This window comes from Streptacidiphilus fuscans, assembly GCF_015690355.1.
GTDB classification, from domain to species: domain Bacteria; phylum Actinomycetota; class Actinomycetes; order Streptomycetales; family Streptomycetaceae; genus Streptacidiphilus; species Streptacidiphilus fuscans.
On sequence record NZ_JADPRT010000008.1, the window covers coordinates 14908 to 130250 of the forward strand.

A 115343-nucleotide genomic window follows, 5' to 3' on the forward strand; every position below is an offset into this window, starting at 1 on the left:
CCGGCCGCCCCCCCGCCCAGACATCTCGGGGGGGGGGGGGGGGGGGGGGGGCCGGCCCCCCCCCCCCCCCCCCCGGCGGGCCCCCTGCGGCTACTCTGCGCCGAGCTCCGCAGGGGACGTGCGGTGCGGGCAGCGAGCCCCCTCCGAGTCCCTCGGCTCTACCCATCCTTGGTCGGGGACGGGGACGTGGTTCGGAGGGGGTTTGCCCCGCGCTGGCACCCGGCAGGTTGCGCACCGGGTGAGGGTTGTCAGCGCGAGTCGCTGCCCGCCGTCTCGATGGCGGCGCGGCCTGCCTCCAGGCGCGCCACCGGGATCCGGAAGGGCGAGCAGGACACGTAGTCCAGCCCGACCTCGTGGAAGAAGTGGACCGAGTCCGGGTCGCCGCCGTGCTCGCCGCAGACGCCGAGCTTGAGGTCCGGACGGGTCTTGCGGCCCTCGATCGCGGCGTTGCGGACGAGGGCGCCCACACCGTCCCGGTCGATGGTCTCGAACGGGGAAACCCCGAAGATGCCCTTCTCCAGGTAGGCGGTGAAGAAGCTGGCCTCGACGTCGTCGCGGCTGAAGCCCCAGACCGTCTGGGTCAGGTCGTTGGTACCGAAGGAGAAGAACTCGGCGGCCTCGGCGATCTGACCGGCGGTCACCGCGGCACGCGGCAGCTCGATCATGGTGCCGAGCGCGATCTTCAGGTTGACGCCCGTGGCGGCCTGGACCTCGGCGAGGACCTTCTCCGCCTCGTCACGCACTATCTCCAGCTCCTGGACGGTGCCCACGAGCGGGATCATGACCTCGGCACGCGGGTCGCCGCCGGCCAGCTTGCGCTCGGCCGCGGCCTCCGCGATCGCCCGGACCTGCATCGCGAACAGGCCGGGGATGACCAGACCGAGGCGGACACCGCGCAGACCCAGCATCGGGTTCTGCTCGTGCAGCCGGTGCACGGCCTGGAGCAGGCGCAGGTCGTTCTCGTTCGGGTCCTTGCGGGCCTCGGCGAGGGCGACGCGCACCGACAGCTCGGTGATGTCCGGCAGGAACTCGTGCAGCGGCGGGTCCAGCAGACGGACCGTCACCGGCAGGCCGTCCATGGCCGTGAAGAGCTCGACGAAGTCGGTCTTCTGCAGCGGCAGCAGGACTTCGAGCGCGGCCTCGCGGTCGGCGTCGTTGTCGGCCAGGATCAGCCGCTCGACCTCCTTGCGGCGCTCCTCACCGAGGAACATGTGCTCGGTGCGGCACAGGCCGATGCCCTGGGCGCCGTAGCGGCGGGCGCGGTTCGCGTCCTCGGCGTTGTCGGCGTTGGCGCGGACGCGCAGGCGGCGGACCGAGTCGGCGTGCGAGATGATCCGGTGGACCGCCTTGACCAGGCCGCCCTCCTCGTCGGCGCCGGCGTGCAGGGTGCCCTCGAAGTACTCGACGACGGGGCTCGGTACGACCGGTACCTCGCCGAGGTACACCTTGCCGGTGGAGCCGTCGATCGAGATCAGGTCGCCCTCCTCGACGACCCGGCCGTCGGCGGTGGTGAACCGGCGCTTCTTGGTGTCGACCTCGAGCTCCTCGGCGCCGCAGACACAGGTCTTGCCCATGCCTCGGGCGACGACGGCGGCGTGCGAGGTCTTGCCGCCGCGCGAGGTCAGGATGCCCTGGGCGGCGATCATGCCGTCGAGGTCGTCCGGGTTGGTCTCGCGACGGACCAGGATGACCTTCTCGCCGGAGCGGGACCACTTGACCGCGGTGTAGGAGTCGAAGACGGCCTTGCCCACGGCGGCGCCCGGCGAGGCGGCGATGCCGCGGCCGATCCGCTCGACCTTCGCCTCCTCGTCGAAGCGCGGGAACATCAGCTGGGCGAGCTGCGAGCCGTTGACGCGGTGCAGCGCCTCGTCCAGGTCGATCAGGCCCTGGTCGACCAGCTGGACGGCGATGCGGAAGGCGGCGGCGGCGGTGCGCTTGCCGACGCGGGTCTGCAGCATCCAGAGCTTGCCGCGCTCGATGGTGAACTCGATGTCGCACAGGTCCCGGTAGTGGTTCTCCAGGGTCTGCATGATGTTCATGAGCTCGTCGTAGGACTTCTTGTCCAGCTTCTCGAGCTCGCTCAGCGACACCGTGTTGCGGATACCGGCGACGACGTCCTCGCCCTGGGCGTTGGACAGGTAGTCGCCGTAGACGCCCTGGTGGCCGGAGGCGGGGTCGCGGGTGAAGGCGACGCCGGTGCCGGAGTCCTCGCCGAGGTTGCCGAAGACCATGGAGCAGACGTTGACCGCGGTGGCCAGGTCGTGCGGGATGCGCTCCTGACGGCGGTAGAGCTTGGCCCGGTCGCTGTTCCAGGAGTCGAAGACGGCGTGGATCGCCAGGTCGAGCTGCTCACGCGGGTCCTGCGGGAAGTCGCGCCCGGCGTGGTCCTTGACGATCTTCTTGAACGTCTTGACCAGGCCCTTGAGGTCCGCCGCGTCCAGGTCCAGGTCGTTGACCGTGCCCTTGGCCCGCTTGACGTCCTCCAGCGCCTCCTCGAAGAGCTCGCCCTCGACGCCCAGCACGGTCTTGCCGAACATCTGGACGAGGCGACGGTAGGAGTCCCACGCGAAGCGCTCGTTGCCGGACTGCTTGACCAGGCCCTTCACCGAGGAGTCGGAGAGCCCGATGTTGAGGACGGTGTCCATCATTCCGGGCATGGAGAACTTCGCGCCCGAACGCACCGACACCAGCAGCGGGTCGGTCGCGTTGCCGAGCTTCTTGCCCATGGTGGCCTCGAGCGCCTTGAGGTGTGCACTCACCTCGTCGCGCAGCGGGGCCGGCTCGGAGCCGGTCTCCAGGTAGACCTTGCAGGCCTCGGTGGTGATGGTGAATCCCGGAGGGACGGGAAGGCCGAGGTTGGTCATCTCAGCGAGGTTCGCGCCCTTGCCGCCGAGAAGGTCCTTGAGGTCCCTGTTGCCCTCGGTGAAATCAAAGACGAATTTGGTGAGCGTGTCCTTGGTGGCCACGAGAGGGTCTCCTGCCGCACGGTTGCCCTGACGCCGGAGAACATACCCAGATCAAAGGCGGTTGGCTGCCCCCACTAGGCCGTCAGGGTCTCGTACCAATGGGTAACCCACGAGATCGAAACCCCGGAATCGGGCTTCGCCTGCGAAAGTTAAATCGTCGCCCTGACGCTAGCTCGTCTTCAAAGGTTGAACACAAGGTCGCACCCTTGTCATCTTTGGGCCATCGGACAGACACCGTGCGCTACGGCGGCGTTTCCTTGGGTCAATCCTCTGGAGACAACAGGCCGATCACCGGCCGCGGCACGTTCGGGAAGCGTTTCACGACCCTTGCCACCTGCAGTTTTACGTCCTTCTGACGCAAAGTGACGACGAATGTGGCCGGAGTCACGCGCCGCGACGGCTCCCGTCTCACCCCTCGTGCGTAGCCGGTCTCACCATCCGTCGCGACATGTCCACGCTCGGTGGCGGAGCCGTGACGCAGGAGACGGGCAGGGGACGGGATCCGTGGGATCCATGAGGCGGGATCCGTGAGGCGGGACCCGTGAGGCGAGTGGGGCGCTCAGCCGCCGGAGGTGTCGAGCTCGGCCTCCGCCGACGGCACCGCGCAGTCGTACGGGTCGTCCAGCCAGCCCTCCGGCAGCACCACCCGGGCCGCGCCCGAGGTACGGCCGCGGGGGCCGTCGGCGCTGTCCGGCCACGGCTGGTCCTGGTCGATCCGGCTCAGGTGCTCCTCCAGCTCGCTGAGCGAGGAGGTGGTGGCCAGCGCGTTGCGCAGCTCGGAGCCGACCGAGAAGCCCTTGGTGTACCAGGCGACGTGCTTGCGGAAGTCGACGACGCCGCGCTTCTCGTCCCCCAGCCACTCCCCCAGCAGCTCGGCGTGGCGGAGCATCGTCCGCGCCACATAGCCGAAGTCCGGGCGGGCGTAGTCGACCTGACCCTCGAAGACGCTGACCAGCTCCTTGAAGAGCCACGGCCGCCCCAGGCAGCCGCGGCCGACGACCACGCCGTCGCAGCCGGTCTCGCGGACCATCCGGACCGCGTCGTCCGCCGACCAGATGTCGCCGTTGCCCAGCACCGGCACGTGGTCCGGCACGGTCTCGCGCAGCCGGGCGATGGCGGACCAGTCGGCCTGGCCGCTGTAGTGCTGGATGGCGGTGCGCCCGTGCAGGGCGATCGCGGCCACGCCCTCCTCCGCGCCGATCCGGCCGGCGTCCAGGTAGGTGATGTGGTCGTCGTCGATGCCGACCCGCATCTTCATGGTGACCGGCAGGTCGCCCGCGTTGCCCACCGCCTGGCGCAGGATGTCGCGCAGCAGGTTCCGCTTGTACGGCAGCGCCGAACCGCCGCCCTTGCGAGTCACCTTGGGGACCGGGCAACCGAAGTTGAGGTCGATGTGGTCGGCCAGGTCCTCCTCGGCGATCATCTTCGCCGCGCGGCCGACGGTCTCCGGGTCGACGCCGTAGAGCTGGATCGACCGGGGCTGCTCGCTCGGGTCGAAGTGGATCAGCTGCATGGTCTTGGCGTTCCGCTCGACCAGTGCCCGGGTGGTGATCATCTCCGAGACGAAGAGGCCCTTGCCTCCGCTCTGCTCCCGGCACAGCGTGCGGAACGGGGCGTTGGTGATCCCCGCCATGGGTGCGAGCACGACCGGGGGCCAGACCGTCAGCGCCGAGCCGAGGCGCAGCGGCGCTACAGCGGTGACGGCATCGGGGGCGGGCGTGGTCATCCGGAAGTCCTTCGGTCGAGCGGCGACAGGCAGAACCCCTATTGTCCCACCCGCTCGGAGCCCACCGAAGCGGCCAGCTGCGCCACGCGCTCCTTGGTCACCGGGTCCGCCGGAACGTAGGTGATCATGCGGTAGCCGGGACGCGGGCCCAGCCAGAGGTTGGTGTACTCGAAATTCAGCAGCCCGACCTCGGGGTGGAGGAACCGCTTGGTGCCCTCGGCGGTGCCGGTGACGTCGTGGTGCTCCCACGCCGCCGCGAACTCGGGGGAGGCCAGCTGCAGGCGCTTGAGCAGCGACTTGTACTTGGGTTCGGCCACGTGCTCGGCCAGCGCGACCCGGAACTTGGCGGTCATGCCGCGCGCCGCAGCCTCCCAGTCGACCAGCAGCGTGCGCCAGCCGGGATCCGTGAAGGCCAGCCACAGGAGGTTGAGCGCCTCCGGCTCGAACCGGTCCAGGCCGCCGCAGAGCGCGGAGTAGACGTCGTTGAAGCCGATGATGTCGAACCGTGCGTTCAGCACCACCGCCGGCATCGGCGAGAGCTGCTCGAGCACCGCGCGGACCGGCGGGGTGACCACCGGGCACTCCCTGGGCACGCTGTTCGGGTCGGAGGTACCGGCCAGCGAGAACAGGTGCTCCCGCTCCACCCGGTCCAGCAGCAGCCCGCGCGCGATCGCGTCGAGCACCTGGGCCGAGACCTGGATGTCGCGCGCCTGCTCCAGCCACGTGTACCAGGTCACCCCGACGGCGGCGAGCTGCGCGACCTCCTCGCGGCGCAGTCCCGGCGTGCGGCGGCGGCCGATGCTGGGCAGGCCGACCTGCTCGGGCGAGATGCGCTCGCGTCGGCTGCGCAGGAACGCGCCGAGCTCGCGGCGACGCAGCTCGTCGGGCTTGGCGCGCGTCGGGACGAGGCTGTGGACGAGTTCCAGGCTGGACGCAGGTGCGGTACTCATGTATTCCAGGATGCGCCCCTGTTCATCCCGTTGCCAGGTACTCCGAGTACCAGGATAAGCAGACCCTGGTACCAGGTTATAGGGAAGCGGACAGTAGTCCCCGTGAGCATCCACACCACACCCCAGCAGACCCGAGCCTTCGGGCCGATCCAGACCGCTGCTCCCGACCGCCCCGTCGCCGCCGCGCACCCGCGGCTGAGCACGCTGGGCCTGGTCACCGTCCTGCTCGGCGCGTTCCTGCCGATGCTGGACTTCTTCATCGTCAACGTCGCCCTGCCGACCATCGACCACGACCTGTCGGCCGGACCGGCGACCCTGGAACTCTTCGTCGCGGGCTACGGCATCGCCTACGCGGTGCTGCTGGTCCTGGGCGGGCGCCTCGGTGACCTCTACGGCCGCAAGAAGCTGTTCGTCGCGGGCGCACTGCTCTTCGGCCTCACCTCGCTGGCTTGCGGAGTGGCGCCCACCGCGCTGGCCCTGGTCGCCGCCCGCGTCGCGCAGGGCGCGTCCGCCGCGCTGATGCTGCCGCAGGCGCTGGCCACCATCCAGGCCGCCACCGAGGGCGAGCGCAAGGCCAAGGCCATGGGCATCTACGGCGCCGTCGGCGGCATCGCCGTGGTGATCGGTCAGGTGCTGGGTGGCGTGCTGCTGTCGGCCAACCTGTTCGGCACCGGCTGGCGGTTCATCTTCCTGGTCAACGTCCCGTTCGCGCTGGCGGCGGTGCTGCTCTCGTTCCGCGCCATCCCGGAGACCCGCTCGGCCAACCCGGCCCGCGTGGACGTCCCCGGCACCGTGCTGCTGGGCGCGGCGCTGCTGGCGCTGCTGGTCCCGCTGATGGAGGGCCGTTCGCTCGGCTGGCCCGTGTGGACCTGGGTGATGCTGGCCCTGTTCCCCTTCCTGCTGACCGCCTTCGTGCTGGTCGAGCGGCGCGGCGAGCGGGCCGGGCAGGTGCCGCTGGTCCCGATGTCGCTGCTTCGGGTGCGCGGTCTGCGCGTGGGCCTGACCATGGCCGTCCCCTTCTTCACCGGCTTCGGCGGCTTCATGATGGTGATGGCCGTCGCCCTCCAGGTGGGCCTGCACGAGGGCCCGATCGCGTCCGGCCTGGCCATGGTCCCGATGGCGACCGGCTTCTTCGCCGCCTCGCTGGCCGGCCCGCGACTGCTGGCCCGGTTCGGCTCCCGGGTGATCGTCACCGGCGCGGTGATCCAGGCGATCGGTCTGGCCGTGCTGACGCTGACGGTGTTCCAGGACTGGAACGGCCTGAGCCCGTGGACGCTGCTGCCCGGCATGGCGATCGCCGGCACCGGACAGGGTCTGGTCATGCCGCCGCTTATCCGGCTGGTGCTGAGTCAGGTCCCGCTGGAGCGGGCGGGTGTGGGCGGCGGCATCCTGGCCACCACCCAGCAGTCCTCGCTGGCCCTGGGCGTCGCGACGCTGGGGACGCTCTTCCTCTCCCTCTCCCCCTCGATGGGGATGCACGACGCGCTGGCCCTGGTGCTCGGCCTGCAATTCGTGGCGACCTTCGTGGTCATCGCCCTGTCGACGCGGTTGCCGCGCAAGGTCGGGTGAGCGGGGTGAGCCCTGTGGATAACTCATGGCGATGTGTCAGTGGGGGCTGCCAGGATCTCTCCCATGAACGCCAAGGAGATCCAGGCCAGCGAACACCCTGCTCAGGACCACCCGGCACGAGCCCGTAGCCGGGAGCAGCTGGCGGCCCTGGTCGCGGCGGGAGCCCGTCCCAAGTGGTTGATGTTCTGGGGGCATCAACCGCAGAAGGACGGTTCCGTCGGGCCGGGGTCGCTGAGTCAGTGGTGGCCGTGCAGCTTCACCGTCGACGGCGTCGAGTACCGCAGTGCCGAGCACTGGATGATGGCGGCCAAGGCCCGCCTCTTCGGTGACGAGGCGTCGGTGCCTGCGATACTCGCGGCCCGCACCCCGGCCGAGGCCAAGGTGCTGGGCCGCACGGTCTCCGGCTTCGACGAGGAGCGCTGGGCCGCCGAGAGGTTCGAGCTGGTGGTGCGCGGCAATGTCGCCAAGTTCGGCCAGGACGAGGCGCTGCGCACGTACCTGCTCGGCACGGGCAACCGGGTGCTGGTCGAGGCCAGCCCGGTGGACCGGGTCTGGGGCATCGGGCTCGCCGCCACCGACGACGCCGCCGCCGACCCCGACCGCTGGCGCGGCCTCAACCTGCTCGGCTTTGCCCTGATGGAGGCGCGGCAGCGGTTGCTGCTCCGGTAGGCGTCAGCTGGGAACTCGGCTGGTCACTCCCCTGGTGGCGGTAGCCGATGTCCACCGCGCCGCTGGTCGCCGTCGCGGTGATGGTGCCCTTGGCGGAGGCGGAGGCGAGTCCGGGGTCCACGTTGACGCCGCCGCCGTCGTTGCTGCTCGCCTGGACCCGGTACTGCGTGCCGCGCGGCAGTTCGACGTCCACCGCGCCCGAGTCCACTCCGGCCGTGACGGAGTCGGGCGGGGCGGCGAAGTCCAGGTCGATCGAGCCCGAGAAGGCCGTGGCCGCGACGGTCCTTGCGAGCAGGTTGTCGCCCTCGATGTACCCGCTGTCCGCCTTGGCCGTGACCGGGCCGGAGACACCCTGCAGGGTGATCGACCCCGAGGTGGTCGACACGCTGACCGGTCCGGCCATGCCGGTCACCGTGGTCGCGCCCGAGTCGCTGATCACGTGCACCGAGGCCTGCGCCGGCGCCGCGATGTCCAGGGCGACGTTGCACCCGACGCCGGAGAGGAACTTCAGCCCGTTGCAGCGGTAGCTCAGGCTCAGCGTGCCGGTACGCGGATTGAACTGCTGGTACACGTCCGGTCGGGAGCTCACCCACTGGAGCGTCGAGGTGACCGCTTCCTGCCCGGCGGGCACCGCGTGGATCCGGACCGTCGCTGACGGGGCGACGACCTCGACGTCGCTGATCCGGGCGTGCGCGTAGCCGTGGGTGCCGACCGCCTGCTGCTGCACCAGCCAGGCGACCACGCCACTCGCCGAGAACGGGACCACGACCATCACGACGACTGCCGCCAGCCCGTACCAGAGGCCCCTGCGCCGGGTCACGAGCCCTCCTCCGACTCCAGGAAGCGGAGCACGGCCTTCACCCGACGGTGCTCGCCGTCCGTCGGGGCCAGCCCGAGCTTCATGAAGATGTTGTTGATGTGCTTGGCCACCGCGCTCTCGCTGACCACCAGCCCCTGTGCGATCGCCTGGTTGGAGCGGCCCTCCGCCATCAGCGCCAGCACCTCCCGCTCGCGCGGCGTCAGCTGGTCGAGCGGTCCGCTCTGGCGGCGCAGCAGCAGCTGCGACACCACCTCGGGGTCCAGCGCCGTACCGCCCGCGGCGACGCGCTCCAGCGCGTCGAGGAAGTCGTCGACGTTGGCCACCCGCTCCTTGAGCAGATAGCCCACACCGCGGTTGTTGCCGGTCAGCAGGTCGGCCGCGTAACGCTCCTCGACGTACTGGGAGAGCAACAGCACGGCCACCTCTGGGTGCTGACGGCGGATCAGCAGGGCCGCCCGCACCCCCTCGTCGGTGAAGCCCGGCGGCATCCGCACGTCCGTGACCACCACGTCGGGCTTGTGCGCGTCGACCGCCGCCAGCAGCTCCTCGGCGTCGTTGACGGCGGCGACGACGGTGTAGCCCACCGCCTCCAGCACCTTGACCAGCCCGGCCCGGAGCAGGACGGAATCCTCGGCGATTACAGCGCGCACGGCAGCTCCACTATCAGCGTCGTCGGGCCCCCGAGGGGGCTGGTGATCTGCAGGTTCCCGTCCACCGACGCGGCGCGCTGGCGCAGTCCGACCAGTCCGGTCCCCTTGGCCGGGTCCGCCCCGCCCACGCCGTCGTCGACCACGGTGATGATCAGACCCGGCTCATTGTTCCTTCTGCCCGCCCCGGCGAGGGCGCCCTCGCGCACGGTGACCTCCGCCCGCGAGGCCTGGGCGTGCTTGGCGATGTTGGCCAGTGCCTCCGAGACCACGAAGTACGCGACCGCCTCCACCGCGGGTGCGGCCCGGCGCTCCATCCGGACGTCCAGCCGGACCGGCAGCGGCGCCCGTGCGGCGATCCCGGAGAGCGCCGCGTCCAGGCCGCGGTCCTCCAGCACCACCGGGTGCAGGCCGCGGACCAGGTCGCGCAGTTCGGCGATCGCGGCCTGCGCCTCGTCGTGCGCCTCGTCGATCACGGTCATCGCCTGCACGGCCTGCTCCTGTGGCGGCAGGTTCTTCAGCGTCCGGCGGGCCAGGCCGAGGTTCATCGCGAGCGAGACCAGCCGCTGCTGCGCGCCGTCGTGCAGGTCGCGTTCGATCCGGCGGCGTTCGGCGTCGGCGGCGTCGACGACCTCGGCCCGGCTCTCGGCCAGGTCCTCGACCCGGCGGGCCAACTCCCGCACCCGGTTCGGGCCGAGCAGTCTGGCCGCTGCCCGCGTGTCCGCCCACCGCCCGAGCAGTGCCAGCCAGGGCACCAGCAGCAGCGCGACGGCCCCGACCGTGACGGCGACGGACATGCCGTAGGTGTCCAGCAGCATGGTGCTTCCGCTGGGGACCGCCCAGAACCAGGCGGGGACGCTCACCAGCACCAGCCCGGCGGACCAGACGAAGAGCAGCCCCAGCGCGTAGGCGGCCACCAGGGCGTTGACCACCACGTGGTAGAGCAGTTGACGCCAGGTCGTCTCCGCGATCAGCCACCGCCAGCGCGGCCGGGGCGCGGGTATGACCGGGATCTCCAGCTGTAGCAGCGAGACGAAGCGGCTGCGCTGAACCTGGGTCAGCCACGGCAGCACCACCAGCACCAGCGCCGACACGACGACCAGGGTCCAGGTGACCGTCCCGCTCATCAGGACGGTCACCGGCAGGAGGGCCAGCGGCACCGACGTCGCGAGGAAGGCGATGTCGCGCAGACCCTGACGCCCGTAGGGGGCGAAGGCCCGGCGGACCGCCGTGAGGAATGGCATGCGCCCAGGTTAGAGGGCGAAGATCGCCGGGCGCGCTGAACCCTGAGACCGTCTCAGGGTGTACCTGGCACCACCCCTGATTCGGTGCCGCGCCCTACCGCGTCGGCAACCTTGCTCCGCCACTGTGGAGTTCGTCGCCGGAACCGATCCGGCGCCGGACGGCGGGAGGGCACCGTGAGCGGCTCCGAGCTCAGCGCGCTGGACCTGGAGTTCCGCGGCCTGCGCCTGCTCGACTCCCCCTGGTCGGTCCACTTCGCGCGCGGCACGCGCGGACGCCGGGCGCTGGAGGTCTACAACAACGGCCTGTTGGTCGACGTGATGGTCGAATCCGCGCTCGCCCCACGCCTGTTGCGCGGGGCTCGCCGCGGCGAACGCGACGGCACCCGCTCGGTCCTGGCCTGGGGGTACCTGTCGCCTGACGGCGAGGCCCCGCAGGTCCGCTTCACGCGGGGTGGTCGGCAGGCGACGGAGGTCGAGGCGGTCACGACGGCGGGCCGCTTCTGGCTCGCGCTCGGTGCTCCATGCGTCGCGGATCGCGTTTCCGCCACGGCGCCCGACGGCACGAGGGACGTGCTGCGGGTCCGCGCAGGCTGGTCGCGGTAGCGACCAAGGGGCGCGGGGATTCTGCAGGCGAGCAGCCATGCACCTCAGGGGCGGGGGGGGGGGGGCCCCCCCCCCCCCCCCCCCGGGGGGGGGGGCCCCCCCCGCGGGGCCCCCCCCCCCCCGGGGGGGGGTGCCGGCCGGCCCCCCCCGCCCCTGACAGTGCAACTACCTGCCGGAGCACAAGCCCCAGCCCCGCGCCCCTGAGGTAGTGCAGCTACCTCTCAGCGAAACGGGTCAGCAGCCGATCAGGCGCGGAGCGAGGAACTGCTGGACCTGGTCGAGCGACACTCGCGTCTGCTCCATGGTGTCGCGCTCGCGAATGGTCACCGCGTTGTCCTCGAGGGTGTCGAAGTCGACGGTGATGCAGAACGGCGTGCCGATCTCGTCCTGGCGGCGGTAACGACGCCCGATCGCGCCGGCGTCGTCGAACTCGACGTTCCAGAGCTTGCGCAGGTCGGCCGCCAGGCCGCGCGCCTTCGGGGAGAGGTCGGCGTTGCGGGACAGCGGCAGGACCGCGACCTTGACCGGGGCCAGGCGCGGGTCGAGGCGCATGACGACGCGCTTCTCCATGACGCCCTTCGCGTTCGGCGCCTCGTCCTCGCGGTAGGCGTCGATCATGAAGGCGAGCATGGCGCGGTTCACACCGGCGGCCGGCTCGATGACGTACGGGTACCAGCGCTCGCCGGCGTCCTGGTCGAAGTACTTGAGGTCGACGCCGGAGGCCTCGCTGTGCGAGGCCAGGTCGTAGTCCGTGCGGTTGGCGATGCCCTCCAGCTCACCGAACTCGTTGCCGCCGAAGTTGAAGCGGTACTCGATGTCCACCGTGCGCTTGGCGTAGTGGGACAGCTTCTCCTTGGCGTGCTCGTAGAAGCGGATGTTCTCCTCGCGCAGGCCGAGGCCGGTGTACCAGTCCCAGCGCTCCTGCAGCCAGTACTCGTGCCACTTCTCGTCCTCGCCCGGCTTGACGAAGAACTCCATCTCCATCTGCTCGAACTCACGCGTGCGGAAGATGAAGTTGCCCGGCGTGATCTCGTTGCGGAAGGACTTGCCGGTCTGGGCGATGCCGAACGGCGGCTTCTTGCGCGAGGTGGTCTGCACGGCGGCGAAGTTGATGAAGATGCCCTGCGCGGTCTCCGGGCGCAGGTACGCCAGGCCGGAGGCGTCCTCGGTCACACCGAGGTGGGTCTTCAGCATGCCGGAGAACTGCTTGGGCTCGGTGAACTGGCCCTTGGTGCCGCAGTTCGGGCAGTTCACGTCGGCCAGGCCGTTGGCGGGCAGGCGGCCGTGCTTGGCCTCGTACGCCTCCTCCAGGTGGTCGGCGCGGTAGCGCTTGTGGCAGGAGGTGCACTCGGTCAGCGGGTCGTTGAAGGTGGCGACGTGGCCGGAGGCCTCCCAGACCTCGCGGGCCAGGATCACCGAGGAGTCCAGACCCACCACGTCCTCACGCCCAGTGACCATCGCACGCCACCACTGACGCTTGATGTTCTCCTTGAGCTCCACGCCCAGCGGCCCGTAGTCCCAGGCGGCACGCTGACCGCCGTAGATCTCACTGCAGGGGTAGACGAAGCCACGGCGCTTGCTCAGGCTGACGATGGTGTCGATCTTGTCGGCGGCCACAGTGCTCTCTTCAGGTACGACGAAGGCGGTCAAGGATGGATTTCCATGCACGCGGATACCACAGGCTACCGGCCCTCGCGGGGGACGTTTCACATCGATGGTCGCGCGTTCGCGGGGGAGATTTCCAGCCGACGGGCGGCTCGGGGACGCCGCCTCATCCGCAGGTACGGCGCTGTCGACGGCCCGAACTGGCAGAATGGCGGCGGGGAGACTCCGTGGAGCCGCCCTGCCCACCCCGTTTCCCTTCCCGCCCATCCGTTCGAGAGCCGCAGGAGAGCCGGTGACCCCCGCGAACACGTCGTCCCCCGCCCGGTCGACCCGTCAGCGCACCGCCGTTGCCTCGCTGCTCGCGGAGATCGACGACTTCCGCAGCGCGCAGGAGCTGCACGACCTGCTCAAGCACCGGGGCGACTCGGTCGGCCTGACCACCGTCTACCGCACCCTGCAGTCGCTCGCCGACGCCGGGGAGATCGACGTGCTGCGCACCGACGACGGTGAGGCTGTCTACCGCCGGTGCAGCAGCGGTCACCACCACCACCTGGTCTGCCGCTCCTGCGGCCGGACGGTCGAGGTGGAGGGCCCGGCGGTGGAGCGCTGGGCCGAGGGCGTGGCCGCCGACCACGGCTTCGTCGACGTGGCCCACACCCTGGAGATCTTCGGCACCTGCGCCGGCTGCGCGGCGCAGGCCGAGGCGGCCTCGACTCAGGCGTCTTCCGAGGCCTGAGCCGGAACGTTCGCCAGCTCGCCCGCGGCCGGACCCGGGACCGCGTTCGGCAGCGCCCCGCCGTAACGGCGGTCGCGCATCGCGAACTCCTCGCAGGCCCGCCACAGGTCGCGGCGGTCGAAGTCCGGCCAGAGCACGTCCTGGAACACCATCTCGGCGTAGGCGGACTGCCAGATCAGGAAGTTGGACGTGCGCTGCTCACCGCTCGGGCGGATGAAGAGGTCCACGTCCGGCATGTCGCGGTGGTACATGTAGCGGGCGAAGGTCTTCTCGTTGACCTTGGACGGGTCCAACCGCCCCTCGGCGACGTCCTTGGCCAGCGCCGCCGCCGCGTCCGCGATCTCGGCGCGACCGCCGTAGTTGACGCACATGTACAGCGTCATGGCGTCGTTGTCGCGGGTCAGCTCCTCGGCGACCTGGAGTTCCTGGACCACCGACTTCCACAGCTTCGGCATCCGGCCGGCCCAGCGGATCCGGATGCCCATGTCGTTCATCTCGTCGCGGCGGCGGTGGATGACGTCGCGGTTGAAGTTCATCAGGAAGCGGACCTCGTCGGGCGAGCGCTTCCAGTTCTCGGTGGAGAACGCGTAGAGCGAGAGGTTCTTGACCCCCAGCTCCAGGCAGCCCTTGAGCACGTCGAGGACGACGGCCTCGCCGACCTTGTGCCCCTCCGTGCGCGGCAGGCCGCGCTCCTTGGCCCAGCGCCCGTTGCCGTCCATCACGATGGCGACGTGCTCCGGAACCAGCTCTCCCGGGATCTTGGGCGGCTGGGCACCACTCGGGTGCGGGGTGGGCGGGAGGTACTCCCGGGTCCGCCTGCTGCCGAAGAGTCCGCGCCGTGCCGTAGCCATGTGCCCCTGCTTCTTCTCAGTCTTCTGGGTCTGCACTTCTGGGTCTGCCGTGACCGCTGGGTCAGTGGCGACCGCTGGGTCTGCTTGCTAGTGGGCCACGTACCTGAGGGAACGCAGACCCCGCTCCAGGTGCCACTGGACGTAGGCGGCGACCAGGCCGCTGCCCTCGCGCCGGTGACGCGGCTCACACGCGTCCGCAGTCTCCCAGTCGCCGGACAGCAGCGCGCCTAGCAGCTCCAGTGTCTCAGGGGAGGGTACGACACTCCCCGGTACCCGGCAGTCACCGCACAGCGAACCACCGGTCTGTACCGAGAAGAACCGATTCGGCCCGGGAAGGCCGCACTTGGCGCACGCGTCGAAGGAGGGCGCGTAGCCGTTGACCGCGAGCGAGCGCAGCAGGAACGCGTCCAGCACCAGGTGCGGCTCGTGCTCCGCACCGGCCAGGGTCCGCAGCGCGCCGATCAGCAGCAGGTACTGCTGGACCGCGGGCTCGCCCTCGTTCTCGGTGAACCGCTCGGCGGTCTCCAGCATGGCCGACGCGGCGGTCCACCGGTCGTAGTCCACGGCTATCCGGGCACCGTAGGGCGCGATCGTCTCGACCTGCGTGCAGAGCGCCAGATGCCGACCGACCAGCTCGTCGCCGCGGGCGAAGAACTGCACGTCGACATGGCTGCACGGCTCCAGCCGGGCGCCGAACTTCGACTTGGTCTTGCGCACGCCGCGCGCGACGGCGCGGACCCGGCCGTGCTCCCGGGTCAACAGGGTGATGATCCGGTCCGCCTCGCCCAGTTTCTGGGTGCGCAGCACCACACCGTCATCCCGGATCAGACTCATGGGACCATTCTGGCCCCTGTCGGGGGTCCGCCGGTTCAGGTCCCCGGTTGAGGTCTCCGGTTGAGGTCTCCGGTTCAGGTCTCCGGTTCAGGTCCCCGGTTGAGGTCTGCCGGTCCAAGTCCGTCCGGCTCAGGAACGCGGGGTCCGGGCGGCGGCGGCCAGGGTGGCGTCGATCTCGTCGCTGCCCAGCCCGAGGCACTGCCCGACCGCCCGCAGCGTGGCCCGCTCGGCGGGCCGGTAGGGCCCGTCGGCGAGCGCGATCACCGCGCCCTGGGTCAGCAGCCGGGTCAGCCCCGGACCGAGCAGGTGCGGCGCGAGCGGCTCGATCGCGGTGTGCAGCTCGACGACCAGGGCGCTGCCGCAGCCGCAGAGTTCGCCGAGCGGGTCGATCCCCTCGTCCCCCTCGTGGTCCTCGTCCTGGTCCTCGGCCCTGGGCGCGTCGGCGGCCCCGGCCGTCTCCGCCAACGCGGCCAGCAGTCCGTCCGCGTCGAGGTCCGTGAAACCCGCGTCGCGCAGCCCGGCCAACGCCGCGTCCCGCACCGCGGGCGCGGCGGAGACGCCGCCGGACGCGGCCAGGACCGCGAGCGCGACGGCGTGGTGCGCGTTGCGCAGCATGGACAGCAGATGGCCGGAGGTCGGATGCGCCAGGGCGTCCAGCCCGTAGCGCGCCCGGCACGAGGTGCACTGCAGCGTCGCGGCGGCCCGCCGCAGCGGCAGCAGCGGGATCCCCGCCACCCGCAGCCAGTTGCGCCCGCGCTGTCTGCGGTAGTTGCGGTCGCCTCCGCAGGCGAGGCAGTAGAACTCCCCAAGAAGCTCGGTGTGCCACCGGGCTTGGACAGCGACCACGTGCGTCACGGCGCGCTCCCGACTGCGTCGGCCGACCTCGATGTCGGTTGACCAAAGATGCTGCCACGCGGATGACGACCTGTCAGTACCCCGGCCATGCACTGTCCAGGGGCGCGGGGAACTGCGCGACAAGCCACCCGGTGTGGTGACTCGCCGAACGAGCAGGGCCATCCGCATGTCGGTGGTTGCTCGTGCAGTTCCCCGCGCCCCCTGAGGTGGTGCAACTTCCCCCTAGTGACTACCGCTGCGCGCGGTTGACCGCGGAGACGATGGCCTTGATGGAGGCGCGGACGATGCTGGTGTCCATGCCGACGCCCCAGACGACCTTGCCGTCGACCGCGCACTCCCAGTACGCCGCGGCGTGCGCGTCCGCGCCCTGGCTCATGGTGTGCTCGGCGTAGTCCAGGACCCGCACGTCGACGCCGATCTGCGCCAGCGCGGCGACGAACGCGTCGGCCGGGCCGTTGCCCGTGCCGGACAGGGTGGTGTCCGCGCCGTCGACGGTCACGTCCACGGTGATGGTGTCGGTGCCGTCCGCCGTCGAGGACGCCTGGTGCGAGCGCAGCTGGATCCGGCCCCAGGGGGTCGCCGGGGTGGGCAGGTACTCGTTCTCGAAGGAGTCCCAGATCTGCGTCGGGGTGACCTCGCCGCCCTCGGCGTCCGTCTTGGCCTGGATGATCTTCGAGAACTCGATCTGCATCCGGCGCGGCAGGTCCAGGCTGTGGTCGTTCTTCAGGACGTAGGAGACGCCGCCCTTGCCCGACTGGCTGTTGACCCGGATGACCGCCTCGTACGAGCGGCCCAGGTCCTTCGGGTCGATCGGCAGGTACGGGACGCCCCAGGTGTGCTCCTCGACCGGGTGGCCCGCCGCCTTGGCGTCGGCCTCCAGCGCGTCGAAGCCCTTCTTGATCGCGTCCTGGTGCGAACCGGAGAAGGACGTGTAGACCAGGTCGCCGACGTAGGGGTGGCGCTCGGCGATCGTCATCTGGTTGCAGTACTCCCAGGTGCGCCGGATCTCGTCGATCTGCGACAGGTCGACCTCGGGGTCGACGCCCTGCGAGAACAGGTTCAGCGCGACATTGACCAGGTCCAGGTTGCCGGTTCGTTCGCCCTGCCCGAACAGACACCCCTCGACGCGGTCGGCGCCGGCCATCACGGCCAGCTCGGCGGAGGCGACGCCCGTGCCGCGGTCGTTGTGCGGGTGCGTGGACAGCGCGACGAACTCGCGGCGCGACAGGTTGCGCGACATCCACTCGATCTTGTCGGCGTAGACGTTCGGCGTGGAGCGCTCGACCGTGGTCGGCAGGTTCAGGATGATCTCGCGGCCCTCGCCCGGCTGCCAGACGTCCATGACGCCCTCGCAGACGTCCAGCGCGAAGTCCAGCTCGGTGTCGATGAAGATCTCCGGCGAGTACTGGTAGCCGAAGACCGTGTCATCGCCCAGGATCTTCTCGGCGTACTCCATGACCAGGCGGGTGCCGTCGACGGCGATCTGCTTGATCTCGTCCTTGGAGGCGTGGAAGACCACCCGGCGGAACAGCGGCGAGGTGGCGTTGTACAGGTGGACCGTCGCCCGGGGCGCGCCGCGCAGCGACTCCACGGTGCGCTCGATCAGCTCCTCGCGGGCCTGGGTCAGGACGGAGATGGTCACGTCCTCGGGGATCGCGCCCTCCTCGATGATGGAGCGCACGAAGTCGAAGTCGGTGGCGCCGGAGGAGGGGAAGCCGACCTCGATCTCCTTGTAGCCCAGCTTGACCAGCAGGTCGAACATGGCCCGCTTGCGCGCCGGCGACATCGGGTCGATCAGGGCCTGGTTGCCGTCCCGCAGGTCGGTGGACAGCCAGCGCGGGGCCTTGGTGATGACCTTGCTCGGCCAGGTGCGGTCCGGCAGGTCGACGGTGCCGAAGGGTACGTAGCGCTGGAACGGCATCCCCGAGGGCTGCTGACGCACGGTCGCGGCGGTGATCGGCGTGGGGCGCTCGTTGAAGGGCTGCTGGGTCATGGTGGGTTCGTCTCCTGTGGCGTCTGTCGCTCCGAGAGGCGGCCGACGAGCTGCACAGATCTACGAACGCGCAGCACCCACCCCCGCGGCGAGGGAGTCGGCCTCGATCAACTCGGGCCCTCGCCGCGGCAGCTAAGAAGAAGCAGCCCGTAACGCATGATGCAGCCCAGAGTAACCCAACGGATGCGCGACACCGAGCGCATGAGGCGAGCGTTCCGCTCTGTGAGACGCACCGTCCACCGTGACCGACCGAGCTGCCGCCCCGGGCGGGCGGCCCGACGAGCGGCCTGAGCGATCGTGAGCGATTGGTGATCGAGTGATCACCTAGCAAGAGTCAAGGCCTTCCAGGGCTCCATTTTCGTTGCTCCACGGAGCACACTGATTACTATGCGCATCTTGGTCACCCGCACGGACGGGTCCGCCGCGAACGAGCACCGGGCCTTGCTGGACACGGAGGGGCGGCCGGATGCGCCGCACATCCACGCCATCGTGCGCGAGGCCCTCGGCGCCTGCACCCGCAACCCGATCCTGGCCGGGCCACACGGCTTCCAGTACGCCATCACGGTGGACGGCCGCCCCACGGGCTACTGCACCGAGCCGCAGCTGACGGCGAGTCAGCGCTCCTTGATAGGGCTGGTACTGAGCACGGTCTGAGCATCGCCTGAGCACCGCCGAGCCGCTTTCAAAAATGCAGAGACTTCTCTACAGAGAACCCTTTGCAGAGAAGTCTCTGCACGCTATCGTCATGCCATGAGCAAGGACCCACGCCCCGAACGTCCTTCCGCCGAAGCCTCCCGAGTGCTCGACCCGCGCAGCCTGCGGGCCTTGGCGCACCCGCTGCGCATGCGCCTGCTCGACCTGCTGGCCTCCGAGGGCCCCGCCACCGGGACGACGCTCGCCGGACGGCTCGGCGAGAACACCGGCACGGTGAGCTGGCATCTGCGCCAACTCGCCCAGCACGGCTACATCGAGGAGGACGCCGAACGCGGCACCCGGCGCGAGCGCTGGTGGCGGCGGGTCTCCACCCCCGAGGTCGTCGAGAGCGCCGACTTCCGCGCCAATCCGGAGAACCGGGCGGTACTCGCGTCCTACCTCCAGGAGACCGTGCGCACCCAGTTCCGTCGGGTCAGTGACTACCTTGAGCAGGACTGGCCCGAGGAGTGGCGCGGCACCGGCAACCTCTCCCAGTACGACCTGCGCCTGACCCCGGACCGCCTCCGCGCGCTCAACGCCGAACTGCTCGCCGTCCTGGAGCGCTACCGCGCCGAGGCCACGGACAGTGCCGGCACGGCGGGCGACGCGCCGGGATCGCTTCCGGTCACCGTCCAGCTCCAGTCCTTTCCCCGGAAGGACTCGGCTCCCCGGAAGGACACGGCCGCGTCATGACCGGTCTGCTGCGGCGCGACCGCGACTTCCGCCTGCTGTGGACCGGTGAGGTCGCCGGTCAGTTCGGCTCCTGCGTCACCGGCGTGGCGATGCCGCTGATCGCCCTCACCGTGCTCCACGCCGACGCCCTGACGGTCAGTCTGATCACCGCCGCCGCCTGGCTGCCGTGGCTGCTGGTCGGCCTTCCGGCCGGGGCCTGGGTGGACCGGCTCCCCCACCGGCCGGTGATGGCCGTGGCCCAGGCGGTGGCGCTGCTGACCGTGGCCAGCGTCCCGGCCGCGGCCTGGGCGGGCGTGCTCAGCATCGGCCAACTGCTGGGCGTGGCCCTCGTCCGCGGCACCGCGCAGGTCTTCTTCCAGACCGCCTACACCGCCTACCTGCCGGTCCTGCTCCCCTCCCAGGACCGGGCCGAAGGCAACGCGAAGCTCCAGGGCAGCGCCTCCGCCGCACAGCTCGTCGGCCTGAGCTCGGGCGGCGCGCTGGCCCAACTGCTGGGCGTGACAGGCGGGATGCTGGTGAACGCTGGCACGTTCATGGTCTCGCTGCTCTGCCTCGGCTCGATCCGGCACCGCCCCGCCGCCCCAGCCGCTCCGGCCCCGGCTCCCGCCAAGGAGCGACGCCCGCTGCGCCGGGACATCGCCGAGGGGCTGCGCCTGGTGGCGGGCGACCCGTGGATCCGCTCGTTCACGCTCTTCGGCGCGGCCTCCAACCTGGCGTTGACCGGCTTCCAGTCGATCCAGGTCGTCTTCCTGATCCAGCACGTCGGAGTGAGTGCGACCGCGGTCGGCCTGCTGATCGCGGCGTCCGGCCTGGGCGGCGTGCTGGGTGCGTTCGCCGGGCCCCGGATCGGCGCCAGGATCGGGACGGCGCGGGCAATGCTCGTCCTCGAACTCGGCCTGCCTGCCCTGGTCCTGCTGATCCCGCTGACGACCGCAGGGGCGGGCCTCGGCCTCTACCTCGCGGGCAGCCTCTGCGTCTCGCTCGGGATCGTGGGCGGCAACGTGCTCAAGGCCGGCTTCCAACAGCGCTACTGCCCCACGGGCCTGCTCGGCCGCGTCACCGCGACCGCGTCCGTGCTGAACTTCGGCGCGATCCCGCTCGGGGCGGTGCTCGCGGGTGCGCTCGCCGGATGGGTGGGCCTGGTCCCGGCGATGTGGATCATGACGGCGGGTGTGCCACTGGCGGCCCTCCTGCTGCTGGCCTCGCCGCTCCCCCGGCACCGCGACTTCCCGACGGACGCCTGCCTCGCCGCCCCGGCAGACTCCGCAGACCCCACGACCACGGACTCCGCACCGGAAGCACCGGAAGCGGTGGAAGCAGCGGACGGGGACCGGCCGCGCCCCTGGGCCAGGCACTGCCCAGGAACGGGGCCGGTCACCGGGCGTCAGCCCAGGGGAGGCACCTCCGGGGAGACGCCGAACGGCACGTCTCCGACGGCGCGGCCCACGCGTTTCCCGTAGCGCCGCCGCCGATCGGCCGTCGTCTCCCCGCCATCCTTTCGTGCTCCGCTACGGTTCACCAAACCGGCTGCGTGAGGGCAGATCTGATCGAGCGTCAGAAACCGAGCTTGCGCAGCTGCTTCGGGTCGCGCTGCCAGTCCTTGGCGACCTTGACGTGGAGGTCCAGGAAGACCGGGGTGCCGAGCAGGGCCTCGATCTGCTTGCGGGCGACCGTGCCGACGTGCTTGAGCCGGGCGCCCTTGGCACCGATGACGATGGCCTTCTGGCTCTGCCGCTCGATGTACACGTTGGCGTGGATGTCGAGCAGCGGGCGGTCGGCGGGACGGTCCTCGCGCGGGATCATCTCCTCGACCACGACGGCGAGCGAGTGCGGCAGCTCGTCGCGGACGCCCTCCAGCGCGGCCTCACGGATCAGCTCGGCGACCATGATCTGCTCGGGCTCGTCGGTCAGGTCGCCGTCCGGGTAGAGCTGCGGACCCTCGGGCAGCAGCGGGACGAGCAGGTCGACAAGGAGGTCGACCTGGTGGCCATCCTTGGCCGAGACGGGGATGATCTCCGCCCACTCGATGCCGAACTCCGCGCCCATCTGCGCGACGGCGAGCAGCTGCTCCGCCAGGCGCTTGGAGTCGACCAGGTCCGTTTTGGTGATGATGGCGACCTTGGGCCGACGCTTGATCCCGGCGATCTCCTTGGCGATGAACTTGTCGCCGGGGCCGATCTTCTGGTCGGCGGGCAGGCAGAAGCCGATGACGTCGACCTCGGCCCACGTCGTCCGCACCACGTCGTTGAGACGCTCGCCGAGGAGCGTACGGGGCTTGTGCAGGCCGGGCGTGTCGACCAGCACGAGCTGTGCTTCCGGCCGGTGCACGATGCCGCGCACGGTGTGCCGGGTGGTCTGCGGACGGTCGGAGGTGATCGCAACCTTGGTGCCGACGAGCGCGTTGGTCAGGGTGGACTTGCCGGCGTTGGGCCGCCCGACGAAACAGGCGAAACCCGAGCGGTGCTGCTGGGTGGAGCTAGAACTCATGCGGCCATTGTCCCCTACGCGGGGAGCGGACGTGATCAGAGCCGCAGGACCACCCGCAGCGCGCGGGGCTACTTCCCCTTCCCCCGCTGGAAGAGGGAGGCGAGCGTGAACAGGGCGACGGCGATCGACGCCGCGAGCCAGCCCCAGTTGTGGTCCTGCTGCCAGTGGCCCATGCCCATCAGCACGAACAGCACTCCGCAGACGATCCCGACGCCCCTCACCCGTCCCCCTCGCTGACCGCAACCCCCTGGCCCCGATCCGAACCGGACCGGGGCTCCCCACACGCGTGCCTACCGCAGCAGGAACACCTACTCCACTACTCCACGACGACCGTCTGCCGCACCACGGCGTCGGTGCCTGCGAGGAAGACGGAGGTCCCCGCGCCGCCGAGGTCGCGGACCGCGGCGAGGTCCCCCTCGGCCGGGTGGTTGGCGTCCGAGACGACCGCGGCCGCCTCCAGGCCCTTGGCACCGCTGGCGACGGCCATGGCCACGGCCGTCTGCAACGCGCTGAGGTGCAGCGACGGCAGGTCGACCGTGCCGGCGACATAGGTGCGACCGGTCTCGTCACGGACCGCCGCGCCCTCGGCGACGCCGTTACGGGCCCGGGCGGACCGCGCCAGAGTGATGATCTTCTTGTCTTCTGCGTCAAGCTCGACGGACTGCTCGCTCATGGCACGAGAATACGGGCATGACTGACCTTCGGATCGGCGTGATGTTCGACCGCGCGTGGGACCCGGCCGGGTTGGCCGCCTTCGCCCGCGAGGTGGAGGCGCTCGGGGTGGACGACCTGTGGGTGGTCGAGGACCTCGGCTGGAACGGCGGTATGACCGCCGCAGCGGTGGCGCTGGGGGCGACCGAACGGATCCGGGTCGGGCTCGGGATCGCGCCCGCGCCGCTGCGCAGCCCGGCCCTGCTGGCGATGGAGATCGCCACGCTGGCACGTGCCTTCCCCGGACGGTTCACGGCCGGGATCGGTCACGGCGTCCGTGAGTGGATGCGCCAGGTCGGCGTGGCGCCGCGCTCGCCGCTCTCCCTTCTCGAAGAGACCGTGACCGCCGTCCGGGGGCTGCTGCGTGGCGAACGGGTGACCGTCGACGGCCGCGAGCTGCGGATGGACGGCGTCCAGCTGGTCCACCCGCCCGCACCGGACGCGGTGCCGCCGGTGCTGGCGGGCGTGGTCTCACCCAAGTCGCTGGAGCTGGCGGGACGGGTCGCCGACGGGACGCTGGTCGTCGAGGGCATGGGGCCGGACGACCTGCGGACCGCCCGTGCCCTGGCCGAGCGCGGCGGCGCCGGCCCGGACCACCAGCTGACCGTCCTAGCCTTCCTCGGCGTGGGCACGGCACCCGAGGCACCCGAGGCAAGCAGGGACGGCCGGGACGCCGCGCTCGCGCTGGAGCGCGTCGTGGCCGAGCACGCCGCCTGGCTCGGCCGTCCGGTCGAGCAGACCTTCTCCCTCTCCGGCACCCCGGCCGAGGCCGCGTCCGCCGCCCGCGCGCTGGGCGCGGCGGGCGCCGGAACGGTCGTGCTGCGGCCCGTCGGCCCCGACCCCCTCGGGCAGGTCGCCGCCGTGCTCAAGGAGCTGCGGGGCTAAAGGCCGGGGGCTGCAAGCTGCGGAGGCCGAGGGCTCAGCTCTCGCGGGCCAGGCGGCCGAGCGCGAGCTGGGCGAGCAGGGCCGCGCCGTCGGCGAGGACCGAGTCGTCGAAGAGCGCCTCCGGCGAGTGGTTGTAGGCGGCCGTCTCCGGGTCGGCGCCCGGCGGGCACGCGCCGAGGAAGAAGTACGCGGACGGCACCCGCTCGCAGACGAACGAGAAGTCCTCCGCGCCCGCGAGCGGCTGCGGCATCGGCCGGAACCGGTCCTCGCCGAGCAGCTCACGGACGGTCCGGGCGGCGAACTCGGCCTCGGCGGGATCGTTCATGGTGACCGGGTAGAGCCGCTCGTAGCGCGCGTCCACCTCCAGCCCGTGCGCGGCGGCGACGCCGTGCACCACCCGCAGCGTCTCCTCCTCGGCCCGGGCCCGCGCCTGCGGCGAGAAGGAGCGGATGGTGGCCTCGAACGACGCGTCGTCGGGGATGACGTTGTTGATGGTGCCGCCCTGGATGTGTCCGACGGTGACGACGACCGGGTCGAAGGCGTCGAAGCGCCGGGTCACCATCGTCTGGAGCGCCGTCACGGCCTCGCAGAGCGCCGGGATCGGGTCCAGCGCGGCCTGCGGGGCCGAGCCGTGGCCGCCGCGACCGCGCATGGTGACGTACAGGCTGTCGGCCGCCGCCATCGCCGGTCCGGGGCGGCCGGAGACGACACCGCCGGGCAGCATCCCGGCGACGACGTGCAGTCCGTAGGCCGCGACGACCTCGGCCCCGGCCGCGTCGAGCAGGCCCTCGTCGATCATGATCTTCGCGCCGCCCTGGCCCTCCTCGCCGGGCTGGAACATGAAGACCACCGACCCCGCGATCTCCTCGCGGCGCTCCGCCAACAGCCGTGCCGCGCCGACCAACCCGGCCACATGCAGGTCATGACCACAGGCATGCATGGTGCCCGCGGTCTGCGAGGCGAACGGCAGCCCGCTGGTCTCCTGCACCGGCAACGCGTCCATGTCCCCGCGCAGCAGCACCGCGGGCCCGGGACGCCCGCCACGCAGCACCGCCGTGACGCTGCTCAGCTTCTGGCCCAGCGTCACCTCAAGACCCAGCCCCTCGATCGCGGCCAGAACCCGCGCCTGCGTCTTCGGCAGATCCAGGCCGATCTCCGGCTCCCGGTGGATCTCCCGCCGCAACGCGGCCAACTCCGGCTGCAGCGAGGCGGCTGACTCGCGCAGGGCGGCGGTGGGTGTCGTGGTCATGGACGGACCTCCCGAGATCGATGATCACTCCGGTTCCGAGGCTAGCCCTCGCGCGCCCGAAGGAACACGCTTCGGTCCTCCTTCCGTCCTCCTCCGGTCGTCCTTCGGTCGTCCTTCAGCCATCCTTCGGTCATCATGGCCGCTGTGATCGACGAACTGGACCTGGCTCTGGTCGACGCGCTGCGGGCCGACCCGCGGGCGCCGTGGTCACGGCTGGCCGGGCCGCTCGGCGTCGACCCCGCGACGCTGTCCCGGCGCTGGGCCCGGCTCTCCGCCGACGGCGATGCCTGGGTGACCTGCTACCCGTCCGCCGACCGGATCGGCAGGGGCCTGACGGCACTCGTCTCGGTGGAGTGCCGGGCCGACGCGGTCACCGAGGTCGCCGCGACACTGGCGACGGACCCGCAGGCGCCGACCGTCGACCTGGTGAGCGGCGGCGCGGACGTGATCGTCACCGTGGCCGCGCTGACCCCGGGCCAGCTCACCGCCTACGTGCTGGACCGCGTCGGCCACGTCCCCGGCGTGCTGCGCACCCGGACGGCCTTCGTCGAACGCACCCTGCGCGAGGGCAGCACCTGGCGCGACGGCGCACTCGACCCTGAGCAGCGCGAGGCCATCGGCGACCTGCCCTGGGACAGCGAGCCCGACGGCGGCGAGCCCCGGACCGAAGGCAGCCCCACCAGCCTCGGCCCGACCGACCGGGCACTGATGCACGCGCTCGGCGCGGACGGCCGGATGACCTTCGCCGAGCTGGCCGAGCGGACCGGTCTGCCGCCGACCACGGTCCGCCGCCGCGTCGACGAGCTGCGCCGCTCCGGCTTCCTCGTGCTGCGCTGCGACGCGAGCCCCAGGCTGGGCGGCCACGCGGTCGGCACGACGCTGTGGCTGGACGTCCCGTCGGCGGACCTCGATGCCGCCTGCCGCTGGCTCGGCGACCTCGCCCAGACCCGGATGTGCGGCGTGGTCGCGGGCGCGGAGGCCAATGTGGCGGCGTATGTGATGACCCACCAGATCGGCGAGGCCCGGCAGGTGGAGGCCGAGCTCGGCCGCGCGTTCCCGAGGGCGCGAGTGATCGACCGTCAGGTCACCCTGCGCACGGTCAAACTCGTCGGCCGCCTCCTCGACCCCGAGGGCCGTGCCGTCGGCTACGTGCCGATCGACACCTGACGGTCAGCTCGGCGCTGCACAGATCAGCCCTGCTCCTGCGCCAGGCGGTCGAAGGCCAGCGCGGCGAGCAGCGCGGCGCCGTCGGCCAGGACGCCGTCGTCGAAGGCCGCCTCCGGGGCGTGGTTGTAGGGGGCCGTGAACGGATCCGCGTCCGCCGGGCACGCGCCCAGCATCACGTAGGCCGACGGCACCAGCGCCCCGAGGACGCCGAAGTCCTCGGAGCCGGCCACCGGGTGCGGCATCTCGACGTACCGGCCCTCCCCCAGCGTCCGCGCGACCGTCCGTGCGGTGAAGGCGGCCTCGGCCGGGTCGTTGACCGTGACCGGGTAGCCGGGCTCGATCTCGGCCTCCACGGTCAGACCGTGCGCCTCACCGATGCCGCGCACCACGCGCAGCGACTCCTCGAAGACCCGCGCCCGCGCCTCGACCGAGAACGAGCGGATGGTCGCGGCGAAGGTCGCCGTCTCCGGGATGACGTTCTCGACGCTGCCCGCGTGGAACGTGCCCACGGTCAGCACGACCGGGTCGAAGGCGTCGAACCGCCGGGTCACCATCGACTGCAGCGCCAGCACCGCCTCGCACGCCGCCGGGACCGGGTCCAGCGCGGCATGCGGGCTGGACCCGTGCCCGCCGCGACCGCGCAGGGTGACCCGCAGCTTGTCGCACGCGGCCATGATCGGCCCGGGACGCCCGGCCACCCACCCGGCCGGGAGCAGCGCGGAGGCCACGTGCAACGCGTAGGCGGCGACCACGCGTTCACCCGCGGCGTCCAGCACGCCCTCGTCGATCATCTGCTGCGCGCCGCCCTGGCCCTCCTCGCCGGGCTGGAACATGAAGACCACCGACCCGGCGATCTCCTCGCGCCGCTCGGCCAACAGCCGTGCCGCGCCCACGAGTCCGGCCACATGCAGGTCATGGCCGCACGCGTGCATCGCCCCCGGGATCTGTGAGGCGAACGGCAACCCGCTGGTCTCCTGCACCGGCAACGCGTCCATGTCGGCCCGCAGCAGCACCGCGGGCCCCGGACGCCCGCCACGCAGCACCGCCGTGACGCTGCTCAGCTTCTGGCCCAGCGACACCTCAAGGCCCAGGCCGTCCAGGGCCGCCAGGACCCGCGCCTGCGTCTTCGGCAGATCCAGGCCGATTTCCGGCTCCCGGTGGATCTCCCGCCGCAACGCGGCCAGCTCCAGCTGCAGGAAGGCTGCGGACTCGGCAAAGGTGGGGGCCATGGACGTCTCCGGCGACTCGTGCGGGGTACTTGTGCTGGGTACTCGTGCTGGGTACTCGTGCGAGCACATGCTCCCCCGCAGTCCCCTGAGCCCCACCTCCGTGCACGGATCGACCGGACAGGGCCGCCCGGTGCACGAATCAGCCCCTGAAGCCGTCAGCCCGCGACCTCCGCCAGCCCGTCAGCCCGTCAGCCCGCCAGGGGCCGGATCGTCGAGCGGCGGCCCTCCGGGGAGGCGAGCCACTCCAACTTGGCCATGGTGTCCGTGCCCGGGAGAGCGTTGTGCAGCACGACGGTCAGGTCCGGCCGCTCCGGCACCCGCAGCTGGGTGCTCTCGAAGTGCAGGTCGCCGACCTGCGGATGGTCGACCAGCTTGGTCCGCGTGCCCGGACGGCGGACGTCGCCGCGTGCCCAGAGCGTGCCGAACTCCTCGCTGATCTCCGAGAGTTCCTCGACGATCTGGACGAACCCCTCGTCCCCGGGGAACTCCGCCGCCGCGGCCCGGTACTCGGCCGCGATGTCCGCCGCGTCGTGCTCCCAACCGACGTGCCGGGCACGGTAGATGGGGTTGGTGAAGTAGGAGGTCAGGCAGTTGCGCCAGGAGTCGTTGAAGTCGAAGACGGCCGTCGCCGCGTCGTTGACCGCGATGCTGTTCCAGTAGCGGTCGATGACGTTGGCCGGCATCGGCATCCAGGAGTCGATCAGCCGCCGGATCGACTCGCCCACCGGCGTCGCCGTGTCCGGCACCGCCTCCAGCGGCGGGTTGAGACCGGCCAGCACGTAGAGATGACGCCGCTCCGGATCGTCCAGGCGCAATACCCGCGAGACCGAGTCGAGCACCTGGCCGGAAACCGTGATGTCGCGGCCCTGCTCCAGCCACTGGTACCAGCTGACGCCGACCCCGGCCAGCACCGCGACCTCCTCGCGGCGCAGGCCCGGCGTCCGCCGCCGCGCTCCGCCGTCCGGCAGCCCGGCGTCGGCGGGGCTGACCCGCGCCCGTCGGCTCATCAGGAACTCGCGCAGATCCGCCCGGCGGCGCGCGTCAGCGGTACTGGTACGAACGTCCACGGACTCCCCCTGCTCCCCCATGCCGTCCAGTCGGGTTCCAGCGTAACCAACTCCGTTTGCCTGGTGGTGCCACCAACAGGACAAGCGCCCTCTCTCCACCGCCCGTCGATCCGCAGAACGATGCTGGTCATGGCCATCGACTCGACACTCTCCCGCACCGACAGTCCGCTTCACACCGATCATTTCGGCACACCGTCAGGCCGGCTCTCCGGACGGGCCCGGCTGGTCCTCTTCGTGCTCTGTGCCGCCCAGTTCGCGGTGGCGCTGGACTTCTCCATCCTCAACATCGCGCTCCCCACCCTGGGCCACGCGCTGCACCTGTCGCAGGCGAACCTGCAGTGGGGCATGACCGCCTTCGCCCTGCCGTCCGGCGGGTTCCTGCTGCTCTTCGGGCGGATCGCCGACTCGGTGGGCCGACGCCGGATCTTCCTGGCCGGGCTGTCGCTCTTCACCGCGGCTTCCGTGCTGGCGACCCTGGCCTGGTCACCGGCCAGCTTCCTGGCCGGCCGTGCGCTCCAGGGCCTCGGCGCGGCGGCGATCGTGCCGTCCGGGATGGCGCTGCTGACCACGACCTTCCGCGAGGGCCCGCAGCGTGACCGGGCGCTCGGCATCATGGGCAGCCTGATGGCGATCGGCTTCACCAGCGGCATGGTGCTGGGCGGGGTGCTGACCCAGCTGCTGACCTGGCGGTCCACCATGGGCCTGAACGTGGTGATGGGCGCGGCCGTGCTGGTCGCCGCGCCGCTGCTGCTGACCGAGTCCCGCAACGAGGTGCGCCCGCGGATCGACGTGCCCGGCGCGGTGACGGTCACCGGCGGCCTGCTGTCGCTGATCTACGCCCTGTCCACGGCCGCGCAGCACGGCTTCGGCGACACGTCCGTGCTGGTCACCCTGGTCGCGGCGGCCGTGCTGCTGACCGCCTTCGTCGTCATCGAGGCCCGCACCGCCGAGCCGCTGGTCTCGCTGCGGATCCTGCGCCGCCCGAGCGTGGCCTTCGGCAACCTCGGCGGGCTGGCGACCCTGGCGTCCATGCCCGGCGCGGTCTTCCTCGGCACGCTCTACCTGCAGCAGGTCAACCACCTGTCACCGGTGCTGACCGGCCTGGTCTTCGGCGTCCTCGGCCTGGTCTGCGCGGTCACCGGGACCGTGGCACCCCGCCTGGTCTCCCGTCACGGCTCCGCCAAGGTCCTGGTCGGCGGCCTGCTGCTGCAGGCGGCGCTCACCTTCGGGCTGCTGGGCATCAGCACCGGCACCCGGGGCACCTGGGTCTTCCTGACGGTGATCTCGCTGGCCGGGATCGGGCACATGGCGGCGATCGTCGGCTACAACGTCACCGCGACCTCGGGCCTGCCGGACGCCGAGCAGGGGCTGGCGACCGGACTGGCGACGACCACCCAGCAGGTCGGCATGACCGTCGGCATCCCGCTGCTGAGCGCGCTCGCCTCGACACACGCGGACGTGCTGGGCGGCGTCAAGCTGGGGCTGGGCGCGGACGCTGTGGCGCTGTCCGTCCTCGCCCTCGTGGTGGCCGCCGGCCTGGGCGCCGCAGCGCGCAGGAAGTGATCAGTCCGTCTCGCTACGAGCCTCGTCCTCGTCAGCGAACGGGTGGGCCGCCCGCAGGACCGGGGACGCCAGCAGCGTCCCGATCCGGTTGCGGCGGCCCGCCGTGCTCTCCGCCGTCAGGCGGATCGCCTGGATCGGCATGCCGTCTGCGGCAGGGACCGGGACCTCGGCGTCGGAACCGGGGATCGGGACCCTGCCCAGAGCCTTGGCCAGCAGACCGCCGACGGTCTCCACGTCCTCGTCGTCGAGTTCTATGCCGAACAGCTCGCCCAGCTCCTCCACGGGAAGCCGGGCGGTGATCCGGTAGGAGCCGTCCGGGAGGGGCTCGACCGGCGGGGTCTCGCGGTCGTACTCGTCGGTGATCTCGCCGACGATCTCCTCCAGGATGTCCTCGATGGTGACCAGCCCCGCCGTCCCGCCGTACTCGTCGATGACGACCGCGACGTGGATCCGGTCCTGCTGCATCTCCCGCAGCAGGTCCGCGACCGGCTTGCTGTCGGGCACGAAGGTGGCCGGGCGCATCACCTGACCGACCGGCTCCGACTCCGCGTCACGGTTGGTGTGGGTACGGCGGACCAGGTCCTTGAGGTAGGCGATGCCGACGACGTCGTCCTCGTTCTCGCCCACCACCGGTATCCGGGAGAAGCCGCTGCGCAGCGCCAGCGTCAGGGCCTGCCGGACGGTCTTGCCGCGCTCGATCAGCACCAGGTCGGTCCGCGGCACCATCACCTCGCGGACGATGGTGTCGCCCAGCTCGAAGACGGAGTGGACCATGCGCCGCTCGTCGTCCTCGATCAGGTCGTCCTTCTCGGCCAGGTCGACCAGCGCCCGCAGCTCCGCCTCGGACGCGAACGGACCCTCGCGGAAGCCCTTGCCCGGCGTCAGCGCGTTGCCGAGCAGGATCAGCAGCCGTGGGATCGGTCCCATCACCCGGGCCAGCGGCAGCAGCACGTAGGAGGCGGCCGTCGCCGAGTTCAGCGGGTGCTGGCGCCCGATGGTGCGCGGCGAGACGCCGACGGCGACGTAGGAGACCAGCACCATCGCGCCGATCGACACCAGCACCGCCTGCCAGGTGTGGTGGAAGCCCCGCACGCAGACCACGGTGACCAGCACGGCCGCCGCCATCTCGCAGGTGACCCGGATCAGCGTGGCCAGGTTGAGGTAGCGGATCGGGTCGCTCGCCAGCGCCAACAGCCGCTGCGAACCCCGCTTTCCGGCCCGGACCGCCTCCTCCGCCCGGAAGCGGGAGACCCGCGAGATGCCCGCCTCGGCGCACGCGGCCAGCCACGCACAGATGACGAGCAGCACCGCCCCGACGAGGAAGCTGGTACTGAAGCCGCTCATTTCCAGCTACCCCGCGTTATCGGGTGGTCGGGGCCGGGGACGGGCCGGTCTCGCCGCGTGCGGCGCGCCAGTCGTCCAGGATCCGCTTCTGGAGGCCGAACATCTCGCGCTCCTCCTCCGGGTCCTCGTGGTCGTAGCCGAGCACGTGCAACACCCCGTGGACCGTGAGCAGTTGCAGCTCCGCGTCCATCGAGTGCCCGTTGGCGGCGCCCTGCTTGGTCGCCACCTCCGGGCAGAGCACGATGTCGCCGAGGAGACCCTGCGGGAGCTCCTCGTCCTCCTTGCCGGGACGCAGCTCGTCCATCGGGAAGGACATCACGTCCGTCGGGCCGGGCTCGTCCATCCACTGCACGTGCAGGGCCGCCATGGCCTCCTCGTCGACGACGATGACGGAGAGCTCGGACAGCGGGTGGATGCGCATCCGGTCCAGCGCGAAGCGGGCGACGTCGAGGAGCGCCTCCTCGTCGACCTCCGTGCCGGATTCGTTGTTGATGTCGATCGCCATGGCGGGTGCGGTTCTCGGCTTTCTGCGGCTCGTGGAAGGAGGATGGTGCGGGCTGTCAGGAGCGTGCTGTCAGGGACGGCGGGACTGCTGCGGAGCCGCGCCGTTCGCGCCCTGGGCGCTCTGCGCGCCCTGCGCGTCGTAGCGGCTGTACGCGTCGACGATCCGCCCGACCAGCTTGTGTCGGACGACGTCGGCGCTGGTCAGCCGGGTGAAGTGGATGTCGTCCACCCCGTCCAGGATGTCCTGGACCACGCGCAGACCGCTCGTCGTGCCGCCCGGCAGGTCGATCTGGGTGATGTCGCCGGTGACCACGATCTTGGAGTTGAAGCCGAGCCGGGTCAGGAACATCTTCATCTGCTCGGCGCTGGTGTTCTGCGCCTCGTCGAGGATGATGAACGCGTCGTTCAGCGTCCGTCCGCGCATGTACGCGAGCGGCGCGACCTCGATCGTCCCGGCGGCCATCAGACGCGGGATCGAGTCCGGGTCGATCATGTCGTGCAGGGCGTCGTAGAGCGGGCGCAGGTAGGGGTCGATCTTCTCGTAGAGCGTGCCCGGCAGGAAGCCGAGCCGCTCGCCGGCCTCGACGGCCGGGCGGGTCAGGATGATCCGGTTGACCTGCTTGGCCTGGAGCGCCTGGACCGCCTTGGCCATGGCCAGGTACGTCTTTCCGGTACCGGCCGGGCCGATGCCGAAGACGATGGTGTGCCGGTCGATGGCGTCGACGTAGCCCTGCTGGTTGAGCGTCTTGGGGCGGATGGACCGGCCCCGGTTGGAGAGGATGTTCGCGGTGAAGACGGAGGACGGACGCTCGTGCGCCTCCGGGCTGTTCGGGTCCTCCGCCGCCTTGCGCAGCATGGCGATGGAACGCTCCACGGTGTCCTCGGTCAGGGGCTGGCCGGTGCGCAGCACCAGCATCATCTCGTCGAACACGCGCTGGACGAGTGCCGTCTCCGCCGGTTCGCCGGTGGCCGTCACCTCGTTGCCGCGGGCATGGATGTCGACGGCGGGGAAGGCTTTCTCGATCACGCGGAGGAGTGAGTCCCCGGTACCGAGAACGGTCACCATCGGGTGCTTTTCCGGAATGACGATGCGCGCCTGGTGCTGGGTCGGCTGTGCGTCGGTCTTCGACTGTTCTGCAACCATGGGTCGGCCGCTCGGGCCTGCCTCATCCCATTTCACTGTCGGGTCCGTCTGATAGGGAAAGGGTACGACGGACGGAACGGCCGGGAACAATGATGCTGCGCTGCTCAGCCCGGATTCGCCAGTGGTTTACGGCTCGTTCCACGGGCGGGAACCGGCACCCGCATCAGGTCCTCGGCGACCACGATCTCGCCGTCGAAGTGCTTGCGTGCCTCGGTGAGGTGACCGTCCAGGTCCGGGTAGCGCTGCGAGAAGTGCGTCAGCACCAGCGTGCGCACGCCCGCCTCGGCGGCGACGCGGGCGGCCTGGGCGGCGGTGAGGTGGCCGTGCTCCTCGGCCAGGTGCGCGTCGGCGTCCAGGAAGGTCGCCTCGATGACCAGCAGGTCCGCCCCCTCGGCCAGGGCGTGCACGCCGTCGCAGAGCCGGGTGTCCATGACGAACGCGGCCCGCTGCCCCGGCCGCACCTCGCTGACGTCGTCCAGCGTCACCGTGGTCCCGCCCTCGCGTGCGAGCCGGCCGTCGCGCTGGAGCTGCCCGACCTCCGGACCCGCGATGCCGAGCTCGCGCAGCCTTTCCGGCAGCATCCGGCGGCCGTCCGGCTCGACGAGGCGGTAGCCGTAGGAGTCGACCGGGTGCGAGAGCCGGACCGCCTGGAGCTCGAAGCGCGGGCCGGGGAAGACGGCGCGCTCGCCCGCGATCGGCTCGGGCACGAGCGGCACGGTCTCGTGGAAGGCGCTCGCGTGCCGGAGCCGCTCGAACCAGTGGGCGCCTGACTCCGGGTAGTAGGCCGTGACGGGGTACGGGACCTTGTCCAGGTTGATCCGCTGGATCACGCCGGGCAGGCCCAGGCAGTGGTCCCCGTGGAAGTGGGTGACGCAGATCCGGGTGATCTGGTGGGCGCTGACCCCGGCGTGCAGCATCTGCCGCTGCGTGCCCTCGCCCGGGTCGAACAGCAGGCCTTCGCCGTCCCAGCGCAGCAGGTAGCCGTTGTGGTTGCGGTGCCGGGTGGGCACCTGGCTGGCCGTGCCCAGCACGACCAGCTCACGTGCTGACACCCGTCAGACCAGCTTCTCGTGCAGCTCGCCGTTGCCGCCGCCGAGCACGTGCACGTGGGCGTGGAAGACCGTCTGGCCCGCGCCGCTGCCGGTGTTGAAGATCAGCCGGTAGCCGCTGGCGGCGACCTTCTCGTCCTCGGCCACGCGCCCGGCCTCGGCCAGCACCGTGCCCGCGAGCGCCGGGTCCGCCTCGGCGAGCGCGGCGGCGTTCGGGTAGTGGGCCTTCGGCACCACCAGCACGTGGGTCGGCATCTGCGGGTTGATGTCGCGGAAGGCGAGGGTGTGCTCGGTCTCGCGCACCTTGGTCGACGGGATCTCGCCCGCCACGATCTTGCAGAACAGGCAGTCCGCCTGGACCATGCCGCTCATCCCCTACGCTCCTCGCGCGTCAGCAGTCCTCGCTACGCGTGCATCGTACCGAGGACTGCCGACAGCCCGGGCGGGCTTCCACAGGGAGCCACAGCTCAGGCGGCCACGGCCCGGGCAGCCGCACATCAGGCAGCTACAGCGCGGGCAGGGCCGGGGGCTGGGCCGCCGGGTGCTCCGCCAGGGTGGCGAGGGCGATCCGGACCGCCTCGTCCAACTGCGGGTCGCGTCCCGCCGCCCAGTCCTGCGGGGCGCAGACGACCTCGACGTCGGGGTCGACGCCGTGGTTCTCCAGGCCCCAGCCGTAGCCCTCCATCCAGGTCGCGTAGCGCGGCTGGGTCACGTCGGTGCCGTCCACCAGCTGGTAGCGGCCGTCGATGCCGATCACGCCGCCCCAACTGCGGACGCCCACGACCGGACCGAGCTTCAGCGCCTGGAAGGCCGCGCCGACGATGTCCCCGTCGGAACCGGCGAACTCGTCCGTCACCGCCACCATCGGCCCGCGCGCGGCGTCGAACGGGTAGGTGGCCGGCAGGCTGTCGCGCGGGAGGTCCCAGCCGATGACCCGGCGGTGGAGCTTCTCGATCACCAGCTGCGAGGTGTGGCCGCCGCGGTTCTCCCGGACGTCCACGACCAGGCCCTCCCGCCCGATCTCGGTGCGCAGGTCGCGGTGGAGCTGCGCCCAGCCGTTGCTGACCATGTCCGGCACGTGCAGGTAGCCGAGCCGTCCGCCCGAGGCGGCGTGGACGTGGGCGCGACGGTCCGCGACCCAGGCGTGGTAGCGCAGCGGCTCCTCGTCCGCCAGCGGCACCACGACCACGGTGCGCTCGTCGCTCTCGCCGCCGCGCCGGACGGTCAGCCCGACCGGCTTCCCTGCCGTGCCGACCAGCAGCGGGGCCGGTCCGGTGACCGGGTCGACCGGACGCCCGTCCACCGCCACCAGCGCGTCCCCGGCCCGCACCGCGACGCCGGGGGCGGCCAGCGGGGACCGCGCCTCCGGAGCGGAGGACTCGGTCGGCAGCACCCGGGACACCCGCCAGACGTCCTGCTCGTCCCGGGCCAGGTCGGCGCCGAGGAAGCCCTGCCGACGCGCCTTGTCCGGTCCGTTGCCGGGCGGGGTGACGTAGGCGTGCGAGGTGCCCAACTCGCCCTGGAGCTCCCAGAGCAGGTCGACCAGGTCGCCGTGGCTGCCCAGCCGCTCCACCAGCGGACGGTAGCGGGCCTGGACGGCGTCCCAGTCGACGCCGCCGAGATCCGCGCGCCAGAAGTTGTCGCGCATCAGCCGGGCGGTCTCGTCGAACATCTGCCGCCACTCGGCGGTCGGGTCGACGGTCACCCGGATCCGGCCGAGGTCCACCACGACCCGGTCGTCCTTCTCGTCCTTGTCGACCTTGCGGTCGGCGGGCAGGACGGTCAGCTCGCCGTGGTCCTTGACGACCAGTCGGCTGCCGTCACCGGAGACGGCGTAGCCGTCCAGCGCGTCGACCAGGGTCTCGACCCGCAGCTTCGCGAGGTCGAACCGCTCCAGCGAGCTGCGTTCGGCGCTCGCGTCGGGCGTGGCCCTGCCGGTGCCCAGGTTGCCGACGAGCGGGTGGCGCAGCCAGGCGACGCCGCCCTTGACCGCCTTCAGCTCCCCGTACCGCCCGGACGGCACCGGGAACGGCACGATCCGGGACGCCAGGCCGTCGGTGTCGACCACCGTCCGGGGCGCGGTCGCTGCCGCTGCCCCGTCCTTGCCGCCGTCGACGTCCGCGCCTCCGCCCGGGGCCCGGCCGTCGGGCTGCGGGCCGAAGGGGGACAGCGTCTCGGCGGCGAGGGTGAGCAGGTGGGGACGCGCGGCCAGCGGGAACGACAGGTCGAAGACGTGCTGGTCGTAGACCGGGTCGAAGTCACGGGCGGAGAGGAAGGCGAGGTGCTTGCCGTCGGCGGTGAACGCGGGCGACCAGTCGCGGAACCGGACCGGCGTCGCCTCGATCACCTCCGTCGACACGCCGCCGTCCGTCGGCGCCAGCCGGATCTGACGCATCGTCCCCTCGACTGCGGACGCGTGCGACCAGGCCAGCCAGCGCGAGTCGGGCGAGAAGGCGAGCCCCTCGGCCTGCTCGAAGTCGCTGCGGTCGACCTCGCGCAGCGCCTCCGGCTCCGCGACCGGGACGAGCAGGATCCGGCCGAGCCGGTCCGCGACCGCCAGCAGGCTGCCGTCCGGGGAGACGGCCAGCTCCTCGACGCGCCCGAGGCGTCCGCCCAGCACGCGGCGGCCGTCGGAGAACTCCAGCGCGTCGTCGCCCTCGGCGTCGGTGACCCACACCGACGAGCCGTCAGGAAGCAGCTGCGGCAGCCGGTTCCGCACTCCGGGCGTGACCGCAAGCGCGCGGCTGGGGCCGTCACGGTGGGTCAGCAGGTGCACGGTGCCGCGCACCTCGACGACACTGGCCCGCGCCTCCGCGTCCGGGGAGACCGTGCCGAGGTGGTCGGCGGCGGAGATCGGGTACGGCTGCCGATCGGTGCGCGGCCCGCCCAGGACGATCTCCAGCCGGCGCGGCCGGGTGCCCTCGTCCAGGTCGTCCAACAGCCAGATCTCACCGGCGCAGTGGTAGACCACGCGACGGCCGTCGGTGGCGGCGTTGCGGGCGTAGAAGCCGTGCTCGGTGTGGCAGCGCAGGTCGCCGCCGTCCGGCAGGCTGGACCAGAGCCGGCCCACCGGCTCGGTGTCGCCCTCGCCCGACGCGTGGTCGGACAGGAACGCGATGCGGTCGCCGACCCACATCGGCGACTCGATGTTGCCGTCGAGCTCCGCGTGGATCCGGCTGAACTCCGGCCCCTCCGCCGCGTTTCCGTCCCCGGCGGCGATCCAGAGCTTGCCCGCCGTGCCGCCGCGGTAGCGCTTCCAGTGCGCGGGCTCGCGGCCCGTGCCCGCCGAGACGAGCAGCACCCCGTCGGCGCCGAAGGCCAGGCCGCCCAGGCGGCCGTAGGGCAGGGTCCGGGCGGGGCCGCCGTCCAGCGGGACGGCGTGGGCCCAGGTGTGGGCCCGGGAGCGTCGGCCCTGGGTGCTCAGCGCGAGCACCTCACCGGCCTCGGTCCACCCGGCCACGCCGGTCTTGGCGCTGCCCCAGTGGGTCAGCCGTCGGGCCGGGCCTCCGGCGACGGGCGCGACGTGCACCTCCGGAGCGCCGTCGCGGGTCGACGCCCACGCCAACTGGGTTCCGTCCGGCGAGAACCGGGGCCTGGCCGCGGGGACGCGGTCGGCGCTGACCCGCCAGGCCCTGCCGCCGTCGACCGGCGCCAGCCAGACGTCGTCCTCGGCGACGAAGGCGACCAGGTCACCGTGGATGTCGGGGTAGCTGAGATATCCGTCTGTTGTAAGCATCAGGCGCAAGCTAGCCGAGGCCCCGGCCGTGCGCACGCGTATTTGCTGTGAGCGCGTCCGGAGCGAGCAGAGTGACGGCGAGCGCGTCCGGGACGAGCAGGGTTACCGCGAGCGCAGGGTTACCGGGAGGCGGAGTTGTCAGCCCCAGCGCCCGCTGCGCCCCAGCAGCAGCGCGCCCGCGGCCACGCCCGCCGTGGAGGTCCGCAGCACGGACGGCCCGAGCAGGTACGCGCCCGCACCGGCGGTGGTGAAGGCGTCCAGCTCGTCCGGCGAGACGCCGCCCTCCGGCCCGACGACGAGGACCACCGAGCCCGAGACCGGCAGCGGCGCGGAGGCGAGCGCGGCGGCCCCCTCCTCGTGCAGCACACCCGGGACGGTCGCCGACGCGAGCAGCGCGCAGACCTGACGGGTCGTCATCAGGTCCTGCACCACGGGGAAGCGCAGCCGACGCGACTGCTTGCCCGCCTCGCGCGCGGTGGCCCGCCACTTGGCCAGCGACTTGGCGCCCCGCTCGCCCTTCCACTGCGTGATGCAGCGCGAAGCGGCCCACGGCACGACCTCGTCGACGCCGACCTCGGTCATCAACTCGACGGCCAGCTCGCCCCGGTCCCCCTTGGGCAGCGCCTGGACGACAGTGATCCGCAGCTCCGGCTCCGGCTCGTCCAGCACCTCGGTGACGGTGACGTCAAGGACGTCCTTGCCCTCCACCGAGGCGACGGCCCCGCGCACGCCCCGACCCGCGCCGTCGGTGAGGACGACCTCCTCACCGACGGTCAACCGCTTGACCGAGACGGCGTGCCGCCCCTCCGCGCCCTCCAGGCGGACCAGCCCGCCCACGGGTGCGAAGCGGTCGGCGTCCAGCAGGAAGACGGGCGCGGTCACGTCGGTGCTCTTTCGGAAGGGTCTTACGGGAGGGGGTCAGCGACCGTTGAACGCATCTTTGAGGCGCGAGAAGAGGCCCTGCTGCCCCGGCGCGAACTGGCCCGAGGGGCGCTCCTCGCCGCGGAGCTTGGCGAGCTTGCGCAGCAGGTCCTCCTGCTCGGCGTCGAGCTTGCTCGGCGTCAGGACCTCGACGTGCACTATCAGGTCGCCACGCCCGCCGCCGCGCAGGTGGGTGATGCCCCGGCCGTGCAGCGGGATGGACTGGCCGGACTGGGTGCCGGGCCGGATGTCGATCTCCGCCGCGCCGTCCAGCGTCTCCAGCGGGACCTTGGTGCCCAGCGACGCCGCCGTCATCGGCAGGGTCACCGTGCAGTGCAGGTCGTCGCCGCGGCGCTGGAAGATCTCGTGGGCGTTCTCGGAGATCTCGACGTAGAGGTCACCGGCCGGGCCGCCGCCGGGGCCGACCTCGCCCTCGCCGGCCAGCTGGATCCGGGTGCCGTTGTCGACACCGGCCGGGATCTTGACCGTCAGCGTGCGGCGGGCGCGGACCCGGCCGTCGCCGGCGCACTCGGGGCAGGGGGTGGGCACGACCGTGCCGAAGCCCTGGCACTGCGGACACGGACGCGAGGTCATGACCTGGCCCAGGAAGGACCGGGTCACCTGGGAGACCTCACCCCGACCACGGCACATGTCACAGGTCTGCGCGGAGGTACCGGGGGCCGCGCCCTCGCCGTTGCAGGTGTTGCAGACGACGGCGGTGTCGACCTGGATCTCCTTGGTCGTGCCGAAGGCCGCCTCCTCCAGATCGATGTCGATCCGGATCATGGCGTCCTGGCCGCGCCGGGTCCGCGACCGCGGACCGCGCTGGCCACCGGCCGCGCCGAAGAAGGCGTCCATGATGTCGCTGAAGCCGAAGCCCGCGCCCGTCCCGAAGCCGCCCGCGCCACCGGCCGCGCCAGTGGACGAGAGCGGGTCGCCGCCCAGGTCGTAGACCTGGCGCTTGCTCGGGTCCGACAACACCTCGTAGGCGGCGTTGATCTCCTTGAACCGCTCCTGGGTCTTCGGGTCCGGGTTGACGTCAGGATGCAGCTCACGCGCCAGCCGGCGGAAAGCCTTCTTGATCTCGTCCTGACCCGCGTCCCGTCGGACGCCGAGTACCGCGTAGTAGTCCGTGGCCACCAAAATGCTCCGCTGTTCTCCGTGTGAGGCTCGTGCGCCTGCCGTGCGCCTGGCTACCGTGTGCCTGCCGTGCTGCTACTACGACGCGGCCAGGATCTGACCCACGTACCGTGCAACCGCCCGGACGGCCCCCATGGTTCCCGGGTAGTCCATCCGAGTCGGCCCGACCACCCCGAGCTTGGCGACGGTCTCCTCGCCGGAACCGTAGCCCACCGAGACGACGGACGTGGAATTGAGCCCTTCGTAGGCGTTCTCGTGGCCGATCCTGACCATCACACCAGGATCGGCGGTCTCCCCGAGCAGTCGAAGGAGCACCACCTGTTCCTCCAGCGCCTCCAACACCGGCGCGATCGTGAGCGGGAAGTCGTGGGGGAACCGGGTCAGGTTGGCCGTGCCGCCCATGACCACGCGCTCCTCGGTCTGCTCGACCAGAGCCTCGTAGAGAGTGGAGAGCACGGTCGTGACGGAGGCCCGGTCCTGGAGGGCGAAGGTCTCCGGCAGGTCCTGGAGCAGCGTCGGCACCTCGGCGAAGCGCTGCCCCGCCGCCCGGGCGTTGAGCCGGGTGCGCAGGTCGCCCAGCATGACCTCGCCCACCTGCCCCGGGCAGTCGACGATGCGCTGCTCGACCCGGCCGGTGTCGGTGATCAGCACCAGCATCACCCGGGTAGGCGTCAACGGGACCAGCTCGACGTGCCGCACCGTGGAACGGGTGAGCGAGGGGTACTGGACCACCGCCACCTGTCTGGTGAGCTGCGCCAACAGCCGGACCGTGCGCGCCACCACGTCGTCCAGGTCGACGGCGTGGTCGAGGAAGTTGGTGATGGCCCGGCGCTCGGCGACCGACATCGGCTTGACCTCCGTCAACCGGTCGACGAAGAGCCGGTACCCCTTGTCGGTGGGCACCCGGCCGGCACTGGTGTGCGGCTGGTGGATGTAGCCCTCCTCCTCGAGGACGGCCATGTCGTTGCGGACCGTGGCCGACGAGACGCCGAGGTTGTGCCGGTCCACCAGCGCCTTGGAACCGACAGGCTCCTCGGTGCCGACGTAGTCCTGGACGATGGCCCGCAGCACCGCAAGCTTGCGGTCGTCGAGCCGGCGCTCCTCGGGCACGGTACGCACCTCCAGTCGGTCCGGTCGGCCTGCGGTGCTTGTACGGCACCGCTCGTTCTGACAAACACTGCTCGAACTGATCTCGTCACTACATCGGCTCTGGCACTCTGGACATACGAGTGCCAGGATCGGTCAGCTGTCAGTGTAAAGCGCCACGGTCCGCGACCGGAACGACTGGACCTCGTCAGACGTACCACATACCGAGGGCGGCCCACAGACCCAGCGCGGCAAGGCAGAATTGCAGCCGCAGTTCACCGCCCAGGAGGGACACCATGTCCAGGACTCGTTTCGCGCCGGACCGCGGTCTGACCAGCCGCATGCTGATCACGATGTTCTTGATCGGCCTGCTGTTCGTGGTCTTCGTGGGCGTGCTGCTGGTCGTGCTGCGTGGCGCGTGGCCGATCGTCGTCGTCATCGCGGGCGGCCTGTTCGTGGTGCAGTTCTGGTTCAGCGACAAGATCGCCGCGTTCAGCATGGGCGCGCGCGAGGTCTCCCCGCAGGAGTACCCGGAGCTGCACGGGGCGATCGACCGGCTGTGCGCGCTGGCCGACATGCCCAAGCCGCGCGTCGCGGTGTCGCAGAGCGACATGCCGAACGCCTTCGCCACCGGCCGCAACGAGAAGAACGCTGTGGTGTGCGTCACCACCGGTCTGCTGCGCCGCCTGGAGCCGGAGGAGCTCGAGGGCGTCCTCGCGCACGAGCTGTCCCACGTCGCGCACCGCGACGTCGCGGTGATGACCATCGCCGGGTTCCTCGGCGTGCTGGCCGGCATCATCACCCGCGTCGGCCTGCAGTTCGGGATGTTCGGCGGCTTCGACCGCCGGGACAACCGCGACAACGACAACACCGGCATGGCGATCCTGGCCGTGATCGCGGTCAGCGCGATCGTGTACGCCATCAGCTTCCTGCTGACCCGCCTGCTCTCCCGCTACCGCGAGCTCTCGGCGGACCGCTCGGCCGCGCTGCTCACCGGCAAGCCGTCGGCGCTGGCCTCCGCGCTGACCAAGGTCACCGGCGACATCGGCGCCATCCCGACCCAGGACCTGCGCCAGGCCCAGCCGTTCAACGCCTTCTACTTCGCCCCGGCCCTCTCGGCCCGCGAGGCGGTCGGCAACGCCTTCTCCACCCACCCGACGCTGCAGCAGCGCCTGGAGCAGCTCGGCAAGATCTCCGGCGAGCTCGGCCGCGGCTGACCCTCTCGTCCCTCCCCGCAGGCGTAGAGATCTCGTAGAGATGTAGACACAGCTCGTAGAGATACCTCGTAGAGATACAGAGACAGAGAGAGGACAACTCGGCGATGGGTTTCCTGGACGCCCTGCTCGGCCGCACCAAGCCGGTCAAGCCGGATCTGGACCAGCTCTTCGGCCTGCCCTCGGCGGCCATCACCCTGGAGGCCGCGGCCGGCTACAAGCCCACCGGCGTCGGCTCCGTCTGCTTCGCCCCGGCCGAGGGCGGCGCGTTCGCCGAGGTCCAGCAGGAGGTCCAGGCCCTGCTGGACGCCGACAGCAGCCGCGCCGGCCGTCCAGTCGAGGTCACCCCGCGCGACTCGTACGGCTACTCCTGGATCACCGCCCGCCAGGACCCGGACGACATCGTCTCGCTGGTCAACGACGTCCACGCGGTCAACTCGGCGCTGGAGTCCCAGGGGTTCGGGCCCCAGCTGCTCTGCACCCTCGTCAACTTCGAGAACGGGCAGGGCCGTCGGTTCGCGCTGGTCTACCTCTACAAGCGCGGCGCCTTCTACCCCTTCGCCCCGCTGCCCGGCGAGAAGCGGGACAACCCGCTGGAGATCCAGATCAAGGCGATGATCGGCAACGACCTCCGCATCGAGCAGGACCTGACCCGCTGGTTCCCGGTCTGGGGCGCGCCCGGTCTGTAGCGATCGTCCGATCGGTCCTGTGGGTCCTGTGGGTACTGTTCAGGGCGTGAGCCGTTACGACGCCCGTGGCATGACCGATCTGACGCCCCCGTGGAAGCGCCCCAGCGCGGTGCCGGAGGTCCCCGCCGAACGGGACCTGGTGGTGGAGGAGCCGTCCACGGGCTTCTGCGGCGCGGTCGTCCGCTGCGAGAAGACGGCGGAGGGGTTCACCGTCACCCTGGAGGACCGCCACGGCAAGCACCGCGTCTTCCCGATGACGCCGCGTGGCTTCCTGATCGACGGCAAGCCGGTCACCCTAGTCCGCCCGACGGGCAGCGCACCGGCAGCGGGAACGGCGGTGGCGAGAGGACGGACGGCGTCCGGATCGATCGCCGTCCAGGGCGCGAAGGCCCGGGTCGCGCTGCCGAGCCGGATCTACGTCGAGGGCGTCCACGACGCCGAGTTGGTGGAGCGGGTCTGGGGCGACGACCTGCGCATCGAGGGCGTCGTCGTCGAGTACCTCCAAGGCATCGACGATCTCCCGGCCATCGTCGCCGAGTTCGGCCCCGAACCGGGCCGCCGCCTCGGCGTCCTGGTCGACCACCTGGTCCCCGGCTCCAAGGAGTCCCGGATCGCCGCCCAGGTGACAGGCGATCACGTGCTGGTGGTCGGCCACCCGTTCATCGACATCTGGGCCGCCGTCAAACCCGCCGCCGTCGGCATCCCCGCCTGGCCGGACGTCCCGCGCGGCGAGGACTGGAAGACGGGCATCTGCTCCCGCCTCGGCTGGCCCCTCGACACCTCCGCCGCCTGGAAGCGCATCCGCGGCTCGGTCCACTCCTACAAGGACCTCGACCCGTCGCTCCTCGGCCGCGTCGAGGAACTCATCGACTTCGTCACCAGCTGAGACTTCTTGGCTCGCGCGGAGCCGTGGCGCTAGCCTGTCCGCTCATTGTGGACGAACTGTGCGACAGGGGGGTCTTGTCGCCGCCACGGAGGGGGCCGTAGTGACGAGCACACAGAACACGACCGGGGACAGCACCGCAGCGAGAGGTTCGCTACTGGACCGGCCCCGGCCCGAGTCGCGGACCAACGGCCTGGCGCCGTGGGGACTGGCGCTGGCCGTGCTGGTCTGGCCGGTGGGTCTGATCGTGTCGGCCGTCGCCCTCTTCCGGGCCCGCCGACTCGGCGGCGCAGGAACGAGCCAGGCCGTCCTGGGCCTGATCATCGCCCCGGTGCTCGCCCTGATCACCTTCAGCGTGCTCGACACCACGTCCTACTCCGACACCAGGAAGGACCCTGCCTGCCAGGCCCTGCGCAGCGCCCTGCCGGCCCTGGACTCCGACCTGACCTCCCAGCCGAGCCAGGGTCAGCTGGCGCAGGACGAAGCCATGCTGCGCCACGCCGAGGCCACCGCCCAGAACGCGACCGTGCGCGATGGCATCCAGGCCGTGCGACTGGACGTGCAGATGGACGAGCTCGGCAAGGATGCCCTGCCCAACGTCCAGACCGACGCCAACCACCTCAACGACGTCTGCGGCGGCTGACCGGCGCGCCTACTCCGGGTCGACCGCGGCGGCGAGGGACTCGCGGGCGAGGGACGTCCAGTACTCCACGTAAGCCCGCTCGTGGGCGGCGGCCAGGGTGAGGATGCGTCGTCGGGCAAGGGTCTGCTCGCCGTGCGTGCCGTCGCGCTGTGACGTCTCGGCAAGCTCGTCGAGGTCGGCGAGGCGGGTCTCGTAGAGGTCGAGCCAGCGGCGGTGCTGGGCGGAGCGCTCCCGGGCCAGTGCGACGACGTCGGCGGGGGCGCCCAGGTCCGCGAAGAAGAGCTTGAGTTGGGCCGGGTCGCGGGTCTCCGGCTCCGGGGCGTGCGGGTTGGCCAGCCAGCGGGCGAGCGCGGCGCGTCCGGCGTCGGTCAGGTGGAAGACCCGGCGTCGCCGCCCGTCCTCCTCCGCCTCCTCGCGCAGCAGTCCGAGTTCGGCTAGCCGTGCCGGGATGCGGTAGAGCTGCGCGTGCGGGATGGGCCAGAAGAACTGGACGCTCTCCTCCGTCCGCGCCTTGAGCTCGTAGGGCGTCATCGGCCCGTGCCGGGCGATCAGGCCCAGGACGACGTACCCGGAGGGGCTGCACTCCTCCTGCGCATCTGCCTGCACATCTTCCTGCACATCCGCTGCCACGCTGCCGCCTCCTGCTCGCCCGGTCCCGCACAATGACCTCATTGACACCGTATCACTGAGACCATAGCCTCAATATCAGCGCGACCGTATCAGTGAGACCATCCAACGACCGCGGAGGTCGACAGCCGTGATGTCCTACGTTCACCCCGAGCTCGCCCCCGTGCTGGAGAAGCTCCCCGAGCGTCCCGAGAACCCCGTGGCCGACATCCGGGCGACCAGGGACGGGTTCAAGGCGCTCATGGCACCGTGGATGGCGGCGGCCGCCGCCGACGCGTCCGTCCAGGTCGAGGAGGCGGCCTGCACCGGCCCGGACGGCAACCGGATCGACCTCCAGATGGTCCGCCCCACGGCACTGCCGCACGACGCGGCGCACCCGCTGCCCGCCGTGCTCTACATCCACGGCGGTGGCTTCTCCTTCGGCGAGTTGGACGGGCCGAGCCCGATGGCCCGTCAGGCAGCCGTCGCCGCAGGAGCGGTGGTCGTCAACGTGCACTACCGGCTCGCGCCGGAGCACCGCTACCCGGCCGGGGTGGAGGACTGCTACGCCGCGCTGGTCTGGACGGCCGCCCACGCGGAGGAGCTCGGCATCGACCCGGACCGGATCGCCGTCGCCGGGGCGTCGGCCGGAGCCTCGCTGACGGCGGCGGTCTGCCTGATGTCCCGCGACCGGGGCGGTCCGGCGGTCGCCTTCCAGGGCCTGCTGATCCCGCTGCTGGACGACCGGGACGACTACCCGTCCCGGCGGCGGGTGACCGACACCCGCTTCACCAACGGCCCCGGCATACGCCACACCTGGGACACCTACCTCGGCCCGGACCGCGGCGACGCCCCCGCCTACGCCGCACCCGCCCGCGCCGCCGACCTGCGCGGACTGCCCGCCGCCTACGTGCTGACCTGCGGCCTGGATCCGCTCCGGGACGAGGGCCTCGACTTCGCGCGTCGGCTCATCGAGGCGGACGTCCCGGTCGAGATCAAGGACGTCCCCGGCGCGTGGCACCTCTTCGAGGCGTTCGCGCCGGACAGCACACTGGCCCGGCGGACCACCGCGCACTGGCTGCGCGCCCTGCGCGAGGCGCTCAACCCCGCCTGAACCAGACCCAGTTCGAGTCAGTCCACCAGGTCGCGGACGACGGCGTCGGCCAGCAGCCGGCCGCGCAGGGTGAGGACGGCGCGGCCCTGGGCGAAGGGCTCGGGGGCCAGCAGGCCGTCGGCGAGAGCGCGGTCCGCCGCCTCGCGGCCGGCCGGCTGGAGGAGGGTCAGCGGGCAGCCCTCGGAGAGGCGGAGTTCGAGCAGGATGCGCTCGACGCGGCGGTCCTCGTCCGCGAGACGCTCACGCCCCTGCGCCGGGGTCTCGCCCGCGGCGAGGGCGGCGGCGTAGGCGGCGGGGTGCTTGCGGTTCCACCAGCGGACGCCGCCGACGTGGCTGTGCGCGCCCGGTCCCGCACCCCACCAGTCCGCGCCGGTCCAGTACAACTCGTTGTGGCGGCAGCGGGCGGCCTTCGAGGTGGCCCAGTTGGAGACCTCGTACCACTCCATGCCGGCGGCGGTGAGCCGCTCCTCGGCCTGGAGGTAGCGGTCGGCGTGGACGTCGTCGTCGGTCATCGGGATCTCCCCACGCCGGATCCGGGACGCCAGCTTGGTGCCCTCCTCCACGATCAGCGCGTAGGCGGAGATGTGGTCCGGCTCCGCCGAGAGCGCCGCGTCGAGCGAGGCGGCCCAGTCGTCGTCCGACTCCCCCGGGGTGCCGTAGATCAGGTCGAGGTTGACGTGCTCGAACCCGGCCTCGCGTGCCTCCGCGACGCAGGCCTGCGGGCGGCCGGGGGTGTGGTGCCGGTCGAGCAGCTGGAGCACGTGCGGGCGGACGCTCTGCATGCCGAAGCTGAGCCGGTTGAAGCCGCCCTCCCGCAGCTCCGCGAGGTACGCGGGGTCCACCGACTCCGGGTTGGCCTCGGTGGTCACCTCCGCGCCGGGCGCGAGGCCGAACTCGTCGCGGATCGCGGTGAGCATCTGGACCAGGTCGGCGGCGGGCAGCAGCGTCGGCGTGCCGCCGCCGAGGAAGACGGTCTCCACCGGCACGTCCGCGTCCCCGAGCACCTTGCGGGCCGTGCGGATCTCGGCGACCAGGTGTTCGGCGTACGTCTCCTGCGAGGCCACCGTGCCGGAGGAGCGCAGCTCCGTCGCGGTGTAGGTGTTGAAGTCGCAGTACCCGCAGCGGGTGGCGCAGTAGGGCACGTGGACGTAGAAGCCGAACGGACGCGTCCCGAGCCCGGCGAGGGCGGTCTCGGGAAGCGAACCGTCAGCCGGGACGGCTTCGCCGTCAGGCAGAGCGGAAGGCATGAGACCCATTGTCCGCGATCCCCGAGGGGTCGCGGACAATGGGTCTGCCGCCCGGCCTTCCGCCGGGCCCAGCGGTCAGGCTTCCGCCGGGCCTACCGGTCAGGCCTCGCGCGAGCCCTCGTACATCGCCTCGATCAGCGCCGCGTTCTCGCGCTCCACGACCGGGCGCTTGACCTTCAGGCTCGGCGTCAGCTCGCCGTGCTCGATGTCCAGGTCGCGCGGGAGGACGGTGAACTTCTTGACCGTCTGCCAGCGCTGCAGCTGGCCGTTGAGCTCGTCGACGAAGCCGCTGATCAGCTTGTGCGTCTCCGGCGAGGTGCAGACCTCGGCGTAGGACCTGCCGGCCTGGCCGTTGTCGCCCGCCCACTGCATGATGGCTGGCTCGTCCAGGGTGATCAGCGCGGTGCAGAAGTTGCGGCCGTTGCCGATGACCAGGATGTTGCTGACGAACGGGCAGACCGCCTTGAACCGGCCCTCGACCTCGCTCGGGGCGACGTACTTGCCGCCGGAGGTCTTGAACATGTCCTTCTTGCGGTCGGTGATCCGCAGGAAGCCGTCCTTGTCGAGCTCGCCGATGTCGCCGGTGTGGAACCAGCCGTCGGACTCCAGGACCTCGGCGGTCTTCTCCGGCTGGTTGTGGTAGCCGCGCATGACGCCGGGGCCGCGGAGCAGGACCTCGCCGTCCTCGGCGATGCGGACCTCGGTGCCCGGGAGCGGGCGGCCGACCGTGCCGACGCGGTAGCCCTCGCCGGGGTTGACCGTGGAGCCGGCGCTGCTCTCGCTCAGGCCGTAGCCCTCCAGGATGTGGACGCCGACGCCGGAGAAGAAGAAGTTGATGTCCGGCGCGAGCGCCGCCGAGCCGGAGACGCAGGCACGCAGCCGACCGCCGAAGGCGTCGCGGATCTTCGCGTAGACGAGCTTGTCCGCGACCGCGTGCTTGGCCTGGAGCGGGAAGGGGACGGTCCGCGCACCGGTGGCGATCTGGTTCTTCTGCGCGGTCTCGGCGTACTCGCGGGCGACGCCGGCCGCCCACATGAAGATCTTGTACTTGGCGCCGCCCTCGGCCCGGGCCTTGCTGGCGATGCCGTTGTAGACCTTCTCGAAGATGCGCGGCGCGGCCGCCATGTACGTCGGCTGGACCACCGGCAGGTTGGTGATGATCTTGTCGACGCGACCGTCGACGGCGATCACCGAGCCCTGCTGGATGTGACCCGAGGTCAGCGTCTTGCCGAAGACGTGCGACAGCGGCAGCCACAGGTACTGCACGTCGGTGTCGTCGGTCAGGCCCAGCGAGGACTGCGCGGCGGCCTGGTAGGACCAGCAGTCGTGGACCAGGCGGACGCCCTTGGGACGGCCGGTGGTACCGGAGGTGTAGATCAGCGTGGCCAACTGCTCGCGCTTGATCCCGGCGACGGCGTCGGTGACCTCGTCGGGGTGGTCCTTGAGGTGGGCGGCGCCGCGCTCCTCCAGCTCGGACAGGCCGAGCACCTCGACCCCCGCGGCAGCGGCAGCGGAGGCCGCGTCGCCCTCGGGCTTGCTGCCGTCGATGGTGACGACCGACCGCAGCTCGGGCGTCTCGGCCAGCACACCGAGGATCTTGGCGAGCTGCTTGGCGTCCTCGACGACGATGGCGCGGCTGCCGGAGTCGGAGAGGATGAACGCGGTCTCCTCGGCGTTGGTGCTCGGGTAGACGGCGGTGACGGCCGCGCCCGCGCACATGATGCCGAGGTCGGCGAGGATCCACTCGATGCGGGTGGAGCAGGAGATGCCGACGCGCTGCTCCGGCTCGATCCCCAGGGACATCAGCCCGGCCGCGATGTGCTGCACACGCTCTGCCGCCTGGCCCCACGTCATCGGTCGCCACTGCTCGGCGCCCGGGGTGCCGTCCGCGGCGTGCTCGTCCACCGGCACGGGGTAGCGGTAGGCGACCCGGTCGGGGGTGGCCGCCACGCGGGCCAGGAAAAGCTGGGCAACGGACTCGGGGCGGTTGTCCAGCAGGGGTTCTGCGACGAGCGGCTTCAAGCTCACGGCTTCCTCCGGTGCCCGTCCGGCCGGTATGGGGCGGCGGGAGGGCTGATGCGGTGCGGACGGCGGGGGCGGTGCAGAGGTGACGCGGGTGCTGCGGTGACACGGTGCTGCGCTGGGGTGATGCAGAAGTGGGGTGGTGCACAGGGGGTGGCTGCTGATGCTGCTGATGTTTATTTAACTCATCAGTAACTGGCAAGCAACGATCAGAGTAGGCCGTTCTCGCCCTGTGCGTAAGGGGGGATCTGTGGTGTGGACCACACTACTTGCCGGTCGGCAGGTAAGCTATCTACGATGAGCCGCCGCGCACTCGGAAACCGACCGTACACCGCGCGCACGTAGCATGCGGGCCCGCGAGGCGCAATAAATCCATAGCCGCCCGCCCGACAACCGGGTACGGTGTACGCAGATGAGGATCGCTCACTCCGTCCCCTCGTCATATCCGCACAAAGCCCGCACCCCAGCGCCACAGCACCCAGAGCCATGCGACTGTCCAGAACACCCCACGCCCGAGCACTACCGAGCTTCACTGAGAGACCCGAGTGCTGATCCGACTCCTGCGCGCCCACCTGAGGCCCTACTCCAGGCCGATCACCCTGCTGGTACTGCTCCAGCTGGTCCAGACGATCGCCACCCTCTACCTTCCCACCCTCAACGCCGACATCATCGACAACGGCGTGGTCAAGGGCGACACCGGCTACATCCTGCAGACCGGCGGCGTGATGATCGGGGTCACGCTGGCCCAGGTCGTCTGCGCCATCGGCGCGGTGTACTTCGGCGCCCGCACCGCCATGGCCCTCGGCCGCGACATGCGCGCCTCCGTCTTCAACCGGGTCCAGGAGTTCTCGACCCGTGAGGTGGGCCAGTTCGGCGCTCCGTCGCTGATCACCCGCAGCACGAACGACGTGCAGCAGGTGCAGATGCTGGTGCTGATGACCTTCACGCTGATGGTCTCCGCGCCGATCATGTGCGTCGGCGGCATCATCATGGCGCTCAACCAGGACGTCCAGCTGTCGACGCTGCTGGTCGCCATCGTCCCGATCCTGGGCGTCATGATCGGCATCATCGTCAGCCGGATGCGTCCGCTGTTCCGCTCCATGCAGGAGCGGATCGACACGGTCAACCGCGTGCTGCGCGAGCAGATCAGCGGCCTGCGCGTGATCCGGGCCTTCGTCAAGGACACCCACGAGCGGGACCGCTTCCAGGCGGCCAACGACGACCTGACCGACGTCGGTCTGCGCGTCGGCCGACTGATGGCGCTGATGTTCCCGCTGGTCATGATGGTGGTGAACCTGTCCAGCGTGGCCGTGATGTGGTTCGGTGCGCACCGGATCGACAGCGGCGGCATGCAGATCGGTGCGCTGACCGCGTTCCTCAGCTACCTGATGCAGATCCTGATGTCGGTCATGATGGCCACCTTCATGTTCATGATGGTGCCGCGCGCCGAGGTCTGCGCCGAGCGCATCCAGGAGGTGCTGGACACCGACACCACGGTCGTCCCGCCGAGCAGCCCGGTGCGCGAGCTGTCGCGTCACGGGTTCTTGGAGCTGCGCGGCGCGGAGTTCCGCTACCCGGGCGCCGAGGCGTCCGTGCTGCGGGACGTCACCTTCACCGCGCGTCCGGGCGAGACCACGGCGATCATCGGCTCGACCGGCGCGGGCAAGACCACGCTGCTCAACCTGATCCCCCGGCTCTCCGACGCCACCGACGGCTCGGTCTTCGTCGACGGCGTCGACGTGCGCGAGCTGGATCCGGCGCTGCTGGCCCGGACGATCGGGCTGGTGCCGCAGAAGCCCTACCTCTTCACCGGCACCGTCGCCTCCAACCTCCGCTACGGCAACCCGGACGCGACCGACGAGGACCTCTGGGCCGCGCTGGAGACCGCGCAGGCGAAGGACTTCGTCAGCGAGCTCGCCGAGGGGTTGAACGCCCCGATCGCGCAGGGCGGGACCAACGTCTCCGGCGGTCAGCGGCAGCGTCTGGCCATCGCCCGCGCGCTGGTCCGCAGGCCGGAGATCTACCTCTTCGACGACTCGTTCTCGGCGCTCGACTACGCCACCGACGCCCGGCTGCGGGCGGCGCTGTCGCAGGAGACCTCCGAGGCGACCGTCGTCATCGTCGCCCAGCGCGTCAGCACCATCCGCGACGCGGACCGGATCATCGTCCTCGACGAGGGCGCGGTTGTCGGCGAGGGCACGCACCACGAACTGATGGACGACAACGAGACGTACCGCGAGATCGTCCTTTCGCAGCTCACCGAGGAGGAGGCCGCGTGAGCGCGCAGCTGAGGAGCAGCGCAGGGTGGGGGTCTGCACTGCGAGGAACGAGCAGCGCAGACCCCCGGCCGAAGCGGAACCGAAGCGGAGCACGAGCGACCGAGAAGGGCACAGCGTGAGTAGCGGAGGCGACGAGGCGAAGGCGGCGGCGAGCCGCCGTCCCGGACCGGCCATGGGGCCGGGCCGGTTCATGGGCGCGCAGCCCGGCGAGAAGTCGATGGACTTCAAGGTCTCCGGCAAGCGGCTGCTGGGCCGGCTGCGGCCCGAACGGCCGCTGATCCTGGGCGTGTTGGCGCTGGCCACGGTCAGCGTCACGCTCCAGGTCATAGGCCCGAAGGTGCTCGGTCACGCGACCGACCTGATCTTCGGCGGCTACATCGGCAAGCTGATCGGCAAGCACCCGCAGGCCGTCTCGGGCGGGCACGCGCCCTCCCACCAGCAGCAGGAGTTGCTCTCCACCATCCACTTCACCCCGGGTGTGGGCATCGACTTCGGCGCGGTCGGCACGGTGCTGCTCTGGGCCGCGCTCATCTACGCCTTCGCGGGCCTGTGCGGCGTGATCCAGGCGCGGCTGGCCAACGTGGCCGTGCAGCGTGCCGCCAACCGGCTGCGCGGCGACGTCGAGGACAAGCTGTCCCGGCTGCCGCTGAGTTACTACGACAAGCAGCCGCGCGGCGAGGTGCTGAGCCGGGTCACCAACGACATCGACAACATCGCCACCACGCTCCAGCAGACGATGTCGCAGATCATCGCCTCGCTGCTGACCGTGGTGGGCGTGCTGGCGATGATGTTCTACATCTCCTGGCTGCTGGCGCTGATCGCGCTGGTGTCGATCCCGGCCTCGGCCGTGATCGCGGCCAAGGTCGGCAAGCGGGCGCAGCCGCAGTTCGTCCAGCAGTGGAAGTCCACCGGCAAGCTGAACGCCCACATCGAGGAGATGTACACCGGCCACTCGCTGGTCAAGGTGTTCGGCCGCCAGGAGGAGGCCGCGGCGCAGTTCCACGAGGAGAACGAGAAGCTCTACGCGAGCAGCTTCCGGGCGCAGTTCATCTCGGGTCTGATCCAGCCGTGCATGATGTTCATCGGCAACCTCAACTACGTCGCGGTCGCCGTGGTCGGCGGTCTGCGGGTGGCGTCCGGGGCGCTGTCGATCGGTGACGTCCAGGCCTTCATCCAGTACTCGCGCCAGTTCAGCCAGCCGCTGACGCAGGTCGCGGCGATGGCCAACCTGGTGCAGTCCGGCGTGGCCTCGGCCGAGCGCGTCTTCGAGCTGCTGGACGCGCCCGAGCAGACGCCGGAGCCGGAGCAGCCGGAGCGTCCGGAGATCGTCCAGGGCAAGGTGGCCTTCGAGCACGTGGCCTTCCGCTACGACCCGGAGAAGCCGCTGATCGAGGACCTGTCGCTGGTCGCCGACCCCGGCCACACCGTGGCCATCGTCGGCCCGACCGGCGCGGGCAAGACCACGCTGGTCAACCTGCTGATGCGGTTCTACGAGGTGACGGGCGGTCGGATCACGCTCGACGGCGTGGACATCGCGGCCATGAACCGCGAGGAGCTGCGCAGCCACATCGGCATGGTGCTCCAGGACACCTGGCTCTTCGGCGGCAGCATCGCCGAGAACATCGCCTACGGCTCCGAGGGCGCCACCCGCGACCAGGTCGTCGCGGCGGCCAAGGCCGCCCACGTCGACCGCTTCGTGCGGACCCTCCCCGAGGGCTACGACACCGTCATCGACGACGAGGGCACCGGCGTCAGCGCGGGCGAGAAGCAGCTGATCACCATCGCGCGGGCGTTCCTGGCGGAGCCGTCGATCCTGGTCCTGGACGAGGCGACGAGCTCGGTCGACACGCGTACCGAGGTGCTGATCCAGCGCGCCATGGCCAAGCTGCGCGCGGGCCGCACGGCGTTCGTGATCGCCCACCGGCTCTCCACGATCCGCGACGCCGACACCATCCTGGTGATGGAGAACGGCGCGATCGTCGAACAGGGCGACCACACCTCGCTGCTGTTGCAGGACGGCGCGTACGCCCGGCTCTACAAGGCGCAGTTCGCGCAGGCCGTGGCCGAGGTGGACTGACCGACTGACGGTTCGTCAAAGACCGGTGCCCGCTCCCACCATGGGGGCGGGCACCAGTTTTCTGTGGACGGTCGGTGCACGTGCGACCCTTTCCGGAACCGGCTCTACATGCGTAGCATGCACGTGGCATGACCGCGCCACGACAGCGGCGCGCCCTTTGCTGTCATGCCGTCAGCTCGGCGTTCCCGCACGTGCTTTGCCGTCCTGTACGACGACACCACGGAGGCGCTACGCAATGAACACTCGATCCGTCAGACACAGACTGGGCCTGGCCGCGACCCTGGCCGGGGCGCTGCTCTCACTGGCCCTCGCACCCACCGGCGTCGCGAACGCCGCCGCTCAGTCCCCCAGCACCGCCGGCACCGCCAAACTCCCGCGCGGCTCCGCCTACATGGGCATCGGCGTGCGCGCGCACGGAGGCGGCGGCAGCGGGCACACCGCCCAACCGCTGGTGACGCAGACCGAGGGCGTCGACGTCTCTGCCTACCAGGGCGCGGTGGACTGGACGACGCTGTGGAACAGCGGGGTCCGCTGGGCCTACACCAAGGCCACCGAGGGGACCTACTACACCAACCCCGACTTCGCCCAGCAGTACAACGGCCCCTACGACGTCGGCATGATCCGCGCCGCCTACCACTTCGCGACCCCGGACACCACGACGGGCGCGGTCCAGGCGGACTACTTCGTCGACCACGGCGGCGGCTGGTCGGCCGACGGCAAGACGCTGCCGGGGACGCTCGACATCGAGTGGGACCCGTACGGCGCGGCCTGCTACGGCCTGTCCCAGAGCGCGATGGTCAGCTGGATCTGGAGCTTCGTCGACGAGTACCTGAACCGCACGGGCCGGTACCCGGTGATCTACACCGCGACCTCGTGGTGGACGCAGTGCACCGGCAACTACTCCGGCTTCGCCGCGAACGACCCGCTCTGGATCGCCGACTACAACGGCACGCCGGGCACCCTCCCGGCCGGGTGGGGCTACTACACGATGTGGCAGTACACCGACTCCGGGCCCACCGTCGGCGACCACGACAAGTTCAACGGCGACATCACCCGCGTCCAGGCCCTGGCGCTGGGCTGAGTCCGGCACAGGGTTGAGTCCAGCACCGGGGTGAGTCCAGCACCGGGGTGAGACCGCCCGTCGGGCCCGCGCCGACGTCTCGGCGCGGGCCCGGCTGCGACGCGCTACTTCTTGGCGGCCTGGATCCGGACGGTGTTGCCCGAGGGGTCGCGGAACGCGCAGTCGCGCGGGCCCCAGGGCTGGTCGACGGGCTCCTGCAGCACCTCCGCGCCCGAGGCCGCGACGCGGACGAAGGTCGCGTCGACGTCGTCGGCGCTGAAGACGGTCATCGGCAGGATGCCCTTGGTCAGCAGGTCCTGCAGGGCGTCGCCGTCGGCCTGGGAGCGGCCGGCGTGCGGCGTGGACAGGACGATCTCGGTCCCGGGCTCCGTCGGGCTGCCGAGGGTGACCCAGCGGAAGCCCCCGTTGGCGACGTCGTTGCGCAGGTCGAGGCCGAGCGCGTCGCGGTAGAAGGCGAGCGCCTCGTCGACGTCGGTGACGGTGATGTGGCAGTAGTGCAGTGCAATGGTCATGGCATTCACGCTAGGCCGGGGGCCACGCCCGCCACTTCTCGATTCCTGACTGTTCCGCCGACGCCGCCGAGGACACGGCCGGGGACACGGCCGACGAGGGTGAGACGCTCGGCGTCGGCGCAGGTCCGGAGGGGTGTGCACCGGCCCCTCCGGTCCCGTGGACGACCAGCCAGACGACGGCCGCGGCGGCGACCAGCATCCCGCCCGCACCGGCCAGACGCGGGTCGAGCAAGGGGTTGCGCGGAGGCTCAGCCGCAGAGCTATTGCTTCCGTCCTTGCCCCCGCCGCCAGCACCGTCCATGCGGTGAGGCTAGTGCCTGTGGCCGCGTGTGTAACGGGTCGGGGAGACGCCGACTGCGGCGGTGAAGTCGCGGGTGAGGTGGGCCTGGTCGGCGTAGCCGAGGTCGGCGGCGAGGGCGGCCCAATCGATGTCGGCGTCGCCGTCCGCCCGCTGCGCGGCCTCGTGCAGACGGGCGCGGCGGAGGGTCCACTTCGGCGACACCCCGACGTACTCGGCGAAGAGCCGCTGCAGCGTGCGTGGCGAGGTGTCGAAGCGGTCCGCCACCTGCTCGACCCGGAGCAGGGACCGGTCCCGGGTGATCTCGTCGACGACGGCCGCCGCGAGCGTCGCCTGCGGATCGGGGAGCGCGTCCCGGAAGGCCGGAACGGTCGGCAGGAAGTCCTCGACGAGGCGGACCATCTCGTCCGTGTCGGCGCAGGCGAGCACGCGCGGGCCGAGGGCCTCGATCTCCGGGCCGAAGAAGCGCGACCCCGGGAGCACCTGGTCGACCAGGTCCTGCACCGGCCCATCGCTGAACGCCCGGAACCCGCCGGGCAGGAACCGGACCCCGTGGACCTGGCCCGCGCCCGTCAGCCGTCGCGTGTAGACGCCGCGGATCACGCCGTAGACCAGCGGCCCCGACTCCTCGAAGACCAGATGGACGTTGGGGTGGGACAGCACCTTCGAGTCGTAGGGCGGCCGTCGGGTGACGTCCCAGCGGACGATCCAGTGGTACTCGACGTAGGGCGCGAGCCGCGGGCCCGGAGCCGCGGTCGTGACCGTGAACCGGCTCGCTCCCTGCTCGGGATGGAGCACTCCGCGCCGCCCACCGGTCTCCGCTGCCGCCACATGACCGAGCTTAGGGCCCCGCTGTCGCGTTTCTTCAAGACAGCAGGGTCACAGGTTCCTAGATTCGTGTGCATGGACGCGAATGACGCACAGCACACCATGCACCAGCACCTGACCAACGCGGCGGCGGAGACCGTCCGCGTCGTCCGTGGCATCGACCCCGAGCAGTTGGGCTCCCCCACCCCGAGCACGGAGTGGGACCTGCGCACCGTGGTGAACCACCTGACGCTGTGGACCGCGTACAACTTCGCACTGCGCGCCGAGGGCGGTCTGGTGCCGACGGAGTGGTACGAGCGGGACTTCACCGCCGAGCCGGGCTGGGCCGAGGACTACGCGACGCAGGTGGAGAAGGCGCTCCGGGCCTGGTCCGAACCGGCCGTCTGGGAGACGGAGATGAAGGTGGGCGAGGGCACGATGCCCGCGACGGCCATCGCGGGCATGATGCTGCTGGAGTACACCCTCCACGGCTGGGAGGCCGCCCGGGGCTCCGGCCAGCAGTACGTGCTGGACGACGCGACGGCAGCGGCCGTGCTGGCGCAGGTCGAGCAGTACGCACCGATGTTCCGTCAGTACGACGGCTTCGCCGAGGCGGTCCAGGTCGCGGACGACGCCCCGGCGTTCGACCGTGCCCTGGCCCTGTCGGGGCGGAGGCCGTAGTCAGGGTGCGCAGGGCGTGCTGCTCCGGAGTGCGGGCCAGGTCTGTGATCCGACTCCGCCATCGGCGCTGAGGCCCATGCAACGCTGGAAGTCTTCAACCGCGTTGGTGGTGTCTGGCCCGAACTGACCATCCATCTGGCCGGGGCCGAGCTGGGCTCCGTAGCCGCGGTAGTAGAGCAGGCACTGCACCTCCTTCGTCCGATCCGTCTCGTTGGTCAGATGGGTATCGGTCTCTGCGTCGCCGGAGTAGTAGTTGCAGTTCTGATCCCAGACCGGCGTCGCAGGCGGCGGGGTGTTACCACCGGAGGTACTACCGCCGGTGGTACCCCCGCCGCCCGAGGTCCCACCGGTCGTAGAACCGCCGGTCGTCCCACCGGTCGAGGTGGTACCACCGCTGGTTCCGCCGCCAGTTGTAGATCCACCGGTCGTCTTGCCGCCGGAGGCTCCACCACCATTGCTGCTCCCACCGGAGTTCCCGCCCGACGTCCCCGACGCGGTGGACCCGCTCGAACTCGGGTGCGTGGCCGACGGAGAGCCAGGCGCGGACGCCGAGCCGGAGGGTGAGCCGCTCGGTGAGGCGGAGGTGGAGGCGGTGTCGCCGCTCGGGCTGCCGCTCGGCGTGCCGCCGCCGGTGGTGACGGACGCGACAGGGTGGTTGCCGGGGCTGCCGCCGGTCAGCGCTATCGCCGTACCGGTCAGCGCGCCCACGACGAGCACGGCGGCGACGGCCAGCAGCACGCCGCGTCGCTTGCTGGTGCGGTTCCGCTGCTCCTGCTGCGGTGCGCCGTCGGGCGAGACGTTCACGTAGGCCGGCAGCACCGGCGCGGGGCCCTGCCCCGGCATCCCGCCCTGACCGGGGTAGCCGCCCTGGCCCGGGAAACTCCCCTGCCCGGGAAAGCTGCCCTGCCCGGGGAAGCTCCCCTGCCCCGGATAGCCCGGCTGCGACGGGTAACCGGCAGCAGTCGGCGGGTAGTTGTCCACGACGGGGACCGTCGGCGGGGTGCCCTGCACCGGGGCCTGGGCGGTCGGCGGGGTGGGCTGGCCGAAGTGCGGGGGCGTGTGCTGCCCCGACTGCTGCTGCATGGGCGGCATGCCGGGCGCGCCGCCCGCCGCAGGGCCGCGACCGCCGAGCAGCATGGTGCCCTCCGGCGGCGCGGCCGGGAGCGGCAGCTGCTGCGCGGCGATGGCCACCTCGACGCGGGTCATGATCGCGCCGCTGAGCTCGGCCGACCAGGGCGCGGCCACCTGCCGCGAAACCGCGCGCTCGACGACGGCCTCGGCCGACGGGCGGCCGTCGGGGGTCTTGCTCAGGCAGGAGCGGACCAGGTCGGCCAACTCGTGGTCGATCTCCTCCAGTTGACCGAGGATCTCCTCCTTCGGCTCCTCGAAGGCGACCCGGTGCAACACGTCCACGGTCGTGCCGTCGCCGAACGGGCCGTGCCCGGTGACCGCGAAGGCGAGCACGGAGCCGAGCGCGAAGATGTCCGAGGAGGTGGCGACCGACTGGCCGCGCACCTGCTCCGGCGACATGTACGCGGGCGTGCCGACCTGCTGGCCGGTGGTGGTGATGGAGCTGGTGTCGGCGGCCTGCGAGATGCCGAAGTCGATGACCCGGCAACCGGCCGGTCCCAGAATGACGTTGGACGGCTTGATGTCGCGGTGGACCACGCCGACGCGCTCCATCGCGGAGAGCGCCTGAGCCAGCTCGAGGGCGACCCGCCAGGCCGCCGTGGAGCTGAGCGGACCGAAGCCGACGACGGCCTCGGAGAGGCTCGGGCCGGGGATGTACTCGGTGGCCATCCAGAGCAGGTCGCCGTCGTAGCCGCTGCCGAGCAGCACGGCCGCCTGCTCGCCGCGCACCCGCGCCAGCGCGGCGGACTCGCGCTCGAAGCGCTTGCGGAAGCCGGCGTCCTCGGCGTACTCGGGCCGGATCACCTTGACCGCGGCCAGACCTGCCGATCCGTCAGTCGGGCGGCCCAGGTAGATGCGCCCCATCCCGCCGCCGCCCAGCACCGCGAGCACGGAGTACGGGCCGACCCGGCGCGGGTCCATCGCCCGCAGCGGGGACGCGCCGACGCGGTCGAGCCCGGTCGTGCCGAAGAGTCGGGGGTCGGCGAACACGTCCGGCGACATGTTGTTCGGCTCGGTCATAGCGGCAGGCCCCCGGGACAGTCATACAAGAATACGGTCGCTCAAGCAGGGGGGAGATTACCGCAACCGGGCAAATGATCGGACAAACGTGAGACCCCCGCACAACTTCCGTGCGGGGGTCTCACCAAGGGTTCGGCCCGAACCCTCAGGGCTACTTCTTCTTCTCGACGGCGGCAGCGCTGTCGTCGGTGGACAGCGCGGCGATGAAGGCCTCCTGCGGGACCTCCACGCGGCCGACCATCTTCATACGCTTCTTGCCTTCCTTCTGCTTCTCCAGCAGCTTCCGCTTACGGGAGATGTCACCGCCGTAGCACTTGGCGAGGACGTCCTTGCGCATGGCGCGGACGGTCTCACGGGCGATGACGCGCGAGCCGATGGCGGCCTGGATCGGCACCTCGAACTGCTGACGCGGGATCAGCTTCTGCAGCTTGCCGGCCATCATCACGCCGTAGCTGTACGCCTTGTCGCGGTGGACGATCGCGGAGAACGCGTCGACCTGCTCGCCCTGGAGGAGGATGTCCACGCGGACCAGGTTGGCGCTCTGCTCGCCGATGGGCTCGTAGTCCAGCGAGGCGTAACCTCGGGTCTTGGACTTCAGCTGGTCGAAGAAGTCGAAGACGATCTCCGCGAGCGGCAGGTTGTAGCGGATCTCGACGCGGTCCTCGGAGAGGTAGTCCATGCCCTGGAGCACACCGCGCCGGGCCTGGCAGAGCTCCATGATGGCGCCGACGAACTCGTTGGGCGCGAGGATCGTGCCGCGCACGATCGGCTCGTGGACCTCGGCGATCTTGCCGCTGGGAAACTCGCTCGGGTTGGTGACCGTGTGCTCGGAGCCGTCCTCCATGACGACCCGGTAGACCACGTTCGGGGCGGTGGAGATCAGGTCGAGGTTGAACTCGCGCTCCAGGCGCTCCCGGATGATCTCCAGGTGGAGCAGGCCGAGGAAGCCGCAGCGGTAGCCGAAGCCGAGCGCCACCGAGGTCTCCGGCTCGTAGACGAGAGCGGCGTCGTTGAGGCGCAGCTTGTCGAGGGCGTCGCGCAGCAGCGGGTAGTCCGAGCCGTCCAGCGGGTAGAGGCCCGAGAAGACCATCGGCTTCGGGTCCTTGTAGCCGCCGAGCGCCTCGGTGGCGCCCTTGTGCATCGAGGTGATGGTGTCACCGACGCGTGACTGGCGGACGTCCTTCACGCCGGTGATCAGGTAGCCCACCTCGCCGACGCCGAGACCCTGGGACGGGATCGGCTCGGGCGAGATGACGCCGATCTCCAGCAGCTCGTGCGTCGCGCCGGTCGACATCATCTGGATGCGCTCGCGCTTGTTGAGCTGGCCGTCGACCACACGGACGTAGGTGACCACGCCGCGGTACGCGTCGTAGACCGAGTCGAAGATCATCGCGCGGGCGGGGGCGTCCTTGACGCCGACCGGGGCCGGGATCTTCTCCACGACCGCGTCCAGGATGTCCTCGACGCCCAGACCGGTCTTGGCACTGGCCCGCAGCACGTCGGTCGGCTCGCAGCCGATGATGTGGGCGATCTCGTCCGCGTACTTCTCCGGCTGGGCGGCCGGGAGGTCGATCTTGTTCAGCACCGGGATGATGGTGAGGTCGTTCTCCAGCGCCAGGTAGAGGTTGGCGAGGGTCTGCGCCTCGATGCCCTGCGCGGCGTCGACCACGAGGAGGGTGCCCTCGCAGGCCGCCAGCGAGCGGGAGACCTCGTAGGTGAAGTCGACGTGACCCGGCGTGTCGATCATGTTGAGGATGTGCGTGGTCCCGGCGTCGGCACCCGTGCGCGGGGCCCAGGGAAGCCGGACCGCCTGCGACTTGATGGTGATGCCGCGCTCACGCTCGATGTCCATCCGGTCCAGGTACTGCGCCCGCATCTGGCGCGGGTCGACCACGCCGGTGATCTGCAGCATCCGGTCGGCAAGGGTCGACTTGCCGTGGTCGATGTGGGCGATGATGCAGAAGTTGCGGATCAGCGCCGGATCGGTGTTGCTCGGCTGCGGAACGTTGGACGGAATGGCGGACACTAAGGATCCAGTTCTTCTGATCGGCCGGGACAGGAGCTCTTCGTTCTTCGTTTTTCCCACCCATCGTCCCATGGCGCGACCGTGCGGCAGAATCCTGGGCCATGATCATGGAATCCGCACTGCTCGACGTCCGCCCCGGCCAGGAGGACGCGTTCCTCGCCTCGTTCGCCGAGGCCCGGCCGCTCATCGCGGTACAGCCCGGATTCCGGTCCCTGGAGCTGCGCCGCTGCGTGGACGAGGGGCGGGAGTCGCGCTTCCTGCTGCTGGTGGAGTGGGAGCGGCTGGAGGATCACACGGAGGGATTCCGCCGGTCGGCCGAGTACGAGCGGTGGCGTGCGCTGCTGCACCCCTACTACGACCCTTTCCCGCTGGTCGAGCACTTCGGCGAGTCGCTCGTCTGAGCGAGCTCTGGGCGAGTACTGGGCGAGTACTGAGCGGGTTTCGGAGGGCATGAGCAGCGCTGGTATAGTTGGCCACCGTGTCTGTGCTGTGCCATGCCCTCTAACCTGGCCCGGCCCGGACACAGTCCCAGAAGAATCAACTCAGACTGAGGCTCATTCGTGGCGAACATCAAGTCCCAGATCAAGCGCATCAAGACCAACGAGAAGGCTCGTCAGCGCAACAAGGCTGTCAAGTCCTCGCTGAAGACCGCCATCCGCAAGACCCGTGAGGCTGTGGAGGCCGGCGACTTCGCGAAGGCCGACGAGCTGGCCCGTGTCGCGTCCCGTGAGCTGGACAAGGCCGTCAGCAAGGGCGTCATCCACAAGAACCAGGCCGCGAACAAGAAGTCCGCGCTGGCCACCAAGGTTGACGCGCTCAAGGCCTGAGCTCCTTGATCCACCGCCCGACCGGACCGCGTTCCCTCTCAAACGCGCCGGACGGGCCGCACAACCAGCAGCCCACGCGGCCTGCGTTCGCCACGCGGGTGGGCTGCAGTAGCTGAAGCTGACGGAAGGGCCCCGTGATCCACTCGGATCACGGGGCCCTTCTGGTTTTTCGCTCTGGGTTTCCGCTCCGCGTTTGGTTTTCCGCTCCGCGTGCTCCGCGTTCCCCCGGGCGTCCCGCTACCGGCCCTGCGTGGAGCGGGCGGCGCGGGAGACAGCGACGACGCACTGCTCCAGCGCGTACGCGGGGTCGCCGGAGCCGCCCTTGACGGCGGCGTCGGCCTCGGCGATGGCGCGCAGGGCGGCGGCGACGCCGTCGCCGCTCCAGCCGCGGACCTGCTGGCGGACCCGGTCGACCTTCCAGGGCGGCATGCCGAGCTCGCGGGCGAGGTCGGCCGGGCGCAGCGAGCGGTCGGCGGTGGCCACGCGGCCGATGGCCCGGACACCGGAGGCGAGCGCGAAGACGATGCCGGTGGGCTTCTCCCCCACCGCCAGCGCCCAGCGGAGCTGGCCCAGCGCGTCGGCGGTGCGTCCGGCGACGGCCAGGTCGGCGACCTGGAAGCCGGTCGACTCGGCGCGGCCGGTGTAGTAGCGGGCGACGACGGTCTCGTCGATGGTGCCCTCGGTGTCGGCGGCCAGCTGGCTGCAGGCCGAAGCGAGCTCGCGCAGGTCGCCGCCGACGGCGTCGAGCAGGGCCCGGCAGGCGTCCTCGCTGGCGGACCGGCCCGCGGCCCGGAACTCGGCGCGGACGAAGGCGAGCTTCTCGGTGGGCTTGGTCAGCTTGGCGCAGACCACCTCGCGAGCCCCGGCCTTCTTGCCGGCGTCGAGCAGCCCCTTGCCCTTGGCGCCGCCCGCGTGGACCAGCACCATCATCACGTCGGGGGCCGGGTCGTCGAGGTAGGCCTTGATCTCCTTGACCACGTCGGCGCCGACGTCCTGGGCGGCGCGGACGACGATGACCTTGCGCTCGGAGAAGAGCGACGGGCTCGTCAGCTCGCTGAGCATGCCGGGCTGAAGCGCGCCGGGCACGAGATCCCGCACGTCGGTGTCCGCGTCGGCGGCCCGCGCGGCGGCGACGGTCTCCGCCACGGCACGGTCGAGCAGCAGCTCCTCCTGACCGACGATCAACGTCAGCGGGGAGAGGAGGTCTTCGGTGGGTTTCCTGGCCATCGCACCCCACCCTATCCGGGGCCACCGACAGTCCGGCCCCATGCGGGGTTCAACGCCCCGGCCGCTTCAGCTCTCCAGCCACCCGTCGTGGTCGGCAGCGAGGGCGTCGAGCGCGGCCGGGGTCAGCCCAGCAGGGAGCGGCGGCGTGAGCACGACCAGCCACTGGGCGTCCTCGGCGTCGTCCTCGCCCGCGAGCGCGTCGCGGTGCAGCTCCGGCTCGGGCAGACCGGGGTGCTCGGCGGTGAGCTTCTCCGCGAGCTCCTCGGCGGCTTCGCGGTCGGGCAGCACCAGCACGTAGTGGTCAGGCTGGTCGGGCTGGTCGTTCGTCGGGGTCACGGGGTCATTCTCCGGTATCACCGGCACCCGCCTACTCCTTCCGAACGGCGACGGCGAGCTGGCCGGAGGAGTCGAGGACGGCGAGGTCGCCGGAGACGTCGGTGCGCAGCACGGTCGCGCCGAAGGCGTGGAGCAGGTGGAGGGTGCTCGGGGCCGGGTGGCCGTAGGTGTTGTCGGCGCCGACGGAGATCAGGGCGAGGCGCGGATGGAGGGCGGCCAGCAGCGCCGGATCCTGCTTGGCCGAGCCGTGGTGGGCCACCTTGAGCACGTCGACGCCGCGCAGCTGCGGGTAGGCGGACAGGTCCGCGAGCAGGAGCTGTTGGGCGGGCGGTTCGAGGTCGCCGAGCAGGGCGATCCGCAGCGGCGGCAGGTGGGAGCCGGGGTCGCCGAGCGCGAGGGTGACCAGGAGGGCGACGGACGCGTTGTTGGGCCCGTGCGGCGGAAGCCGGCCGGCTTCGGGCCAGAGGACCTGCCAGCTGAGCCGCCCCAGGCTCCGACTCTCCCCGCGTGAGGCGTGCAGCACCGGGACGCCGTTGGCCGCCGCCCAGCGCCGGACGCGGGCGTACTCGGCGGGCGGGTCGTCGACCGTCGTGGTCTCGATCGCGCCGACCCGCCGGTCCCGCAGCACACCGGGCAGGCCCTCGACGTGGTCGGCGTGATCGTGCGTCAGGATCACCAGGGAGAGCGTGGTGACATCGAGAGAGCGCAGGCAGGCGTCGACGGCGTGGGGGTCGGGACCGGCGTCGACGAGCAGCGCGGTCGACGGCTCCTCTCCCGACGAGAGGACCAGAGCGTCTCCCTGACCGACGTCGCAGGCGACCAGCCGCCAGCCCTCCGGCGGCCAGCCGGTGGCGAAGCGGGTCAGCGGCGCGGGCCGGAGCAACGCGAGCACCAGCGCCAGTGCGAGCACGCCGGCGACCACCGGATGCCGGAGCACGGTCGCGGCGGCCACCAGCGCGCAGGTGACGCCGACCAGCAGCATCGCGCCCCACCAACCGCCGGGCCAGGCGATCTCCGCGCCGGGCAGCGAGGCCCCGAAGCGGGCCAGCGCGATGAGCGCGGCGGCCGGGAGGCCGGCGACCCTGGCGATCCACTGGGCGAGAGTGAGCGAGACGGGGGCTGCCGCGAGGGCGGCGAAGCCCAGCACTGTGGCAGGCGCGACGCACAGCTCGGCCAGCAGGTTGCAGGGGATGGACACCAGGCTGATCCGTGCCGCGCGCAGGACCAGCAGCGGCCCGATCCAGGCCTGGACGGCGGCGGCCGCACCGAGGGGCTCGGCGAACCGCTCGGGCACGCCGTGCCGGTGGAACGCGGCGGTCCAGCGCGGGCCGACGGTGATCAGCCCGGCGGTGGCCAGCGCGGACAGGGCAAAGCCGTAGGAGAGGGCCAGCGCCGGATCCGCGAGGATCAGCAGCAGCGTGGCACCGGAAAGGGCGGGCAGCGGGGCCGCCCGGCGACCGGTGGCGAGGCCCAGCAGCATCACCAGGCCGGTGGCGGAGGCGCGCAGCACCGACGGCTCGGGGCGGCTGAGGACGACGAAGCCGCAGATGAGCAGCACCCCGCCGACCGCGCCGACGCGCAGCCGCAGGCCGAGTCGGGCGGCGAGCCCGCCACGCTCCGGCGTCCGGGCGCGGGAGGCGCGTCCGATCAGCAGCACCATCAGGATCGACAGGTTGGACCCGCTGACGGCGACCAGGTGGCCGAGGTCGGTGGCGGAGAAGACGTCGTCCAGGTCGGCGGTCATGGCGCTGGAGTCGCCGTCGACCAGGCCCGGCAGCAGCGCCCGTTCGTCCGGGTCCAGCGGGGCGACGGCGCGGCGCAGCCCGGCACGCAGTGATCCGGCGGCGCGCTCGACGGCGTTGGGCGGACCGAGCACGCGGGGCTGATCGGTCGTCAGCAACGTGGCGACCAGGTCGGGTGTGGCGTTCGGGCCGGGCGGCCGGGCGCGGGCGGTGACGGAGACCTCGGTGGACGGCAACAGACCGAGCCAGGCGCCGGCGTGCGGGCCGCGCACCACGACGGCGACGGGCGAGTGGGTGGACGTCCCGCCGACGCGGACGACGGCCGCCCGGAGCGCGGTGGAGCCGTCGTCGTCGCGGGTGTGCGGGTCGGTGTTGACCAGCAGCCGTACCTCGGCGGGGAGTCCGGTCCTGGCCAGCTCCGCGACCGGGCCCCGGTGCAGCGCCACCCCGGCGAGGCCGGTGCTGAGGCACGCGGCGGCAGCGCTGAGCAGCAGCGCCCCGGCGGAGCGCCAGCGCACCCGCCGCAGCAGCAGGGCCGCGCCGAAGGCGAACCCGCCCGCGCCGACGAACATCGCGTCGGTGTGGGAGCCGTGGAGGCAGAGCAGCAGGGCGGTCACCGCCCAGACGACGGCCGCGGGGCCGGTGAGCCGCAGGTCCAGCGGCGGCGCCTCGGCCTTCCCCGCCCCGCGCGCGGCCTTGCCGCTGGGAGCCTCGCCGCTCGGTGCCTTGCCGCTCATGGGCGGAGTTGCGAACGGAGGTCCTCCAGTCGGCGCGCGCCGAAACCGGGGACCTGGCGGAGCTGGTCGACGGACTGGAAGCCGTTGTGCTGCTCCCGGAACTGGATGATGCGCCCGGCCAGCACCGGGCCGACCCCGGGCAGCGCGTCGAGCTGGGCCTCGGTGGCCGAGTTGAGGCTGAGCGGGCCTGCGGCGCGCGCCGCCGCGGACCCGCCCTGACCGCCCTGACCGGCCGGAGCGCCCGAACCTCCCGGGCCGACGATGATCTCCTCACCGTCGTTGACCTTGCGGGCGAGGTTCAACCCCGTCAGATCCGTGCCGGGGAGCGGACCTCCGGCCGCGTTGATCGCGTCCTGGACCCGGGAGCCCGGAGGCAACGTGCGCAGGCCCGGAGAGCGGACCTTGCCGGAGACGTCGACGACCAGCTCGGCGATGGCCGTCGACGACGGCGCGGGCGAGGCGGGCAGTGCGGGTGGCACGGGCGCTCCCGCCGCCGGCGATCCCGTCGACGTCGGTGCCACCGCCACGGCCGTCCCCTCCACGGCCGGGGAGGGGACGGCGACCGGCTCCGGCCGCCCGGCCCAGAAGTGCTGCACGCCGTACCCGAGCGCGAGGACCAGCAGCACGGCCAGGCCGATGACGGCACGACGGTCCAGATCCCACCGCTCCTTGAGGGCGAGCGCGAAGGGAAGCCGGACCCGCGGTGGCGCGGGCACGCGCGAAGCGGTGGACGTGTGCGGAGCGGTGGACGTGTGCGGTGGTGACGGCGAGTGGGGCGGATCCGAGGTCGGCGGGCCCAGGGAGGGCCGAGGCAGGGGTGGACTGAGGGACGGGAGCGGCTGCTGCGGGCCGAAGAGGGTGTCGACGCGGTGGCGGACCAGCGCGGCCGTCTCCTCGCGACGGGCCCGGGCGGCGGGGGTGAGCAGGGTTCGCATGCCGCAGACGTTAGGAGGCGCGGCCCCCGTGCCGGGCACGCGAACTGACGGCCTGTGGACAACCCGGCCCTGTGGAAAACCCGCTCACCCGCAGGGGTGAAACGCCCCAGCACGAGCAGCTACAACGACTACAACGCGGCGTCCTCCGGCAGGAACTGGCAGGCGCAGTGGCGGCAGTAGAGCCGCCTCTCCCAGTCGGCGCGGATCCGCCTCGCTCCGTCCACGGCACGGGACACGACGAACCCGACCATCCCCGCGGTGAGCAGGAGCAGCATCCCGAGCACCGAGTTCCCCGACGCGAAGGCGAAGACGCCCAGCACCGCGACCGCGGCAGGACCGGCGTAGCCGACCGCGCGGGTGGGCGGCGGCGCGAGGGCCGCCTTGAGTTCGGCGTCCTGGGCCAGCGACCTCCAGAAGGCGTCGAGTTTGAAGACCTGTCCGGGAAGACCACACCGGGGGCAGGCGAAGGCCATGGTTCCTCCTTCTTCCTGCGAGGAGGTTGCCCACGGATGTGCCGCGAGATGCACGACTTGCGCAGCAGTTCAGCGCAGCGGTTCAGCGCAGCGGTTCAGCGCGGGGAGACGACCACGGCGAGCAGCCCGGGGCCGACGTGCGCGCCGATGACCGCGCCGACCTCCGAGACGGTCAGCTCGCCGAGGTGCGGGATCTGCTCGCGCAGCCGCTCCGCGAGCGCCTCGGCGCGGTCGGGGGCGGCGAGGTGATGGACCGCCAGGTCGACCTCAGCGGCGCCCGCGTGGGCGACGGCGAGCTCCTCCAGGCGGGCGATGGCGCGGCCCGCCGTGCGGACCTTCTCCAGCGGCTGGATCCGGCCGTCGGCCAGGTGCAGCAGCGGCTTGACGGCGAGTGCGGAGCCCAGCATCGCGCGGGCCGCGCCGATCCGGCCGCCGCGTCGCAGGTACTCCAGGGTGTCCACGTAGAAGAGGCCCGCCGTGCCCTTGGCGCGGGTGGTCGCGGCCTCGACCGCCTGGTCGGCGGTGCCGCCGGAGCGGGCGACCTCGGCCGCCGCGAGGACGCAGAAGCCGAGCGCCATCGCGACCATCCGCGTGTCCACCACGCGCACCGGAAGCGGGGCGTCCTCGGCGGCCAGCAGGGCCGCCTCGTAGGTGCCGGAGAACTCCGCCGACAGGTGCAGCGAGACGACCTCCGTCGCGCCGCGCTCGGCCGCCGCGCGGTAGGCCGCGGCGAACTCCTCGGGGTTGGGACGCGAGGTGGTGACCGGCCCCTTGGCGCGCAGCGCGGCGGCCACCTCACCGGGCGAGACCTCGGTGCCCTCGGCCAGGACCCGGTCGCCGATCACGACGCTGAGCGGGACGACGGAGATCCCGTAGCGGTCCACCGCGTCGGCCGGAAGGTACGCCGTGGAGTCGGTGAGGATCGCGAGGGACATGGCCTGGAGGTTACCCGCCGATAGACCGGAAGGGACAGGCGAACCTGCCCCTTCCGGACGGATATTTATCGTTTTCTCCGACCGGCTTGCGACGGTCGGACACGAGACCGAATCAGCCGACCGAGCCGACCGATTCGACTCAGCCGACTCAGATGACGATGTTGACCAGCTTCGGCGCGCGCACGATCACCTTGCGCACCTCCGCGCCGTCCAGAGCCGCGACGACGGCCGGATCGGCCAGCGCCAGCGCCTCCAGCTCGGCGTCGCCGATCGCCGGCGGGACCTCCAGGCGGGCCTTGACCTTGCCCTTGATCTGCACGACGCAGGTCACCGAGTCCTCGACCAGGTACGCCGGGTCGGCCTCGGGCAGCTGGGCGTGGACCAGCGAGTCCTCGTGGCCCAGCTTCTCCCACAGCTCCTCGGCAATGTGCGGGGCCAGCGGGGCGACCAGCAGCACCGCCTGCTCGGCCACGGCACGCGGCGTCGAGCCGCGCTTGACCAGGAAGTTGTTCAGCTCGGTGGCCTTGGCGACCGCCGTGTTGAAGCGCAGGTTGGCCATGTCGGTGCGGACGCCGTCGATCGCCTTGTTCAGCGCGCGCAGCGTCTCCTCGTCCGGCGTCTCGTCGGTGACGACGACCTCGCCGGTCTCCTCGTCGACGACGGTGCGCCACAGACGCTGCAGGAAGCGGAAGGAGCCGACCACGGCGCGGGTGTCCCAGGGACGCGAGACGTCCAGCGGGCCCATCGCCATCTCGTACAGGCGCAGGGTGTCGACGCTGTACTCGCCGGTGACCTCCTCCGGCGCGACGACGTTCTTCAGCGACTTGCCGATCTTGCCGATCTCGCGGCTGACCGGCTTGTCCTCGAAGTACCAGACGCCGTCCCGCTCCTCGACCTCGGCGGCCGGGACCGGGAAGCCGCGCTCATCGCGGTAGACGTAGGCCTGGATCATGCCCTGGTTGAACAGCTTGTGGAACGGCTCGCAGGAGCTGACGTGGCCCAGGTCGAACAGCACCTTGTGCCAGAAGCGCGCGTACAGCAGGTGCAGCACGGCGTGCTCGGCGCCGCCGACGTACAGGTCGACGCCGCCGGCCTTCTTGGCCTCGGTCGGGCCCATCCAGTAGGCCTCGTTGACCGGGTTGACGACCTCGGTGTCGTCCTCCGGGTCGACGTAGCGCAGCTCGTACCAGCACGAACCTGCCCAGTTGGGCATGGTGTTGGTCTCGCGGCGGTACTGCTTCGGCCCGTCGCCCAGGTCCAGGGTGACGTTGACCCAGTCCTCGGCGCGCGACAGCGGCGTCTCCGGCTGGGTGTCGGCGTCGTCCGCGTCGAAGGTGCGCGGCGAGTAGTCCTCGATCTCGGGCAGCTCGACCGGCAGCATCGACTGCGGCAGCGGGTGCGCGACTCCGTCCTCGTCGTAGACGATCGGGAACGGCTCGCCCCAGTACCGCTGACGGCTGAACAGCCAGTCGCGCAGCTTGTAGTTGACGGTGCCCTCGCCGATGCCCTGGGAGGACAGCCAGTCGGTGATGGCCTTCTTGGCGTCGACGACGCCCAGACCGTCCAGCGAGACGAAGTCGTTCTTCGAGTTGACGATGGCGGCGTCGTACGAGTCGAACGAGTCGTCCCACGTCGACGGGTCGGCGTCGCGGCCGTCGGAGGGCTGCACGACGCAGCGCATCGGCAGCTGGAACGCGCGGGCGAAGGCGAAGTCGCGGCTGTCGTGCGCCGGGACGGCCATGATCGCGCCGGTGCCGTAGCCCATCAGCACGTAGTCGGCGATGAAGACCGGCACCTGCTCGCCGCTGACCGGGTTGACCGCGTAGGCGCCGGTGAAGACACCGGTCTTGACCTTGGCGTCGGCCTGGCGCTCGACGTCGGACTTGGCGGCGGCGGTACGGCGGTAGGCGGCCACGGCCTCGGCGGGCGTGGCGTAGCCGCCGGTCCACTCCTTCGGCAGCTCACCCGACGCGGGCGTCGGCCAGGCGGCCGGGACGATCGACTCGACCAGCTCGTGCTCGGGCGCCAGCACCATGTAGGTGGCGCCGAACAGGGTGTCAGGACGGGTGGTGAAGACGGTGATCGCCGCCTCACCGGCACCGGCCGCGCCCGCACCGGCCTCGGTGGTGTGGACCTTGAAGTCGACCTTGGCGCCCTCGGAGCGGCCGATCCAGTTGCGCTGCTGCAGCTTGATGGCCTCGGGCCAGTCCAGCAGGTCCAGGTCGACGATCAGACGGTCCGCGTAGGCGGTGATCCGCATCATCCACTGACGCAGGTTGGCCTTGAAGACGGGGAAGTTGCCGCGCTCGGAGCGACCGTCGGCGGTGACCTCCTCGTTGGCCAGCACGGTGCCCAGACCCGGGCACCAGTTGACCGGCGCCTGCTTGATGTAGGCCAGGCGGTACTCGCTCAGCACCTCGTCCCGGTCGGCCGGGGTCAGCGCGGACCACGCGCGGCCGTCGGGGGTCGCCTTGGCGCCGGAGGCGAACCGCTCGACCAGCTCGGTGATCGGGCGCGCCTTGGCGGCCTCGGGGTCGTACCAGGAGTTGAAGATCTGCAGGAAGATCCACTGGGTCCACTTGTAGTACGACGGGTCGATCGTGGAGATCGAGCGCCGCAGGTCGTGGCCCAGGCCCAGGCTGCGCAGCTGCTCCCGGTACTTGGCGATGTTCGCCTCGGTGGTCACCCGCGGGTGGGTGCCGGTCTGCACCGCGTACTGCTCGGCCGGCAGGCCGAAGGCGTCGAAGCCCATGGTGTGCAGCACGTTGTGACCGGTCATCCGCAGGTGGCGGGCGTAGACGTCGGTGGCGATGTACCCCAGCGGGTGGCCGACGTGCAGACCCGCGCCCGAGGGGTACGGGAACATGTCCATGATGAACGCGTGCGGTCGCTCGGCGCTGTCGCCGCCGACGGCGTCACTGGCAGACGTGGCCAGCGGTCCGACCGGGTTCGGGGCGGCGAAGACGCCGTCCTTCTCCCAGCGGTCCTGCCAGCGGGTCTCGATCTGCGCCGCCAGGGCGTGGGTGTACCGGTACGGAGCGGCGGCTGCCGCCTCGGGGGTGCTCTCGCTCATCGTCCTCAGACTCCAGGGGTGCCAGCTCGGAAAGAAGGATTTAGCCGGAAAACGAAAAAACCCCTCGTCCATGAGGGGTCGCCACGCTGACTCCGGCCGTCTCTTCGTCCCGGCCGGTCCTTGTCAGCGCGGCCGGCTAAGGAGCAGGCGCGCGGTTCGCATGGCGCTAAGGGTAGCAGGGAGCAAGTTTGCTCCCGCGTGCAGTTGCAACACCCAGGGGCGCGGGGCTCTGCCGATCTGCGGCTCCGCCGAGCCCCGCGCCCCTGAGGTGCTGCAACTAGCCCTTGGTGCCAAAAGAAGCCAAGTACTGCCCCGACGGCGAGCCGACGCCGGTGACCTCGTCGTAGCCCGACGTCGCGTGGAGCGACGAGTCGTGGCCCAGTGCGCGCAGGGACGTCACCGTGCCGTCCTTCGTGTCGACGCTGTCGCGGTAGTCGACGCGGACCTCGGCCAGTTGGACGTTCGAGCCTTGCGGGGTGTCGGTGACGTCGTGGAGCGCCGACGTGCCGTAGCGGGCGTAGATCGCCGGATCGGCGAAGCCGAGGGACTGGCCGGCGGCCTGCTCGGCGAGGGCCTGGATGCCCGCGAACAGCGGAGCGGCCAGGCTCGTGCCGCCGATGCGGTACTCGCTGTAGGCGGCCTTGCCGTTGGGGAAGGTCTGGGTCTGGCCGATCACGAAGCCGGTGTTGGGGTCGGCGTCCGCCGCGACGTCGGGGACGGTGCGGTAGCCGCCGGACAGGGCCGACGGGACCACGTTCTGCTGCCAGAACGGCTCGGCCGTGCGCGCGCTGACCCCGCCGCCACCGCCGGAGAGGAACGCGCCGGGCAGGTTCGCCCAGGACTTGCCGTTCGCGGAGAGCAGCGCCTTGTCGGTGCCCCAGCCGGTCTCGAACTCGTACTGACCCTTGGACCCGACGGCGAGCGAGGTCCCGCCCACGGCGGTGACCCACGGCAGCGATGCGGGGACGTCCGTCTGCTTGGTGCCGGTCGCGGCCTTCTCGTCGCCGTCGTCGCCGCTGGAGAAGTAGAAGCCGATGCCCTCGACCGCGCCGGTCATGAACAGCTGGTCGTAGACGGGGTCCTGGGAGGGGTCGCTGGCGTTCTCCGGCTCGCCCCAGGAGTCGCTGACGATGGTCGCCAGCCGGTTGTCGACGATCTTGTTCAGCGCGTCGACCAGGTCGTTGTCCTGGCAGGAGGCCGCGCCGACGTAGGTGATGCCGGCGGCGGGAGCCATCGCGTGCAGGGCCTCGACGTCGAGGGTCTGCTCGCCGTACCAACCGGAGGCGCCGCAGCCGTCGGGGGTCTTCGGGGTGTTGGGCTCGGTGTTCGTCCACGCCGTCGCGTCGTCGCGGACCAGTTGGCCCGTGGTGTAGGCGGCGTCGCCGTGCGCGGCCGCGTACCGGGAGGTGTCGGAGAGCAGCGTCGGGGAGTCGTAGGCGTCGACGACCGCGACGCGGACGCCCTTGCCGGTCAGCCCGCTGGCCGTGGCCCCGTAGGCGCTGCGCAGCTGGGTTCCGGTGTAACCCTTGACCACGTACGGCATGGTCCGCCCGTACGCCTTGGGGGTGCTGCTCGCCGGGTCCTGGCCGTAGTAGGAGGACATCGGCGGGGCGTTGACGAACGCGGTGGCCGGGCCGGGGAGGGTGTCGCGGCGGCCGTGCCGGACCTGGTGCGGGGAGGTGTCCAGGCCGGTGACGGCCAGGACGTCGCCCGCGACGTTCGCGGGGACGCTGGTCAGGCCGTCGGGGGCGGTCCAGACATGGCCCTGCTTGCGGTAGGCGTGCAGCCGGGCGCCGAAGGCCCGCAGCGCGGAGTCCGCATTGCCGTGGACGGTGAGGTAGTGGGAGTCGATCGCGACGATGCGGAAGCCCGCGCCGGTGAGCCACGCGGCGACCGCGTCGCGCTGGGCCTGGGTCGGCGCGTACCGCTGCTGGACCTGTTGCGGCGTCAGATAGTGCGCGTACAGGGCCGATCGGGGGTCGGACACCTGGCGGGCACGGGCGGCCAGCCCGGCGCTGTCGCGTCCGGCCAGGTAGACCCGGGCGGTGACCGCCGAGGAGGCGGGGACCCGGCCCTCGTCGTAGGCCTGAGCGGCGGTCCAGACGGGGGCGGAGCCGGGCAGCGGAATCCGCTCCGGGCGGGGCGAGTCCGCGGCGGCGCCCGCCGGAAGCGCGGCGGCTGTGACGCCCGCGCACACCAGGGCAGCCGTGACGGCCAGGAGCCTTGCACGTCGCATGGGACGAACACCTTCCTTGTCGTGCAGGTCCGACCCGGTGCGGACATGCGATCGACTGGAGGATGCGCTTTGTGAAGGGGCTCGCTGCAGCACTGCGGCTGATCGCGCCGATGATCGACTGATTATTCATCAGTTCGTGCTACTTGTCGGCCTGTCTGCACGGACGCCCGGGCCGGGCTGCCCGCAGACACGCAGAAGGGCCGACATCCGCACTGGATGTCGGCCCTTCGACCTTCTCTGTGGAGCTATGGGGAATTGAACCCCAGACCTCTTGCATGCCATGCAAGCGCTCTACCAACTGAGCTATAGCCCCGTGTTTCCGCCTCCCGGCGATGCGCCTACTGTACACGTTCGCAGACACCGCCCACCAATCCGTTTCCCGCGCGGAACAGCGGTCTGCGGCCGGCCCCGTTGTCAGTGCCGTCCGGCAGGATGGGGGGCATGACGAGCGTCTCAGTCGATCGCCGCGTGCAGCTCGCCGAGTTCCTCAAGGCCCGGCGGGCGCGGGTCACGCCCGCGCAGGTCGGGATGGCCCCCGGGCCGCAGGCGCGGCGGCGGACGCCGGGGCTGCGGCGCGAGGAGGTCGCGCAGCTCGCCGGGGTCGGGGTGACCTGGTACACGTGGCTGGAGCAGGGCCGGCCGATCAACGCCAGCGAGCAGGTGCTGGCGGCCGTCGCACGGACCCTCCAGCTGGACCTGGCCGAGCAGGCCCACCTCTTCCGGCTGGCCGGCCTGCGCCCGGCCGTGCCGGACTCGGCCGAGTGCGCCACCCAGCCCCAGGTGCAGGCGATCCTGGACGCGCTGGACCCGCTGCCCGCGGCGATCAGCAGCGCCCGCTACGACATCCTGCGCTGGAACGCCGGCTACGAGGCGATCTTCCCTGGCGCGACGCTGACCGACACCTACCGCCGCAACGCGCTCTGGGCCGCCGCCGTGGTTCCGGAGTGCTGCAGCGTCTTCGTCAACCGGGACGAGGAGCTGCCGCGCATGATCGCCGTGCTGCGCTCCGCCTACGGCGAGCACGTGGGCGAGCCGGAGTGGGAGCGGTTCATCGCCGACCTCACCGCCGCCAGCGCCGATTTCGCGCGGCTCTGGGCGCAGCAGGACGTCGCGTTGCAGTCGTCGCGGCTGAAGATATTCCGGCACCACGCCGTGGGCGAACTGCGGATGACCGCGACCAGCATGCAGGTGATCGGCATGCCCACGGCCCGGATGGTCGTCTACACGCCCAACGACGCGGAGACCGAGGAGCGGATCACCTTCCTCCAGTCCCACCCCGGCCTGGCGACGGTGGACCACACCCACTGACGACCGAGGGCGGAAACGCAGAACCGCCCCCGGCGGAGCCGGAGGCGGTTCTTTCACTGTGGAGCTATGGGGAATTGAACCCCAGACCTCTTGCATGCCATGCAAGCGCTCTACCAACTGAGCTATAGCCCCGTGCGGGTACTGCCGATATGTGGTTGTTTTGCGTGGAGCTATGGGGAATTGAACCCCAGACCTCTTGCATGCCATGCAAGCGCTCTACCAACTGAGCTATAGCCCCGCGTTCCGCAGGTCCCGTTTCCGTTCCCGCGAACGAAGAAGACTTTAGCGGTTGTGGGGCCGAACTGTGAAATCCGACCCCGCCCGCGACCTGCGACAGCGCCTCGGCGCGCGTCTCAGGTGTCGTCGCCGATGACCGGCTCGGGGAGGGTGCCCGCGTTGTGCTCCTCCAGGCGCCAGCCACGGTAGCCCGGACCCAGCACCGACCAGCAGCAGTTGGAGAGACCGCCCAGCGCCTCCCAACTGCTCGGCTCCAGGCCGATCATGCGGCCGATGGCCATCCGGATCGTGCCGCCGTGGCTGACCACGACGAGCGTGCCGTTGTCCGGCAGCCGCTCGACGGCGTCGGCGACCACCGGGACGGCACGGTCGGCGACCTCCGTGTGGAGTTCGCCACCACCGCGGCGGACCGGCTCGCCCTGCTTCCAGAGCCGGTACTCCTCGGCGTACTGCGCCCGGATCTCCTCGTTGGTCAGGCCCTGCCAGCTGCCCGCGTAGGTCTCCCGCAGCCCGGGGTCGTGCTTGACCCCGAGACCGGTGACCTCAGCCAGCTGCTGCGCTGTCGCGGCCGCCCGCTGGAGGTCGGAGGAGACGATGGCGTCCGGGTTCAGCGCGGCCAGCAGACGGGCGGCACGGCGTGCCTGGGACAGGCCGGTCTCCGTCAGCGGGATGTCGGTGCTGCCCTGGAAACGACCTTCGAGATTCCACGACGTCTGGCCGTGCCGCCAGAAGACGACACGGCGTCCGCCGTTCCGGCCGCTCAGCGCCGGACCTTCGCTGCCTCGGCGGCGAGCACCGCCTCGACGTGCGCGAACTCGCTCGGCTGCTCGACCGGGGCCTCGTCGGACTCCTCGGCGCGCTTGCGGCTGGCCTTGGCGTCCTCCGGCAGCTCCAGCTCGGGGCAGTCCTTCCACAGCCGCTCCAGGCTGTAGTAGGCGCGCTCCTCGGAGTGCTGGACGTGGACGACGATGTCCAGGTAGTCCAGGAGGATCCAGCGACCCTCGCGCTCGCCCTCGCGGCGGACGGGCTTGACCTGGTGTTCCTTGGCCAGTTTCTCCTCGATCTCGTCCGCGATGGCCTTGACCTGGCGGTCGTTGGGCGCGGAAGCGAGGACGAACGCGTCGGTGATGGCGAGGACCTCACTGACGTCGAAGGCGATGATGTTGTGGGCCAGCTTGTCGGCGGCGGCCTGGGCGGCCGTCTCGACGAGTTCGAGGGCCCGGTCAGTTGCGGTCACAAGGATCTCTCCGCTAGGGGACACGATCTGTCAAGGATCTCATGAACCGCGGACAGCCCGCGAAGGCGTTTGCTCACACCCCGGTCCCCACCGGGAGGAGTACCACCTTCGCGGGCATCCACGCGACCGTGGGCGGGCCGTCGACGCAGCGTCGACCGTGCCGACTTCGATCGGCTAGCTGCCGACCTTGTAGTCGTGGCCCAGCACCACCAGCAGGTCGACCGACTGGCTGCCGGGGGAGACCTTCTTGATCGCCGCATTGGACAGACCCAGGTAGTTGGCCAGGGTCTGTGCGTCCTTCAGGCGGGAGTCGTCGGTGTAGGTGATCTCCGAGCTGCTGCGCTCGGACTGCTTGCCGCCACCGGGAACCAGCGTGAAACCTCCGTTGGTGACCGCGGCTTCGGCGTTGGTCAGCGCCTTGGCGTTCCCCGAGGCGTCGACGATCTGCACCCGGGCCGCGACCTGCGCGCCGTTCTGGTTGTTGACCTTGCCCGCGAGCAGGCCGGACACCATGGACGCGGCGTCGCCGCCGAGCGTGCCGTTGCCCTGCACCGGCAGGGTCTCGGTGGAGTACGAGCCGGAGCGGGCGTCGGTGGAAAGACGGGCCAGCAGCGCGCCCAACTGGCTGTCGGAGAACGACGGGTCGGCGACCGCGCCCATCTCGTCGATCTTCGTCGCGGCCGCGGTCGGGTCGGTCGGCATCGCCTTGACGACGGCGGCCAGCACCTGGCCGAACCGGTCCAGCTGCGCCTGCGCCGGCTCGCCCTTGCCCTGGTAGGTGGCGTAGGCCATGGCCCCGGCACCGTTGAGGAGGTTCTGGCCGGGGGTGGCGACCTGCTTGCCGTTGACGGTGATCGGGACGTCGTTCTGCACCTGGACCCCGCCGACCAGGTCGACCAGGTTCTGCAGGAACGGCTCGTAGACGTCCCAGGTGCCGGAGACGTCGGTGCCGAGCAGCGCGTTGATCCCGGTGCGGGTGGCGTCGGTGCCCTGGCTGTCGACGGCCGTGGAGAGCGGCAGCAGCGTGCTGGACGACTCCTGCGGGATGCCGAGCGTGCCGGGCAGCAGCAGGGTCACGCCCTTGTCGGAGCTGGGCTCGGAGACCAGCAGGGCGCTGTAGACGTTCTTGTTCAGGTCGTGCAGGTGGACCGCGATGACCTCGCGCTGCGTGCTGGCGGCGACCGTGGTCGGCGCGGAGGAGAGGATCTTGCCGGTGGCCCACAGGTAGCCGACGCCGCCGACCGCGATCAGGGCCAGCGTGACCAGCAGCGCCAGTCCCCTGCTGCGCAGCTTGCGGCGCCGCTCGTCGCGGCGCTCGCCTCGGGTCTCGGAGAACTTGACCCAGTCGATGACGTCCTGGGACTCCTCCTCGGCCTCGTCGACGAAGGCGAAGGAGTCCTCGCTGTAGGCCTTGTCGTCGAGCGGCCCGGGAGCCTTGGGCGCGGCGGCGCCGGCGGTCTTGGGCGCGGCAGTCCCGGCGCTGCTCCGCGCGGCGGCGGGCTCGGTGACCCGGTACTGCTGCTCCGCGGTGTACTGCGGCTGCGTCGGCGCCTGCGGTGCGGCGGCCGGGGGCGCGAACGAGCCGGTGTCCGCCGGGCCGTAGTCCTGGTAGTAGTCCTGGCCCTGGTAGGCCTGCTGACCGTAGCCGTTCTGGTCGCCGCCGTAGCCGGGCTGGTCGTAGCCGCGCTGCTCGTAACCGGGCTGCTCGTAGCCGGGCTGGTCGTAACCCGGCTGCTGGTACGCCTGGCTGTAGCCGGTCTGCTGGTGGGCGGACTGCTCGTGGCCGCTCTGCTGGTAGCCACCCTGGCCGTAGTCGGCCTGCTCGTAGCCGGCCTGCCCGTAACCGCCCTGTTCGTGGCCCGGCTGCTGCTGGTAGGCCTGCCGGCTGCCGTACTGCTCCTGCGCAGGCCGCTGCTGCTGCGAAGGAAAGACCCACTCGCCCGTGTAGGGGTCCTGGTACCCCTGCTCGTAGGAGTTCTGCTGCGGCACGCCGCCGTAGAACTCCTGGCCCTGGTCCCCCGGTCCCCTGCGGTCTGCGGTTCCGGTCACGCCGCCCCTATCCCAGTTCCCTCGTTCGGCCCGGTCGGCACTGCGTTCCCCTTGCCGTTTCCGTGGTCGTTGCCCCGGTCGTTCTCCTCGCCGGTCTCCTGGTCGAGATCGTCGAGATCGTCGAGCAGGTCGGCGTAGAGACGGCGCTTGTCGATGTAGCGCACCACGCCGTCGGGGACGAGGTACCAGACCGGTTCGCCCCGGGCGACCCGCTTGCGGCAGTCGGTGGAGGAGATGGCCAGTGCCGGGACCTCCACCAGCGACACGCCGCCCTCGGGCAGACCGGGGTCCGTCAAAGTGTGCCCTGGCCGGGTCACTCCGATGAAGTGCGCCAGGTCGAAGAGTTCCTCGGCGTCCCGCCAGGAGAGGATCTGCTCCAGGGCGTCCGCGCCGGTGATGAAGAAGAGATCCGCGTCCGGGTGCTCACTCTGCAGCTCGCGCAGGGTGTCGATGGTGTACGTCGGCCCGCTGCGGTCGATGTCGATCCGGCTGACCGAGAACTGCGGGTTGGACGCCGTGGCGATGACCGTCATCAGATAGCGGTCCTCGGCTGCCGAGACCGGGCGGCCGGACTTCTGCCACGGCCTGCCGGTCGGCACGAACACGACCTCGTCCAGCTGGAACAGGCTCGCCACCTCACTCGCGGCGACGAGGTGGCCGTGGTGGATCGGGTCGAAGGTGCCGCCCATCACCCCGAGCCGCTTCTTCAGCGGCTCGGCACCGGCGGGAGCCTCGGCGTGCTCTCTCATAGGCGGTCACCCTACGCGATCCCGCCGGGCCACGACGCTGGGGTCGGTGGCCCGGCCCGGCGACCCCGACTGCGAGCCCAGGGCAGGCCCCTGACGCGGGTGAACGCGCCGTCAGGATCGCGTGACGTTCTAGCGGTCCTTGTTGAAACGCGTGGTGAGGAAGAGCAGCCCGAGGAGGATCGCCAGGGCGCCACCACCGGTGAGCCAGGGCTGGAGCGAGTCGTGCAGGCCATTGCCCTCGGCGAGCTGGGCGATCGCGGCGGTGACGTGTGAAGTCATCTGAAGTCGGACTTTCTGACTCGGTGGCAGGTCTGGCTGGTGATGGTCATGCTACGCACTCTGCTCAGTCGCGGTAGCCGCGCAGCAGCACGAATGCCATGATCACCACTCCGACGATGGCAGCGATCACGAGCACCCGCAGGAACATGCCCGGCCCGCTGCCGTTGGAGATGGCGGCGAGCTGGAGCAGCGCGTCGTTGGTGTGCATGGGGGAAGCCCTTCGAACGGAGTGGTGGCGCCCTCCGAGGGTAGTCCTGGCGCGTCGGGAACCCGACACCGGGCCGGAACGTCTCCCCCGTGAGGGGACGAGCAGTAGCGTGACCGCAGCGCATGCGCAGCGAATACAAGTCGAGTCACAGGACGGCGGGGGCCGGTGGCAGGTACCGGGGTCCGCGGTCATCCGGGAGGAACCAGCAGATGACCCAGCCCAACGACAGCAACGTGCCGAGCCGCGCCCGCAAGCGCTTCCCCGGCATCTCCACCCGCGCCTGGGAGCACCCCGCCGACCGTTCGGCGCTGGTGGCCCTGCGCAAGCTCAGCGGTTTCGACGACATCCTGAAGAAGCTCGGCGGCTTCGTCTCCGAGCGCGCGGTCCGGCTGATGTTCCTGGCCTCCGCGGTCCGTGCCAGCGAGCGGCAGTTCCCGCAGCTGCACGAGATGGTGCGGGACGCCGCCTACATCCTGGACCTGGAGCAGGTCCCCGCCCTCTACGTCACCCAGGACCCGCGTCCCAACGCCATGTGCATCGGCATGGACGCGCCGGTCATCGTGGTGACCACCGCGCTGGTCGAGCTCCTCGACGAGGAGGAGATGCGCGCGGTGATCGGCCACGAGGTCGCGCACGCGATGTCGGGCCACGCGGTCTACCGGACCATGCTGATCATCCTCACCAACATCGCCACCCGGATCGCCTTCATCCCGCTCGGCGGCCTGGCGATCGGCGCGCTGATCACCGCGCTCAACGAGTGGTTCCGCAAGGCCGAGCTCTCCTGCGACCGGGCCGGGCTGCTGGTGGGCCAGGACCTGCAGGCCTCGATGCGCGGCCTGATGAAGCTGGCCGGTGGCCACCACCTGCACGAGATGAACACGGATGCCTTCCTGGAGCAGGCCGAGGAGTATGACAAGGCCGGTGACCTGCGCGACGGCGTGATCAAGCTGCTGCAGGTGCTGCCGCAGTCGCACCCGTTCGCGGCGGTCCGGGTGGCGAAGATCAAGAAGTGGGCCGAGAGCGACGAGTACCGCTCGATCATGGCCGGCGCCTACCCGCGTCGGGAGGAGGACACCGAGGCCTCGTTCCGCGAGCAGGCCAAGGCGGCGGCGGACTCCTACGCGCAGTCCTTCAAGGAGACCAAGGACCCGCTGATGGGCCTGATCCGCGACGTCGCGGGCGGCACCGCCGACCTGGGCGGCAAGCTGCGGGACGTCTTCGCGGGCCGCACCTCGGGCAACGGCTCGGACGCGGACTCCGCGCCCGACGGGGACGCCCCCGTGGACGGCGACGGCAAGGCCTGAGCCAAGACCCCGGCAACACAGTGACAAGGGCCCTCCGGAGCTGCTCCGGAGGGCCCTTCCGTCACATGGTGCCCTGGAGGGTTCCGCAGACCGTCCAGGCGTTGGACTGGTGGTCGAACGGGTCGATCCCGGTCGGGCTCGGGCTGGCGCTCGGGCCGCTCGGACGTGGGGTGGCCGACCCGGACCCCTTGGCGGCCGAACCGCTCGCGTGCTGCTGCGGGAAGAGCGGCTCCAGATAGGCGCTCTGGTCGGCGTCGCAGCTGGTGGCGCCGGCCTGGACGACGGAGTCGACCAGCTGGACCCGGCGGCTCATGATGTCGTCCGGGGTCAGCCAGTACGTCAGCGAGCGCCGCACCGCGTAGTAGACGACCGGCTGGACCTGCGGTGCCTCGGCCTTGGCCCCGCCCGACGCCGAGGCCGCCGCCGAACCGGACGCGGCCGGGGTGGACGACGGTGCGGCGGCGGGCGAGGCGGCCGCGCTCTGCTTCGGCGTCAGCGCATACAGGAACGTGTAGTCGCTGGTCACCTGGAGTGTCTGGGCGTCGAGCTCGCTGTAGCTGATCTGGCCGGGCCCGACGAGCACCTCTTGGGTGGCCAGCTGCGTCGTCGCCGGGTCGAAGCGGACCATCCAGCCGGTGGCCTCGTGCCGCTGGTCGTCGACGGGATGGCTGACGCTCTGGTCGAACTGCGGGTACTGACCAGGCGAGATCCAGAGCCGGACCGCGTCGGTGTCCTGGCCGGACAGCACCTCGGGGTCGAGCGAGGAGGCCTTCAGGTAGTCCTGGACGGTGGTGAGCGCGGCCAGCACCTGGTCGTGGGTGAAGTGGTCGGTGTGCCGGGCGTTGGGCAGGTTGAAACCCTGGTCCCCCACCGCCAGGAACTGCGAGCCGGGCAACCCGGCGAAGGGCCCGGTGGTGTCCCCGCCCGACGGCGAGGCCGAGGCGGACGCGCCGCCGGAGCCGGACGCGGAGGGCTTGGCCGAGCCGGTGGGCTTGGTGCTGGGCTGGCTGCTGCCGCTCGCCTTGGCGCCACTGGCGGCCGAGCTCGGCGTTCCGCTCGCGCCGCTGCTCCCGACCGGCCCGGCCGGGAGGGTGGCCCGCCCGGTGGGAATGCCGTTCGGGCCCGGCTGCAGCGGGATGATCTGGACGCTCAGGTTGGCGGCCACGCCGGAGACCGGCGTCGGGTACGGATGGCGGACGCCCATGTAGACGGCCGTGGCGAAGGCGAAGCCGATCAGCAGCATCAGCGCGAGGGCCTGGCGCGGCAGCCCGCCGCCACCGTGGCCGTGGTGACTCGAACCCTCCCCGTTGCCGCCGCCCCTGCCGCTGCGGCGGCGGACCGCCCGCTGCCCGCCGGAGAGCCGCTCACTGGCGGAGAGCTCCTGGATCCGGGCAGCACGGATGAACGATTCGTCGAACACGACGGATCGGAACTCGTCCTCGCCCCCGGCGTTGCCCTCCGGCCCGCCCTCGGGGGGCTCTGTCGGGCCGCCCATGAACCTAGAGTAAGTCGCTTCCCGTAAGTGGGAGATGCCCGGCCCGGCAAGTTCTGGGTGGGAAGTGACCTTGATTGTTCGTCAGCTGACGGACAAATGAGACATTCACCACAAACAGGCCGTAGCCGAGATGCTCCGATGACTCGGATGTGCTCAGCTGTGCGCCAACACAGCTGGTGAGCTGGACGACGAGGGCGCCGAGGGCCCAGGCCCGCGGTTGGTGCCGGGAGCCGATCCGCCCGAGGCCCGGTAGACCGCGGCCGCCGCGCCCAGCACGGCCACTATCCCTATGACGACCAGCATCACGCGGGCCACCACCCGCTGCCAGCGACCGGGGTGACGGTCCGCGTAGGGCAGCGGCTTGAGTTCGAGCGGAAGGCCGTCCGGATCGTCGTCCTCGTCCACGTCGGCGTAGTCGATCGGCGCGCGGGTGCCGGTCGCCAGAGCGCGCTCGGTCGCCGACGGCTCGTGCACCAGCGCCCCACGGACGAAGGCCTCGTCGAACACCACGGCGGCGAACTCCCCGTTCACCAGGCCGTGGTCGTCGTCGCCTGCGCCGTCGAAGGGATCGGTGCTGCGGTCGGGACCGTCGGACACAGCATCAGCCTAGGGCAGCACGCCCGCTTTGTCTGCGGGTTGCGCCGCCCTACCGCGAGGTCAGCGGCGGATGTGGCCGTCGCCGGTGACGATGTACTTCGTCGACGTCAGCTCCGGCAGGCCCATCGGGCCACGGGCGTGCAGCTTCTGCGTCGAGATGCCGATCTCCGCGCCGAAGCCGAACTGGCCGCCGTCGGTGAACCGGGTCGAGGCGTTGACCGCGACCGTGGTCGAGTCGACCAGCTGGGTGAAGCGGCGAGCGGCGGCCTGAGAGGTCGTCACGATCGCCTCGGTGTGGCCCGAGGACCAGAGCCGGATGTGCGCGACGGCGTCCTCGAGCGAGTCGACCACACCGGCGGCGATGTCGTAGGAGAGGTACTCGGTCTCCCAGTCCTCCGGCGTGACCGGCACCACGACCGCCTTGGTGTCCTCGCGTTCCGCCACCTCCTGCACCCGGGCGTCGCCGTGGACGGTGACGCCCGCGTCGGCGAGCGCGGCCAGCGCGAGCGGCAGGAACGTGTCGGCGATGTCCTTGTGCACCAGGAAGGTCTCGGCCGCGTTGCAGACGCTGACCCGGTGCGCCTTCGAGTTGACCAGGATCTCCACGGCCATGGCCAGGTCGGCGTCGGCGTCGACATAGACGTGGCAGTTGCCGGTGCCGGTCTCGATCACCGGCACGGTGGACTGCTCCACGACCGTACGGATCAGCGAGGCGCCGCCGCGCGGGATCAGAACGTCGACCATCCCGCGCGCCCGCATCAGCTCCTGCACGGAGTCGCGGCTCTCCCCCGGCACCAGATGCACCGCGTCCGCGGGCAGGCCCGCGCCGCCGACGGCGTCGCGGATCACCTCGACCAGCTTCCGGTTCGACGCGATCGCGGAGGAGGAACCCCTGAGCAGGACGGCATTGCCGGACTTCAGGCAGAGCGCGGCGGCGTCGACGGTGACGTTGGGACGCGCCTCGTAGATGATCCCGACCACCCCGAGCGGCACCCGCACCTGGCGGACGTCCAGCCCGTTGGGGAGCGTGTACCCGCGCACCACCTCGCCGACCGGGTCGGGCAGCCCCGCGACCTTCCGCACGTCCTCGGCGATGGCGGCGATCCGCTCGCGCGTCAACGTCAGCCGGTCCACCACGGCCTCGTCCGTCCCCGCGGCCCGCGCCCGCGCCACGTCCTCGGCGTTCGCCTCGACGATCTCCCGCGTCCGCACCTGCAGCGCGTCCGCGACGGCGAGCAGCGCATCGTCCTTCGGCGTCCGCGGCAGCGGCGCGAGGGTCGCGGCGGCGGCGCGCGCCCGGTAGGCGGCCTGCAGCACCGGCGACTTCGGCAGCGGCGAGGGCAGATCGGGCGAGGGGAACTCGACGGAGTGGCTGCTCATACGCACAGCGTAAAGCCTCCGGCGAGGGTGGCTGTTGGCACTTTCAGTGGGTGAGACCAGCAGATTTGGAGAGACGGGACGATGCAACATCTAGGGGCGCGGGGAACTGCGCGAGCAACCACCCTGTGCGGATGGCCCTGCTCGTTCGGTGCTCTACCTGCGCGGGTGGCTTGTCGCGCTGTTCCCCGCGCCCCTAGATAGTGCAACCACCTGCGGCAGCATCAGCCCGCCTTGTCGCGCCCAAGCGGCGGAGCCGCATATCAGCAGAGCCCCGCGCCCCTGAGGTAGTACAACGCCCCCCGCGCCGAACCACCAGGTCAGTACGGGTGCACTCCCCCCAGGAACGCCGGTGGCTCCCCGTACCCCTCGGCGATGCGCTTGTGGTACGTCGGGCGGTCCACCACCTCCAGGCCGACCACCTCCCACGGGGGCAGCTGGGCGGTGACCCGGTGCTCACCCCACAGGCGGAGCGCCAGCGCCGCCGCGTCCTGGAGGTCGTCGGCCTGTTCCCAGTAGCGGATCTCCGCGTGGTCCGCGGCGTAGCGGGCCGTGAGGAAGGGCGGGTGTTCGTGGGCCAGTTGTTCCAGGCCCTGCTTCAGCTGGGGCAGCGGGGTGACCCGGCCGGCGACGTTCAGCACGACGTGCCATATGCGGGCGCGCTGCCCGATCTCCGCCGCGCTGGAGCCCGGCTGGACCCGGCCCGCGTGCTCCGGCGCGTCCGCGCGGTCGTGGTCGGCGCCCGCGTGCGGGTCGGGCGCGCCCGCGCCGCCGGGGATGCTGGTCAGCACCGCCCGTGCGCGGCCCTCGCCGCCTCCGCCGGCTCCCCCGCTCCCGCTGCCTCCGCTTCCCCCACTGCCCACGGGTCGCGCTCCCTGGCGCCTGCGTCCCACCGGCGGCCTCCCTGTCGGCGATTCGTCCCCGCGGTCTGTGCTCCTGAATCTCAAGCCAGCAACCGTCGGCGCCTCAGCCGGTCAGGACGACGAGGTCGTCGCGGTGCACGACCTCCCGCTCGTAGGCGGGGCCGAGCTCGCGCGCCAGGTCCCGCGTCGACCGGCCGAGGAGCCGGGGAAGCTCCCTTGCATCAAAGTTGACCAGCCCGCGCGCGACGATGTGGCCGTTTTCGTCAAGAAGGTCCACCGGATCGCCCGCAGCGAAATCTCCCTCAACTCCGGTCACACCAGCGGGGAGCAGCGAAGTTCGCCGTTCCACGACGGCCGCGACGGCCCCCGCGTCGAGGGTGATCGCGCCCCGGGGCGAACTGGCGTGCTCCAGCCAGAGCAGCCGGTCGGCCGCACGCCTGCCCGTACGGTGGAAGAGCGTTCCCGTGTCCCTGCCCGCGAGCGCGGCCGCCGCGTGGCGGGCCGCGGTGAGGATGACGGGGATGCCCGCGCCGGTGGCGATCCGCGCGGCCTCGACCTTGGTGACCATGCCTCCGGTGCCGACCCCGGCCTTGCCCGCGCTGCCGATCTCGACGCCCGCGAGGTCGTCAGGACCGTGCACCTCGGCGATGCGGCTGGTCCCCGGCTTGCTCGGGTCGCCGTCGTAGAGGCCGTCCACGTCGGAGAGCAGCACCAGCAGGTCGGCGCGGACCAGGTGGGCGACGAGCGCGGCCAGCCGGTCGTTGTCGCCGAAGCGGATCTCGGCGGTGGCGACGGTGTCGTTCTCGTTGACGACCGGGACCGCGCCCATGGCCAGCAACTGCTCCAGCGTCCGGTAGGCGTTGCGGTAGTGGGCACGCCGGGACGCGTCGTCGGCGGTCAGCAGCACCTGGCCGACGCGCAGGCCGTAGCGGGCGAAGGAGGCCGTGTAGCGCGCCACGAGCAGGCCCTGGCCGACGCTGGCGGCGGCCTGCTGCCGGGCCAGGTCGGAGGGGCGCTTCTCCAGGCCGAGCGGGGAGAGGCCGGCCGCGATCGCGCCGGAGGAGACCAGCACGATCTCCACCGGTCCGGCGTCCGTGCCGCGCTCGTGGGCCTTGGCCAGGACGTCGACGAGGGCGTCGACCCGGTCCGCGTCGAGGCCGCCGGTCGCGGTGGTGAGCGACGAGGAGCCCACCTTCACCACGATGCGGCGCGCCTGCAGCACGTCTTCCCGGAGTTCCCGGATGTTGCTGCCTGTCACGCCGTCGCTCCCGTGCTACCCGTGCGTCCGCCGATACGCTGCTGCGCCACCTTGCTGCGCTGATGGGCAGCAATCTACGCGAAGCGGACCACGGAGATCACCCGGGTTTCAGCCCTCGGGACGGTACGGCGGGGTCAATCCCCAGCCCCACTTCGGCATCGGGGTGTGCACGACGCGCTGCGCGCCCGGCGCGGAGAACATCAGGGCCATCCGCGTCCCCCATTCGAGGTACCCGCGGAAGGCGGCGCGGAACTCCGGATCGGTCGGCAGGCCGACCTCGTCGGCCGCGTCCTCCAGCAGCCAGAGCCAGCGGCGGCGCATCGGCTCGGTCAGCGCGCGGCCGAGGTGACGGGAGATCATGTGCGGATGGCCGCCGCGCTCGGCGCTGTAGGCGGGCGGGCCGCCGAAGACCTCGCCGAGGAAGAGCGCGACGTGCTGCGGGTGCTCCGGATCCATGCCCGCGAAGACGGGCGCGAGCAGCTCGTCGGCCAGCACCTTGCCGTAGAAGACCTCGGTCAGCCGCGACAGCGCGGGCGCGCCGCCCAGGTACTCGTACAGCGTCGGATCAGGGCGTTCGGCCGCCGCTCCCGCGCCGACCACGCCGGTGGCGCGGTAGTGGCGCATCTCCTCGATGTCGTCGACGTAGGGCTGGATCGCCGCGAAGAACTCCTTGAACTCCGGCGAGGCCCGGAAGCCCTCCAGATGTCCTTCGGTGGACGTCCACCGGATCCGCAGCACGAAGACCCCCGCCTCCTCCTCACACTCCGTCAACTCGTAGTCGACGCAGTACTCGGAGGCGGCGAGGGGCTGGGCGGCCCGCTGGTACGCGGCTTCGAACGCGTCCCGGCGGTCCTGACCGATGCGGTAACGGATGTACTCGACTGTGGCCATACGGCCACTGTAGGCAGAAGCTGCCCGAGGACTCAGTAGTCTTCGTCCGACTCGATCGCGTGGCGGCTCAGCGGGTCGAAGTGCGCGAACTCCTCGGACGCGGCGTCCGCGCGCTTGGCCTCGCGCTCGCGACGGCGGTCGACGGCCGGACGCGGCGCCTCGAAGCGGTGGTCCTCGCCGCGGCGGCCCAGCATCTCCGCGCCGGAGGCCATGGTCGGCTCCCAGTCGAAGACGACGGCGTTCTCGGTGGCGCCGATGACGACCGTGTCGCCCTCGCGGGCGCCGAGCTTGGTGAGCTCGTCCTCGACGCCGAGGCGGTTGAGGCGGTCGGCGAGGTAGCCCACGGCCTCGTCGTTGTTGAAGTCGGTCTGCTTGACCCAGCGCTCCGGCTTGGAGCCGGTGACCCGGTAGAGGTCCTCGTGCTCGTCGTAGACGACCGAGAAGCCCGCGTCGTCCACGGCCTTCGGGCGGATGACGATCCGGGTGGACTCCTCGACCGGCTTGGCGGCGCGCGCCTCGGCGACGATCCCGGCCAGGGCGAAGCTCAGCTCGCGCAGGCCCTTGTGGGCGAGCGCGGAGACCTCGAAGACCTGGTAGCCGCGCTCCTCCAGGGAGGGGCGGACCAGGTCGGCCAGGTCCTGGCCGTCGGGGATGTCGACCTTGTTGAGCACGACGATGCGCGGCCGGTCCTCAAGACCGCCGTACTGCTTGAGCTCGTCCTCGATGACGTCGAGGTCGGTGAGCGGGTCGCGGTCGGACTCCAGCGTGGCGGTGTCGAGCACGTGCACCAGCACCGAGCAGCGCTCGACGTGGCGCAGGAACTCCAGGCCCAGGCCCTTGCCCTGGCTGGCGCCCGGGATCAGACCCGGCACGTCGGCGATGGTGTAGACGGTGGACCCGGCGGTGACCACGCCCAGGTTCGGGATCAGCGTGGTGAACGGGTAGTCCGCGATCTTCGGCTTGGCGGCGGAGAGCACCGAGATCAGCGAGGACTTGCCCGCGCTCGGGTAGCCGACCAGCGCCACGTCGGCGACGGACTTGAGCTCCAGCACGATCTCGGCGCTGTCGCCGGGCTCGCCGAGCAGCGCGAAGCCGGGCGCCTTGCGGCGCGCCGAGGCCAGCGCGGCGTTGCCGAGGCCACCGATGCCGCCCGCGGCCGCGACGAAGGAGGTGCCGTGACCGATCAGGTCGGCCAGCACGTTGCCCTTGCGGTCCATGACGACCGTGCCGTCCGGGACCGCGAGCACCAGGTCCTCGCCCTCCGCGCCGGTGCGGTTGCCGCCGGCGCCGGGCTTGCCGTTGCCGGCCTTGCGGTGGGGGTGGTGGTGGTAGTCGAGCAGCGTCGTGACCTGCGGGTCGACGACCAGGGTCACGCTGCCGCCGCGTCCGCCGTTGCCACCGTCCGGGCCACCCAGCGGCTTGAACTTCTCGCGGTGCACGGAGGCGCAGCCGTGGCCCCCGTTACCCGCGGCGACGTGCAGTTCGACGCGGTCAACGAAGGTGGTCATGATGCGGGCGCCTCTCGATTGGCGGGAAGGTCCGTACGGTTCGTACGGTTCGTGAGTCAGCGGTTCGTGAATGCCGCTGTAAACACCAAGGGTGGACCGGAATGTTCCGATCCACCCTCAGCGAGGTACAGCTGGGTCCTACGTGTCGGCCGAAAAAGCTCAGGCGACCGGGACGATGTTGACGACCTTGCGGCCGCGACGGGTGCCGAACTCGACGGCACCGGCCTGCAGCGCGAACAGCGTGTCGTCGCCGCCACGGCCGACGCCCGCACCCGGGTGGAAGTGGGTGCCGCGCTGGCGGACGATGATCTCGCCGGCGTTGACGACCTGGCCGCCGTAACGCTTCACGCCCAGGCGCTGGGCGTTCGAGTCACGACCGTTACGGGTAGAGCTTGCGCCCTTCTTGTGAGCCATGGTTCCCCTCGCCCCTTACTTCGCCGAGTCGATGCTGGTCACGCGAAGCGCGGTGTGGCGCTGACGGTGGCCCATACGCTTCTTGTAGCCGGTCTTGTTCTTGTACTTCTGGATGCGGATCTTCTCGCCCTTGTGGTGGTCGACCACCTCGGCGCGGACCTTCACACCCGCCAGGACCCACGGGTCGCTGGTGACGGCCTCGCCGTCGACGACCAGGATCGTCGAGAGCTCAACGGTCTCGCCGACCTTGGCGTCGACCTTGTCAGCCTCAAAAACATCGCCGACGGCAACCTTGTGCTGCCGTCCGCCGCTACGCACGATCGCGTACACGTTGAACCCTTCTCGATTCGGTCGGAACCTCTGACGCCAGCCGCACCGGTGCCAAACGCCCGGGGGCCTCCCCCGGGCGAGAAAGCCCAGGAGGTGTGTGTGCTCAGAAGCAGGCGTGACTCACCGATTGCAAAGCACGCCGAGGGTCAAGACTACGGAAGCCCCGACCCGGGGTCAAACCAGCCCATGGGGCCTCGTCCGGGCCCGAACCCGGACGTCTGCGCAGCTCGGGGCCGGTCCGCGTCGATCGCTCGACACGGACCGGCCCGGGCGCCACGCGGGGGTGACGCCGCTGACTGCTCCCGCCGCTGACTACTCCGCGGCCGGCTCGGCGGCGGGCTCGCTCGCGGCGGCCTTCTTGGACGTGCGCTTGGCCGTCGTCTTCTTCGCGGCCGTCTTGGTCGCCGTCTTCTTCGCGGCGACCTTCTTGGCAGCCGTCTTGCGCGCCGCACGCTTGCGCGCGGGCGGAGCAGCCTCGGCCTCGGCCTCGGCCTCGGCCGCCGGGGCCTCAGCCTGCGCGGCGGGGGCCTCGGCGGTGACCGCCTCGGCAGCCTGCTCCGGCTCGGCGACGGGCGCGGCGGCGGACTCCGCCGCCGACTCTCCCGCGATGACCACGACGGCGGGCTCGGCGCCGACCGTCGAGGTCGCCTTGCGCACCGCGCGACGGCGGGTGCGGCCACGCGGGGCGGCGGCCTCGATCATGCCCTCGACCATCGCCTCGGCCTCGGCCTGCGCCGCGGCGTCGACCACCGGAGCAGCCTCGGCGACCGGCTCGGCGACGGCTTCGACGACCGGCTCGGTCACGACCTCGGCAGCCACCACCTCGGGCTCGCGGGAGACCAGCTCGATCTCCTCGTGCTCGTGGTCGGCGTGCTCGTGCGCCTCGTGCGTCTCCGCCGGGGTCTCGTCGCCGCCGCGACCACGACGACGGCGCTTGGAGCCGCCGCCCTCCTCGGGCTGCGCGGCCTCGGACTTGCCGCCGCCGACACCCGGCTTCGGGCCCGCGAAGCCCTTGGGCGCGGGAGCGGTCTGCTCCATGTGCACGATCACACCGCGACCGTTGCAGTGCACGCAGTTCTCGGAGAACGACTCCAGCAGGCCCTGGCCGACCCGCTTGCGGGTCATCTGCACCAGGCCCAGCGAGGTCACCTCGGCCACCTGGTGCTTGGTCCGGTCCCGGCCCAGGCACTCCAGCAGACGGCGCAGCACCAGGTCGCGGTTGGACTCCAGCACCATGTCGATGAAGTCGATGACGATGATGCCGCCCAGGTCCCGCAGCCGCAGCTGACGGACGATCTCCTCGGCCGCCTCGATGTTGTTGCGGGTGACGGTCTCCTCGAGGTTTCCGCCCTGGCCGGTGAACTTGCCGGTGTTGACGTCGACGACCACCATGGCCTCGGTCTTGTCGATCACCAGCGAACCGCCGCTGGGCAGCCAGACCTTGCGGTCCAGCGCCTTCATCAGCTGCTCGTCGATCCGGTAGGTCGCGAAGACGTCGACCTCGGAGGTCCACTTCTGCAGACGCGGCGTCAGGTCCGGTGCCACCGACGAGACGTACTCGTGGATGGTGGACCAGGCGTTCTCGCCCTGGACGATGACCTTGGAGAAGTCCTCGTTGAAGATGTCGCGGACCACACGGACCGTCATGTCCGGCTCGCCGTAGAGCAGCGCGGGGGCGTTGCCGCTGGTGGCCTTCTTCTGGATGTCCTCCCACTGCTGCTGCAGCCGCTGGACGTCCCGGGTCAGCTCCTCCTCGGACGCGCCCTCGGCGGCGGTGCGCACGATGACGCCCGCGTCGTCCGGGACGATCTTCTTGAGGATGTTCTTCAGCCGGGCGCGCTCGGTGTCGGGCAGCTTGCGGCTGATGCCGGTCATCGAGCCCTCGGGCACGTAGACCAGGTAGCGGCCGGGCAGCGAGATCTGGCTGGTCAGGCGGGCGCCCTTGTGGCCGATCGGGTCCTTGGAGACCTGGACCAGCACGGACTGACCGGACTTCAGCACCGACTCGATCCGGCGCGGGCCGTTCTTCAGGCCCAGACCGGAGAAGTTGACCTCACCGGCGTAGAGCACCGCGTTGCGGCCCTTGCCGATGTCGACGAAGGCGGCCTCCATCGACGGCAGCACGTTCTGCACCTTGCCCAGGTACACGTTGCCGACGTAGGAGGTGGCCTGCTCCTTGTTGACGTAGTGCTCGACGAGGACGCCGTCCTCCAGCACACCGATCTGGGTGCGCTCGCCGGACTGACGGACCACCATGACGCGCTCGACGGCCTCGCGGCGCGCCAGGAACTCGGCCTCGGTGATGATCGGGACGCGGCGGCGGCCCTGCTCGCGGCCCTCGCGGCGGCGCTGCTTCTTGGCCTCCAGGCGGGTCGAGCCCTTGATGGACTGGACCTCGTCCGGGTCGAACGGCGCCTCGCCGGAACGGCGGCGCGGCTCACGGACCTTGACGACCGTGCGCTCCGGGTCGCCCTCGCCCGTCTCTGCCTCGGGGCCCGCGTCCCCGCTGCGGCGGCGACGACGACGGCGACGACGGCTGGAGGAGGACAGCGCCTCACCCAGGTCGTCCTCGTCCTCAGCCTCGTCCTCGGACTCCTCGCCCTCCGCCTCGTCGGCGGACTGCTCGGCCTCGTCGGACTCACCACGGCGACGACGGCGACCGCCACGGCGGCGGCGACGGGAGGGGCGGCCCTCCTCGGCGTGGTGCTCGGCCTCGTGCTCCTCGTGGTCCTCGGACTCCTCGTCCTCGGCTCCGTGCTCGGCCTCGGCGAGCTCCTCGCCCTCGACGCCCAGCTCGGTGTCCTCGCTCACCACGTAGGCGGGCGAGGTGGCGCGACGACGGCGACGGCGACGGCCGACGGACTCGCCGGCGTCCTCGTCCTCCTCCTCGTCCGCGGAGAGCGGCGCACGGGTGCTGACCTGCTCGAAGCGGGCCGGCTCGGTCGGCGCGGCGGGCGCGGCCGCGCGGCGGCGGGTACGACGACGGCCGCCGGTGGTCTCCTCGGCCTCCGCCTCGGCACCGGCCTCGGCGGATGCCGCTGCGGGCGCGGTGGCGGCGGTGGGAGCCGTCTCGGCGGCGGGAGCGACGGCCGGGGACTCGGCACGGCGGCGGGTCCGGCGCGCGGGAGCCTCGGCGGCCTCCTCGTCCGGCGCGGCGAAGGCGGCAGCCGGCGCACCGGCGCGGCGACCGCTCGCGGCGGCCTCGGCCGGGGCGGCAGCCTCGGGCTGCTGGAAGACCGGGGGCTGGAAGATGGCGGTGGCCGGACGCACGGCGCGGCGGCGGGCACGCGGGGCGTGCTCCTCGGCGGCGGGCTGCTCGGCAGCGGGGGCGGTGGCGGCCTGGGTCGGCTCGGCGGGCTGCACGGCGGCAGCGGCGCGCTGCTGGAGTGCGACGATGCGCCGCTCCAGCTGGCTGCCGGCCTCGACCTTCAGCGTGGCTCCGGCGCGGGACACCAGGTCGGCGACGAGCGCCTCCAGCTGGGCGCCGCTGACGGCACCGGACTCGACCTGCTGCTCGACCTGGTCCAGCTCGCCGAGCAGGGCGAGGCTGTCGTCGGCCTGCGGCGCGGCAGGGGCCTCGGCAGCGGGTGTCTCGGCGGCCGGGGTCTCCACGACCGGCTCGGCCTCGGCCTTCTTACGGGTACGGCGGGCGCGCTTGCGCGGCTCGGGAGCCTCGGCGGCCTCAGCGGCGACAGCCGCGTCTGCGGGGGCGGGCTGGGCGGCAACCGGCTCAGCGGCGACCGCCTCGGCGGCCGGGGTCTCGACGACCGGCTCGGCCTCGGCCTTCTTGCGGGTACGGCGGGCGCGCTTGCGCGGCTCAGGAGCCTCGGCGGGCTCGCCGGCGGCCTCAGCGGCGGCGGCAGGTGCCGCCGCACTCTCGGCGCTCTGCGCGCTCGCTACGGCCTCAGCGGGCTCGGCGACCGGCGGGCCGGCCGGACGGCTGGCGGCGCGGCGACGACGCGGGGCGGCCTTGGGGGCCGCACCCTGCGATTCACTCGGCTCGTTGTTCTCGGTGTGTTCGTTGTCGTTCTCGGGCATGCGGGCGTTTCTCCCGTCACGCCCCCGGGCACCGCGCCAACTGGGCGGGCGCCGCACGGGGGCTCGCGTATGTCTTTGATGGCGTGCCCACGGGGGTCGCGGACTCGCCGAAGCTTCGGGTCGCGCTTTGGTCGACCGGGCCCCGGATGGCTCCCAGGGCCCTGGTCGGGCGCCGACGGCGCTGCGTCGCCGTCCGGTCCGCCGCCGCTACGCGTGCTGCGGCTCGGTCGCCTCGGGTGTGAGGGCCAGTGCCGCGTCGCGGTCGGGCGCGAACGGGTCGGTCACCGCGCCGGTCTCCTCGTCGAGCGGCCCCTGCGCCAGCCTGGTCACCCCAGCGGGGACCGGCAGCGCGAGGTCGGCCGTCACACGAAGACCGGTGAGGACGTCGTCGGGTCGGACGGCGGGTGTGGCGTGCCGAACAACCAGGCGCAGTATCGCACAGGCACGGCCTGCGAGGATATCGGTCGTACTTTCCGGTAGTGCGAGTGCACCCGCGTCCACCTGCGGATCCACCACGTCGAGAGTGATCACCGCGCCGCGCGCGTCGAAGGTACGCAGACCGTTCTTGGTCTGCCGCTCCACCGTGACCTCGTCCTGCGCCAGGAAGGCGGCGACGGCGGCACGGGCCGTGTCGGCCTCGACGCCGTCCAGGACGAGCTGCCAGCAGGAGGCCTGCAGGCGCTCCATGAAGTCCTTGCCGTGCGCCTCGACCGCGTCGACGACGTCCAGGCCCGGCGGCAGCGACTCGTCCAGTTGGCTGCGCAGCAGCTCCGGCTCGCGCCGCTCGCTGAGGGCCAGCTCCACGTACTCGGCCTCACTGGCGGCACCGGTGGGCGCGGCGTTCATGAAGCTGATCTTGGGGTGGGGGGTGAAGCCGGCGGAGTACGCCATCGGGACGGCGGAACGGCGCAGAGCGCGCTCGAGGGCTCGCTGGAAGTCGCGGTGGCTGGTGAAGCGGAGGCGACCACGCTTGGTGTAGCGAAGACGGATCCGCTGGACCGCGGGTGCGGGCGGCGGACCGTCGGGCGTGCGGCGTGCCAGTGCGCTCAGTCCTTCGGGAGTAGGGGCGTTCGTGCGCCTCCAAGGGTACGCGGCTACGTCGGTCGACGGTTCCGCGCTCGGTCGGCCACCGCGTGGGCGGCACAGGCGGCGGTGCCGGGGCCGACGCCCGAGGTCGATATGCGTTTTCGGCACAGTGTTCAGAATATTGCGACTAAGACACTGCAGAAACATTTCCTCGTGCACGATAGGTCCGCATTTTGGCACGACTTCCGCATACGGCCATGCTGCACCAACGGCCGCGCCCGGCCGGGGAACGGTCGTAGTAGAGCCAGCGGCAGTCCTCCGCCGCACATGCCTTGAGCCGGAGCCAGTCCTTGCCGGCAGCGGCGATACCAGCGGCGACCTGGGCGAACAGCAGTTCCGTGGCCGGAAGTCCGGGCGCGGGAACGAGCTCCATGGCGCCGTCGAGGCGCGGCGCCAGCACCAAGGAGGCAGACGTCAGCTGCCGAGTGAATGAATCCAGCGAACCCTGTGGAATATCCAGACCCGCGTGCGCCATTCCCGCCTCCCGCAACAGCTCACGGAATACGCGAACCCGCGCTGCGTCGAAGCCCTCCCCCGCGCGCTCCCCCGAGAACTCCCCCCAGAGCTCCTCCAGGAACGCCTCCAGCCCGTCCTCGCCCGTGTCCACGTCGAGCGTGTTGACGAGCTCCTGCACCAGCCGCAGCGGCTCCGGGGCGTCTCCCATGCTTGCGATGTTACCGATTCTGCGGCAGCATCCAGTAACGCGAGCAGTTACCTCTAGACCGCTTCAAGCGGTAACTTCGACGAGAGGCACCTCATGATCGGCAACCTGCGCGCCTTCGCCCTCGACTGTCCCGACCCCGTCGCCCTGGCCGGGTTCTACGCCCAACTCGTAGGCGGCAAGGTCGTCGTCGAGGAGGAGCAGGACGAGTGGGTGGAGCTGGAAGGCGACTACGGCACCACCAAGCTCGCCTTCCAGAAGGTCGACGGCTACCGCGCACCCGCCTGGCCCGGCCAGGGCACCCCGCAGCAGGCCCACATCGACATCGGCGTCACCGACCTCGACGCCGCGCACACCCAGGTCCTCGCGCTCGGCGCGACACCGCTGGAGGACTGGGCCGGCACCAAGTCCTGGCGCGTGTACGCAGATCCGGTCGGGCACCCGTTCTGCCTCTGCGCCTGCTGAGAGACACGACGAGGCCCGCCGATCTCCTGATCGGCGGGCCTCGTTCGGTGCTGCGGTTGCGCGGGTCTTGCGGCTAGCTGTTGACGACCGTCAGCGGCAGCAGCTTCTTGCCCGTCGGGCCGATTTGAATCTCGGTGCTCAGCTGAGGGCACACGCCGCAGTCGAAGCACGGGGTCCAGCGGCAGTCGTCGACCTCGACCTCCTCCAGGGCGTCCTGCCAGTCCTCCCAGAGCCAGTCCTTGTCGAGGCCGGAGTCCAGGTGGTCCCAGGGGAGGACCTCCTCGTACTGGCGCTCGCGGGTGGTGTACCAGGCGACGTCGACGCCGGTGTCGGCCAGGGCCTTCTCGGCGCAGCGCATCCAGCGCTCGTAGGAGAAGTACTCGCGCCAGCCGTCGAAGCGGCCGCCGTCCTCGTAGACGGCGCGGATGACCGCGCCGACGCGGCGGTCGCCGCGGGAGAGGAGGCCCTCGATCAGGCCCGGCTTGCCGTCGTGGTAGCGGTAGCCGATGTTGCGGCCGTACTTGCGGTCGTTGCGGATCGCGTCGCGCAGCTTGAGCAGGCGCGCGTCGGTCTCCTCGACGCCCAGCTGCGGGGCCCACTGGAACGGCGTGTGCGGCTTGGGCACGAAGCCGCCGATGGAGACGGTGCAGCGGATGTCGTTGGTGCCGGTGACCTCGCGGCCCTTGGCGATGACGTTCTTCGCCATCTCGGCGATCTGCATCACGTCCTCGTCGGTCTCGGTCGGCAGACCGGCCATGAAGTAGAGCTTCACCTGGCGCCAGCCGTTGCCGTACGCGGTGGCGACCGTGCGGATGAGGTCCTCCTCGGACACCATCTTGTTGATCACCTTGCGCAGCCGCTCGCTGCCGCCCTCGGGGGCGAAGGTCAGACCGGAGCGGCGGCCGTTGCGGGAGAGCTCGTTGGCCAGGTCGATGTTGAACGCGTCGACGCGGGTGGACGGCAGCGACAGGCCGACCTTGTCCTCCTCGTAGCGGTCGGCCAGGCCCTTGGCGATGTCGGCGATCTCGGTGTGGTCGGCGGAGGAGAGCGAGAGCAGGCCGACCTCCTCGAAGCCGGTGGCCTTGAGGCCGCGCTCGACCATCTCGCCGATGCCGGTGATGGAGCGCTCGCGCACCGGGCGGGTGATCATGCCCGCCTGGCAGAAGCGGCAGCCACGGGTGCAGCCACGGAAGATCTCGACCGACATGCGCTCGTGGACCGTCTCCGCGAGCGGCACCAGCGGCTGCTTGGGGTAGGGCCACTCGTCGAGGTCCATCACGGTGTGCTTGGTCACCCGCCACGGCACGCCGGACTGGTTCGGCACGACGCGGGCGATCCGGCCGTCGGCCAGGTACTCGACGTCGTAGAACTTGGGCACGTAGAAGCCGCCGGTGCGGGCGAGGCGCAGCAGCACCTCGTCGCGGCCGCCGGGGCGGCCCTCCGCCTTCCAGGCGCGGATGATCTCGGTCATGTCCAGCACGGCCTGCTCGCCGTCGCCGACCACGGCCGCGTCGAGGAAGTCCGCGATCGGCTCGGGGTTGAACGCGGCGTGGCCGCCCGCGAGGACGATCGGGTCGTCGATGGTGCGGTCGGCCGCGAGCAGCGGGATACCGGCCAGGTCGAGGGCGGTGAGCATGTTCGTGTAGCCGAGCTCGGTGGAGAAGCTCAGGCCGAAGACGTCGAACGCCTTGACCGGGCGGTGCGCGTCGACGGTGAACTGCGGGACGCCGTGCTCACGCATCAGCGCCTCCAGGTCCGGCCAGACGCTGTAGGTGCGCTCGGCCAGGACCCCCTCGCGCTCGTTGAGCACCTCGTAGAGGATCATGACGCCCTGGTTGGGCAGGCCGACCTCGTAGGCGTCGGGGTACATCAGGGCCCAGCGGACGTCGCAGGCGTCCCAATCCTTGACGGTGGAGTTGAGCTCACCGCCGACGTACTGGATCGGCTTCTGGACGTGCGGGAGGAGGGCCTCCAGGCGCGGGAAGACCGACTCGACAGACATAGAGGCAGGGACTTTCGTGAGAGCACCGGGGTGACCCTCAAGGTTACCGCAGGGCCTAAGGTAGGTGATTCGACCAGATTGTCCGACCCAGTCAGAAAGAGCGTTTCGTGCCCATACCCAAGGCGGAACTGCACCTGCACATCGAGGGCACGCTGGAGCCCGAACTCGCCTTCGCGCTGGCGCACCGGAACGGGGTCGACCTGCCCTACTCCTCCCCGGAGCAGCTGCGCGCCGCCTACGCCTTCGACGACCTGCAGTCCTTCCTGGACCTGTACTACCAGCTGATGGACGTGCTGCGGACCGAGGACGACTTCACCGAGCTGGCCGAGGCGTACCTGACGCGGGCGGCCGCGGCCGGTGTGCGGCACGCGGAGATCTTCTTCGACCCGCAGGCGCACACCGCGCGCGGGGTGGAGCTGGACGACGTGGTGCGCGGCCTTTCCCGGGCGCTGTCGCGGGCCGGTGAGCGGCACGGCATCAGCACCCGGCTGATCATGTGCTTCCTGCGCGACCTGCCGCAGGAGTCGGCGCTGGCGACGTTCGAGGCGGCCCGTCCGTGGTTCGGCCGGGCGATCAGCGGCGTCGGCCTGGACTCGGCGGAGGTCGGCCACCCGCCGGCGAAGTTCGCCGACGTCTACGCGCTGGCCCGGGAGGCCGGTCTGCACCTGGTCGCCCACGCGGGCGAGGAGGGCGGCCCCGAGTACGTGCGCGAGGCGCTGGACGTGCTGGGCGTGGAGCGGATCGACCACGGCATCCGCTCGATGGAGGACCCGGAGCTGGTCAAGGAGCTGGTCGCGCGGCGGGTACCGCTGACGGTCTGCCCGTTCTCGAACGTCCGGCTGCGCTGCGTGGACACGCTGGCGGACCACCCGCTCCCGGCGATGCTGGAGGCCGGGCTGGTGGCGACGGTCAACTCGGACGACCCCGCCTACTTCGGCGGCTACGTGGACGAGAACTTCGCCGGGGTGGAGAGGGCCCTCGGGTTGACGGAGGATCAACTGCGGCTGCTGGCACGGAACTCGTTCGAGGCGTCGTTCCTCGAGGACGACGAGGAGCGCCGCGCCGCGCTGCTGGCCGAGGTCGACGCGTACCGGTTCCCCGCGCGGGGCTGAGCGCCCGCCCCGCGCCAGGCGCGGGGCGGGCGGGCGTCCTCAGCCGTTGGGCCGGGCCCTCTTTTCCGGCTCGGACAGGCGGACGATCGCCGGCTGGGTCGTGATGGCCGTCCAGCCGTTCGTGCAGGAGACCGGGGTCATCCCCGTGGCGAAGTCGCAGGTGGTCGCGTAGACCGTGCCGGTCGTACTGATCGCGTCCACGAGGATCGTGTTGCCCTGGTCAGCCACGGCCACCCCACACGCGGAGACACCCGTCGGCAGCGCCCGAAGGGTGGTCCAGGTCGTCGTGCCCGCGGGCATGGGGTTGACCTTCGCCGAGCCCACGTCGATGTGGGTGGGAGAGCCCTTGACCACACCGGTGTAGAGATAGTCGCCGTGAACCACCGAGTCGATGGTCACACACGGGCCTGCGGGGCCGGTCGCACCGGTCGCACCCGGCGTACCCGGAGAGCCCGTCGCACCCGTGGCACCGGGCGTACCCGGAGAGCCCGTCGCGCCCGTGGCACCCGGCGTACCCGGAGAGCCCGTCGCACCCGTGGCACCGGGCGTACCCGGAGAGCCCGTCGCGCCCGTGGCACCCGGCGTACCTGGAGAGCCCGTTGCTCCAGTCGCACCCGGCGTACCCGGGGAACCCGTCGCACCCGTAGCACCCGGCGTCCCCGGGGAACCCGTCGCACCCGTAGCACCCGGCGTACCCGGGGAACCCGTCGCACCCGTAGCACCCGGCGTCCCCGGGGAACCCGTCGCACCCGTAGCACCCGGCGTCCCCGGGGAACCCGTCGCACCCGTAGCACCGGGCGTACCCGGGGAACCCGTCGCACCCTTCGCGCCGGTCGCGCCCTTGGGGCCCGGAGGGCCCTTCGGGCCGCGGGGGCCGGGCGGGCACTTGCAGTGGTCGTGGTCGTGGTGGCACTTGGGGGGCTTCGGCGGCTTGCCCCAGGCCGGGGTGACCGGCGCTGTGTGGGAGGCCGGCTTGACCGGGGCGGGGACCGGGGTCGGATTCCTCAGCACGACTGAGGTGTGTGTGGCCGCCAGGTCCGCGGCCATGGCCGTCACCTGCGGTGTGAGCAGCGCACCCGTGAGGGCGGCGACGCTGCCGACGCCCATCGCCACTCTGGTGAATGTTCGCGGTACCGGTCTGGAGCCTCTGTGATCCGAATTCACTTCTGCCTCGCACGTCGCTGGGTTCCGCTATGTCGAGGCGTCAGATCCCACACGCGAGGCGTCCGTACCACCATCGGATCGTCGTACAACTCGGTCAGCGTAGAGGCGCCATCCAAAGGGCCGTCAGTTGGTTGAATCGGTGACGGACAACTCGCTGACGAACCAGCCGAGGTTGGCGCGGACCCTGTCCCCCTGCGGGTTGCCGCGCAGGGCGCGGACGCCCGCCTGGAGGGCCTCCTCGTGGCGGCCGGAGTTGCCCAGGCAGACGGAGAGGAAGTCCCAGGGTGCCCAGTCGTGGTCGCGGCCCCGGACGAAGCCCTCGGTCGGCCGGGCCTGTGCCACGCTCGCGGCGCTGAAGAACGGGACCGCTCGTGCCCACTCGCCCTGCTCGTAGGGGATCATCCCGGCCACCATCCAGGCCTCGGGACGGGTGGGGTCGAGCAGCACCGCCTGGACGGCCGTCTCCGCGGCCTCCCCGGTCCTGCCGATCGCCTGGAGGCACTCCGCCCGCGACATCAGCGCAAAGTACCTCTCCCAGGCGGGCTGGGGCAGGGCCAGCACCTCCGCGTAGGCGTCGGCCGCCTCCTGGTGGCGCTCGACGTCACGCAGCTCGTTGGCGCGGTAGTAGAGCGTGCGCGGCGAACGGTCGCCCTCGGCGTAGAGCTTCTCCAGGATCCGCAGATTGCGGCCCTCGTCCTGCGCGGCCTGCGAAGCGGTGCGGCGGTGCTCGACGACGAGCTGCGCTTCCTCCCTGGTCCGCACGCCGGTGATGTCCACCACCTCGTGGATTGCCCCCGCCCAGCGCAGTCTGGCGGAGCGGCGCAGCACGCGCTCCCGCAGCGTGGTGAAGGTCGGCGCGCCGGTGTGCTCGTCGAAGCCGCAGTGGTACGGGGAGATCAGCGCGTCGAAACGGTCTCCGTCGACACCGTCCCCGTCGGCACCGCTCCCGTCGGCACCGTCCCCGTCGGCACCGTCCCCGTCGAGATCGGCCAGGACGCGGCGGAAGGCCTGCTGCGCGGCGGGAGGGACGCGGTCGTCGGCGTCGAGCCAGACGACCCAGTCGCCCGTGCAGGCGTCGAGGCTGGCGTTGCGGGCGGCGGCGAAGTCGTCGGTCCAGGGCACGTGCAGGACGACCGCGCCCGCTGCCGCGGCGAGTTCCGGGGTGCCGTCGGTGCTGCCGGTGTCGGCGACGACGAGCTCGTCGCAGAAGGCGGAAGCGTCGGCGAGGACGGCGGCGATCGACTCCGCCTCGTCCTTCACGATCATCGAGAGCGATACGCGGGCCACGTGACCGATTCTCTTCCGCACCGGCCACCGGAACGACGAGGCGAGGCAGGACGTCCCGCCCGGTTCCCCCGCTTGCACTACGCAGGAGCGCCGCGCCACCGCTGAGCCGCCTACGCGTCGGCGCTCGACACCGTCTCAACCTTCATCGTCGGCAGCCCGGCGCAGCACCCGGGACAGCATGAACACCGCCGCTGCCACCAGGAGGAAAGGTACGGCCACGCCGACCGCCCGCTCGGCGATCGAGCCCCCGGCGGAGTTCCACTCCGAGGACGGCGCGGCGGCGAGGACGAGTCCTGCCGATGCCAGGGCCACGCCGGAGATCAGCAGGGACACGAACGCGACCGACCGACGTTCCGGCGCGACTCGTAGAGCGCGAGCGCCGAGACCAGGGCGTTGCCGACGAGGTAGAGCACTGCGGCCAGCAACCCGAGCAGGCCGTGCAGGAAGACCGCCGCGATCCACCATCCCAACGGGAGGACCGGGAAGATGAGCAGCACGCAGCAGGTCAGCCACAGGGTCCCGAATATCTGGACGAGCCGGGTCCACAGCGCGGGCTGCATGATCATCCCCCAGGGTCGGGCTCCGCGCTCAACCCGCCATCGAGCGTTGCATCTTGACCGACTGCAGGATCCCGATGCCGATCCAGATCGCGAACATCGACGAGCCGCCGTAGCTGACAAACGGCAGCGGGATACCGGCGACCGGCATGATGCCGAGGGTCATCCCGATGTTCTCGAAGCCCTGGAACGCGAACCAGGTGACCACACCGGCGGCGAGCACGGTGCTGTAGAGGTCGGGCGCCTCGCGGGCGATGCGAAAGCCGCGCCAGATGATGACGCCCAGCAGGACGATGATCGCCATGCCGCCGACGAAGCCCAACTCCTCACCGGCGACGGTGAAGACGAAGTCGGTCTGCTGCTCCGGCACGAACTGGCCCGTGGTCTGGGCGCCGTGGAAGAGGCCCTGGCCGGTCAGGCCGCCGGAGCCGATGGCGATGCGGGCCTGCGCGGTGTTGTAGCCGACGCCCGACGGGTCGAGGGTCGGGTCCGCGAAGGCCGCGAAGCGCGCGATCTGGTACTGCTTCAGCAGGTGCAGCTGCACCACGGCGAAGGCGCCCAGCGCGCCGCCCGCGGTCAGCCCGAGCAGCCAGCGGCCGGGCGCACCGGAGGCGAGCAGCAGGCCGAGGATGATGACGACCATGACCATGGTCGAGCCCAGGTCCGGCATCATCAGCACGATCCCTATCGGGACCATGGCCAGGCCCAGCGCCCGCAGGATCGAGCGGCCGTCGGGCTGTTGGAGCTCGCCCGCGTCGACGCGTGCCGACAGTATCGTCGCCACGATCAGTATGATCGCGAGCTTGCAGAACTCGGACGGCTGCACGGAGAAGCCGCCGCCGAGCACGATCCACGAGTGCGCGCCGTTGACGGTCGACCCGAGCGGGCTCAGCACGGCGAGCACGCCGAGGATCGACAGGCCGTAGATGAACGGCACGGCGGTGCGCAGCCGATGATGGCCGAGCAGCACGACGCCGACGCAGAGCGCCACGCCGATACCCGTGTTGAGCAGGTGGCGGACCAGGAAGTACTGCGGGTCGCCCTGGTTGATGTCGCTGCGGTCGCGGGTCGCCGACCAGACCAGCAGCGAGCCGATGCCCGAGAGCGCGAGCGCCGCCAGCACCAGGGGCCAGTCCATCCGCCGCAGCGGCGACTCCCGGTCGACCAGCCGGCGCACGCCCTCCTTGCGGGGGGCGTAGCGCGGCGCGGTCCAACCGCTGGTACTCAGGCCGCCCATCCGTCCGCCCTCCGCTCGGGCGCCAGCGCCGCGACGTCGAGGGCGGGCAGGACCGGTGTCTTGGAGCCGGTGGCCGGAAGGATCGCCGGGACGGCCGAGTTGACGTAGCCCGGCTGGCCGGGAACGGTGCCGTGCAGCGTGGTGCCGTTCGGCAGCGTGTAGGAGACGGGGCTGGTGACCGTGCCGTCCGGATGGAAGTTCGGCAGCTGGCTCTCGCTCGCCGGGGCGATCGCCTTGCTCGGGTCGATCGAGCCGTCGGCCTGGATGCCGTAGAGCGCGTTGTAGATGTTGCGCACGGCCGGTCCGGAACCGCCGGAACCGGTGCCACCCTGGGAGATCGTCATCACGATCGCGTAGTCCTTGGTGTACGTGTCGAACCAGGACGTGGTCTGCTTGCCGACGACCTCGGCGGTACCGGTCTTGGCGTGCAGCTGGATCTTGTCCTGCGGCCAGCCCTGGAACTTCCACGCCGCGGTACCGCTGGTGACGACGTTGGCTGTGGCCTGGTCGATGTAGGAGATCATCTGCGGGGTGTCCGGCAGGTGGCCCTGGACGACCGGCTTGAGGTCCTGCACGACCTTGCCGCCCGGAGCCACTATGGCCTTGGCGATCTGCGGCTGGTAGATCGTGCCGCCGTTGGCCAGCGCCGAGTAGATGCGGGCCATCTGGATCGGGGTGACCAGCGTGTCACCCTGGCCGATCGCGTAGTTGACCTCGTCACCTGCGCGCAGCGTGGCGAAGTCGACGCAGTCCTCGGTGGCGACCGCCTTGAGGTAGGGGTCGGTCTCCGTCTTGGCCTGCTGGCACCAGATGTCCTTCATCTCGTCGTAGTACTGCTGGTGCCACGCGCGGTCGGGGACGCGGCCGGAGACCTCGCCGGGCAGGTCGATGCCGGTGTTCGCGCCGAGGCCGAACTGGTGGGCGGTCTTGTACAGCCAGTCCTTGGGGTTGGTCGGCTTGGTGCCGCCGTCCTTCAGCCACTGCTGGTAGGCGATGTTGTAGAAGACCGTGTCGCAGGAGACCTCGAGCGCCTTCGACAGGTTGATCATGCCGTAGTTCTCGCCCTCGAAGTTCTTGAACACCCGGCCGCCGATGGTCATCGACGAGGTGCAGGGGAACGTCGAGTCGTAGCCGTAGCCCGCGTTGAGGGCCGCCGTCGTGCTTATCACCTTGAACGTCGAGCCCGGTGCGCTCTGGCCCTGGATCGCCCGGTTCAGCAGCGGGAAGTCGGAGCCCGTGCTGTTCAGCGCCGCGTAGTCGGCGGCGGAGATGCCGCCGGTCCAGATGTTGGGGTTGTACGTCGGGGCGCTGGCCATCGCGACGATCTGGCCGGTGTGGACGTTCATCACCACGACCGCGCCGGAGTCGGCCTTGAAGTACTCGTTGGTGACCGGGTCCCAGGTCTTGCGCAGGGTCAGCAGCGCCTGGTTGAGCTGCTGTTCGGCGATCCCCTGGATCCGGGCGTCGATGCTGGTGACCACGTCGTCGCCGGGGACGGCGGGGGTGCCGCCGGCGGTTCCCTGGACCCGGCCGAGGTTGTCGACCTCCAGGTTGGTGGCGCCGTCGGTGCCGCGCAGCGCCTTGTCGTACTGGTACTCGAGACCGGCGCGGCCCGCCGTGTCGGAGGGCGCGAGCGTGGACTTGCCGTCGGGACCGGTGGCGGCGTTGATCTCGTCCTGGGTGACCGGGGAGAGGTAACCCAGTATCTGCGCCGCGTTGGCTCCGTCGGGCCCCGGGTAGTAACGGACCGCGGTCGGGCTGGCGGTGACGCCGGGGAAGTCCTCCTGGCGCTCCATGATCTGCATGGCCTGCTGCGTGGTCGCCGTCTCGGTGACCGGGATCGGCTGGTACGGCGAGCCGTTCCAGCACGGCGCGGGCGTCTTCGCGTCGCAGAGCCGGACCCGGTCGTGCATCTGCTGGTACGTCATGCCGAGCACCTGGCCGAGCCGGGTCAGCACGGCGACGCCGCCGTCCTTCTGCTGCATCAGCACGGTCCGGCTGACGGTGACCACCAGCTTGGTGGTGTTGTCGGCCAGCGGCACACCCATGTCGTCCAGGATCTCGCCGCGCACCGCGGGGTCGACGACCGTGCGGATGTGGTTGGACGAGGCCTGCGCCACGTAGGACGCACCGTCGCGGATCTGCAGGAACCAGAGCCGCCCGCCCAGCGTGCCGAGCATCGAGAGGACCAGCACCTGGAGCACCAGCAGGCGGCCGGTGACTCTCCGGGTCCGACCCGTCTCCGGGATGTTCCCCACGAGTTCCCCTCCTTACTTCTGCCTGGCTGCCGCCGTGTCCCGCGCGGGAGGGCGACGGTGTCTCAGTTCTGCGCGTTCCGGGCGTTCTGCGCGGCGCTCACTTCGCGCCGGCTCACTTCGCGCCGGCTCACTTCGCGCCGGCTCACTTGGCGCCGCTCTTGGCGGTGCGGCCGAACCTGCTGCCGCTGCCGCTCTTGGCGGACTTGGACGACGGGTTGCCGAAGCCGGGGACCGTGCCCAGCCCGGCCGCGCCTCCGGTACGGGTACCGCGGTCGCCGAAGAAGGTGCCGCGGCGGTTGACGCCGATGCGGCGCGGCTTGGGCGTCCCGCCCCGGCTCTGGCCGTCCGCCGCCGGGTCGCTGACGGTGCGGCGGGCCAGCGCCATGACGGCGGGGACGACGAACGGCGCCAGCAGCACGTCGTAGATGACCGAGGAGACCAGCAGGCCGGTCAGGCCCACATGGCGGGCGGCGGTGTCGCCGACCAGCGCGCCGACGCCCGCGTAGAGCAGGGTCGCGCCGAACGCCGCGACCGCGACGATCGCCAGCGGGCGGGTGACCGAGCGCAGGTGGCCGGTCTCCGGTCGCATCAGCCCGGCGATGTAGCCGACCAGGCAGAGCACCAGCGCGTAGCGGCCGACCGCGTGGTCGGACGGCGGCGCGAGGTCCGCGAAGAGCCCGGCGAAGAAGCCGACCAGGCAGCCGGTGACGTGCCCGTAGACCAGCGCCAGCCCGATCACGACCAGCAGCAGGAGGTCCGGCACCGCGCCGGGCAGACCGAGCCGGGCCAGGATGCTGACCTGGACGACGACCGCGAGCACCACCAGGGCCGCGGAGAGCAGGGCGCGTTGGAACCACATGGCGTCAGTTCTTCTTCCCGGCGTGAGCGGACGAGGTCCCGGACGGGGCGGGCGCGGACGGAGTCGGCGCGCTCGGGGTCGGCGCGGGCGGGGCCTGCTTGGGCGGCAGCACCGCGTAGCGCGGGTCGGTGGCGGGCGGCTGGACCACGACGCCGACCAGGTCGAGCGTGGTGAAGCTGACGAACGGCTGGACCAGCAGGGTCTTGGTCAACTCGCCCGGGGTGTTGACGATCTGGGTGACCTTCCCGACCGGGACGCCCGGCACGAAGGGCTTGTCGTCCTCCGAGCCGAAGGTGACCAGCCGGTCGCCGACCTTGACGTCGGCCTGGCCGTTGAGCAGCTCGACGCGCATCGGCGCGTCGCCCTCGCCGGTGGCGAAGCCGACCTCGCCGCTGCCCTCCATCCGGGTGCCGACGGTGAAGCGCGGGTCGTCGGCCAGCAGCACGGTGGACGTGGTGGGCGCGACGGTGGTGACCCGGCCGACCAGGCCGTCGCCGTCGATGACGGTCATGTCGCGCTGGATGCCGTCGTTGCTGCCGATGTCGATGGTGATGGTCCAGGAGAAGTCCTGGCTCGCTCCTATGGCGACGACCTGGGCGGCCTTGATGGTGTACTGGCCGGCCCCGGCCTCGCCGAGCAGCTTGGTCATCTCGCCGTTGCGGCCCTTGACCTCGTCGGACGAGGTCAGCTGCTGCTTGAGCAGCTGGTTCTGCTGCTCGAGCGCGCGGATCCGGTCGCCCTGGCTGCCGGAGTCGCGCAGCGAGTGGAGACCGTCGGCGATCGGCCGGACCAGCCCGGAGACGCCGCTCTCGACCGGCCCGAAGACCGACGCCGCGGCGGAACGCGGACCGTTCAGCGGTGAGGCGTCACCGCCGCGGATGTCCACGGTGATCAGTGCGAAGCTGACCGCCACCAGCAGGATCAGCAGAAGCCGGCTCTCTCGTGTGTCCCTCACGACTCTCGGCAGGGCCCTTCAGTTCATCGTGCACAGCGATGGTGTTGGAGCGTGGAACGGGCGCGGGTTGCCGGCGAAGCCGACGGACCGTCAGCGACGCGGCTGGGCGTCCAGGACCTGCTGGAGCGCCTCGAACTCCTCGACGCACTTGCCGGAACCGAGCGCGACGGAGTCGAGCGGGTTCTCCGCGATGAGCACCGGCATGCCGGTCTCACGGCGCAGCCGCTCGTCCAAGCTGCGCAGCAGCGCGCCGCCCCCAGTGAGAACGATGCCGCGGTCCATGATGTCACCGGCGAGTTCCGGCGGGCACTGATCCAGGGTCGTCTTGACGGCGTCGATGATGGTGGAGACCGGCTCCTCGATCGCCTCGCGCACCTCGGCGGCCGAGATCACCACGGTCTTGGGGAGCCCGCTGACCAGGTCGCGGCCGCGGATCTCGCTGTGCTCCTCCTTGTCCCCCTCGACGGGGTAGGCGGAGCCGATGGTCATCTTGATCTGCTCGGCGGAGCGCTCACCCAGCAGGAGCGAGTACTCCTTCTTGATGTGCTGGATGATCGCGTTGTCCAGCTCGTCACCGGCCACCCGGATGGACTGCGCGGTGACAATGCCGCCGAGCGAGATGACGGCGACCTCGGTGGTGCCGCCGCCGATGTCGACGACCATGTTGCCGGTGGCCTCGTGGACCGGCAGCCCCGCGCCGATCGCCGCCGCCATCGGCTCCTCGATGATGTGCACCTGGCGCGCGCCGGCCTGGGCCGACGCCTCGATCACGGCACGGCGCTCGACCCCGGTGATGCCGCTGGGCACGCAGACCACCACCCGCGGACGGGCCAGGTAGCGGCGGCGGTGGATCTTCAGGATGAAGTACCGCAGCATCCGCTCGGTGATCTCGAAGTCGGCGATGACGCCGTCCTTGAGCGGGCGGATGGCCACGATGTTGCCGGGCGTGCGCCCGATCATCTTCTTGGCCTCGGCGCCGACGGCGAGGATCCCACCGGTGTTGGTGTTGACCGCCACCACCGACGGTTCGTTGAGGACGATCCCTCGACCCCTGACGTACACCAGCGTGTTGGCCGTGCCGAGGTCGACAGCCATGTCACGACCAATGAACGACATGTTGTTCGCCATGGGGATGAGGGGCCTTCCCGAGCTCGCGGATGAGGGGGCGACGGCGGCACATGGCCGGGCGGATACGCCGACTCACGGGCCATCAGCTGGTGGAACTGCTGCCTGCGTTATGTCTGCTGCTGCGACCATGAACGAAGCTGCCGTCGAGCAGTCACCATGGTAGCGACGGGACCTTTGTCGCCATTGTCCGTGCAGACGATCGGATATCCCGCCATTGGGACGCCGTGTGTCGAGGTTCGGTTCCGTATGGCCCAAGGGAGTGCCGTACAGAACCGGTGAAGAAGGTGTGTGGGGGGGAACGCCGGATCCGACCGGTGCTCAGGCGTGTCGCGGGAAGAAGATCTTGATCTCGCGCTCGGCGGAGTTCTCCGAGTCGGAGGCGTGGATCAGGTTCTCGCGGGTGATGGTCGCGAAGTCGCCCCGGATGGTGCCCGGGCCGGCCTCCAGCGGGTTGGTCTTGCCGGCCAGCAGCCGGATGCCCTCGATGACGCTCTCGCCCTCGACGATCATCGCGACGGACGGGCCGGACGACATGAACTCCATCAGCGGCGCATAGAACGGCTTGCCGACGTGCTCGGCGTAGTGCTGCTCCAGGGTGGCGGTGTCCAGGGTGCGCAGCTCCATGGCCGCGATCCGCCAGTTCGCCTTGCGCTCGATCCGGGAGACGATCTCGCCGACCAGGCCACGGGCAACGGCGTCGGGCTTGAGCAGAACCAGGGTGCGCTGGGACGACGAGGACATGGGGGACGGCTCCCTGCGTTGCGATGTGATGATCGACACGAACACTACCCGAGCGGTGTGTGATCTTCCGCAGCGGGACTGCCTGGTTCCGAGGCTGGGCCAGCGCGGAGGTGCTGCCGGGGGCAGCCGCCGGAAATTCACCCGGCCGAGTGGCCGGACGGACTGCGGGTGGGGCCGAACGCGGGGACGTGCTAGACGCTAGACGCTGGGCGCGGGCTCCGCGACGGCGGCTGCCGCCGCGCGGGCGGCCTTGATCGTGTCGATCTTCCGGCCGTAGTGCACCGAGCACCACCACAGCCCGGCGAAGATCACGCCGAGCGCGTACATCATCCCGACGATCGCCCCACTGGCGATCAGCGCGATCTGCAGCGCCCACCCGACCGTCACCGCGCCCTTGCGGTTCAGCACCCCGCAGAGCAGGACGCAGAGCGCCATGGCCGCGCCGGACACCGCCCACAGCGTGCTGCCGGACACGTCCGACAGATGCATGGCGACGAGCGCGGCGAAGCCGATGACCATGGCTTCGCTGATGAGTGTCGTGGAGCAGAGCGTACGCACGGCGCAAGCTTAATCCGCTGCGCGGAGCGTCTTGCAGGCGGGGACCTCAGGTTGCACTACCTAAGGGGCGCGGGGAACTGCGCGACAAGCCACCCGCGCAGGTAGAGCCCCGAACGCGCAGGGCCATCCGCACATCAGTGGTTACTCGCGCAGTTCCCCGCGCCCCTGAGGTCAGTGCAACTACTTGCCGAGAAGCAGCCGGGCCTCGCCGATGGTGATGATGGAGCCGGTGATGAGGACGCCCGCGCCGCCGAGGTCGCCCTCCTCCTCAGCGAGGGTCACCGCAGCGTCGATCGCGTCGTCGAGGCGGCGTTCGACGTGGACGCGGTCGGGGCCGAAGACCTCGACGGCCAACTCGGCGAGGCTGTCGACGTCCAGCGCGCGCTGGGTCGAGTTCTGGGTGACCACGATCTCCGCCAGGACCGGCTCCAGCGCTTCGAGGACGCCGGTGACGTCCTTGTCGCCGCTCGGCGAGAAGACGCCGACCAGGCGGGTGAAGGCGAAGGCCTCGCCGATCGCCTCGGCGGTGGACCGGGCTCCGGCCGGGTTGTGCGCGGCGTCCAGGACGATCGTCGGGCTGCGGCGGACGACCTCCAGGCGGCCCGGCGAGCTGACGCCGGCGAACGCGGCGCGGACCTTGTCGATGTCGAGCGGCTGGTCGTGCGCCGCGCCGACGCCGAAGAAGCCCTCGACCGCCGCCAGCGCCAGCGCGGCGTTCTGCGCCTGGTGCGCACCGTGGAGGGGGAGGAAGATCTCCTCGTACTCGTGCCCGGAGATCCCGCGGAGCGTGACCAGCTGTCCGCCGACCGCGACGTCACGCCGCAGCACGCCGAACTCCATGCCCTCGCGGGCGACCGTCGCGTCGATCTCGACCGCCCGACGGAGGATCACCTCGGCGGCGTCCAGCGGCTGCTGGGCGACGACGGCGAGGCCGCCCTTCTTGATGATCCCGGACTTCTCCCCCGCGATCAGCGCGGTGGTGTCGCCGAGGCGGTCGGTGTGGTCGAGGGCGATCGGGGTGATCACCGAGACGACCGCGTCGATCACGTTGGTCGCGTCCCAGGTACCCCCTATCCCGACCTCGACGATCGCGACGTCCACCGGGGCGTCCGCGAAGCAGGCGTACGCCATCGCAGTGACGACCTCGAAGAAGGACATCGGGTTGGGCTGCTGCGCGTCGACCATGGCGACGTACGGCTTGATGTCCTCGTACGTCTGGACGAACAGCTCAGGGCTGATCGACTCGCCGTCGAGGGAGATGCGCTCGGTGATCGACTCGACGTGCGGGCTGGTGTAGCGGCCGGTGCGCAGCTCGAACGTACGCAGCAGCTGCTCGATCATGCGAGCGGTACTGGTCTTGCCATTGGTACCGGTGATGTGGATGGACGGATAGGACCGCTGAGGCTGGCCCAGGATGTCCATCAGTGCCTTGATCCGCTCCAGGGAGGGGTCGATCTTGGTCTCCGGCCACTTGGCCACCAGTTCCGCGGTTACCGCGGTCAGCTCAGTGTCGCTCACGGGCGCAAGTGTACGGAGCGAACGAAGGACCGTGAGCAAGCCCACCTTCGGCGAACGAAGGACCTTGGTCCCTAGGCGATTGATGATTGTCTTATGCAAAGTGGGCCAGATGTCCACAGTCATCGACAACGCACCGTATACGGCATTTCACCGGCGTCTTGCGCTGGCCTGCTCCGGCGGGCCACTGCTGGACGGCTACATCCTCAGCATCGTCGGCGTCGCCGTCACCGGCATGCAGCCCGAGCTCGGGCTCAGCACGGCGGCCGTCAGCCTGATCGGGGCCTCCGCCCTGATCGGGATGTTCGTGGGGGGCGCAGTCTTCGGGGTACTGACGGACAAGATCGGCCGCGAGGTGATGTACACGGCCGACCTGTTGGTGATGGTCGCCTGCTCCGTGGCCTCGTTCTGGGCCGACCAGGTCTGGCTCATCGTCGCGCTCCGCTTCGTGCTGGGCATGGCGGTCGCGGCCGACTATCCGATCGCCACGTCGCTCCTCGCGGAGTGGCTGCCCATCAAGGAACGCGGAAGGCTGCTCGGCAAGCAGATCGTCGCCTGGTACGCGGGCTCCGTGCTCGCCTACGTCGTCGGCTACCTCTTCCTCCAGTTCGGCGGCAACGGCAGCTGGCGCTGGATGCTGGCGAGCTCGGCGGTCCTCTGCCTCTTCTTCCTGGTCATCCGGCGCGGCTCGCCCGAGTCCCCCCTCTGGCTGGCCCAGCACGGGCGCGGCGAGGAGGCGGTCGCCGTGGTCCGCAAGCACCTCGGCCGCGAGGTCACCGTCGCCGAGCTGACGTCCGGTGGAACGGACGAGGCGACGGGCGGCGAGCAGATGGGCGCGGGCTCGCTGCGGGTCCTGTTCAGCCCCGCGTACCGTCGGCGGACGCTCTTCTGCGGCCTGTTCTTCCTGTGCCAGGTGGCCCCGCTCTTCGCGATGCTGACCTTCGGCCCGGCCATCCTGGGCTCGTTCGGCCTGCCCGGCGGCACCGTGATGGACACCCTCGGCACCGGGCTGATCAGCCTGGTCTTCCTGGTCGGCTGCTACCCGGCGCTGCGCGCCATCGACACGCGTGGGCGCCGTCCCACGATCATCCTGTCCTTCGCGCTGATGATCGTCCCGCTGGTCTTCCTGGGCGTCTGGCCCACGGCCCCGGCGGCGCTGGCGCTGATCGCGCTGTGCGCGTACGCGTTCCTCTGCGGCGGCCCGAACGTGCTGGACTGGACGTATCCGAACGAGCTGTTCCCCACTCAGGTGCGGGCGACGGCGGTCGGTTTCGCGACGTCGGTCAGCCGCGTCGGCGCTGCGGTGGGCACGTACCTGCTCCCGCTCTCCCTCAGCGGGCTGGGCATCGGCCCGACCATGCTGATGGCTGCGGCGTTGACTGCCGTCGGCCTGCTGGTCTGCGTCCTCTGGGCGGAGGAGACCAAGGGCGTCGGCCTCCAGACCTCCTCTCAGACGCCTGCCCCGTCTGAGCCGGAACTCATCCACGCCTGACAGGTAGTTGCAACACGTAGGGGCGCGGGGATTCTGCAGGCGAGCAGCCATGCACAACAGGGGCGCGGGGAACTGCGCGAGCAACCAACCTGTGCGGATGGCCCTGCTCGCTGAGCGACTCACCACACACGGTGGCTTGTCGCGCAGTTCCCCGCGCCCCTTGCGTGCTGCAACTAGCTGTGGGAGCGAAATCAGCCCTTGGGCAACGCAGCGATCTGCGCCGTGAGGCGCTCGATGTCTTCGCCGGCCTTGGTGAGGCGACCACGGATCTTGTCGACCGCCGCCGGGGCCGCCTTCGCCACGAACGCCTCGTTCGACAGCTTCGCGGTCGCCTGCGCCAGCTCCTTCTCCGCTGCGGCGAGGTCCTTGCCGAGCCGCTTGCGCTCCGCCTCGACGTCGATCGCACCCGAGAGGTCCAGCGCCACCGTCGCGCCCGCGATCGGGAGCGTGGCCGTCGCGTGGAAGCCCTCGTCCGCCGGGGTGAGGCGGGCCAGCGACCGCAGCGCGCCCTCGTGGGCGACCAGCGGGGTGCCCGCCAGCTCCAGCTGGGCGGCGACCTTCTGGCCCGGCTTGAGGCCCTGGTCGGCGCGGAAGCGGCGGACCTCGGTGATGACCTGCTGGAGCAGCTCGATCTCCTTCTCCGCCTCCGTGTCACGGAAACCGCTGTCGGACGGCCACTCCGCGACGACCACGGACTCGCCGCCCGTCAGCGTCGTCCAGAGCGCCTCCGTCACGAACGGCGTGATCGGGTGGAGCAGACGCAGCGTCACGTCCAGCACCTCGCCCAGCACGCGACGCGTGACCTCCGCCGCCGGACCGCCCTCGGCCAGCGTGGACTTGGTCAGCTCGACGTACCAGTCGAAGACCTCGTCCCAGGCGAAGTGGAACAGTGCGTCCGTCAACTTGGCGAACTGGTAGTCGTCGTAGAGCGCGTCCACCTCGGCGACGGTGGAGTTGAGCCGCGACAGGATCCAGCGGTCCGCCGCGCTCAGCTGCTCCGCGGCCGGGAGCGGGCCCTCGACCGTCGCGCCGTTCATCAGCGCGAAGCGGGTGGCGTTCCAGACCTTGTTGCAGAAGTTGCGCGAGCCCTGGACCCAGTCCTCACCGATCGGCACGTCCGTGCCGGGGTTGGCGCCACGCGCGAGCGTGAAGCGGAGCGCGTCCGCGCCGTAGGCGTCCATCCAGTCCAGCGGGTTGACCGCGTTGCCGAAGGACTTCGACATCTTCTTGCCGAACTGGTCGCGGACCATGCCGTGCAGGGCGATGGTGTGGAACGGCGGGGTGCCGTCCATCGCGTAGAGGCCGAACATCATCATCCGGGCGACCCAGAAGAAGAGGATGTCGTACCCGGTGACCAGCACGGACGTCGGGAAGAACTTCTCCAGCGACGGGGTCTGCTCGGGCCAGCCCAGCGTGGAGAACGGCCACAGGCCGGAGGAGAACCAGGTGTCGAGGACGTCGGTGTCCTGGTGCCAGCCCTCGCCCGTGGGCGCCTCGTCGTTCGGTCCGACGCAGACGACCTCGCCGTTCGGGCCGTACCAGACCGGGATCCGGTGGCCCCACCACAGCTGGCGCGAGATGCACCAGTCGTGCAGGTTGTCGACCCACGCGAAGTAGCGGGACTCCATCTCCTTCGGGTGGATCTGGACGCTGCCGTCGCGGACCGCGTCACCCGCAGCCTTGGCCAGCGGGGCGACCTTGACCCACCACTGCATCGACAGGCGCGGCTCGATGGTGGTCTTGCAGCGCGAGCAGTGGCCGACGCTGTGGGTGTAGGGGCGCTTCTCGGCGACGATCCGGCCGTCGGCGCGCAGCGCGCCGACGATCGCGGAGCGGGCCTCGAAGCGGTCCAGGCCGAGGAACGGGCCGTGGGCCGTGATCACGCCGTGCTCGTCGAGGACGGCGATGGACGGCAGGCCGTGGCGCTGGCCGATCTCGAAGTCGTTCGGGTCGTGCGCGGGCGTCACCTTGACGGCGCCGGTGCCGAACTCCGGGTCGACGTGGGCGTCGGCGACGATCGGGATCCGACGGCCCGTCAGCGGCAGCTCGATCTCGGTGCCGACCAGGTGCTTGTAGCGCTCGTCGTCCGGGTGGACGGCCACGGCGGTGTCGCCCAGCATCGTCTCGGCACGCGTCGTCGCGACGACGATGGCGTTGTCGCCCTCGCCGTAGCGGATGGAGACGAGCTCGCCGTCGTCCTCCTGGTACTCCACCTCGATGTCCGAGATCGCGGTGAGGCAGCGCGGGCACCAGTTGATGATGCGCTCGGCGCGGTAGATCAGCTCGTCGTCGTAGAGCCGCTTGAAGATGGTCTGGACGGCCTGGGAGAGGCCCTCGTCCATGGTGAACCGCTCACGCGACCAGTCCACGCCGTCGCCGAGGCGGCGCATCTGACCGCTGATCTGGCCGCCGGACTCGGCCTTCCACTGCCAGACGCGGTCGACGAAGGCCTCCCGGCCCAGGTCGTGGCGGGACTTGCCCTCCTTGGCGAGCTCGCGCTCGACCACGTTCTGGGTGGCGATGCCGGCGTGGTCCAT

99 protein-coding genes, 3 tRNA genes and 1 pseudogene (1 of these 103 running past the window's edge) are annotated in these 115343 nt (G+C 71.2%); 26 read left to right on the top strand and 77 right to left on the bottom strand.

Annotated elements, in window-relative coordinates:
• Positions 1 to 248 precede the first annotated feature (248 nt).
• From ppdK to I2501_RS19790, 3 genes are all read right to left on the bottom strand, one after another.
• A complete protein-coding gene (gene ppdK / locus I2501_RS19780) occupies positions 249 to 2966 on the bottom strand; it encodes a pyruvate, phosphate dikinase (RefSeq protein ID WP_196195460.1) in 2718 nt (905 codons plus the stop codon).
• Positions 2967 to 3525: 559 nt separating this feature from the next.
• Entirely contained in the window at positions 3526 to 4692 is a 1167-nt protein-coding gene (gene dusB, locus I2501_RS19785; RefSeq protein ID WP_196195461.1) for a tRNA dihydrouridine synthase DusB, read from the bottom strand.
• A gap of 38 nt (positions 4693 to 4730) precedes the next feature.
• Positions 4731 to 5642, bottom strand: a complete 912-nt coding sequence (locus I2501_RS19790; RefSeq protein WP_196195462.1) for a helix-turn-helix transcriptional regulator — start codon at positions 5640 to 5642, stop codon at positions 4731 to 4733.
• 102 nt (positions 5643 to 5744) lie between these two features.
• On the opposite strand from I2501_RS19790, the gene I2501_RS19795 reads away from it, so the two are divergent.
• Positions 5745 to 7211, top strand: a complete 1467-nt coding sequence (locus I2501_RS19795; RefSeq protein ID WP_408022756.1) for an MFS transporter — start codon at positions 5745 to 5747, stop codon at positions 7209 to 7211.
• 63 nt (positions 7212 to 7274) lie between these two features.
• A complete protein-coding gene (locus tag I2501_RS19800) occupies positions 7275 to 7880 on the top strand; it encodes an NADAR family protein (protein ID WP_196195463.1) in 606 nt (201 codons plus the stop codon).
• Here I2501_RS19800 and I2501_RS40280 read toward each other — a convergent pair.
• From I2501_RS40280 to I2501_RS19815, 3 genes are read right to left on the bottom strand one after another with little or no spacing between them, the layout of a single operon-like run.
• A complete protein-coding gene (locus I2501_RS40280) occupies positions 7825 to 8700 on the bottom strand; it encodes a DUF4097 family beta strand repeat-containing protein (RefSeq protein WP_196195464.1) in 876 nt (291 codons plus the stop codon). The genes I2501_RS19800 and I2501_RS40280 overlap by 56 nt on opposite strands.
• Positions 8697 to 9350, bottom strand: a complete 654-nt coding sequence (locus I2501_RS19810) for a response regulator transcription factor (protein ID WP_196195465.1) — start codon at positions 9348 to 9350, stop codon at positions 8697 to 8699. The genes I2501_RS40280 and I2501_RS19810 overlap by 4 nt, the downstream gene beginning before the upstream one ends.
• Positions 9338 to 10591: a sensor histidine kinase gene (locus I2501_RS19815; RefSeq protein WP_196195466.1), complete on the bottom strand. Its 1254-nt coding sequence runs from the start codon at positions 10589 to 10591 to the stop codon at positions 9338 to 9340. Before I2501_RS19815 ends, I2501_RS19810 begins: the two co-directional genes overlap by 13 nt.
• A gap of 174 nt (positions 10592 to 10765) precedes the next feature.
• Between I2501_RS19815 and I2501_RS19820 the strand changes: the two genes are divergently transcribed.
• Positions 10766 to 11194, top strand: coding sequence for a hypothetical protein (locus tag I2501_RS19820; protein ID WP_196195467.1), 429 nt, complete (start codon positions 10766 to 10768; stop codon positions 11192 to 11194).
• Positions 11195 to 11428: 234 nt separating this feature from the next.
• Here I2501_RS19820 and I2501_RS19825 read toward each other — a convergent pair whose 3' ends face one another.
• Positions 11429 to 12811 (bottom strand): glycine--tRNA ligase, encoded by a 1383-nt coding sequence (locus I2501_RS19825; protein ID WP_196195468.1) that lies wholly within the window; start codon positions 12809 to 12811, stop codon positions 11429 to 11431.
• 280 nt (positions 12812 to 13091) lie between these two features.
• On the opposite strand from I2501_RS19825, the gene I2501_RS19830 reads away from it, so the two are divergent.
• Positions 13092 to 13535 carry a Fur family transcriptional regulator gene (locus I2501_RS19830; RefSeq protein WP_328806494.1) on the top strand — a complete coding sequence of 148 codons (444 nt, stop codon included), beginning with the start codon at positions 13092 to 13094 and terminating at the stop codon, positions 13533 to 13535.
• On the opposite strand, the gene I2501_RS19835 is transcribed toward I2501_RS19830, so the two are convergent.
• From I2501_RS19835 to leuA, 4 genes are all read right to left on the bottom strand, one after another.
• The gene (locus I2501_RS19835) at positions 13514 to 14386 is read right to left on the bottom strand and encodes an isoprenyl transferase (protein ID WP_196195470.1); all 873 of its coding nucleotides are present in this window, start codon (positions 14384 to 14386) and stop codon (positions 13514 to 13516) included. The genes I2501_RS19830 and I2501_RS19835 overlap by 22 nt on opposite strands.
• A gap of 87 nt (positions 14387 to 14473) precedes the next feature.
• A complete protein-coding gene (gene recO, locus I2501_RS19840) occupies positions 14474 to 15220 on the bottom strand; it encodes a DNA repair protein RecO (RefSeq protein ID WP_196195471.1) in 747 nt (248 codons plus the stop codon).
• Between the two features lie 129 nt (positions 15221 to 15349).
• Positions 15350 to 16075 (bottom strand): TerB family tellurite resistance protein, encoded by a 726-nt coding sequence (locus I2501_RS19845; RefSeq protein WP_328806495.1) that lies wholly within the window; start codon positions 16073 to 16075, stop codon positions 15350 to 15352.
• A gap of 229 nt (positions 16076 to 16304) precedes the next feature.
• Positions 16305 to 18068, bottom strand: coding sequence for a 2-isopropylmalate synthase (gene leuA / locus I2501_RS19850; RefSeq protein WP_196195473.1), 1764 nt, complete (start codon positions 18066 to 18068; stop codon positions 16305 to 16307).
• Positions 18069 to 18455: 387 nt separating this feature from the next.
• Between leuA and I2501_RS19855 the strand changes: the two genes are divergently transcribed.
• From I2501_RS19855 to I2501_RS19865, 3 genes are all read left to right on the top strand, one after another.
• A complete protein-coding gene (locus tag I2501_RS19855) occupies positions 18456 to 18722 on the top strand; it encodes a protealysin inhibitor emfourin (RefSeq protein WP_196195474.1) in 267 nt (88 codons plus the stop codon).
• Positions 18723 to 18818: 96 nt separating this feature from the next.
• The gene (locus I2501_RS19860; protein WP_196195475.1) at positions 18819 to 19454 is read left to right on the top strand and encodes a winged helix-turn-helix domain-containing protein; all 636 of its coding nucleotides are present in this window, start codon (positions 18819 to 18821) and stop codon (positions 19452 to 19454) included.
• Positions 19451 to 20914, top strand: coding sequence for an MFS transporter (locus I2501_RS19865; protein ID WP_196195476.1), 1464 nt, complete (start codon positions 19451 to 19453; stop codon positions 20912 to 20914). Before I2501_RS19860 ends, I2501_RS19865 begins: the two co-directional genes overlap by 4 nt.
• A 94-nt stretch (positions 20915 to 21008) precedes the next feature.
• Here I2501_RS19865 and era read toward each other — a convergent pair whose 3' ends face one another.
• From era to I2501_RS19880, 3 genes are all read right to left on the bottom strand, one after another.
• Positions 21009 to 21941, bottom strand: coding sequence for a GTPase Era (era, locus tag I2501_RS19870; protein ID WP_196195477.1), 933 nt, complete (start codon positions 21939 to 21941; stop codon positions 21009 to 21011).
• 68 nt (positions 21942 to 22009) lie between these two features.
• Positions 22010 to 22162: a hypothetical protein gene (locus I2501_RS19875; protein WP_196195478.1), complete on the bottom strand. Its 153-nt coding sequence runs from the start codon at positions 22160 to 22162 to the stop codon at positions 22010 to 22012.
• Positions 22163 to 22257: 95 nt separating this feature from the next.
• Positions 22258 to 22614 (bottom strand): cytidine/deoxycytidylate deaminase family protein, encoded by a 357-nt coding sequence (locus I2501_RS19880; protein WP_196195479.1) that lies wholly within the window; start codon positions 22612 to 22614, stop codon positions 22258 to 22260.
• A gap of 17 nt (positions 22615 to 22631) precedes the next feature.
• On the opposite strand from I2501_RS19880, the gene I2501_RS19885 reads away from it, so the two are divergent.
• On the top strand, positions 22632 to 23537 hold the full coding sequence (locus tag I2501_RS19885) for an LLM class flavin-dependent oxidoreductase (protein ID WP_196195480.1): 906 nt from the start codon (positions 22632 to 22634) through the stop codon (positions 23535 to 23537).
• A gap of 34 nt (positions 23538 to 23571) precedes the next feature.
• Here I2501_RS19885 and I2501_RS19890 read toward each other — a convergent pair whose 3' ends face one another.
• On the bottom strand, positions 23572 to 24786 hold the full coding sequence (locus tag I2501_RS19890) for a M20 metallopeptidase family protein (RefSeq protein ID WP_196195481.1): 1215 nt from the start codon (positions 24784 to 24786) through the stop codon (positions 23572 to 23574).
• 135 nt (positions 24787 to 24921) lie between these two features.
• On the opposite strand from I2501_RS19890, the gene I2501_RS19895 reads away from it, so the two are divergent.
• Positions 24922 to 25953 carry an Lrp/AsnC family transcriptional regulator gene (locus tag I2501_RS19895; RefSeq protein ID WP_215909799.1) on the top strand — a complete coding sequence of 344 codons (1032 nt, stop codon included), beginning with the start codon at positions 24922 to 24924 and terminating at the stop codon, positions 25951 to 25953.
• 23 nt (positions 25954 to 25976) lie between these two features.
• Here I2501_RS19895 and I2501_RS19900 read toward each other — a convergent pair whose 3' ends face one another.
• The gene (locus tag I2501_RS19900; protein WP_196195482.1) at positions 25977 to 27182 is read right to left on the bottom strand and encodes a M20 metallopeptidase family protein; all 1206 of its coding nucleotides are present in this window, start codon (positions 27180 to 27182) and stop codon (positions 25977 to 25979) included.
• Between the two features lie 188 nt (positions 27183 to 27370).
• Positions 27371 to 28249, bottom strand: coding sequence for a helix-turn-helix transcriptional regulator (locus I2501_RS19905; RefSeq protein WP_408022757.1), 879 nt, complete (start codon positions 28247 to 28249; stop codon positions 27371 to 27373).
• A 129-nt stretch (positions 28250 to 28378) separates the two neighbouring features.
• On the opposite strand from I2501_RS19905, the gene I2501_RS19910 reads away from it, so the two are divergent.
• Complete coding sequence (locus I2501_RS19910; protein ID WP_196195484.1) at positions 28379 to 29812, top strand: MFS transporter; 1434 nt, start codon at positions 28379 to 28381, stop codon at positions 29810 to 29812.
• On the opposite strand, the gene I2501_RS19915 is transcribed toward I2501_RS19910, so the two are convergent.
• The 9 genes from I2501_RS19915 to hrcA form a co-directional block, all read right to left on the bottom strand.
• Positions 29813 to 31156, bottom strand: coding sequence for a hemolysin family protein (locus I2501_RS19915; RefSeq protein WP_196195485.1), 1344 nt, complete (start codon positions 31154 to 31156; stop codon positions 29813 to 29815). It abuts the gene before it with no gap.
• A gap of 16 nt (positions 31157 to 31172) precedes the next feature.
• The gene (ybeY, locus tag I2501_RS19920) at positions 31173 to 31661 is read right to left on the bottom strand and encodes an rRNA maturation RNase YbeY (RefSeq protein WP_196195486.1); all 489 of its coding nucleotides are present in this window, start codon (positions 31659 to 31661) and stop codon (positions 31173 to 31175) included.
• A 69-nt stretch (positions 31662 to 31730) separates the two neighbouring features.
• Positions 31731 to 32804, bottom strand: a complete 1074-nt coding sequence (locus tag I2501_RS19925) for a PhoH family protein (protein WP_196195487.1) — start codon at positions 32802 to 32804, stop codon at positions 31731 to 31733.
• A gap of 104 nt (positions 32805 to 32908) precedes the next feature.
• On the bottom strand, positions 32909 to 33856 hold the full coding sequence (locus I2501_RS19930; RefSeq protein ID WP_196195488.1) for a ribonuclease Z: 948 nt from the start codon (positions 33854 to 33856) through the stop codon (positions 32909 to 32911).
• Between the two features lie 3 nt (positions 33857 to 33859).
• On the bottom strand, positions 33860 to 34225 hold the full coding sequence (locus I2501_RS19935; RefSeq protein ID WP_196195489.1) for a histidine triad nucleotide-binding protein: 366 nt from the start codon (positions 34223 to 34225) through the stop codon (positions 33860 to 33862).
• A gap of 133 nt (positions 34226 to 34358) precedes the next feature.
• Positions 34359 to 37589 (bottom strand): S41 family peptidase, encoded by a 3231-nt coding sequence (locus I2501_RS19940; protein WP_196195490.1) that lies wholly within the window; start codon positions 37587 to 37589, stop codon positions 34359 to 34361.
• A gap of 138 nt (positions 37590 to 37727) precedes the next feature.
• Positions 37728 to 38471, bottom strand: a complete 744-nt coding sequence (locus tag I2501_RS19945) for a 16S rRNA (uracil(1498)-N(3))-methyltransferase (protein WP_196195491.1) — start codon at positions 38469 to 38471, stop codon at positions 37728 to 37730.
• A 36-nt stretch (positions 38472 to 38507) separates the two neighbouring features.
• Positions 38508 to 39650, bottom strand: coding sequence for a molecular chaperone DnaJ (gene dnaJ, locus I2501_RS19950; RefSeq protein ID WP_196195492.1), 1143 nt, complete (start codon positions 39648 to 39650; stop codon positions 38508 to 38510).
• A 78-nt stretch (positions 39651 to 39728) separates the two neighbouring features.
• Positions 39729 to 40760: a heat-inducible transcriptional repressor HrcA gene (hrcA, locus tag I2501_RS19955; protein WP_328806496.1), complete on the bottom strand. Its 1032-nt coding sequence runs from the start codon at positions 40758 to 40760 to the stop codon at positions 39729 to 39731.
• A gap of 272 nt (positions 40761 to 41032) precedes the next feature.
• Here hrcA and htpX point away from each other — a divergent pair, with 272 nt between their 5' ends.
• The 4 genes from htpX to I2501_RS19975 all read left to right on the top strand — a co-directional run bounded on the left by htpX (position 41033) and on the right by I2501_RS19975 (position 44165).
• The gene (gene htpX, locus I2501_RS19960; protein ID WP_196195494.1) at positions 41033 to 41953 is read left to right on the top strand and encodes a zinc metalloprotease HtpX; all 921 of its coding nucleotides are present in this window, start codon (positions 41033 to 41035) and stop codon (positions 41951 to 41953) included.
• A gap of 104 nt (positions 41954 to 42057) precedes the next feature.
• Positions 42058 to 42639, top strand: coding sequence for a PspA-associated protein PspAB (gene pspAB, locus I2501_RS19965; RefSeq protein ID WP_196195495.1), 582 nt, complete (start codon positions 42058 to 42060; stop codon positions 42637 to 42639).
• Positions 42640 to 42709: 70 nt separating this feature from the next.
• Entirely contained in the window at positions 42710 to 43525 is an 816-nt protein-coding gene (locus I2501_RS19970) for a DUF3097 domain-containing protein (RefSeq protein ID WP_196195720.1), read from the top strand.
• Between the two features lie 100 nt (positions 43526 to 43625).
• The gene (locus I2501_RS19975; RefSeq protein WP_196195496.1) at positions 43626 to 44165 is read left to right on the top strand and encodes a DUF485 domain-containing protein; all 540 of its coding nucleotides are present in this window, start codon (positions 43626 to 43628) and stop codon (positions 44163 to 44165) included.
• Positions 44166 to 44174: 9 nt separating this feature from the next.
• Here I2501_RS19975 and I2501_RS19980 read toward each other — a convergent pair whose 3' ends face one another.
• The gene (locus I2501_RS19980) at positions 44175 to 44795 is read right to left on the bottom strand and encodes a PadR family transcriptional regulator (RefSeq protein ID WP_196195497.1); all 621 of its coding nucleotides are present in this window, start codon (positions 44793 to 44795) and stop codon (positions 44175 to 44177) included.
• Between the two features lie 130 nt (positions 44796 to 44925).
• On the opposite strand from I2501_RS19980, the gene I2501_RS19985 reads away from it, so the two are divergent.
• Positions 44926 to 45885 carry an alpha/beta hydrolase gene (locus tag I2501_RS19985; RefSeq protein WP_196195498.1) on the top strand — a complete coding sequence of 320 codons (960 nt, stop codon included), beginning with the start codon at positions 44926 to 44928 and terminating at the stop codon, positions 45883 to 45885.
• Positions 45886 to 45902: 17 nt separating this feature from the next.
• On the opposite strand, the gene hemW is transcribed toward I2501_RS19985, so the two are convergent.
• Both hemW and I2501_RS19995 read right to left on the bottom strand, forming a co-directional pair.
• The gene (gene hemW, locus I2501_RS19990; RefSeq protein ID WP_196195499.1) at positions 45903 to 47132 is read right to left on the bottom strand and encodes a radical SAM family heme chaperone HemW; all 1230 of its coding nucleotides are present in this window, start codon (positions 47130 to 47132) and stop codon (positions 45903 to 45905) included.
• 99 nt (positions 47133 to 47231) lie between these two features.
• Positions 47232 to 49160, bottom strand: a complete 1929-nt coding sequence (locus tag I2501_RS19995; protein WP_328806497.1) for an AMP-dependent synthetase/ligase — start codon at positions 49158 to 49160, stop codon at positions 47232 to 47234.
• Between the two features lie 539 nt (positions 49161 to 49699).
• Between I2501_RS19995 and I2501_RS20000 the strand changes: the two genes are divergently transcribed.
• The 3 genes from I2501_RS20000 (at position 49700) to I2501_RS20010 (ending at position 54591) form a co-directional block, all read left to right on the top strand.
• Positions 49700 to 51433, top strand: coding sequence for an ABC transporter ATP-binding protein (locus I2501_RS20000; protein WP_196195500.1), 1734 nt, complete (start codon positions 49700 to 49702; stop codon positions 51431 to 51433).
• Between the two features lie 190 nt (positions 51434 to 51623).
• Positions 51624 to 53510 carry an ABC transporter ATP-binding protein gene (locus tag I2501_RS20005; protein ID WP_215909820.1) on the top strand — a complete coding sequence of 629 codons (1887 nt, stop codon included), beginning with the start codon at positions 51624 to 51626 and terminating at the stop codon, positions 53508 to 53510.
• A gap of 235 nt (positions 53511 to 53745) precedes the next feature.
• On the top strand, positions 53746 to 54591 hold the full coding sequence (locus I2501_RS20010) for a lysozyme (protein ID WP_196195501.1): 846 nt from the start codon (positions 53746 to 53748) through the stop codon (positions 54589 to 54591).
• Between the two features lie 104 nt (positions 54592 to 54695).
• On the opposite strand, the gene I2501_RS20015 is transcribed toward I2501_RS20010, so the two are convergent.
• The 3 genes from I2501_RS20015 to I2501_RS40645 are packed head-to-tail and all read right to left on the bottom strand — an operon-like array spanning position 54696 to position 56232.
• Complete coding sequence (locus tag I2501_RS20015; RefSeq protein WP_196195502.1) at positions 54696 to 55103, bottom strand: VOC family protein; 408 nt, start codon at positions 55101 to 55103, stop codon at positions 54696 to 54698.
• Positions 55104 to 55113: 10 nt separating this feature from the next.
• The gene (locus I2501_RS20020; protein WP_196195503.1) at positions 55114 to 55404 is read right to left on the bottom strand and encodes a hypothetical protein; all 291 of its coding nucleotides are present in this window, start codon (positions 55402 to 55404) and stop codon (positions 55114 to 55116) included.
• Positions 55405 to 55413: 9 nt separating this feature from the next.
• On the bottom strand, positions 55414 to 56232 hold the full coding sequence (locus I2501_RS40645) for a DUF6597 domain-containing transcriptional factor (protein ID WP_196195504.1): 819 nt from the start codon (positions 56230 to 56232) through the stop codon (positions 55414 to 55416).
• Positions 56233 to 56304: 72 nt separating this feature from the next.
• Here I2501_RS40645 and I2501_RS20030 point away from each other — a divergent pair, with 72 nt between their 5' ends.
• Positions 56305 to 56889 (top strand): TIGR03086 family metal-binding protein, encoded by a 585-nt coding sequence (locus tag I2501_RS20030; RefSeq protein ID WP_236046759.1) that lies wholly within the window; start codon positions 56305 to 56307, stop codon positions 56887 to 56889.
• On the opposite strand, the gene I2501_RS20035 is transcribed toward I2501_RS20030, so the two are convergent.
• Positions 56890 to 59040 (bottom strand): serine/threonine-protein kinase, encoded by a 2151-nt coding sequence (locus I2501_RS20035; RefSeq protein WP_196195505.1) that lies wholly within the window; start codon positions 59038 to 59040, stop codon positions 56890 to 56892. It abuts the gene before it with no gap.
• 151 nt (positions 59041 to 59191) lie between these two features.
• Positions 59192 to 61066, bottom strand: coding sequence for a translation elongation factor 4 (lepA, locus tag I2501_RS20040; RefSeq protein WP_196195506.1), 1875 nt, complete (start codon positions 61064 to 61066; stop codon positions 59192 to 59194).
• A 101-nt stretch (positions 61067 to 61167) separates the two neighbouring features.
• On the opposite strand from lepA, the gene I2501_RS20045 reads away from it, so the two are divergent.
• Both I2501_RS20045 and rpsT read left to right on the top strand, forming a co-directional pair.
• Entirely contained in the window at positions 61168 to 61467 is a 300-nt protein-coding gene (locus I2501_RS20045) for an antibiotic biosynthesis monooxygenase family protein (RefSeq protein WP_196195507.1), read from the top strand.
• A gap of 159 nt (positions 61468 to 61626) precedes the next feature.
• Positions 61627 to 61893, top strand: coding sequence for a 30S ribosomal protein S20 (gene rpsT, locus I2501_RS20050; protein ID WP_196195508.1), 267 nt, complete (start codon positions 61627 to 61629; stop codon positions 61891 to 61893).
• A gap of 237 nt (positions 61894 to 62130) precedes the next feature.
• Here rpsT and holA read toward each other — a convergent pair whose 3' ends face one another.
• The 9 genes from holA to I2501_RS20095 all read right to left on the bottom strand — a co-directional run bounded on the left by holA (position 62131) and on the right by I2501_RS20095 (position 73900).
• On the bottom strand, positions 62131 to 63120 hold the full coding sequence (gene holA, locus I2501_RS20055) for a DNA polymerase III subunit delta (protein WP_196195509.1): 990 nt from the start codon (positions 63118 to 63120) through the stop codon (positions 62131 to 62133).
• A gap of 66 nt (positions 63121 to 63186) precedes the next feature.
• Positions 63187 to 63474, bottom strand: coding sequence for a hypothetical protein (locus tag I2501_RS20060; RefSeq protein WP_408022761.1), 288 nt, complete (start codon positions 63472 to 63474; stop codon positions 63187 to 63189).
• Between the two features lie 13 nt (positions 63475 to 63487).
• Positions 63488 to 65935 (bottom strand): ComEC/Rec2 family competence protein, encoded by a 2448-nt coding sequence (locus I2501_RS20065; protein ID WP_196195511.1) that lies wholly within the window; start codon positions 65933 to 65935, stop codon positions 63488 to 63490.
• A complete protein-coding gene (locus tag I2501_RS20070; RefSeq protein ID WP_196195512.1) occupies positions 65932 to 66870 on the bottom strand; it encodes a ComEA family DNA-binding protein in 939 nt (312 codons plus the stop codon). Before I2501_RS20070 ends, I2501_RS20065 begins: the two co-directional genes overlap by 4 nt.
• 128 nt (positions 66871 to 66998) lie before the next feature.
• Positions 66999 to 67343 carry a hypothetical protein gene (locus I2501_RS20075; protein ID WP_196195513.1) on the bottom strand — a complete coding sequence of 115 codons (345 nt, stop codon included), beginning with the start codon at positions 67341 to 67343 and terminating at the stop codon, positions 66999 to 67001.
• A gap of 95 nt (positions 67344 to 67438) precedes the next feature.
• A complete protein-coding gene (locus I2501_RS20080) occupies positions 67439 to 68278 on the bottom strand; it encodes a DegV family protein (protein WP_196195514.1) in 840 nt (279 codons plus the stop codon).
• A 148-nt stretch (positions 68279 to 68426) separates the two neighbouring features.
• A complete protein-coding gene (leuS, locus tag I2501_RS20085) occupies positions 68427 to 71351 on the bottom strand; it encodes a leucine--tRNA ligase (RefSeq protein ID WP_196195515.1) in 2925 nt (974 codons plus the stop codon).
• A gap of 277 nt (positions 71352 to 71628) precedes the next feature.
• Positions 71629 to 73587, bottom strand: coding sequence for a S53 family peptidase (locus I2501_RS20090; RefSeq protein WP_196195516.1), 1959 nt, complete (start codon positions 73585 to 73587; stop codon positions 71629 to 71631).
• 240 nt (positions 73588 to 73827) lie between these two features.
• Positions 73828 to 73900, bottom strand: a tRNA-Ala gene (locus tag I2501_RS20095).
• A 128-nt stretch (positions 73901 to 74028) separates the two neighbouring features.
• Here I2501_RS20095 and I2501_RS20100 point away from each other — a divergent pair.
• The gene (locus I2501_RS20100) at positions 74029 to 74895 is read left to right on the top strand and encodes a helix-turn-helix transcriptional regulator (protein ID WP_196195517.1); all 867 of its coding nucleotides are present in this window, start codon (positions 74029 to 74031) and stop codon (positions 74893 to 74895) included.
• 59 nt (positions 74896 to 74954) lie between these two features.
• Here I2501_RS20100 and I2501_RS20105 read toward each other — a convergent pair.
• The 8 genes and pseudogenes from I2501_RS20105 to I2501_RS20140 all read right to left on the bottom strand — a co-directional run bounded on the left by I2501_RS20105 (position 74955) and on the right by I2501_RS20140 (position 79654).
• Positions 74955 to 75027: transfer RNA gene (locus tag I2501_RS20105), tRNA-Ala, on the bottom strand.
• Between the two features lie 33 nt (positions 75028 to 75060).
• Positions 75061 to 75133, bottom strand: a tRNA-Ala gene (locus I2501_RS20110).
• A 115-nt stretch (positions 75134 to 75248) separates the two neighbouring features.
• Complete coding sequence (locus tag I2501_RS20115) at positions 75249 to 75896, bottom strand: histidine phosphatase family protein (RefSeq protein ID WP_196195724.1); 648 nt, start codon at positions 75894 to 75896, stop codon at positions 75249 to 75251.
• A complete protein-coding gene (gene rsfS / locus I2501_RS20120) occupies positions 75893 to 76369 on the bottom strand; it encodes a ribosome silencing factor (protein ID WP_196195518.1) in 477 nt (158 codons plus the stop codon). The genes I2501_RS20115 and rsfS overlap by 4 nt, the downstream gene beginning before the upstream one ends.
• 174 nt (positions 76370 to 76543) lie before the next feature.
• Positions 76544 to 78418 carry an LCP family protein gene (locus I2501_RS40650; RefSeq protein WP_196195519.1) on the bottom strand — a complete coding sequence of 625 codons (1875 nt, stop codon included), beginning with the start codon at positions 78416 to 78418 and terminating at the stop codon, positions 76544 to 76546.
• Positions 78419 to 78552: 134 nt separating this feature from the next.
• Positions 78553 to 79167: pseudogene (nadD, locus tag I2501_RS20130) on the bottom strand (nicotinate-nucleotide adenylyltransferase); the annotation flags it as partial.
• A gap of 129 nt (positions 79168 to 79296) precedes the next feature.
• Positions 79297 to 79446: a hypothetical protein gene (locus I2501_RS20135; protein WP_196195521.1), complete on the bottom strand. Its 150-nt coding sequence runs from the start codon at positions 79444 to 79446 to the stop codon at positions 79297 to 79299.
• 64 nt (positions 79447 to 79510) lie between these two features.
• Positions 79511 to 79654 (bottom strand): hypothetical protein, encoded by a 144-nt coding sequence (locus I2501_RS20140; protein ID WP_196195522.1) that lies wholly within the window; start codon positions 79652 to 79654, stop codon positions 79511 to 79513.
• A gap of 209 nt (positions 79655 to 79863) precedes the next feature.
• Between I2501_RS20140 and I2501_RS20145 the strand changes: the two genes are divergently transcribed.
• Complete coding sequence (locus tag I2501_RS20145) at positions 79864 to 80958, top strand: M48 family metallopeptidase (protein WP_196195523.1); 1095 nt, start codon at positions 79864 to 79866, stop codon at positions 80956 to 80958.
• A 61-nt stretch (positions 80959 to 81019) separates the two neighbouring features.
• On the opposite strand, the gene I2501_RS20150 is transcribed toward I2501_RS20145, so the two are convergent.
• The 12 genes from I2501_RS20150 to I2501_RS20205 all read right to left on the bottom strand — a co-directional run bounded on the left by I2501_RS20150 (position 81020) and on the right by I2501_RS20205 (position 95479).
• Complete coding sequence (locus I2501_RS20150) at positions 81020 to 82453, bottom strand: SCO2583 family membrane protein (RefSeq protein ID WP_196195524.1); 1434 nt, start codon at positions 82451 to 82453, stop codon at positions 81020 to 81022.
• 153 nt (positions 82454 to 82606) lie between these two features.
• On the bottom strand, positions 82607 to 83050 hold the full coding sequence (locus tag I2501_RS20155) for an SCO2583/SCO2584 N-terminal domain-containing protein (RefSeq protein ID WP_196195525.1): 444 nt from the start codon (positions 83048 to 83050) through the stop codon (positions 82607 to 82609).
• A 60-nt stretch (positions 83051 to 83110) separates the two neighbouring features.
• Complete coding sequence (locus I2501_RS20160) at positions 83111 to 84430, bottom strand: glutamate-5-semialdehyde dehydrogenase (protein ID WP_196195526.1); 1320 nt, start codon at positions 84428 to 84430, stop codon at positions 83111 to 83113.
• A gap of 317 nt (positions 84431 to 84747) precedes the next feature.
• Entirely contained in the window at positions 84748 to 85290 is a 543-nt protein-coding gene (locus tag I2501_RS20165; protein WP_408022758.1) for a hypothetical protein, read from the bottom strand.
• Positions 85291 to 85393: 103 nt separating this feature from the next.
• A complete protein-coding gene (gene proB, locus I2501_RS20170; protein WP_196195725.1) occupies positions 85394 to 86512 on the bottom strand; it encodes a glutamate 5-kinase in 1119 nt (372 codons plus the stop codon).
• A 144-nt stretch (positions 86513 to 86656) separates the two neighbouring features.
• Positions 86657 to 87439 carry a group II truncated hemoglobin gene (locus I2501_RS20175; protein ID WP_196195528.1) on the bottom strand — a complete coding sequence of 261 codons (783 nt, stop codon included), beginning with the start codon at positions 87437 to 87439 and terminating at the stop codon, positions 86657 to 86659.
• Positions 87440 to 87471: 32 nt separating this feature from the next.
• A complete protein-coding gene (obgE, locus tag I2501_RS20180; RefSeq protein ID WP_196195529.1) occupies positions 87472 to 88947 on the bottom strand; it encodes a GTPase ObgE in 1476 nt (491 codons plus the stop codon).
• A 159-nt stretch (positions 88948 to 89106) separates the two neighbouring features.
• On the bottom strand, positions 89107 to 89361 hold the full coding sequence (gene rpmA / locus I2501_RS20185; RefSeq protein WP_196195530.1) for a 50S ribosomal protein L27: 255 nt from the start codon (positions 89359 to 89361) through the stop codon (positions 89107 to 89109).
• Positions 89362 to 89376: 15 nt separating this feature from the next.
• On the bottom strand, positions 89377 to 89691 hold the full coding sequence (rplU, locus tag I2501_RS20190; RefSeq protein WP_196195531.1) for a 50S ribosomal protein L21: 315 nt from the start codon (positions 89689 to 89691) through the stop codon (positions 89377 to 89379).
• A 312-nt stretch (positions 89692 to 90003) separates the two neighbouring features.
• Entirely contained in the window at positions 90004 to 93729 is a 3726-nt protein-coding gene (locus I2501_RS20195; protein WP_196195532.1) for an Rne/Rng family ribonuclease, read from the bottom strand.
• Positions 93730 to 93936: 207 nt separating this feature from the next.
• Positions 93937 to 94770, bottom strand: coding sequence for a TIGR03936 family radical SAM-associated protein (locus I2501_RS20200; protein ID WP_236046805.1), 834 nt, complete (start codon positions 94768 to 94770; stop codon positions 93937 to 93939).
• Between the two features lie 172 nt (positions 94771 to 94942).
• On the bottom strand, positions 94943 to 95479 hold the full coding sequence (locus tag I2501_RS20205; protein ID WP_196195533.1) for a CGNR zinc finger domain-containing protein: 537 nt from the start codon (positions 95477 to 95479) through the stop codon (positions 94943 to 94945).
• Positions 95480 to 95572: 93 nt separating this feature from the next.
• On the opposite strand from I2501_RS20205, the gene I2501_RS20210 reads away from it, so the two are divergent.
• Positions 95573 to 95941 carry a VOC family protein gene (locus I2501_RS20210; protein ID WP_196195534.1) on the top strand — a complete coding sequence of 123 codons (369 nt, stop codon included), beginning with the start codon at positions 95573 to 95575 and terminating at the stop codon, positions 95939 to 95941.
• Between the two features lie 73 nt (positions 95942 to 96014).
• Here I2501_RS20210 and I2501_RS20215 read toward each other — a convergent pair whose 3' ends face one another.
• The gene (locus tag I2501_RS20215) at positions 96015 to 97943 is read right to left on the bottom strand and encodes a TIGR03960 family B12-binding radical SAM protein (RefSeq protein WP_196195535.1); all 1929 of its coding nucleotides are present in this window, start codon (positions 97941 to 97943) and stop codon (positions 96015 to 96017) included.
• Between the two features lie 107 nt (positions 97944 to 98050).
• Between I2501_RS20215 and I2501_RS20220 the strand changes: the two genes are divergently transcribed.
• Positions 98051 to 99055, top strand: a complete 1005-nt coding sequence (locus tag I2501_RS20220) for an adenosine deaminase (RefSeq protein ID WP_196195536.1) — start codon at positions 98051 to 98053, stop codon at positions 99053 to 99055.
• A 39-nt stretch (positions 99056 to 99094) separates the two neighbouring features.
• Here I2501_RS20220 and I2501_RS38810 read toward each other — a convergent pair whose 3' ends face one another.
• The 12 genes from I2501_RS38810 to folC form a co-directional block, all read right to left on the bottom strand.
• Positions 99095 to 99454 (bottom strand): hypothetical protein, encoded by a 360-nt coding sequence (locus tag I2501_RS38810; RefSeq protein WP_215909802.1) that lies wholly within the window; start codon positions 99452 to 99454, stop codon positions 99095 to 99097.
• Positions 99455 to 100342: 888 nt separating this feature from the next.
• Positions 100343 to 101506: a glycosyltransferase gene (locus I2501_RS20230; protein WP_196195537.1), complete on the bottom strand. Its 1164-nt coding sequence runs from the start codon at positions 101504 to 101506 to the stop codon at positions 100343 to 100345.
• A gap of 135 nt (positions 101507 to 101641) precedes the next feature.
• The gene (locus tag I2501_RS20235; protein WP_196195538.1) at positions 101642 to 101839 is read right to left on the bottom strand and encodes a hypothetical protein; all 198 of its coding nucleotides are present in this window, start codon (positions 101837 to 101839) and stop codon (positions 101642 to 101644) included.
• Positions 101827 to 102072 carry a hypothetical protein gene (locus tag I2501_RS20240; protein WP_196195539.1) on the bottom strand — a complete coding sequence of 82 codons (246 nt, stop codon included), beginning with the start codon at positions 102070 to 102072 and terminating at the stop codon, positions 101827 to 101829. The genes I2501_RS20235 and I2501_RS20240 overlap by 13 nt, the downstream gene beginning before the upstream one ends.
• 22 nt (positions 102073 to 102094) lie before the next feature.
• A complete protein-coding gene (rodA, locus tag I2501_RS20245; protein ID WP_196195540.1) occupies positions 102095 to 103300 on the bottom strand; it encodes a rod shape-determining protein RodA in 1206 nt (401 codons plus the stop codon).
• Complete coding sequence (gene mrdA / locus I2501_RS20250) at positions 103288 to 105558, bottom strand: penicillin-binding protein 2 (RefSeq protein WP_196195541.1); 2271 nt, start codon at positions 105556 to 105558, stop codon at positions 103288 to 103290. The genes rodA and mrdA overlap by 13 nt, the downstream gene beginning before the upstream one ends.
• Before the next feature lie 142 nt (positions 105559 to 105700).
• Complete coding sequence (gene mreD, locus I2501_RS20255) at positions 105701 to 106417, bottom strand: rod shape-determining protein MreD (protein WP_196195542.1); 717 nt, start codon at positions 106415 to 106417, stop codon at positions 105701 to 105703.
• 4 nt (positions 106418 to 106421) lie between these two features.
• On the bottom strand, positions 106422 to 107372 hold the full coding sequence (mreC, locus tag I2501_RS20260) for a rod shape-determining protein MreC (RefSeq protein WP_196195543.1): 951 nt from the start codon (positions 107370 to 107372) through the stop codon (positions 106422 to 106424).
• A 90-nt stretch (positions 107373 to 107462) separates the two neighbouring features.
• The gene (locus I2501_RS20265) at positions 107463 to 108488 is read right to left on the bottom strand and encodes a rod shape-determining protein (protein WP_196195544.1); all 1026 of its coding nucleotides are present in this window, start codon (positions 108486 to 108488) and stop codon (positions 107463 to 107465) included.
• 330 nt (positions 108489 to 108818) lie between these two features.
• Positions 108819 to 109241, bottom strand: a complete 423-nt coding sequence (gene ndk, locus I2501_RS20270; protein ID WP_196195545.1) for a nucleoside-diphosphate kinase — start codon at positions 109239 to 109241, stop codon at positions 108819 to 108821.
• Between the two features lie 198 nt (positions 109242 to 109439).
• Positions 109440 to 109799 (bottom strand): DUF4233 domain-containing protein, encoded by a 360-nt coding sequence (locus I2501_RS20275; protein WP_196195546.1) that lies wholly within the window; start codon positions 109797 to 109799, stop codon positions 109440 to 109442.
• Between the two features lie 180 nt (positions 109800 to 109979).
• A complete protein-coding gene (gene folC / locus I2501_RS20280; RefSeq protein ID WP_408022759.1) occupies positions 109980 to 111317 on the bottom strand; it encodes a bifunctional tetrahydrofolate synthase/dihydrofolate synthase in 1338 nt (445 codons plus the stop codon).
• Positions 111318 to 111426: 109 nt separating this feature from the next.
• Between folC and I2501_RS20285 the strand changes: the two genes are divergently transcribed.
• A complete protein-coding gene (locus I2501_RS20285; RefSeq protein WP_196195548.1) occupies positions 111427 to 112806 on the top strand; it encodes an MFS transporter in 1380 nt (459 codons plus the stop codon).
• A gap of 191 nt (positions 112807 to 112997) precedes the next feature.
• On the opposite strand, the gene I2501_RS20290 is transcribed toward I2501_RS20285, so the two are convergent.
• On the bottom strand, positions 112998 to 115343 hold the 3' portion of the coding sequence (locus I2501_RS20290) for a valine--tRNA ligase (protein ID WP_196195728.1). It continues 282 nt past the right edge of the window; the window shows 2346 of its 2628 coding nt (coding positions 283-2628); its start codon lies off the right edge, out of view; the stop codon is at positions 112998 to 113000.

What these genes read in the sequence shown, in the direction of transcription:
- dusB (WP_196195461.1), bottom strand. Translation starts at nt 4,692, where the DNA reads ATGACCACGCCCGCCCCCGATGCCGTCACCGCTGTAGCGCCGCTGCGC.
- I2501_RS19790 (WP_196195462.1), bottom strand. Translation starts at nt 5,642, where the DNA reads ATGAGTACCGCACCTGCGTCCAGCCTGGAACTCGTCCACAGCCTCGTC.
- I2501_RS19800 (WP_196195463.1), top strand. Translation starts at nt 7,275, where the DNA reads ATGAACGCCAAGGAGATCCAGGCCAGCGAACACCCTGCTCAGGACCAC.
- I2501_RS19815 (WP_196195466.1), bottom strand. Translation starts at nt 10,591, where the DNA reads ATGCCATTCCTCACGGCGGTCCGCCGGGCCTTCGCCCCCTACGGGCGT.
- I2501_RS19835 (WP_196195470.1), bottom strand. Translation starts at nt 14,386, where the DNA reads ATGGCTACGGCACGGCGCGGACTCTTCGGCAGCAGGCGGACCCGGGAG.
- recO (WP_196195471.1), bottom strand. Translation starts at nt 15,220, where the DNA reads ATGAGTCTGATCCGGGATGACGGTGTGGTGCTGCGCACCCAGAAACTG.
- leuA (WP_196195473.1), bottom strand. Translation starts at nt 18,068, where the DNA reads ATGACCCAGCAGCCCTTCAACGAGCGCCCCACGCCGATCACCGCCGCG.
- I2501_RS19855 (WP_196195474.1), top strand. Translation starts at nt 18,456, where the DNA reads ATGCGCATCTTGGTCACCCGCACGGACGGGTCCGCCGCGAACGAGCAC.
- I2501_RS19860 (WP_196195475.1), top strand. Translation starts at nt 18,819, where the DNA reads ATGAGCAAGGACCCACGCCCCGAACGTCCTTCCGCCGAAGCCTCCCGA.
- I2501_RS19865 (WP_196195476.1), top strand. Translation starts at nt 19,451, where the DNA reads ATGACCGGTCTGCTGCGGCGCGACCGCGACTTCCGCCTGCTGTGGACC.
- era (WP_196195477.1), bottom strand. Translation starts at nt 21,941, where the DNA reads ATGAGTTCTAGCTCCACCCAGCAGCACCGCTCGGGTTTCGCCTGTTTC.
- I2501_RS19880 (WP_196195479.1), bottom strand. Translation starts at nt 22,614, where the DNA reads ATGAGCGAGCAGTCCGTCGAGCTTGACGCAGAAGACAAGAAGATCATC.
- I2501_RS19885 (WP_196195480.1), top strand. Translation starts at nt 22,632, where the DNA reads ATGACTGACCTTCGGATCGGCGTGATGTTCGACCGCGCGTGGGACCCG.
- I2501_RS19890 (WP_196195481.1), bottom strand. Translation starts at nt 24,786, where the DNA reads ATGACCACGACACCCACCGCCGCCCTGCGCGAGTCAGCCGCCTCGCTG.
- I2501_RS19895 (WP_215909799.1), top strand. Translation starts at nt 24,922, where the DNA reads ATGGCCGCTGTGATCGACGAACTGGACCTGGCTCTGGTCGACGCGCTG.
- I2501_RS19900 (WP_196195482.1), bottom strand. Translation starts at nt 27,182, where the DNA reads ATGGCCCCCACCTTTGCCGAGTCCGCAGCCTTCCTGCAGCTGGAGCTG.
- I2501_RS19910 (WP_196195484.1), top strand. Translation starts at nt 28,379, where the DNA reads ATGGCCATCGACTCGACACTCTCCCGCACCGACAGTCCGCTTCACACC.
- I2501_RS19915 (WP_196195485.1), bottom strand. Translation starts at nt 31,156, where the DNA reads ATGAGCGGCTTCAGTACCAGCTTCCTCGTCGGGGCGGTGCTGCTCGTC.
- ybeY (WP_196195486.1), bottom strand. Translation starts at nt 31,661, where the DNA reads ATGGCGATCGACATCAACAACGAATCCGGCACGGAGGTCGACGAGGAG.
- I2501_RS19925 (WP_196195487.1), bottom strand. Translation starts at nt 32,804, where the DNA reads ATGGTTGCAGAACAGTCGAAGACCGACGCACAGCCGACCCAGCACCAG.
- I2501_RS19935 (WP_196195489.1), bottom strand. Translation starts at nt 34,225, where the DNA reads ATGAGCGGCATGGTCCAGGCGGACTGCCTGTTCTGCAAGATCGTGGCG.
- I2501_RS19940 (WP_196195490.1), bottom strand. Translation starts at nt 37,589, where the DNA reads ATGCTTACAACAGACGGATATCTCAGCTACCCCGACATCCACGGTGAC.
- htpX (WP_196195494.1), top strand. Translation starts at nt 41,033, where the DNA reads ATGTCCAGGACTCGTTTCGCGCCGGACCGCGGTCTGACCAGCCGCATG.
- pspAB (WP_196195495.1), top strand. Translation starts at nt 42,058, where the DNA reads ATGGGTTTCCTGGACGCCCTGCTCGGCCGCACCAAGCCGGTCAAGCCG.
- I2501_RS19970 (WP_196195720.1), top strand. Translation starts at nt 42,710, where the DNA reads ATGACCGATCTGACGCCCCCGTGGAAGCGCCCCAGCGCGGTGCCGGAG.
- I2501_RS19985 (WP_196195498.1), top strand. Translation starts at nt 44,926, where the DNA reads ATGTCCTACGTTCACCCCGAGCTCGCCCCCGTGCTGGAGAAGCTCCCC.
- hemW (WP_196195499.1), bottom strand. Translation starts at nt 47,132, where the DNA reads ATGCCTTCCGCTCTGCCTGACGGCGAAGCCGTCCCGGCTGACGGTTCG.
- I2501_RS20005 (WP_215909820.1), top strand. Translation starts at nt 51,624, where the DNA reads ATGGGCGCGCAGCCCGGCGAGAAGTCGATGGACTTCAAGGTCTCCGGC.
- I2501_RS20010 (WP_196195501.1), top strand. Translation starts at nt 53,746, where the DNA reads ATGAACACTCGATCCGTCAGACACAGACTGGGCCTGGCCGCGACCCTG.
- I2501_RS20015 (WP_196195502.1), bottom strand. Translation starts at nt 55,103, where the DNA reads ATGACCATTGCACTGCACTACTGCCACATCACCGTCACCGACGTCGAC.
- I2501_RS20020 (WP_196195503.1), bottom strand. Translation starts at nt 55,404, where the DNA reads ATGGACGGTGCTGGCGGCGGGGGCAAGGACGGAAGCAATAGCTCTGCG.
- I2501_RS20030 (WP_236046759.1), top strand. Translation starts at nt 56,305, where the DNA reads ATGGACGCGAATGACGCACAGCACACCATGCACCAGCACCTGACCAAC.
- I2501_RS20035 (WP_196195505.1), bottom strand. Translation starts at nt 59,040, where the DNA reads ATGACCGAGCCGAACAACATGTCGCCGGACGTGTTCGCCGACCCCCGA.
- I2501_RS20045 (WP_196195507.1), top strand. Translation starts at nt 61,168, where the DNA reads ATGATCATGGAATCCGCACTGCTCGACGTCCGCCCCGGCCAGGAGGAC.
- holA (WP_196195509.1), bottom strand. Translation starts at nt 63,120, where the DNA reads ATGGCCAGGAAACCCACCGAAGACCTCCTCTCCCCGCTGACGTTGATC.
- I2501_RS20065 (WP_196195511.1), bottom strand. Translation starts at nt 65,935, where the DNA reads ATGAGCGGCAAGGCACCGAGCGGCGAGGCTCCCAGCGGCAAGGCCGCG.
- I2501_RS20070 (WP_196195512.1), bottom strand. Translation starts at nt 66,870, where the DNA reads ATGCGAACCCTGCTCACCCCCGCCGCCCGGGCCCGTCGCGAGGAGACG.
- I2501_RS20075 (WP_196195513.1), bottom strand. Translation starts at nt 67,343, where the DNA reads ATGGCCTTCGCCTGCCCCCGGTGTGGTCTTCCCGGACAGGTCTTCAAA.
- I2501_RS20080 (WP_196195514.1), bottom strand. Translation starts at nt 68,278, where the DNA reads ATGTCCCTCGCGATCCTCACCGACTCCACGGCGTACCTTCCGGCCGAC.
- leuS (WP_196195515.1), bottom strand. Translation starts at nt 71,351, where the DNA reads ATGAGCGAGAGCACCCCCGAGGCGGCAGCCGCCGCTCCGTACCGGTAC.
- I2501_RS20090 (WP_196195516.1), bottom strand. Translation starts at nt 73,587, where the DNA reads ATGCGACGTGCAAGGCTCCTGGCCGTCACGGCTGCCCTGGTGTGCGCG.
- I2501_RS20100 (WP_196195517.1), top strand. Translation starts at nt 74,029, where the DNA reads ATGACGAGCGTCTCAGTCGATCGCCGCGTGCAGCTCGCCGAGTTCCTC.
- I2501_RS20135 (WP_196195521.1), bottom strand. Translation starts at nt 79,446, where the DNA reads ATGACTTCACACGTCACCGCCGCGATCGCCCAGCTCGCCGAGGGCAAT.
- I2501_RS20140 (WP_196195522.1), bottom strand. Translation starts at nt 79,654, where the DNA reads ATGCACACCAACGACGCGCTGCTCCAGCTCGCCGCCATCTCCAACGGC.
- I2501_RS20145 (WP_196195523.1), top strand. Translation starts at nt 79,864, where the DNA reads ATGACCCAGCCCAACGACAGCAACGTGCCGAGCCGCGCCCGCAAGCGC.
- I2501_RS20150 (WP_196195524.1), bottom strand. Translation starts at nt 82,453, where the DNA reads ATGGGCGGCCCGACAGAGCCCCCCGAGGGCGGGCCGGAGGGCAACGCC.
- I2501_RS20160 (WP_196195526.1), bottom strand. Translation starts at nt 84,430, where the DNA reads ATGAGCAGCCACTCCGTCGAGTTCCCCTCGCCCGATCTGCCCTCGCCG.
- I2501_RS20175 (WP_196195528.1), bottom strand. Translation starts at nt 87,439, where the DNA reads ATGGCCACAGTCGAGTACATCCGTTACCGCATCGGTCAGGACCGCCGG.
- obgE (WP_196195529.1), bottom strand. Translation starts at nt 88,947, where the DNA reads ATGACCACCTTCGTTGACCGCGTCGAACTGCACGTCGCCGCGGGTAAC.
- rpmA (WP_196195530.1), bottom strand. Translation starts at nt 89,361, where the DNA reads ATGGCTCACAAGAAGGGCGCAAGCTCTACCCGTAACGGTCGTGACTCG.
- I2501_RS20195 (WP_196195532.1), bottom strand. Translation starts at nt 93,729, where the DNA reads ATGCCCGAGAACGACAACGAACACACCGAGAACAACGAGCCGAGTGAA.
- I2501_RS20205 (WP_196195533.1), bottom strand. Translation starts at nt 95,479, where the DNA reads ATGGGAGACGCCCCGGAGCCGCTGCGGCTGGTGCAGGAGCTCGTCAAC.
- I2501_RS20210 (WP_196195534.1), top strand. Translation starts at nt 95,573, where the DNA reads ATGATCGGCAACCTGCGCGCCTTCGCCCTCGACTGTCCCGACCCCGTC.
- I2501_RS20215 (WP_196195535.1), bottom strand. Translation starts at nt 97,943, where the DNA reads ATGTCTGTCGAGTCGGTCTTCCCGCGCCTGGAGGCCCTCCTCCCGCAC.
- I2501_RS20240 (WP_196195539.1), bottom strand. Translation starts at nt 102,072, where the DNA reads ATGATCATGCAGCCCGCGCTGTGGACCCGGCTCGTCCAGATATTCGGG.
- rodA (WP_196195540.1), bottom strand. Translation starts at nt 103,300, where the DNA reads ATGGGCGGCCTGAGTACCAGCGGTTGGACCGCGCCGCGCTACGCCCCC.
- mreD (WP_196195542.1), bottom strand. Translation starts at nt 106,417, where the DNA reads ATGTGGTTCCAACGCGCCCTGCTCTCCGCGGCCCTGGTGGTGCTCGCG.
- I2501_RS20265 (WP_196195544.1), bottom strand. Translation starts at nt 108,488, where the DNA reads ATGTCGTTCATTGGTCGTGACATGGCTGTCGACCTCGGCACGGCCAAC.
- ndk (WP_196195545.1), bottom strand. Translation starts at nt 109,241, where the DNA reads ATGTCCTCGTCGTCCCAGCGCACCCTGGTTCTGCTCAAGCCCGACGCC.
- I2501_RS20285 (WP_196195548.1), top strand. Translation starts at nt 111,427, where the DNA reads ATGTCCACAGTCATCGACAACGCACCGTATACGGCATTTCACCGGCGT.